The organism is Psychrobacter sp. 1U1, from assembly GCF_051847535.1.
In the GTDB taxonomy this organism is placed as follows: domain Bacteria; phylum Pseudomonadota; class Gammaproteobacteria; order Pseudomonadales; family Moraxellaceae; genus Psychrobacter; species Psychrobacter saeujeotis.
Genome location: NZ_JBPYDD010000002.1, coordinates 461371 through 576713, shown reverse-complemented (window position 1 = coordinate 576713; position 115343 = coordinate 461371). Strand labels below are relative to the sequence as shown.

The window sequence follows — 115343 nt, the reverse complement described above, 5'->3', positions numbered from 1 at the left end:
AAAAAAGTGTTTTTGGCATTGTCGTCAATAATAATATCTTGCGTACGCCGTAAAATACTCTGCTCATCAAAACCTTGCCCCTGAATCAGCGTTTCACCACTGACACTAAGGTATTCTTTTCCAACACCGCTGACACTAGCGGCTTCTTGTACGCTGCGATAGCGTACATTCATATTGCTATCGAGCTGAGGGCTGACACTAATGACATAGGGCTGATCTGCAACAGCTTGAGCATCTTGCGGGGTCAAATTATCATCATTGTACTGACGCCGTGGGTCGCCATAGGGGTAGCCATCATTGACAGTAATGGTATTGGTACCAAGGGAGCTGATATTGGTTAAAATCTGCGCTTGTGAGCCTTTACCGAGTCCAACCACGGATACCACTGAGGCGATACCAATAATAATCCCAAGCATCGTAAGTAAGGTGCGCATCTTATGGGCGCGCATCGCTAGTAACGACATCTTAAAGGCTTCAAATAAACGATCAATAAAGCTACTAAGAGCGCTTTTGCGATGATTGTCTAATATCGGTTCAGGCTGTACTTGTATTTGTTGATAGTTATTATTTTTATAGTCAGCAATAACATAGCCATCTTTGAGTTCAATGACACGTTCGGCTTGGGCAGCAAGATTGGGATCATGGGTAACCATAATAATGGTATGCCCTTGAGCATTTAGATCATGCAAAATCTGCATGACATCTTCGCCCGACTTACTATCTAGCGCGCCAGTTGGCTCATCTGCTAAGATGATATCACCGCCGTTCATAAGAGCGCGTGCAATAGACACACGTTGCTGTTGCCCACCAGATAGCTGGTTTGGACGGTTATTCACTTTATCTGCTAAGCCCAAATCCGCTAATAGCTTCTCGGCTCGTTTACTGCGCGCTTGTCCATCCATGCCAGCGTATACCGCTGGTACAGAGACATTGTCTCGTGCGCTAATATCGCCAAGCAAATGATAGCGTTGAAAAATAAAACCAAAATGCTCACGGCGTAGCTTAGCCAATTCATCAGCGTCCAAGCTATTAACAGATTGTCCATATATCTTATATTCGCCAGCTGTGGCTTGATCTAAGCAACCTAAAATATTCATTAGAGTAGACTTACCAGAGCCAGATTGACCGATAATCGCGACCATTTCACCTTGATTAATCGTTAAATCAACTTCGTGCAATACACGAATGGTTTGCTCGCCAGCTTTGAACTCTCTTATTAGTCCTTTGACCTGCATTAATGGAGCGTCTGCTGCGGTTTTAAGATCAGAGGTTTTATGACTCATTTGCGATGCTACCTATATGCACACTACTAAAAAATTGCTGACGTAAAAAATTCCAAACACCGAGCAATCAAGATTAAAGCTCATCTTATAAACCTTGATGGTTAGAACGGTCTACCACCTCTGCTGCTTTGACCGTTGGCTGAATCTTCTTCGCTTAAAATCACTTCATCACCTTTATTCAAGCCGCTCAAAATTTGTACATCAACACGATTGTTAATCCCAGTTTTTACTATCTGCTCGGCTACTTCACCGTCTGGTTTGAGGACGCGAACCTTACCCGTTTTTACATTTGGATCATCGTTTGTAGTCGCTGTTTTGTCCGTTTTACCAACTGGCTGTAGAGCAGCGGCAGGGATTAGCAGGGCGTCTGTTGCTTGATCGATAACGATATAAACCTGTGCTGTCATGTCAATACGAAAGCGCCGATCTGTATTAGGCACTTCGATATAACCCACATAGTAAATCGCAGAATCCGTTGAGCTGGTGTCACTAATGTTCTCAGGTGCAGGCTCAATGGCTTTAAGTATAGAGTCAAACTTTTGATCAGGATTACCAATGATGTTGAAATAGACTGGCATGCCAGCTTTAACATTGATTACATCAGCTTCAGAAATCTGCGCATTGATACGTACGGTCGATAAGTCCGCTAAGGTAACGATGGTCGGGGCTGTTTGATTGGCATTGACAGTAGTGCCTTGTTCAGTAGTAACAGAGACTACAGTGCCTGACATGGGCGCGCGAATAGTGGTATAGCTTAAGTCTTCCTCAGCAGTACTGACGTTGGTTTGGGATTTGCGTAGTGCTGCTTGCTGACTATTGATATTTGCTTCTGTGGTGGCGATAGCAGCCTTAGCCGTATCGATAGCTGCACGCGCATTGGCAACGGCAGCTTTTGCTGTCTCAACACTCGTCGCTTGGGTGTCATACTCCTGCTGTGATATTGCGTCAATGGCAACCAAATCTTGTAAGCGAGCAAAATCAGATTGTGCTTGTTTGAGCTCAGATTGACGGCTGGCAAGATCGGCATAGGCGCTTTTAAGGCTGGCTTGTCGACTTAAATATTCTGCTTGTGCGCTTTGAATGGCCGCTTCACTTTGCTCAAGGCTTGCTTGCTCATTACTTAAGTTGTTTTTTTGCGTGACTTGATCGATCTGAGCAATGAGATCGCCTTCTTGTACTTCATCACCCACCTCTACATAGAGGCGTGTTACTTCACCAGATACCTGTGCACCGACGTCAACGGTATTCAGCGCTTTAACTTTGCCTGAGGCCATGACATTGTTTTCAATATCACCAATTTCTGCAGTCGCTGTTAGATAGCTAGGTTTTTCTTCTTCTGGTTTTAAAGTAGCATAAGCCAACGCAGATAATGCCACGATAACTAGGACGATGATGCCCCATTTGATAGCAGACTTTTTGCTTATTTTGCGCATAAAAAACAATCCAATCACAGTGAACACAAGTGTAGGTATGATAGAGCCTTGATAGGCAAAATGGAAACATAATTAGTTTGCGAAAGGTTAAGGTTGCTCTAAAAAAACAAAAGTGTAGAAGGTAAGTTGAGGCTGAAGATAGATTATCTGAAGTAGGCTATATAAAGATCAGTCGAAAAATAAGAAAGATGACTGTCGTAATTGTTGATGTAATTGGTTTTACAATAATACTTATAAAGAGCAGATGAAATATATTTCTGTTACTTATTGCATAGCGAACAACCTGCGCCCTGATAGCTCTAATGCTGCTTGTAATAGTAGCTCCCAAGCTGGCTGACGAACAAGACCTTTTATCGCTTGGTCACAGCGATACAATAGGGCAGGCCATTTGGCTATTTGCGCTCTTGTTTGGCGGCGGCACGCCTGCTGATATAAGCCTTGTTTGCTACGCCAAATGCCAAGAGCTTGCGGGTCTTGTCCATCCATCAGTTGCATAATTTGGCGCATGTCTTTACTGATCGCCCATAATACTAAGGTCGTTGGCTCATCAGTTGCTTTCAGCTGAAACATGATTTTCGCTACTTGCGCGCTATTACCTGCAAGCATTGCATCCGATAGATCAAACACGCTAAATTGAGCGTCATTGACTAAGGCAGCTTGTAAGTCTTTGACGTCTAAGGCGACGTTGGTAGCAGGCTTAGAGATGTTGTTTTCTGTAGTCTTATCGCTATTTGCCATCAATTGCGGTGCGAACAGATAAGACAATCGCCATAACGTTTGATAAGCACTTAAGAGATGATGCTCGGTATGGGACATGAGTAGTTGCCACGCTTCTTGCGATAGTTTCAAGCCAAACTGCTGTGCTTGTATCTGCAATAGCTGCTGACGTTGTTGTTCATTATATAAATTGCAATCAATAACGTGACCATATTGAGCAAACGGTGCGAACCATTTACTGCTCTGAGACCGCTTGTCTTGTTTAGATGTTAACCATAACAAACTATGATTATGCGCTCCTGTTTGTGCCTCTTGAGCGAAGCGTTCTAGCTCAGCGATGACGGCTTTGTCTGGTTTATGGTTGCCCGTCACGATGAGCGCGCTGGCATCGTCGAATAAAGATTGGCTACCCAGCTCTGACAAAACTTCTTGCCAGCTTTTAACAGATATTAGCTCAATACGCTTAATCGCGTAGTTTTGTGCGCGCCAGTGTGGACGCATGGTATCGATAAGCCATTGACTCAGTAACGGCTCATTACCATGTGCAAGCCACAAGCCTGCGACTGCAACGGTAGGTTGTAGTAGCTTTGGATAGGCTTGTATAAAGGTGTCTTGCATAAGGATTGAGCCATAACCTTTTAAGGTTGAAAAATTAAGGTATAAAAGTAAACAATAATAGCTTGAGCTACCGATCTAAGGGTTGGGTGCAACAATGTTGGTAGTCTCTGGGCTTTCAATCATCGGAGCTGAGTTAGGAGCAACCTTAGGTAAAGATATGGCCACATATTGATCTGTGATCCGGCGTGCTAAGCTATCATAAAGCCAATCGCGGATTTGGTCGCCTTGCTGATCATCAGTACTAACGGACGCCTCATTATACTGATAGCTACGCTCGACTTGGATTGGATTGGTTAAAGTCACAGGTTTGCCATTTTCGACAGTTTGATAATTAACATCTGCTGTCAAGACTAAGCGAATCTCTGTTAATACGCCAACCAGCTCATAACGCTTAAAACGTATGTTTTTTACTGTAATAGCAGCGATTGGTGCAGCATCAGTACTTTGATTGTTGTTCGCTACATCGGTCAGAGTCATGTTATCAATGACATCGACCCCCAAGGCTTCTAAGCGCCGTGTTAATGGCAATTTTAAAGGAAAGGAGGTGCGATCATCTTCAACAATCACTGCTGTTTTGGCAACATCAAATAGCATTGGTGTATCGTAACCACGTAATTGAAAGCCGCAGCCACTAAGTGCTGTCGCGGCACTAAGTACTGTCATCATTGGCAAAGCGGCAAGTAACGCTGTCGCTAGTTTTTGTGCGCTTGCGCTTTTGGGTTGTGACTGTGCAGCTTGATGCTTATACGACATAATCGCTATCCTTACGTTTTAAAAAGGCTTGGGGTCATCAAAATCTCCAAGCCTAAAAGATCTAACCTACCACCACGATATTGACCAATTTATTAGGGACAACGATTTCTTTTTTGATGTCACCAGTTAAGAATTTTGCCACACCTTCAATCTCTTTTGCCTGCGCTTTTAGCAGCACAGGATCGCTGTTAGGGGCGACATCCATCTTACCGCGCATTTTACCATTGACTTGCACCACCATCGTGATCGTGTCTTGCACAAGTGCGCTTTCGTCAACGGCTGGATAATTTAGCGTGACCGTATCGAGTCCCAACTGCTCAATTAAGTGCTCACCGACGTGCGGGGCATAGACTGACAACATAATTAACAAGTCAATCAAAGCCTCATGCTGTACTTGCAGATCTTGCTCATTAGTTGCTTTAAAGCTTGCAAGCTCGTTTGCAAGTTCCATAAGGCTTGATACTGGAGTGTTCAAGGCCAAACGATCACCCAAGTCACTATCAATCTTAGCAATTGTCTCATGCGTCTTGCGGCGTAAATTTTTCGCTTCTTTACTTAGGCCGTCAGTTTGCAGCGCTTCATTGTTTAGCGTATCAAGGCTCAAATTGGCCGCTGCTAACGCTTGCATATGCTCGGTTGCGATACGCCAAACCTTTTTAACAAAGTTATACGGACCTTTTAGTGCGTCATCTGACCATTCTAGCGTTTGATCGGCAGGGGCGGTAAATAGCGTATATAGACGCACCGTATCAGCGCCATACTTATCAATAGTGATTTGCGGATCGACACCATTATTTTTTGACTTAGACATCTTTTCGATTTTACCAATCGTGACTGGCTGTCCGTCAGTTTTTAAAATTGCTTTAATCGGCTGACCACGGTCGTTGTAATCAATCTCAACATCTTCAGTGAAATAATATGTGGTACTGCCATCAGCATTGACGCGGTAGAAAGTACCAGCAAGTACCATACCTTGCGTCATTAAATTGGCAAATGGCTCATCACCTGATACTAGAGACTCATCGCGCATCAATTTATGGAAAAAGCGCGCATAAAGTAGATGCATAACCGCATGCTCGACACCGCCGATGTATTGATCGACAGGCAGCCATTTATTGGCAGCAGATTTGTTGACCATATTTTGCGTATCGTTCGGACTAGCAAAGCGCGCGTAGTACCAGCTTGACTCAACAAAGGTGTCAAACGTATCCGTCTCACGCTCAGCAGGATTGCCACACTTAGGACAAGTAGTATTCACAAACTCTGGCATGTTTTTCAAAGGATTACCGCGGCCGTCTGGAACGACGTCAGTTGGCAGTACAACGGGCAAATCCTGCTCTTCAACAGGGACTGTGCCGCAATGCTCACAGTTGACCATTGGGATAGGGCAGCCCCAATAGCGCTGGCGAGAAACACCCCAGTCACGTAGGCGATATTGGATTTTTTTCTTAGCTAGCTCTTGTGGTTTAAGCTTGGCAAGCATAGCTTCAAACGCTTGATCAAAATCCATACCGTCAAATTCATCTGAATTGACTAGGGTGTTGCGCTCAGTATAAGCAAGGTTTGGCTCAGAACTATTTGCTTTGGCGTCAGCGATGACAGACTCAGCATAACTATCAGGAGACTGGATGACATGTTTGATAGGTAGATTGTATTTGGTGGCAAACTCGTAATCGCGCTCATCATGGGCAGGAACCGCCATTACCGCACCTGAGCCATAGCTCATAAGTACATAGTTAGCGACCCAAACCGGCACTTTTTCGCCCGTCAATGGATGCGTCACGGTAAGGCCAGTATCCATACCGATTTTTTCAGCTTTAGCCAAATCTGCTTCAGCGACTGAGCCTTTTTTACATAGCGCATTAAACTGCGCGATGACGTCATCTTTTTCAGCGGCATATTGAGCCAGTGGATGCTCGGCCGCGACTGCCACATAAGTCACACCCATTAAAGTATCAGGGCGAGTAGTGAACACGTCTAAAGTATTGGTTTCGCCAGCCAGCTCATAAGGGAAGTGTACTTCCATACCCGCACTACGACCAATCCAATTGCGCTGCATCGTCAGTACTTCAGAGGGCCAGTGACCTTCTAACTGGTCTAAATCATCAAGCAGCTCATCGGCATAATCAGTGATGTTAAAGTAATACATGGGGATGTCGCGCTTTTCAACTGCAGCGCCACTACGCCAACCTTTACCATCAATGACTTGCTCGTTGGCTAATACAGTATTGTCGACCGGATCCCAGTTGACTGTCGCAAGCTTTTTGTAGACCAAGCCTTTTTTGTATAACTGTAAAAACAACCACTGCTCCCACTGATAATACTCAGGGCTACAAGTGGCAAATTCACGTGACCAATCAATGGACAAACCAAGCAGTTTGAGCTGTGCACGCATGTTGTCAATATTGGTAAACGTCCATTCAGCAGGGGGCGTTTGGTTGGCGATAGCTGCGTTTTCTGCTGGCAAGCCAAAACCATCCCAGCCCATTGGCTGCATGACATCAAAACCCTTAAGACGATAGTAACGGCTTAAGACATCAGAGATGGTATAGTTACGCACGTGACCCATATGCAGCTTGCCGCTTGGGTACGGGAACATCGAGAGCATATAGCGAGAAGGCTTGTCGCTTGGCTCATTACCCACTTCAAAGCGTTTGTCTGTTGCCCATTTGGCTTGCTGCGCCGTTTCTATCGCTTGCGGATTATAATGATTGTTTTGTATTTGATCGGATGTCACAGTATTGCTCATAGTCGGCTCGAAATTGAATATTACAGATAAATGGGGTGAAATTTTCCAATGCCATAGCATAGCCTAATTCGGCAAAAATTGCGATGATATGGTATTGTCTTTAATCAATCGTTTTGCTGTTTGAATAGTACATTTGGTTGTTGAAGTTTGACTATTATCAGCCCGTGACAATATTTAAATATTATAAAAAACATAAGTTAATAAGGAAAAGCAATGACCATCACTATTTACGGTATCAAATCTTGTAGCACCATGAAAAAAGCCTTTACCAAGCTTAATGAGCTAAATGTAAGCTATGATTTTCATGATTATAAAAAGCAAGGCATCGATAAGCAAAGCGTACAGCGCTGGGTAGATGAGCTTGGTATTGATAAAGTACTAAACAGGCGCGGAACCACGTGGCGCAAGCTGACAGATAAGCAAAAACAGGTGGCTGATGCCAATGTAGAGAGTGCCATTGATTTGCTTGTGGAAAATACCAGCATGATTAAACGGCCAATCGTAGAAGAAGGGCTGGACGATAAAAAAGCGCAGCTCATATTGCTTTGTGGCTTTGATGAAGAAGCATTTAAAATGACTTTTTCATAAACGATGCTGATGTAATCAATTATAAGAAAGCCCGAACTTAATAGATAAGTTCGGGCTTTCTTATATGAATGATCGTCACAACCTGTTAGCTCATTGAAGAGTCTAAATTGCGACTAATCAACGTACCGACACCTTCATTAGTGAAAATCTCTAATAGCGTAGCATGTGGCACACGGCCATCGACGATAACTGCGCTTTTTACACCGCTACGCACCGCATCAAGCGCACATTGAATCTTAGGAATCATGCCGCCTGAAATCGTACCATCTTCAATCAGGCTATCGACTTTCTTTGGTGTAAGGCCAGTAACCACTTCACCGTCACGGCCTAATACACCCTTGATATTCGTCAATAGCATCAGCTTCTCTGCTTGTAAAAACTCCGCCACTTTACCGGCGACCAGATCAGCATTGATATTATACGTATTGCCTTCTTCATCGACCCCAAGCGGCGCAATAACGGGAATAAAATTGGAGGCAATAAGCATATTAATTACGTCCTTATTAACGCTGACCACATCGCCGACATAGCCTAAATCTACTGGCGCAGCTATACCGTCATCACCCATTTTTTCTACCAAGAGTTTTTTAGCTTGGATGAGGTTAGCATCTTTACCAGTCAGGCCTATGGCGCTACCACCGTGTTTATTAATCAGGCTAACAATAGATTTGTTCACATTGCCGCCAAGCACCATCTCGACGATATCCATGGTGCCTTTATCGGTCACGCGCATTCCATCGATACGATCAGACTGACGACCAAGCTCTTTTAGTAAATTATCGACTTGAGGTCCGCCACCATGAACGACTACTGGATGTAGGCCGACCGTTTTTAAAAGGACAATGTCGCGTGCAAATGAGCTTTCAAGTGCAGGGTCAGTCATCGCATTACCACCGTATTTGACCACGATAAGCTTACCGACAAAGCGTTGAATATAAGGTAGTGCCGTGGTCAGCACCTCAGCAGTGTTTTTGGCATCATCTAAATTAAGCGACATCAGGCCCTCCTAAAATACGGTAATAAAGTGCAAGTTGTTTATGCACTTTTAGCTTATTATTGTGCCAGTAGTGGCAAAAGTATTGTATTAAACGCTATTTCTCAAGTAACGTTATTATTAAAAATAAAGCACTTATGTCTATTGAGTTTTACTCAGCAGAGATAGCCGCAATTTGCTCAGCCAACTGCGTATCAAAAGCTTGACATAAGGCGATAAAACGCGTTTGCACCTCTGTCATAGCAGCCAAATCATCTCCTGCAAAACGTACCGTAAGACTATGACTAGTGTTTGATTGACGCAATACGCCAAAACCATGCGCAAAATCTAGACGTACGCCGTCGATACGAGACAAAAGCGTACCCTTTGGCAACAGCTGCTCAGCCTGGGCTGGCGTTATGTGTTGCACGCTATCAAAACAATGACAAGGTGGCAACGCGACGTCATGAGTATCCTCAACCAAATGCTGTAAATAATGACAAAGGACTGCCAAATGATGCACAATTGAACAGGTAGTAGTAGCACTCTTAGGCAAGGGCAGGTAGTTGTCAGCGGTACTGACAAGCGTAGGTAGATACCATGTAATATCAGTTAGTCGATACGGCAGAGTCGCTCTTCTACGTGCGCCCCACGCATCGTAAGCTGGCGGTAGCGTATGAGTATTGAAATTAGTATCGATACCTAACAGTGCGGTAATATCGGACTTGATAACGGTTGATGCCAGCCAATGTAGCAAGCGCAGTCCAGCATACATAGCATCATCATAGACAATAAAATAGTCATCGTTAAAGATAAAGTGTCCTGATAACTCACCAGCAAAAATAGCACGATTATCATGTGATTGAAGCTGTTGGCGCAGTAAACTACTACCCGTCTTACTCATGACTGGTACTGCATCAAGCTTTTTGAGTAAGCGTGCCAAATGATGAGAGCACTTTACATCAAATAAAACCTGCGGTGTATTGGGCTTTTTATTGTATATAGGACGCTCTACAATGGCGACTCGCGCTAGCAAATACAATAGATGATCAGGGGTCACGACCTTACCGCTGTTATCGACGATCATCAGTCTATCACCATCACCATCAAAAGCCAGACCCATATCTGCTTCATTAATAATAACGGTTTGCTGCAGTTCTGCCAGACGGTTAGGCTCAGTGGGGTCTGGATTACCTCTCGGAAAGTTACCGTCCGGAATATCATTTAGCACAATGACTTGCTGACAAAAGCGTTCAAATAAGGGCTGTGCAATCCTACTGGTCGCTCCATTTAGACAATCAATAACAATTTTTAAATCAAGTTTACTGGTAGCACTAGAGCGGTCAGGGGAGTAGTTTTGCGTCTCGATACGAGTAAATACTTGCGCGATAGCATCGATGTAAGTAGACACAACGGTATCGGTAGGTAGGCTAACAGGATCGGTTGCCTGTATCTGCGTACAGTAATTATTCGAAGATGGCGCTTTGGGTTTATTGGCAGGATAATCAGCAAGGCTTTTATAAATAGCTTGAATGTCGGCGTCACTAGGAGAGCCGTTATTAACCAACCATTTTATGCCTAAAGTGTTTTTTTCAGAGTGGCTGGCAGTGACTATAATGCCATGCCCCGTATATTGCTGCGCCCAAAATGCCATCATCGGCGTTGTGATAAGCCCCAGCTGGATAACCGTTAACCCATGTTGACTTAAACGATTGGCAAGCATATGCGCTATGGTATCGCTATCACAGCGTACATCATAGCCAATGACCACCACATTAGCTGATGGCACAGAGCGATAAGTTTGAGAATGAGGGTGAACTAAAAATTCTTCTTTATTGTGTTTGTTTTTTAGATTAGGATTTTTTAAATTGTGCTTTTGTATGTCATGTCTTTTTGAATAACGGTTTTTTAGAAAACGACTTTTTATTGAGTGGCTGGCTTGTGTTTTATATAGCTGTGCAAAAACTTCACCCAACGCCGCGATAAATTCAGTAGTAAAATACTGGCGTGCTCCGCGAATATCATAAGCACGAAATAGAGGGAGCTGGGCGGCAAAAGTCGGCATGACTATAAACTCCTCATATCCCTATTTATAATAAATGGCGTACTTACTTACTAAGTTCACCGCGGCTATATATATGTTACTCTGATCTAGGTTTTAACTCAGTTGTTTTAAATTTAATGACGGCCTGAATGTCCAAAGCCACCTGCACCGCGAACACTTTCATCGCTAAAATCTGTTACCACTTCAAATTCTGGGCGGGCAACGGGTACCACAATGTACTGTGCCATACGCTCAGCAGGATTAAGTACAAAGTCGTCACTACTACGATTCCAAACACTGACCATCAGCTCCCCTTGATAGTCGGCATCGATAAGACCCACTAAGTTGCCAAGTACAATACCATGCTTATGACCGAGTCCTGAGCGCGGTAGTATCATTCCGGCATAGTTAGGGTCTTGAATATAGACTGCCAAGCCTGTACCTACTAGATGCGTTGCTCCTGCCTTAATTGTCATAGGCTCATCAAGACAGGCACGCAAATCGATACCTGCTGATCCATCTGTGGCACGGGTCGGCATAGGAAAATCAGGATGCGTACCAATTTTGGAATTAAGAACTTTGACTTGTACAGCTTGCATAACACACTCACTTATAAAATTAGATTACGTAACGATTTTATATCGAACTGGCTATAGCCATTAGTAAATAGATAGCGATTATAAAGAACAACTACTCTTTGTCACGTTGTAGTTTTGGACTCAAATCTTTGCTCATACCTTGCAAAAAGTAACCACTATAATAGTAATACACTTGCCAGTCCTAAAAAGGACATAAAGCCGACGATATCGGTCACTGTGGTCAAAATAACTGAGGCAGATAGCGCCGGGTCAATGTTCATGCGCTTGAGCAGTAGTGGAATACTAATACCAGATACATTGGCAGCCGTCATATTGATGGCAATAGCAAAACCAATCACTGCACTAATCTTACCATCATGAAACCACATTTGTGCAATAATCGCCATGATAAATGCCCAAATAAGTCCATTAATTGCACCAACCCACAACTCTTTATTAAAAAGCCACCAACGGTTAGAACCACCAATTTGGCCCATGGCCATACCTCGAATTACGACAGTCAGCGTCTGAGAGCCGGCGATACCGCCCATACTAGCCACGACTGGCATGAGTATCGCTAATGCCACTACTTTTGCCAGCACTGCCTCAAATTGACCAATGACGATAGCGGCCAATAGAGCAGTACATAAATTGATGCCTAGCCAGACACTGCGGCTTTTGGCACTGGTCAAGATAGGCGCAAATAACTCCTCATCTTGACTAACACCTGCTAAGTTTTTCATTGTGCTATCGACATCATCTTGGATAATTTCCATGATGTCTTCGCCGTTTAATTGTCCAACCAGCTCGCCATGACTATTAATAATAGGCGCAAAACGAATGTCTTCTGAACGAAAAATAGCGGCAGCATCTTGGATGTCTAACCGGTCATTGATAGTAATAGCGTTGTCAGTAAAGCTTGAGACCAGTGAGCTCTGATCATGCTTGATTAGATCAACCAGACTTAGTAGACCCAATAATTGCTGGCCTTGATCAACGACCAACAGCTCTTGGCTTTGGTCATCTAGTAGCTCATCGTTTTCTCGTAGCCATTCTTGTACATGTGCCAAGCTCACATCATCTTGAACCTGAATGATATCAGGGTCCATATAACTGCCAACTTCCCAATCTGCATAGGTATCAAGTTTATTGACTTGCAGACGGATATCTTCGTCTAACGTTGCCATTACCGAAGTACGCACGGTGTCGGTAACTGTCTCTAAGATTTCTGAGATGTCTTGGGCATCAAGATCTTGCGTAAATAAAGAGATCTCTTTTGAGGAGATATTCTCCATCAGCGGCTGACGTGTATCAACTTCTAGCTCGGCAAGCACTTCGCCCCTCAGGTGTTCAGGAACCTGTGCCCAGATAATCTGCCGGTCTTGATTAGGAAAGGATTCTAATAAATTGGCAATTTCGTATTCAGACTGCTGTGTTAAAAAATCAGTAATTGCTGCATACGCATTGTCAGCCACCAGTCCTTGCAGATGGAGTAGCTTATGTTCAGCGTTATACTCTATCAAATTATATTCTGACTGCGGTTTGAATGGTTGTTCTGAGCTTGGCGTGGGGGCAGGCATAGGCATTCCAAAAAACAAAAATAAACGATGAAAAATAAACAACCATCAAGCAAAAATTAATATAGTCGATTCTAAATAAAACAGCCACATTATATGTCAACGCGGAACTGGTATAAATTTTTCTGGAGTGCTGTGGCTGTGCAGACAGAGGCTGCGTAAAATTCATCCCAGTCCCACTGTATCGGTTTTATACCGATCTACTTATAATAAAACAATTAACCTACGATAAAAACGGGCCTTAGCGATTACCAAGTAACGCACGGATATTAGCCAAATACTCATCAGCGACTGCTTCTGGATCTTTGGTGGCTTTTTTCTTTTTCGCTTTGGCTGGCCAGTCAATATGGTCTTCAGGCAGCTCATCCAAAAACCTTGATTCTGAAGTCACACGCATCTGCCCACCAGCGCGGCGCTGGGTTGCAAGTGTCAGTGTCAGCTCACGGCGCGCACGGGTGATTCCCACGTACATTAACCGTCGCTCTTCTTCGATCGTTTCACTCAAGATAGAGTTGCGGTGCGGCAGCATCTCTTCTTCTAGTCCCATGATATAGACAAAATCAAACTCCAAGCCTTTTGCGGCATGCAAGGTCATCAAGTTTACTTTGTTCGTATTCTCTTCTTCTTGCTGCTGCTCGAGCATATCGAGTAGTACTAATTTGCGAATAATGGTATCAATCGTTCGATCTTCATCTTCTTCAGCGCGGTTAATCAAAGACTGAATACTGGTATACAGCATATCAATATTATCGATACGATTTTTTTCTTGTTGCGGGGTTTTGGCGTCGCTACGGACAAAGTCAATATAGCCGGTCTCATCAATCATTTGGCGCACGATTGGTACAGGGTCAGGATGTTGATCCAGTTCACGAGTATAATGCTCGATAAATTCACCGAACTCCTTTATCGTGCCATAAGCTTTAGACGGTAGCACATGGCTAAGACCTGCATGGGTACAAGAAGCGAGTAGGGAGATGCTATGCTCTTGCGCAAATAGACCGAGCTTCTCAAGCGTGGCAGGTCCCATCCCGCGCTTGGGCGTATTAATAATGCGCAAAAAGGCACTGTCGTCTTCGGGGTTTAAGATGAGACGCAAGTAGCCCATGATGTCTTTGATTTCACTACGTGCAAAGAAAGATTGACCACCAGACAATTTATATGGCACTTGCAGCTGACGCAGCTGCGCTTCTAACATTCGCGCCTGAAAGTTACTGCGATACAGGACAGCATACTGCTCCCATTCATTACCAAAGCGTAGTTTATGCGTGACAATCTCTTTTGCCACGCGCTCAGACTCATCGTCATCGTTGCGACAATTGAGAATGCGAATCTTCTCACCATGACCTTTATCTGACCATAGCTTTTTTTCAAATAAATGCTCGTTGTTGGTAATGACGGCGTTGGCAGAGGTCAAAATACGCGTGGTTGAGCGATAGTTTTGCTCGAGCATAACGATTTTGAGCTTAGGAAAGTCCTCTTTTAGTAACGCCATGTTTTCAGGTTTGGCACCGCGCCATGCGTAGATAGATTGGTCATCATCACCCACGACGGTAAAGCGCCCTTGTGGTCCAACCAGATATTTAATCATCTCATACTGGGCAGTATTGGTATCTTGATACTCATCGACGAGTAAATAGCGAATACGGTTTTGCCATTTATCACGCAGCTCTCTGTTTTCACGCAGTATCTTGGTCGGTAGTACGATTAAGTCATCAAAATCAACGGCATTGTAAGCACGCAAATTACGCTCGTATAGCGCATATAAGGTAGCAAATATCATATCCTCTGGATCGTCTAAGGTCTCCATCGCTTTATCTGGCTCAATCAGATCGTTCTTCCAATCTGAAATCATCTTGATAGCCTTTCCGACCAGTTCACGACTCTCAGCACCGCTTAAGTTGTCGCGCATCATCAGCTCCATCAGTAAGCGTTTGCTATCATCGCTATCCATTATAGAGAAGTTACCCTTTAGAGGCGTATGAATCAGCTCGTAACGCAAAAACTGCAAGCCAAATTGGTGAAAGGTTGAGACCGTCAGTCCGCGCGTCTTTTCACTAGGCAACAGTTTACTTACCCGCGCTTTCATCTCACGAGCGGCTTTATTGGTAAAGGTCACTGCCGTGATACGCTCAGCTGGCATGTTGCACTCTTCAATAAGGTAGGCAATTTTGCGCGTGATTACCGAGGTCTTGCCTGAGCCTGCGCCTGCCAATACCAGTAGCGGCCCTGATACATAGAGCATGGCTTCTTGTTGTCTAGGATTGAGTTGACTCATAACGTAACCTGTAGGGCAAAAGCAAAAAAGAGGGTAGGCGCTGATATGTCATCGCAAAAGTGATGAAACATCGAGCACAATAACTGTAATAAAATGCAGAGGATAGCGTCAACACGCCATCAAAATTAGGTGGGTTATTATAAAGTAAAAATGCCACTTTTGGGCAGAAGATAATTAAGAAGCTAAAGCCTTGTATCTTTAGATTATAGTCATATCGTGCTTATAATAAAAAACGACAATCATGGTAATAAAATCGCGCCAACAGACATAAAGCTGTAGACGCGAAAAAATTTTAAAAATTATAAGCAGATTACGCATTATTTAGCTGACGAGCCGCTTCCAATGCAAAATAAGTCAAGATTCCATCGGCACCGGCACGGCGAAAGCCAATGAGCGATTCTAATATTACCGCGTCACTGAGCCAGCCGTTTTGAATGGCTGCCATATGCATCGCGTATTCGCCAGAGACTTGATAGGCAAAGGTCGGTACACCAAAGGTGTTTTTAACTTCGCGAATCAGATCAAGGTAGGGCTGACCGGGTTTAATCATCACCATATCGGCGCCTTCATTGATATCCATAGCCACTTCATGCAAAGCTTCTGCGCGATTGCCAAAGTCCATCTGGTATTGTTTTTTGTGGCCGCCTTTTAAGTTGCCTGCACTACCGACTGCATCACGGAAAGGCCCGTAATAAGCAGAAGCATATTTGGCAGAGTAGGCCATGATAGCCGTATTCACAAAACCCTCGGACTCAAAAGCATCACGCATGGCTTTGATACGGCCATCCATCATATCGCTTGGCGAGATGATATCAGCGCCAGCGCGTGCGTGGACGAGTGCTTGCTTGACCAACACTTCGATGGTTGCATCGTTGATGACATAACCGCTGTCATCGAGTAAACCGTCTTGACCATGTGAGGTATAAGGGTCAAGTGCCACATCCGTCATGACCACCATTTCGGGTACGGCATCTTTAAGCGCTTTGACCGCGCGCGCAGTAAGACCATTTTCGTCGTATGCAGCTTTACCATCAGGCGTTTTTAACGAGTTATCGATGACAGGGAAGATGTCAACAGTCGTGACGCCCTCACTTAGTAATTCTTTTGCATAGTTGATAAGTAGGTCGACTGATAAGCGCTCAACCCCCGGCATGCTCGCAATCGTTTCACGCTGGTTTTTACCTTCTAGTACAAATACTGGCGCGATAAAATGCTTAGGATGTAGCTCTACTTCTCGAATCATTGCCCGTACATTATCATTGTAACGTAGACGGCGTAGACGAGTTTCAGGGTATTGGCGGTTAAAGGTATAAGACATAATCGTTCCTTATTATTTTTTCAGTAATTATGGTTGCAACAGCCTTTTTTCATTTGATATGGCTTTATCTATATCAGTTACACACAAGCGTGTCATCATCTATAAAGTTGGTCTGTATAAAAAGCTATTTAATATAATGAGACTACTATAACCAAAAGTAGTCTGTGAAAGCAAAAAGCCCCACCAAGGCGGTAGGGCTAATTGTAGAGTAGCTATTCGCTTGATACCTTGTAATTGTTTAAGGCTCAATAATTTGCGTTACTGGAGCCTGCTCGGTAGGGGTTTCTTGCGTCACGATACCAACAGCGGCCTCTTTTTTACCATCGTTATCGACATCGACAATAGCGGTAGGCTTAAAAGTAGAGGTCGCTGGCGTCTTAGCTTGTTTGATCTCTAGCGCTTCTTGTGGAGATGCCACGCGTGCTGACCCTGCAGCGTTGACAGCGTAAGCCGCTTTTGCTTTTGCACTATTGGCCGGTAAGTTAGCGACTTGAGCCAAGTTGGTATATTGCGGTACAGGAATGGCCGTCGGTATATCTAGGTTAGCACCGCCACCAAGCGCTTGGTATAGCTCAATTTGGCTAACGATTTTTTGTAGCTCTAAATCCAAGATACCTTGTTGGGTTGAGAACAGTGAACGCTGTGCATCAAGCACATCTAGATAGTTTGAAATACCTGCTTTAAAGCGGGCATCCGCTATCTGATAGGTTTGTTCAAAATTATCTTGTAAACGATACTGCGCCGCCAATTGCTCACCTAAAGTGGCACGTGTGGCAAGCACATCAGACACTTCACGAAAAGCTGTTTGAATAGATCTCTCGTAGCTTGCCAGTGTCTGCTCGCGCTCGATTTTAGCCACGTCGTAGTTGGCATCTAAGCGCCCTGCGTCAAATATAGGCACGCTAATATTGGGCCCAAAAGACCAACCAAAAGCACTATTATCGAACAAGTCGCTCAAACCATCACTACGCACACCAACGCTACTAGCGAGACTGATCGTTGGAAAATAAGCGGCCCGTGCTACCGCTATATTAGCACCAGCAGCTTTTAGGTTGTATTCTGCTTGTAGTACATCTGGACGATAACGTAGCAATTCGCTTGGCAGACCTGCACTAAATATTTCGTGAGTGGTAATGTTGCTGATCGCAGGCGATGGAATAAGCTCGCTTGGAATAGGAGTACCAACTAAGAACTGTAGGGCGTTACGTGAAGTCAAAATGCTGCTTTGTGCTCGTAAAACTGCAAGCTTGGCATTTTCAAGTGCGGCAGAAGATTGTAGTGAAGGCAGTTTGGGGTCAATACCTGCTTCAAAACGTTTATCAGCAATAAACAAGGATCGCTCACGGCTCTCTACCGTCGCTTCTGCCAATTTTAATTGAGCCAGACTATAACTTAGGTTGGCATAGCTTTGAGCAATATTACTTACTAGGCTGATCTGGGTAGCATCTTTGGCTGCCGCAGTTGCTAAGAAGTTTTGTAAGGCTTGATCTTTTAAGCTATCAATTCTTCCCCAAAAGTCCAACTCATAACTGGCCAAACCCAAATCGACATTGTAACTGTCACTGGTTTGATTGCCAAACTCACTACCTTGACGAGAGCGTGAATAACCCGCCTGACCATTAATCGTTGGTAGATCGTTGATGTCAGTAATACGGTACTGCGCACGCGCTTTTTCGATGGCCAAACGAGCACTTTCAAAGTCTTTATTGTTGTTAAGACCTAACGCAATGAGTCCTTTTAAACGCTCATCACTATAAAAGTTTTGCCAGCGCTGACTGGCAAGGCTTGGCTGCTCAGTACTACTAACCGTCTCACGATCAAACGCGCCATAGCTTTGCCCAACAGGAATGTTAGGCTCAGCGAGTACAGGGCGCGTATCAGCTTTTGGAATGGTATTACAAGCTGCCATACTGACCGCTAAAGCGGTTAGGCTTAAGAGACGAGCGCTATTTTTGCATGTTTGCGACAGCAGCGGTTGTGCAAAGCTCACTAACGCCGCTGATCTTAAGGTAAAGGTTTTTTGAACACTCATTGTGTATTATCTCCAAGACTTGCAGGCTGATATTCCTCAGAAGAAGTAGGTTTTTGTAGATCAGGTGTATCATCGCCGCCGTCATTTGGCCCATTATTCTTATATTTATACGGGAACAAACTACGCACCCAAATATAGAACATAGGAATAAAGAAGATACCTAAGAATGTCGCAGTAATAACCCCGCCAACCACACTAGTACCAATGGCGTTTTGGCTACCAGAACCAGGACCTGTAGCGATGAATAATGGCACAACCCCTAACCCAAAGGCAAGCGAGGTCATGATAATCGGACGCAGACGTTGTCTTGCTGCCGTCATGACGGCCTCTCTTAGACTATAGCCTTCTTCTTGGTGTTCTTTGGCAAACTCAATAATCAAGATGGCGTTTTTGGCTGATAGACCAACCACGGTTAATAGGCCGACTTGTAAGTAAATATCGTTGTTAAAGCCGCGTAGCCACGTAAATATTACCGCTCCTAATACCCCAAGAGGAATGACAAGTAGTACAGAGAAGGGGATAGACCAGCTTTCATACAAAGCAGCCAAACATAAGAATACTACTAAGATTGAAAGGGCATATAGCATTGGCGCTTGAGCACCTGACTTTTGCTCCTCAAGTGACATACCCGTCCATTCGTAACCGACACCGTCAGGCAGTTTTTCCATCATAGCTTCCATTGAGCTCATCGCTTCACCGGTACTAAGACCAGGCGCGGCGCTACCTTGGATGTTCATAGATGGCAAGCTGTTGTAGCGCGTCAGACGCGGTGAGCCGGATTGCCATTCGCTGCTAGAGAACGCATCGAAAGAAATCATATCACCTATGTCGTTGCGCACATACCATTTACCGATATCATCAGGGTTGGTACGGCTGCTAGGCTCACCTTGAACAAAGACGCGTTTGATACGACCGCGGTCGACGAAGTCATTGATGTAGCTTGAGCCCCAAGCGGTAGAGATAACGCTGTTGATACTACCCATTGATAAACCATAGGCAGCTGCTTGTTCTTGATTGATATTTACTTTTAGCTGCGGTGCATCTTCTTGACCGTTAGGACGCACACCTGCGACTTGATCGTTCTGTGCGGCCATACCGAGCAGCATGTTTCGTGCTTCAAGTAAGCCCTCGTGTCCAAGGTTACCAGTATCTTGAATCATCAAATCAAAACCACTGGCATTACCAAGTTCGGTAATCGCTGGCGGTACGATCGCAAATACCTGTGCTTCGTTTAATTGAGTGAAGAAGTACCCCATCGCGCGATCTGCGACTGCTTGTGCGGTATTTTCTTCTCCAGAACGGTTCTCCCAGTCTGATAAACGCACAAAGGCCAGTCCCATATTCTGTCCTTGACCAGCAAAACTAAAGCCTGCGATGGTAAAGACAGAGGCAATATTATCGCCCTCTTGGGTATCATAATAGTTACTGACTTTATCGAGTACATCTTGCGTTTCATCCAGTGTCGAACCAGCTGGTAGCTGAACCAAGGTAAACATAATACCTTGGTCTTCTTCTGGTAAGAATGAGCCTGGAATGCGTAAGAATACAACAGCCATGATACCGATGATGGCGGCATAACCTATTAGGTAAAGCCATTTAAAACGGAAGCTCTTACCAACTGAGGTTTCATATTTGCGGCTAAGCTTAAAGAAACCACGGTTAAACCAACCAAAAAAGCCTTTTTTCTCTTCAGTATTGCCTTTTTCATGACTTTTACCACGCTTTAGTAGCGTCACGCATAGCGCTGGAGTGAAGATAAGCGCAACTAGGGCAGAAAATACCATAGCAGTAATTAAGGTAATCGAGAACTGTCGATAAATTACCCCTGTTGAACCGCCAAAGAAGGCCATAGGAACAAACACTGCTGACAAGATAATGGCAATACCAATAACAATCTTACTGATTTCGCCCATAGATTGAACGGTGGCATCTTTAATAGAAATATCAGGATCTTCTTCCAGAATACGTTCAACGTTCTCCACGACGACGATCGCATCATCGACCAAAAGACCAATGGACAGTACCATTGCAAACATTGTGAGAACGTTAATACTAAAGCCTGCGACATACAATACTGCAAAGGTACCCAGTAGAACGACAGGAACGGCAAGGGTAGGAATAATAGTAGCACGCCAGTTCTGTAAGAAAATAAACATGACGATGAATACTAGTACAATCGCTTCGATAAGCGTATGAACGACCTGCTCGATAGATAAACGGACAAACGGTGTGGTGTCATAAGGTACAACTGAGGTGAGACCTGCTGGAAAATTGGCCTCTAACTCTGCCATACGGGCGCTGACAGCTTCGCGAGTCTCTAACGCATTAGCACCACCCGCTAATGAGATACCTAAACCAGCTGCTTCTTGACCGTTATATAGCGAGATAACACTATAGTTTTCACTACCAATTTCAACATCTGCGACATCACCCAAACGCACTTGTGCGCCTGAAGTATCGGTTTTTAACAAAATATCTTTAAATTCTTTGGGGGTTTGCAGATAGCTCTGTACAGTCACAGTTGCATTGATGACCTGTTGATCAGTATCAGCAGGTGCTTGACCTAATTGACCTGCAGAGACTTGCGCGTTTTGCGCTCGCACTGCATTGACCACATCAGATGGCACCATGTTGTAGCTACGCAGTCGTGCAGGGTCCAGCCAAATACGCATAGCATAAGCAGAACCAAACACCTGTACTTCACCAACCCCTTCGACACGGCTTAATTGGTCAACGACGTTTGAGTTGATATAGTCGGCGATATCCGAACGATCCATACCCCCATCTTCAGAGATAAAACCCTGCACCATTAAGAAGCTGCTAGAAGATTTGTTAACGTTGACGCCCTGACGCTGTACCGATTCAGGTAATGAGCTCATGGCCGCTTGTAGTTTGTTTTGTACCTGTACCTGAGCGGTATCAGGGTCTGTACCGTTTTCAAACGTCAGCGTGACAGAGGCACCACCATTTGAAGAGCTCGATGACGACATATACATCAGGCCGTCAAGCCCTTTCATGCGTTGCTCAATGATCTGTACGACTGAATCTTCAACGGTTTGCGCATTCGCACCAGGATAGCTTGCACTCACCGATATAGTTGGCGGTGCAATACGTGGATACTGTTCAATCGGTAGGTTGATGACCGATATCACCCCGATGAGCATGACCAAAATAGCCAGCACCCATGCAAAAATAGGGCGATTAATAAAAAAACGTGACATAGTATATCCCTAAGTCTTCCTATCTTTGAATGGAATTAGTTAGCAGCGGCTTCTGTTGAGTCTTCATCAGCAGTGTTATTATCAGATGATTTTTCATCCATCGTTTTTGCCGCCTGCTGTGGGGTTTGAGCGTTAGCAGTGTCTTGAGCTGATGGGGCTGAATTGGCACTCTCTAATGGTTTGACCACTACTTCCTGCTCAGGCTTGACCTTCGAGCCGCCAATCACAACTACTTTATCACCCGCTTTTAAACCGTCAGTGACAACCCATTGTCCATCGTAAGTACCATTGATAGTGACTGGACGTACTTGGATTTTGTTATCTTTATCAGCGATATAGACTTGCGTATCACCTTTAGGCGTACGCATGACCGCACTTTGTGGCACCAGTGCTGCATTAGTAATGACACTTTGGGTTAGACGTGCTGTCACATACATACCTGGTAGTAAGATATTATTGCTATTTGGGAAGATAGCTCGCAAAGTAACTGCACCTGTCGATTCATCAACTTTTGCTTCAGATAGTGCAAGCTTGCCACGTACTGGATAGACTGACCCATCTTCTAGTACCAACTCAACTGAGTTCATTCCTGGCTGTACTTTGCCTTCAGATATTTGTTGACGTAGCTTTAATAGCTCAGAAGATGACTGACTGATGTCGACATAGATAGGATCTAAGCGTGAGATAGTTACCAATGGATCGGGTTGTCCTGCACTGACCAACGTACCAGCGGTCACGCTAGAGCGATCAGTACGACCAGTCAATGGCGCACGTACAATGGTGCGATTAAGATCTAAGGTGCTGGCTTCTAGACCTGCTTTTGCAGTCTGAATGCCAGCTTTTGCGCTCTCAATACCAGCTTGGGTCTGTCCAACCGCTGCCGCGGCGCTTTGTACGGCAGCTTGTGCTGTACGCACTTGCGTTTGTGCTTGCTCATATTGCTGCTTAGAGATAGCATCTATATCGACCAATCCTTGTAGACGTTGTAGGTCGTTTTGAGCCTGAGCAAGTGATGCTTGACGGCTTGCTAGTTCAGCTTTGGCATTGGCATTGTTGGCCAATGATGTCTGATAGTTGGCTTGTGCTTGCTGTACCGCTGCTTGTCCACTAGTGACAGAAGAGGCATAGTTGTCAGTGTTTATACGATAAAGCGGTTGACCTTTTTTGACGTTACCGCCTTCACGGAATAGTACTTCGTCAATAACACCATTCACCTGTGGACGGACGTCGGCGGTTTGGTAAGCTGTGGTACGTCCAGAAAAAGTCTGTACTTGAGGTACGGTGTCGAAAGTGACAGTCTGGACGTTGACGACGGCTGGCGGCATCTGCTGCTGTGCGGCGGCATCTGCTGAGTCCTCGTTTTTGTCACAGCCAACCAGTACAGCTCCAGATAGTACAGATGCTATTACAAGCGCTAGAGTAGAGTGCTTCATCAATGTCCTCGTCAATAATATAGGTACGGTATAGATAAAATTTTAATAGTGCATCGTAACGTCACACGAATGTAGATGCTACGACTAGTAACTGTTTCTTTGAGCCATCATAATGACTAATATAGAGTAAATGTATAATGTAAACCTTACCGCATAAAAAGCTGAACCGACTTATATTCTATGTGGTCATACATGATTTGTATCTTATAAATTAAGTCATAAAAGCATGCAGGCGAGGTTTTAGCACTAAGAACAACCAAACAATAAAAAAGAACAACCAAACAATAAAAGTTGGTAAGTAAATTTAGTGCCGTATTATAAACTATAGGGTATACCCTACAGTCAAGCTAATAAAAACAGATCTTTTGCAAAGGAAAGTCATATTTCTTCTTATGAGCTGTACAAACGTTGAAGAGACAAGCATCACAAGAGATAATGCCTACTAAAACACAGCATTCTTGATAGCGTGACGTAGTGTTGCTTTTTTGTTATAGAAGTTATTTTCACATACATATATGAGATTTTGATTAAAAGATATGATGTAGGCAGTAAAAATGTAGTTTTAGCAACACATAAAACGATTTTTAACCTTAAAAGATACATGAAGCATTCATAGAAGGTTATTGATTGAGCATCGTCAAATTATCAAAACAATCTTTACATGATTATAATACTGCAAATATTTATGAAACTTAAAGAAAGGTAACGATGCCGATAACCTGTTATTTTTAAAAAGGTTAATTTTAGCTTGTTAGTTTCGAATGCAATAGTCGTTAAAAAACTCTATTTAAATAGCGTCCAAATCGCTACTTAGGTAGAGTTTGGACGGTTCAACTACTAAATAGTACTTAGAAATAGAGTTGCCTTTGTCAGTTGATAGTACAGATGACACAGAACTAACTATAGCAATCGCGCGCTGGCAAGCTCTGTGAGTTGATACAAGCCATGACGATAACGGTTGTCAGGTAGCGTGTTTAGTGCCTGCTGCGCCAAGGCTGTCTCTTCTAGCGCGCGTTTTTTACAGTAGTCTAACGCGCCTGAACTACGAACCAATTCTATGAGCTGTTCTGCATTTGGCGTTTTGCCTGTCTGTACGGCAATACGCAGTTGCTCATAACCTTCTGTATCGCTGTCTTTGAGTAGTTCAAGCGCTTTGATTGTGGGTAGAGTTGGCTTACCTTCTGCCAAATCATCACCAAGGTTTTTGCCCATCACTTCACTATCACCACTATAGTCGAGCACATCATCGATAATCTGAAACGCATTACCAAAGTGTTGTCCAAAGTCTGCTAATGCAGATAAATACTGCGTTTGCTCTTGCAGAATAGCGGCACCTTGAGTTGCCATCATGAATAGCCGTGATGTTTTGCCGTCTATGATATTAAGGTAGTCGGCTTCAGTAGCAGTAGGGTTGTGTTGATGCTGGAGCTGTAAAACCTCCCCCTCAGCAATATCACAGGTACCATCCGAAAATAGCTGCAATAACGGTAAACTCTGAAAACTTACTAGTAAATTAAAGGCACGGGCAATGAGATAATCTCCAACCAAAACGGCTGTCGCATTGTCCCATGTGGCATTGGCTGTCGGTTTGCCTCGGCGCTGTCCTGACTCATCAATCACATCGTCATGTACCAAAGTTGCCGTATGCAGCATCTCAGTAATGGCTGCCAAATGCATCGCTTCGCGTGATGGCTCGTCATTAAGCATACGCGCACATAATAGGGTAATTAATGGACGCATACGTTTGCCACCTGCATTGATCACATGCTGGGAGACGCTCATAACAAGCTGTACTTTTGAATTAAGACTGCCAAACACCTGTTTATCCATGATCTCAAAGTCATCAACAACGATACTTTGAATATCGGCATAACTTGGGGCAGATAAAGAGGTGGTTAAGGTGTTCGATAAAGAGGTGGTCGTCATAGTAAATAGTCATATTAATAGAAGATAGAAAAAATCGTTTGATAGCCGTCTCTTATAACACTATCAGCATGCTTATAGTAACATAGCTACATTATCAAATCGGTAGTTAAAGTAAAGCGGGTGTTAATAATGCATTGTAAGTTACTGATTGTATAAGTTATAATAGTGGTACTTAAGCTTAAACTAATCGTTGGCATAATTGCTAATACGGTTTATTTTGTAAAATTTTTGCTTACATAAATTGGTCAGCTCATTGTCAAAATACACAGTACCAAGACATTGAGTAAATATCACCAACTTTCAAAAACAAGATAGGTGGCTTGCTTTTATGAGCAAAAAGCCGTAAAATCTTGCCTTTAATTTTTCCCTGTCGTGTTCGTCGTCGAAGCGTTGGTATGATATCAGCCACGGCACACGGGTTAAACGGAGTCAGACAATGTACGCAGTAATCAAAAGTGGTGGTAAACAGCATCGTGTAGTCGTCGATGAGCTTTTAAGAGTTGAATTGTTAAAAGCAGAAAAAGGCGAGACGATTAGGTTTGAAGACGTGTTGATGGTTGTAGATGGTGATAACGTCAAAATTGGTCAGCCTGTTGTAGATGGTGCAAGCGTAGAAGTTGAAGTGGTTGAGCACGGTCGCGGTGATAAAATCCGTATCATCAAGCACAACCGTCGTAAGCATTATCATAAAGAGCAAGGTCACCGCCAATGGTACACCTTGTTAAAAATCAAAGCGATTAACGCGTAGTTATCAGTTTAGCTATTGATGCTAAATAGCGTACTAACTGCTTAAGATGTATCGCAATAGCGATAAATTATATTAACAAGGAGATTTTCTCATGGCACATAAAAAAGCTGCCGGTTCGAGCCGTAACGGTCGTGATTCAAACCCAAAAATGCTCGGCGTAAAAATCTTTGGTGGCCAAGCTATTACTGCTGGTAACATCATTGTACGTCAACGTGGTACAGAGTTCCACGCAGGCGAAGGCGTTGGTATGGGTCGTGACCATACTTTATTTGCACTAAATGACGGTGTAGTAAAGTTTGCGACTAAAGGTAAATTTAACCGTCGCTATGTAATGGTTGAAGGCGAGTAATTATCGTTTTAAAGCATAAGCTACTTTATTATTTGTAAATAATGTAGTTTGTTACATATAAAAGCTCCTATTACTGATTGGTAATAGGAGCTTTTTTTGTGCTTACTTTTATTTTTAATTAACAGAATAAAGTAGTGAAAGGGTAGAGTAGTGTAACTACTGCCGTTACAAGCGCGTATGGCAGGCGTAGTATTGATTGCAATTGAAGACTAGGCGTGTAATAAAAAAACTGGCACACTGTGCTCATTGGTTATTAGTACTATTTTGTTGAGAGTTGAAGCGATATTAAACAAACAAGCAGCTGATAACTGACGGTTAGATCACTACTAAATATTGTTATAATTATATAGTTGTATACTTACGATATTCATAGGCTTATTGCGATAACTCACACTGCACATGATCTTGTGCAATAGATGAACACAACAAAAACGCGATGATCTAACTTTTATATTCATTGATATTTTATTTTTACTACGAGAGGAAAAATCATGACTTTATCTACTAAAGTAAAATCTACTACAGTAAAACAAAAAATGATGAGCGGTGCATTGACTGGTGTATTAATGACTACGTTAGGTGTTGCAGCCCCAATGGTAGCATTGACTCAGTCTGCCACAGCGGCCCCTGCTGACAATTTGGTCGCAGCCAAACGCTTAAACAAGCTGTTAACCAATACTAAAAGCATGACTGCCAACTTCACTCAAACGACTAAAGGCGCAACCAATGGCACGTTTAAAGGTTCGATGAGTGTTCAACGTCCAAATAACTTTCGCTGGGAAACCAAGTCACCATCAGAACAGTTGATTGTTGCAAATGGTAACTCAATGTGGATCTATGATAAAGACTTGGAGCAAGCAACCAAGCAAGGTGTAGATAGTCAAGTAGGCAATACGCCAGCATTATTGTTGTCAGGTGATCCAAGTAAAATTGATAAAAACTTTAAAGTGACCCAACCGTACGAAAACAAAAATTACTACGTGTTATATCCTAAAACCGGTGATGCTAGCTTTAAAAATCTATCGGTAAGCTTTAGTGGTGGTAAACCGGTCATGATGGTATTAAATGACACACTTGGACAAACCACATCGATTAAGTTTAATGGCATCAAGCTTAACCCAAGTGTCAGCAGCAGTCAGTTTAACTTTACCCCGCCAAAAGGGGTAGATGTCATCAACCAATAATCAATTGATGCAAGACGATAGTATTGATTGATTTATCATTTTATCATTGATAAAGAGGTAGTCCATTACTTGGATATACCTCTTTTTTATTGACTAAAAACCCTATAGCAACACCACACATAGCAATGTTTATTTAAAGTAGCACTATGGGCAGGTTGCAATTGGATATATTTGGTTTACAATACTCGCAGTCTTGCCACGCATGTCAAATACTCTGCTGTATAGTGCTATTATATTTAAATATATCAGTTGTGTTTTTTGATACTTAATTACATTATTCAGTATTTTTATCAGTAATATTGGACTGTCAACCAAACGATCTGACCTGTTATAGTTTTAGTAGTGGATAGCACATTTTGTTTTATAAAATACATATTTTGTAGCATATAAAATGACTATATAATACTGTTAAAAACTGGCTTTTAATGGGTGATATGCGTATAGTGAGCAAACAGTTTATGCCAGTTGTCATACCATTGTTGATTACGCGTAATGAGTTATTAAATCAATTAAATGTCTAAATATGATATTGATTTAATAAATTTATCTTGCGTCTTTATTAGATGGATTTGATGACCAGCCTTTATCTAGATATGCTACAGTTTTTGTCTGATAGCATGGCTAAAGACTATCAGTGTCTCTGTTCTGAGTGTCAACATCGAAGATCGGTAGATTGCTTTACTGTTTTTAGTACTTAGATAAATCTACGGTTGGTATCGTCTTATACCGTCGTCAATAATCTTGATAATTGGTTGTTACCAGCACAGTCTTTGTGTTTTCGTCTGCGTCAGGTAATGCTATGCTATTATTCTTTGTAGAACAATGGTTTGCGTTATTTATGACACCAGATTGGGTGAGGAGCACGTATTATCATGTCTGCTTTTAATTGGTCAGCAGTCGCCTTTATTCTAGCCGCTATAGGACTAGTCGTTTTTATGCTGGTCGTTCCCCGTTTACTTGGCGGTCGCTCTCAGGGTTTACAAAAAGAAGAAGTGTTTGAAGCGGGCGTTGTCGGATCTGGCAATGCCCGTATTCGTTTGTCTGCCCAATTCTATTTGGTGGCTATCTTCTTTGTTATCTTTGATTTAGAGGCATTGTATTTGTATGCTTATGCGGTCTCAGTTCGTGAAGCCAGTTGGCTTGGGTTTGCGGCGGCAGCTGTGTTTATTGGTATTTTAATCATCGGTTTGGTATACGAGCTGAGTTTGGGTGCGATGAATTGGGCACCTGCCGATAGACGCCGTAAAAAAGAGCGTCTTTACGCTGCACCAGCAGGCTTTAATCTTGCTGATATTACCAAGTTCAATGGTACCCATGAGCTGATGGTAGACCCTACCGGTAAAATACCTGCGCAATCTTCAGGACAAGTCAATGTTTCAAACAACATTGAAACCAATCGTCGCCATCTACAAAGCATAGACCATATCAATACTACAGGTAATATTACGTCTGTAGATTTTGCAGCAGCTGCTCAGCAAGAGAAAAATAAACGTTAACTGTTTATAGCAATAGTGATGGTAAGTTGATTAGCCAGCTTTGCTTAATATAAAGGTTGTATGTTATGAAATACACATTAACAAAAGCCAACCCTGATGCAGATACCTATCCTGCACAGTCTCGCCAAACGGTCAATGACCCTATCGAAGATGAAGTCAATAAAAATGTCTTTATGGGTCGCCTAGAAGATCTGGTTCATTCAACAGCAAACTGGGGGCGTAAGCACTCATTATGGCCATTTAACTTTGGTACTTCTTGCTGTTATGTCGAATATGCAACAACACTTACTGCGGTTCATGATCTATCACGCTTCGGCGCAGAGGTTATTCGTGCCTCGCCTCGACAAGCAGATGTGATGATCGTTGCAGGTACTTGTTTTATTAAGATGGCACCCGTCATTCAACGTCTCTACGAGCAGATGCTTGAACCAAAATGGGTTATCTCAATGGGAGCATGTGCCAACTCTGGCGGTATGTATGATATCTACTCAGTAGTACAAGGTGTCGATAAAATTATCCCTGTTGATGTTTATGTTCCAGGTTGCCCGCCGCGTCCAGAGGCATTGATACAAGGTCTTATGCTATTGCAAGAGTCTATTACTCATGAGCGGCGTCCGCTAGGGGTTCACGTTAATGATCAGGGTATCTATCAGCCACAAATGACCCCTGAACGCGACCGTAAACAAGCCGATCGTATCGCTGTAAAAAACTTGCGTAGTCCAGATAGTATTTAGTACTGCTTATATTTGGCCAGACTTTATAGTATGTATTGGTTTGGTCAGTCGTAAATAACTCGTAAAAATGCGAAGTGCGCATACGCTTATCATAGTTTGATTATGATTAACATCGTTTAGTTATGATTAATGAAGGAATGTATCATTCATGGTCACGGTAGTCGAAAACAAAGATTCTAAGATAAAGTCTGTACCTGCAGTTATTAGAGAACTGGGGCACAATTATGCAGGTAAGTTTGTCGTGCAGCAGACTGTTGATGATATTCCAACGGTTTGGGTGGCGCGTGCCGATTTGCTTGATATACTTTTATTCTTACGTAAATTACCAAAGCCCTATGTCATGTTATTTGACTTATCAGCGATAGATGAGCGTCTGCGTCAGCATCGGGCCGGATTACCTGATAGTGACTTTACCGTATTTTATCATCTCATGTCGCTTGAACGTAATAGTGATATACGTATTAAGGTTGCTCTGAGCGAAGAGGATTTAAGTTTACCGAGCGCTACTAATATCTGGCCAAATGCCAACTGGTATGAGCGCGAAGTGTGGGATATGTTTGGCATCGTTTTTAGTGGTCATCCACACTTGACTCGTATCTTGTTGCCTAAATACTGGGAAGGTCATCCACTGCGCAAAGAGTACCATGCACGTGCGACCGAGTTTACGCCGTACTTCTTAAACACTGCTAAACAGCAGTATGAACAAGAAAACCTACGTTTTGTGCCAGAAGAATGGGGCATGAAACGCTCAGGGCGTGATGAAGACTTTATGTTCCTAAATATCGGTCCCAATCATCCCTCTGCTCACGGTGCATTCAGACTTGTATTGCAGCTCGATGGTGAAGAGGTGGTCGATTGTATTCCTGATATCGGTTATCACCATCGTGGCGCTGAAAAGATGGCAGAGCGCCAAACATGGCACTCATTTATCCCTTACACCGATCGTATTGATTATCTTGGTGGGGTGATGAATGAGTTACCGTACATCATGTCGGTCGAAAAGCTTGCGGGTATTACTGTACCAGATCGGGCGCAGACCATTCGCGTGATGATGAGTGAGTTTTTCCGCATTACTAATAACCTGCTATTTGTCGGTACTTTTATTCAGGATGCAGGTGGTATGACCCCTGTGTTTTATATGTTTACCGATCGCCAAAAAGCGTATGACGTTATCGAGGCTGTGACGGGTTATCGTATGCACCCAGCGTGGTTCCGTATTGGAGGTACAGCTGCTGATCTACCGCGCGGCTGGCAACGTCTGGTTCGTGAGTTTTTAGATTGGATGCCAAAGCGTCTGGATGAATATGTCAAAGCGGCCCTACAAAACAGTGTGCTAAAAGGACGAACCCAAGGCGTTGCGCAGTATAATGCCAAGCAAGCATTAGCTTGGGGCGTTACTGGAGCTGGTCTACGTGCGACGGGTGTGGATTTTGATTTGCGTAAAGCGCGTCCTTATATGGGTTATGAAAACTTTGATTTTGAAGTACCTATTGGTTACAACGGCGATGCTTATGACCGTTGTATGATCAAAGTCGAAGAGATGCGTCAGTCGTTACGCATTATTCGACAATGTATGGATCATATGCCGCAAGGCCCTTACAAGGCTGACCATCCACTAGCCGTACCACCGCCAAAAGATCGTACATTGAATGACATTGAAACACTGATTAATCACTTTATATCGGTATCTTGGGGTCCTGTAATGCCAGCGGGCGAGTGTACAACGATAGTGGAGGCCACCAAAGGTCTGAACAGTTATTACATAACGTCTGACAAAGCCACCATGAGCTATCGAACCCGTATCCGTACCCCAACATTTGCCCATTTGCAGCAAATGCCTTCTGTGATTAACGGCTCATTGGTATCTGATGCCATTATGTATCTGGCATCAATTGACATTGTGATGGCAGATTGCGATCGCTAAATATTAAAAAAGACAATTTAATCAATGCATTATTGCTAAATGACACGTCAAATGCGGTAATATTTTAATATAGCAAAAGTCGCAATAAGACATCCTTGTAGTGTGATAAAGCGTGATGATTGAGGAAAGATAGAAGATTATGAAAATTGTTTCCGATAAAATGCCAAAAGTAGATGTGGCAAACATTCTCACTACTGAGGAGATTGCAGCGATACATGAGTTTATGCATCATTATCCACATGCTCGCGCAGCCTCACTAGACGCATTAAAGATCGTACAAAAACGTAACGGCTGGGTAGATGACGCACAAGTAAATGCAATCGCCAATATTTTAGACATACCAGTGACAGATATGGATGGGGTTGCCACTTTCTTTAATCGTATTTATCGTCAGCCTGTTGGTCGTCATGTCATCTTAATTTGTGATTCTGTTGCCTGCTACTTGACTGGCTATGAAGCGCTATCAGCTGAGCTCAGATTGCAGCTTGGTATCGAATATGGACAGACTACACCCGATGGCCGTTTTACTTTACTACCAATCTGCTGTTTGGGTAATTGCGATAAAGGGCCAGCTGTACTGATTGATGAAGACACTTATGGTCCTATTCAGCCCTCCGAGGTCGCACAGTTATTGGAGCTATACGCATGAGATTAACACTGTCAGAGCAGATCGCTCGCCGTCGTCAAGGTCAAGCACCAAGCCAGCTTAATGATCAGCGTGTGCCAATTTATGGTGACAAAGCTACAGCCAATAGCAAAACCAAGCCATTAACATGGCGCTTAGCTCATCACGATGCTGTATTAGATTTGACGACGTATCAGTCTCTAGAAGGCTTTACTGGCCTAAAACAAGCTTTAGACAAATCTCCTAAAGCTGTTGAAGATATGATTAAGGCGGCCAATGTTAGAGGCCGCGGTGGTGCAGGTTTTAATGCTGGCCTAAAATGGTCATTTATGTCACCGCCAGACGGTTTGCCGCGCTATCTCATCTGTAATGCTGATGAGATGGAGCCAGGTACCTTCAAAGACCGCTTGTTAATGGAACGTCTGCCATTTCAGCTTATCGAAGGCATGCTTATTACTGCGCACGCTATTGGCGCAACCGATGGCTATATCTTTATCCGCGGTGAGTATATTTTGGCAGCCGAGCGTTTGGTTGCGGCCATCGAAGAGTGTTTAGCCAATAACCTGATGGGCGACAACATCTTAGGCTCAGATTTTAGTTTTCATTTACATGTGCACACAGGCGCTGGACGCTATATATGCGGTGAAGAAACAGCGCTTATCAATTGTTTAGAAGGCCGCCGAGCCAATCCACGTACCAAGCCGCCTTTTCCGCAAATCTCTGGCGCGTGGGGTAGACCAACAGTGGTCAATAACGTCGAGACGTTGAGTAATATGCCAGCTATTTTAAACCATGGCGTAGACTGGTATCAGTCGTTGTCTGAAATTAAAGGCAAAAGTAAAACCCCTGGTACAAAAATATTTGGCTGCTCAGGCTTGGTCAACGATCCAGGCTTATGGGAGCTACCATTTGGGTATACCGCTCGTGAGATTATCGAAGATTTGGCTGGTGGTATGATCGAGAGTAAAAAGCTAAAAGCTTGGTTACCAGGTGGGGCCTCGACTGACTTTTTAACGGCTGATCACTTAGATGTGGTAGTAGATTTTGACACCATTCAAGAAGCCGGTAGCCGCATGGGTACTGGACTGATTATGGTGGTCGATGAAGCACAAGATATGGTGCCACTGCTGCGTAACCTTGAGATTTTCTTTCAGCGTGAATCATGCGGCTGGTGTACGCCATGTCGTGATGGCCTGCCATGGGGCGTTAAGCTACTCACCGCTATCAACGATGGTGAAGGGCAAGTGGGCGATGTGGAAAAACTAGAGGGCTTAACACGTGACTTATGGATTGGTAAAACTTTCTGTGCCCATGCGCCAGGTGCGATGGAACCACTGATGAGTGCGATTAAATATTTCCGACCTGAGTTTGATCAAAAAATCGCACAGGCGGTTGGTGTAGACGTTATCGAAGCAGCAGCTTATCAACAGCCAGTAGCGAAATAAGGAGAACGGCATGGCAGTCATACATATTGATGGGACCACTGTCGAAGTAGATAGCAGCGATAATTTGCTACAAGCATGCTTGTCACTCGGCATTGATGTGCCATACTTTTGTTATCATCCAGCCTTAGGTTCAGTGGGCTCGTGTCGTCAGTGCGCCGTCAAGCAGTATCAGAATAAAGAAGATATGGAAGCGGGTAAAGGGCGTCTTGTGATGTCGTGTATGGTTGCGCCAGACGATGATATGTACATTTCAGTCACCGATGATGAAGCCAAAGCGTTTCGTAAGTCGATGATTGAGCTACTGATGACCAACCATCCGCACGACTGTCCAACTTGTGAAGAAGGTGGCCATTGTCACTTGCAAGATATGACTTATATGTCAGGTCATAACAGTCGTCGCTATCGCTTTACCAAACGCACGCACTATAATCAAGAGCTTGGGCCATTCATTGCGCATGAAATGAACCGCTGTATCGCTTGCTATCGCTGTGTACGTTTCTATAAAGACTACGCTGGTGGCGAGGATTTGGGTGTTTATGGTTCAAATAACCGCGTTTATTTTGGCCGTGATAAAGATGGTCAGTTTGAAAGTGAGTTTTCAGGTAACTTAACCGAAGTTTGTCCAACTGGTGTATTTACTGATAAAACCCATTCTGAGCGCTACAACCGTAAATGGGATATGCAGTATGCGCCTAGTATCTGTCATGGCTGCTCGGCTGGCTGTAACATTTCACCTGGTGAGCGTTATGGCGAGCTACGCCGTATCGAAAACCGCTATAACGGTGAGGTAAACCGTTACTTCTTATGTGATCGTGGTCGCTTTGGTTATGGTTATGTCAACCGTGCTGATCGCCCAACTCAAGCGCTTGAGCGTATCAATGATAAACACGTCAAAATCAATATTGACTATGCCTTAGATGAGACCATCAAGCGTGTTAAAGACAAAAAAGTCATTGGTATTGGCTCACCACGTGCCAGTTTGGAGACCAACTTTGCGCTAAAAAACTTAGTAGGTTTCGATAACTTCTCGACGGGTCTCAATCATCAACAACAAGCGCTGATTAATAAATGTATCGAAGTACTCAGTACTGAAGGTATCTACAACCCAAGTCTGACGGATGTTGAAAGTCATGACGCAGTATTGGTTTTGGGTGAGGATATTACTCAAACTTCATCGCGTGTCGCATTATCAGTACGTCAAGCGGCAAAAAACGAAGGTCTAAAGATGGCCGCAGCGCTCAAAACACAGGCTTGGCTTGCTGAACCTGTTAAGCGTATTGCGCAAGGGGCACTAAGCCCAGTTTATGTCATTGATGTAACCCAAACCAAGCTTGAAGATATCAGTAAAGTTAGTGTGGTGGCAACGCCAGAGGATATTATCAAGCTTGGCTTTAAGGTCGCCGATGAGATCGCTAATTTTGCAGATGATTTAAAACAAATTCAAGATCCACAAGCGACTGAACAACAAGATACAGATGTCATTGCTGATATTGACGGTATGCAGGCACTGGCTCAGCAGATCGCCTATGATTTGATTCAAGCAGAAAAGCCACTAGTCGTCTCAGGTAGCAGCTTATCATCGACTGCGCTGATAGAAGCAGCGGCACAGATTACTCAGGTACTCACGCAAAAACGAGTGGCTATCAAAGCAACCGAGCAACAACAAGTTGAAGCACATAACGCTAAGGTTACCGCCGCTCAGGCACAGGCAGCGGACGATCAGCCTGAAGAAGATAAAGAGCTCAAAGCCAAACCAGAAAAACCGAATACTGGTACTGATAAAGACGCACAAGATGATATTAAGCGTGAGCCTGCCGACAGCGATGAGCTAAGAGAAAATAGTCTTGAGCTAAAAGAGACAAATGACAGTTATCATGCACAAGCCGGTATTTATTTAGCGGTTCCAGACGCTAATAGTATGGGTGTTTGCCTACTTGGCGGTCAATCTACAGAAGAAATATTGGCCACTGATTTTGATGTTGTTATCGTTGCCGAAAATCAGCTGACTGATGCGATCGATGCCAACAAACTAACACAGTTGCTCGCTGACAAGACAGTCATTGCTTTAGATCATCAGCTGCTTGACTGGCACAAAGATGTCGATATTGTATTGCCAGCGGCAAGCTTTGCTGAAGCGGATGGTACTTTGGTGTCAAGCGAGGGCCGGGCTCAGCGCTTTTTCCAAGTTTACGATAACAACTACTACCATCCGATGAGCAGTATTAAAGAAGGCTGGCGCTGGTTGCATGCGGTTCATAGCAGCTTGGAAGGTCGAGATGTTGACTGGACACAGCTAGATGATGTAATTAACGCCTTAGTAGCGACTCATCCTAAGCTTATTGGTATTAAAGCTGCGGCGCCCAATGCTGATTATCGTATCACGGGTCTTAAGATTGCTCGTCAGCCGCGTCGTTACTCTGGTCGCACCGCAATGCGTGCGCCAATATCTGTGCATGAACCAATGCAGCCAAAAGACTGGGATACCAGCTTAACTTTTTCGATGGAAGGTTATAGCGGCAAACAAACCCCAAGCTCAATGATTCCTTTTGCTCATGCGCCAGGTTGGAATTCTCCACAAGCATGGAACAAGTATCAAGATAAAGTGGGCGGTCATCTCAAAAACGGTGATCCAGGCGTACGTTTGTTCGATACGACAGAGCGTCTACCGACGCGTCAATATATCGCACCAGAAACAAGTTCGACCACAACGACAGATATAGTGCAAGGCCAAGCCAAATTGGTACCTATTTATAATATCTACGCCAGCTCAATAATGGCATCACGAAGTCCAATCGTTGCAGAGCAACTACCTGTAGCAGCATGGCGTATCAGTGTTGACGATGCCAAAGATTGGAATGTCGCGACTGGTGATTACCTAGCTATCGAGATCGATAAGCAACAAATTACCTTGCCCGTTCAGCTTGTTGGTTATTTAGCAGAAGGCTGTATCGGCTATCCAGTCGGACAAGTAAACATTATCCATCCATCAATGCCAGCTTCGGTACAAAAAGTAGATGCGCCAGTAACGATGGTAGGTAATATAGCTGATGATAATTCTTTGATACGTAACAGCGAGACTGGTAATGGTCTTGATGATAATCGCTCAACTCAAACAACGATAGCTCCGACCACTACACAGGAGATGTAATATGCAAGTGACCCGTATTATTCCTGATGTACCAAATTTTTTGGCTGACAGCATGACCTTTGATACTTGGTCTATTCTGTTTTTGGTCGGGCAGTCTTTGATGATTTTTTTGGTCGTCGTTTTGGTAGCTGCCATCATGATTGTCTACGAGCGTCGTATGTTAGCGCTGTGGCAAGATCGTTACGGCCCCAACCGTGTCGGGCCTTTTGGCTCTTTACAGCTGGTTGCCGATATGCTCAAAATCTTCTTTAAAGAAGATTGGATACCAAAATTTACTGATAAGTTTATGTTTACCTTGGCGCCTGCAGTAGCTATGTTCACTGCATTGGCCTCATTTGCCATTATACCGGTCTCGCCAACGCTTGGTGTTGCTGATTGGGATATTGGCATTTTGTTTTTCTTTGCCATGGCAGGTATCGCTGTCTACGCGGTGATGTTCGGTGGCTGGGCCTCTGCCAACAAGTTCTCATTACTTGGCGGTCTGCGTTCTGCGGCGCAAACCATCAGTTATGAGGTGTTTTTAGGCTTGTCTTTGATGGGCGTAGTGGCCCTAACTGGCTCATTTAACCTACGTGAAATTGTCGAATCGCAAATTGATGGTTGGTATATCATTCCACAGTTTTTCGGCTTTTTGACCTTTGTGGTCGCTGGAGTGGCGGTAACGCATAGACATCCATTTGATCAGCCAGAAGCCGAGCAAGAGCTCGCCGAAGGTTACCATGTCGAATACTCTGGTATGAAGTTCGGTATGTTCTTTATCGGTGAATATGTCAATGTGGTACTCATTTCTGCGCTAATGACTTGTTTGTTCTTTGGGGGCTGGCTTGCACCTTTTAATTTAGATATTCCATTTGTCCCGCCAGCTTTTTGGTTCATGATAAAAACGCTATTTTTTATGACCCTATTTGTTTTGGCTCGAGGCTCACTTATGCGTCCGCGTTATGATCAGGTGATGAATTTTGGTTGGAAAGTCTGTCTGCCAGTTACTTTGATCAATCTACTGATTACTGCTGCTGTTATATTGATGTTTTCTCCGGCACTGTAGTTTTGGTAAAGATTTAAAGTAATGCTGATAAGGATAATAATCCCATGTTTACTACGATAAAAAAGATTGTCATTGGTATTTTTACCATTGTCCGCAGCATGTGGATGGTCAATAGCCATGCGATTAGGCCGCGCGATACCATACTGTATCCTGAAGAGCCTGTGCCAGTACCGCCGCGTTTTCGGGGACGTATTATATTATCTCGTGATCCAGACGGTGATGAGCGCTGCGTTGCTTGTAACTTATGTGCAGTAGCGTGTCCGGTTGGTTGTATCTCACTACAAAAAGCCGAGCGTGAAGATGGGCGCTGGTATCCAGAGTTCTTTCGAATCAATTTTTCACGTTGCATCTTTTGCGGATTATGTGAAGAAGCGTGTCCAACGACTGCAATTCAAATGACACCAGATTTTGAGTTGGGTGAGTATAATCGTCAGGATTTGGTCTACGAAAAAGAGCATTTACTTATTTCAGGACCAGGTAAATATCCTGATTATAACTACTATCGCGTCTCTGGTATGGCCGTGGCAGATAAACCAAAAGGGGCTGCACAAAATGAAGCCGCACCTATTGATCTTCGGAGCTTGTTGCCATGATGAATATCTTAAACAACCCTGAGTTAGCAGGTTTTTATTCACTTGCGGCAGTCGCTATTTTTGCTAGTCTGCGTGTGGTCACTCATGCCAACCCAGTACATGCTATTTTATCAATGATCGTATCATTGTTAGCGATAGCCGGTATATTTTTTGTATTGGGTGCGCCCTTTGCTGGGGCGCTTGAGATCGTTGTATACGCTGGCGCAATTATGGTGCTTTTCGTCTTTGTGATTATGATGCTCAATCTTGGCATGGCTAATGATGCTCGTGAAGAGCGTTGGCTCAATGCAGGAACATGGGCAGTACCAACTGGATTGACGGTAATTATTGCGGTTGTGCTGTATGCGATGATTGGTCTTAACCATAATGAAGTCGCCATGATTGGCGGTACGACCATTTCTGCCAAAGCGGTTGGTACGGCACTGTTTACTAAGTATGTCATGTTGGTTGAGGTAGCCGCGCTGCTATTATTGGCAGCCCTAGTTGCTGCTTATCATTTGGGCAAAGAGTCTGTAGATGATGAGATCACTGGTAACGATAGCCAAAACTTTCATCCAAGTGTGGGTAATATCATAGAACATGAGAGTAATGACAGTTATGCAGATAATGAAGCTGTCAGAATAGCTGAACCATACGAATACAAAGAAGTAGATCCACATGACTATGTAGGTGTGCAACGAGTCACGCGTAAGGAGTCCGACTGATGATATTAGCAGCGAGCGTGGCACAAGATGTGTCCACCGTCCCGTTTGCCCATGAAGTAGCAGGCTTCGTGCAGCCAGTTGCTGAGGCGCAGGGCGTACTGGGTATGATACCTATGAGTCATGGACTCATCTTGGCAGGTGTATTGTTTGCTATTGGACTATGCGGTGTCATGGTACGTCGTAACTTTTTATTCATGCTAATGAGTCTTGAGATTATGATGAATGCGGCGGCATTAGCATTTGTAGTGGCAGGTAGCCGCTGGGTCGACCCAGACGGACAGATCATGTTTATCTTTATATTGACATTAGCCGCCGCTGAGGCAGCCATCGGTTTAGCGATATTACTACAGTTTTACCATAAGCGTGGACATCTCGATGTCGATAGCGCCAATGAGATGAAGGGATGATGTCATGAGTTTATTACCATTAACCTTTATACTTCCGCTCATTGGCTTTTTAATATTAGCCTTTATGCGTGACAAGCTAACTGAACAAGCAGCTGCATTTGTCGGTGTTGGGAGCATGCTGTTATCTGCATTGTGTGCCTTGGTTGTCAGTTATACTTTTTTGATGGACAATCCAGCAGGTACCGTAATACAAGTACCGCTATGGACGTGGTTTCAAGTTGGCGACTTTGCGCCAAGCTTTGCTCTAAGCTTTGATGGTTTAGCATTGACCATGACTGGGATTATTACTGGTATTGGCTTTTTAATCCATCTGTTTGCCGCTTGGTATATGAAAGGTGATAAAGGCTTTGCCCGTTTTTTTAGTTATATGAACCTATTTGTCGCCAGCATGCTGTTGCTGGTACTCGCAGACGATTTATTACTGCTCTATCTTGGCTGGGAAGGCGTAGGTATTTGCTCATACCTATTGATTGGTTTTTACTTTGAAGATCGTGCCAATGGCCGAGCTGCGATGAAAGCCTTTACTGTTACTCGTGTCGGTGATGTCTTCTTAGCATTTGGACTGTTTTTACTGTTTCGTGAATTTGGTACGCTCAATATTCAAGAGATTATTACGCGAGCGCCAGAGATGGTTGATCTTAACAATCCAACGATGATGTTGACTACTATGATGCTGGTTGGCGGTGCAATGGGTAAGTCCGCACAGTTGCCACTACATACGTGGCTTGCCGATGCGATGGCAGGCCCAACACCCGTTTCGGCCTTGATTCACGCAGCGACCATGGTGACCGCGGGCGTTTATCTAATCGCACGTATGCATCCGTTATTTATTTTGACTCCTGGTATTCTTTTATATTGGGTCGGGGCAGTAGGCGCGTTGACACTTGTTGTCGCTGGTTTTTGCGCATTAGTGCAAACAGATATCAAGCGTATCTTAGCGTATTCGACCATGAGTCAAATCGGCTATATGTTTTTAGCATTAGGCGTTGGTGCATGGCAAGGTGCGATCTTCCATTTGATGACCCATGCTTTCTTTAAAGCCTTGCTATTCTTATCATCAGGTGCAGTCATCCTTGCAGTCCATCATGAGCAAGATATCTTTAAGATGGGCGGCTTACGTAGAAAGATACCATTGGTATTTTGGTGCTATATCGTCGGTGGCGGTGCGCTTGCAGCCATACCTTGGGTGACGGTAGGTTTTTACTCCAAAGAAGCCATTCTTTGGGAGGCCTATGCTACTGGTCATCAAGTCTTATTCTATATGGGTGTATTCGGTGCATTCTTAACGGCAATCTATACTTTCCGTATGATTTGGATTGTCTTTTTTGGCGAAGAGAAAACACCTGCACATAAGTTATCTGGTGTGTCGTATTGGTTGCCATTGACTGTACTGTTAGTACTATCCACGGCAGTGGGCGCACTCATAACGCCACCGTTACAAGGTGTGTTGCCAGAGAGCGTAGGGCATTTATTAGAAGTTGCAGGTCAAGCGCACGCCAAACATACGGCGGAATATATCGCGATGGGTGCAATGCTGGCTGGATTGATAATAGCCGCTTTATTATATGTGGTTGATAAGGGCCGGATGTTATCGCGCTTTAAACAATCAAGTATTGGTGGCGCGCTATATTACTGGTGCTATAACGGTATGGGCTTTGATGCGCTATACGATTTGATTTTTGTAAAACCCTTTTTATTCATTGGTCGCTTATTTAAAGCCGATCCCATTGATAAAACATGGAACATATTACCTATGTTGGCATCAGCAGGGAACAAAGCGATGTCTGCAACGCAAACAGGGTCACTTCGAGGTTATGCTGCAAGTTTTGGCTTGGGTATGGCTGTGCTGTTAGTGCTGGTAATGATGATGGTGGTATAAGATGATAGAGTTACAACAAACGTGGATGCTGCCAGCATTGATTGCAATTCCATTTATTGCAGGGTTGTTATGCTGGTTGGTTGAGCGAATAAACAAGCGTCTGCCGCGGTGGATTGCTTTGATCGGCATGATGCTGACCTTTGGGTTGTCACTTGTATTATGGCAGTATGGCGACTTTTCAGGCATGAGTAAGCAAGTCATAGCACCGCAATCTGCTGTGCCATGGGTCGCTGAATATAATGTGCCATGGATACCAAGTTTTGGTATTAGCTTTCATTTAGCAATAGATGGTATGTCGCTCCTGATGATTGCACTGACAGGGTTACTTGGTGTTGCTGCTGTTGCTTGTTCATGGAATGAGATTCAACGCCGTGTTGGGTTTTTTCATCTGAACTTGTTATGGAGTTTGGGCGGCGTTATAGGCGTGTTCTTAGCGATTGATATGTTCCTCTTCTTTTTCTTTTGGGAGATGATGCTGGTTCCTATCTATTTCTTGATTGCTATCTGGGGTCATGATGTCGCTGGTGGTAAGACTAAAGAATACGCTGCCACCAAGTTCTTTATTTATACCCAAGCTTCTGGGCTTATCATGCTCATTGGTATTTTGTTATTAGTACTCTTCAATTATGCTAATCGCGGTGTGGTTAGCTTTAATTATAATGACTTACTCGGTACGCCACTTGGCGGCTGGGAATATCCAATCATGCTTTGCTTTTTTATTGGTTTTGCCGTCAAGCTGCCAATTATTCCTTTTCATGGCTGGTTGCCGGATGCCCATGCGCAGGCACCAACAGCAGGCTCGGTGGATTTGGCAGGGGTGCTAATTAAGACAGCAGCTTATGGTTTGATTCGTTTTGTGTTGCCCTTGTTTCCTGCAGCGTCTCAAGAGTTTGCACCGATTGCGATTACGTTAGGTACGATTGGTATCTTTTATGGGGCATGGCTTGCCTTTATGCAAACCGATATGAAGCGCTTGCTTGCCTATACCAGTATTTCGCACATGGGCTTTGTGGTTTTGGCGATTTATGCAGGTACATTACTCAGTCTGCAAGGCTTAATGATTCAGATGCTTGCACACGGGCTTAGCTCGGCTGCACTATTTATTATGGCAGGGCAGCTCTATGAGCGTCTACATACTCGTGATTTGACTTTGATGGGCGGTATGTGGGGACAGTTCCGTTATTATGCTCCAATATTGATGTTCTTTTGCGCGGCACTTCTAGGTATTCCTGGTACAGGTAACTTTATCGGTGAATTCATGATTTTATTTGGCGCATTTGCTCAGTACCCCGTATTTGTAGTACTAGCAACCTTTAGCTTAGTGTTGGCTGGTTTATATTCTTTAATCTTAATTTACCGCGCACTGTTTGGGATTAATAATATTGAAGAGGTGGCGTTGCACGAGACCAAATCACATGGTTTGCCAACACGCAAATTAAAAGACCTGGGCAAGCGTGAGCTGTCATTACTACTGATGTTAGCGGCTGGATTGGTATGGCTTGGCCTTTACCCGCAGCCGATACTGGATACATCAAGTCAAGCCATGCAGTGGATTAATAATGCATATGTCTACAGTGAAATCACTCAAGTAGATGCGTCACAGTTACTTGATGCAATGGAGGCACGTTAAGTCATGAATGATATTACGATGAATGATTTGATGGGGCTAATGCCTTATGCACCAATCATTGCAGTGGTAGTTACAACGTTATTGGCCATGATTGCGATTACTATTAAGCGCTCGCATGTTATCACTGGCACTATTACCGTGACTGGACTAAACGTTGGTCTATTTATCCTACTTGCACAAATAGGAGGAGTAATAGACAGCAGATATGCATTGCCAAGCGCTGAGCAGTTATTTGTAATCGATAATTTTGCTCAGTTTAATATGGTCGTTATTTTTATCTGTGCATTAGCATGTTGTACATTAGCTTACGCGTATTTGGCCAATCTTAAAGACAATAAAGATGAGCTGTACTTACTGATGTTAGTGTCGACCACTGGCGCGCTCTTAATGGTATCGGCGCAGCATATGGCGGCATTCTTTATGAGCTTAGAGCTTTTGTCTATACCGCTATATGGTCTGCTGTCTTATACTTTTTTACGTAATCGCTCACTTGAATCGGGGCTTAAGTACTTAGTATTGTCAGCGACTGCCTCTGCTACCTTATTGATGGGGATGGCTTTCATTTATGCCCAAGTTGGCTCATTGGCATTCAAACCTATTAGCTTAGTATTGGGTGATATATTTGAATCACCATTACTGATATTGGGTACGGCATTAATGATGTTTGGTATTGCTTTTAAGCTATCAGCAGCTCCTTTTCATATGTGGACGCCAGATGTATACGAGGGAGCGCCAGCTCCTATAGCGACTTATCTGGCTTCAGTCTCTAAAGTTGCTATGATGGCACTTGCTGTCCGCTTTTTGATTGATACGGCTTTATTGGCATTACCATCAGTACAGATACTAATTATGGTCATGGCAACCTTGTCTATTTTGGTCGGTAACTTATTGGCAGTACGTCAAACCAATTTAAAGCGCTTACTGGGGTATTCTTCTATTGCTCATATGGGTTATGTGCTGATTGTAATCGTTAGTATTGGTAGTGCCGCTGATAGCATCACTAGTATGTATATGGCCGTTTATGCCTTTACTTCTATCGGTGCGTTTGGTGTTGTGACTTTAATGTCTAGCCCTTATCGATTGGCCGGTGAAGCTGATGAGCTGATACATTATCAAGGATTGTTCTGGCGTCGTCCGGTACTAACGGCTGTTATGACAATTATGATGCTCTCATTGGCTGGTATTCCATTGACTGCTGGCTTTATTACCAAGCTATTTGCCATACTGGCAGCTGTTCAGGGTACGAACTGGTTCTTGGCTGCGATGATTGTTTTGGGTAGTGCTATCGGGTTGTTCTACTATTTACGTGTCATGCTGACACTGTTTAAACGTCCAAAAGAGTTTATTGAGTTTGATGTGGCAGGACAATGGGGCATTCGCATGGGTGGACTGATGGTCATCGGTGTGACCGCAGTGATTATTTTCTTTGGTATATTACCCAACAGTATGATTGTATGGTCGAGTATGGCTCGTATCTGGTAATATAAGCTATATATAAAGAGGCTTAATAAGCTTAACTTAAGCTGCGCTGTAGCAGTTACTGATAGAAAACCAAGATGCGCTGAGTTTATGATAAGCTTGGCGCATCTTTTTTATTTGTTCGTTTTAATAACCACGCAAAAATTAACAAAATATAAGTGACTAATTATTATGAGTGAAGACAATATTCAAACCGTTAAAGTACTGAGTAAGACCACTTGGACACCCAGTCTGTTTAGCTTTACCGTAACGCGTCCAGACAGCTTTAAGTTTACTGCCGGGCAGTTTGTACGTTTGGGCGTCAATCCCAGTAAGCTACAATACTACAAGCAGCAAGACAAGGCACCAAGCCAAGTAACTGACGCCGCGCCGGACGAGGATATATTCCGCGCTTACTCGATAGTATCTTCACCGTTTGATGAAGTGCTGGAGTTCTTCTCTATTGTGATTCCTGATGGGGCGTTTACCTCACAGTTGCAGCATCTCCAAGTGGGAGATGAGTTACTCCTCAATACTATGCCATTTGGCTTTTTAACTTTGGCTCGCTATCAACAGCCGTTACCAAAAGATTTATGGTTGCTTGCAACTGGCACTGGCTTGGCACCTTTTTTGTCGATGCTACAAGATTTGCAAACATGGCAAGACTACGAGCATATCGTCCTAGCCTATAGTGCGCGCTCAAAAGAAGAGCTGGCGTACGTTGAGCAGATAAAGCAGTTGCAAGCTGATTTTGGTTCGTTAGTTGATGATCCTGCCCGCTTAATCTTTGTGCCGATTGTGACTCGTGAACCTATGGAGGGTGCACTTACCGAGCGTTTGCCACAATTATTACTAAATGGTGAGCTTGAGAAGCGGGCTGGCATAAAGCTAGATAATGATAGCGCTCATGTGATGCTGTGCGGTAATCCAGAAATGGTAGAAGATACCAAAGAGACCTTGAAAGAATTAGGCTTTGTTATGAACCGCCGCGGTGAAGGGAACATTGCAGTAGAAAACTATTGGTAATCGATAGATAAGTCATTGGCTTTGAGAGTAATGACAAATGATTAAAAAAACGCTGCAATCTGATGATTGGCAGCGTTTTTTGTTACCCAATAAAAGCTGTAATATAGATCGTAGCTATTCTGTATTGGGCTCAGTTGCGTCATTTATAGGATTGATAGGTCCATGCATTAATTCGGGTTCATCATCATCACCAATGATATCTTCGCCACTACTACTGCCCAATAAGTCGCGATAATTGATCTGCGCTTTTAGAATCAATTGATCTTCTTCAACCTCTCCGTAATTTACCTGTACCTTGTGTAGGGTACTCATGATTTTTTGGTTCTTCTTAAGCCAGCGATTGATATCGAGATAAATGATATCTTCTTTAGCACGGGCGATATTGATATAAGTTAAAATTACGCCTAAAGGGTCTTTTTTTAGGACGCTATGATAAAACCAGATAGCAAGTTTGATACCTTGAAGCTTTAAGAATGATTCGCAGCGTAAGTTAAGCACATCTGTATAGGTCAACTGACCAAACACAAAACGTTGCACATTACGATCAAGTTGGGCATGTACTAAACTAAAATTACCAGCTACTTCAGCATAAATGCCAGCAGCATTTACTGTACAGTATAGGCGAAACCAATCATCGTGTAACTCGACTCTCAACTCTAAAATAGATTTGACATTGTCCGTGACGAACTTTTGCAGCGCATCGTTGACGTATTTTTGGGCAACTGGCAAAGCCAATTCATCATCCAGCTTATCAGCAGTTTTATTATAAATATTCTTAATACTTTGGGTTAGGCCCTCCCAACCGTCACTAAACGACTCGTTGAATTGATAGCCAAGATTATCGGAGAAGTCATCGAAATTATCGAAGTTATCGAAGTTACTCAAACTTGTTATCCTTATGATTATAGTAGGATTGTTTTTACCAGATGATTAATCGTCAGACGCTAATCGATAGCGTAGATAGCACTATGACGAGTGAAAATAGTATATAGCAAAATAGCATACCAAAAAACGCAAGGCCTTATATTGTAGCAAATAACCTAAAAAACATAACGAAGAGTGTCAAGCAAGCACAAGTTGGTCGCAAGGCTTTTAGTCACAAGCTTTATTTGTATTTTGATTATGATAAAGTGACACCATAGCGATACAACTGTTGCTCATGTTATGATGGCACAAATACAGCGATTGATCGGCATAATTATTGCTTATCAGAGGGCTACAATCTGCATAATGCGGTATGATCGTATCAAAACGATGACCGCTGTTTTTACGCTTATAATTTGAGATTTATTGTGGCCCATATTAAAGACTCTCAAAGCTATCATTTTTCTACGCCCACTGCGGCGCGTGATTTTAGTTTACCGTTTGCTATTGTTATTGCGTTATTCGTACATGGCGCCCTTATTTTTGGCATCAGTTTCTCTATGGGTCAAGATCCCGCTGCATTGATGCAAGACGTGGCAAAAGCTTTGACAGACAATATGCAGCCAAACGAAGATGCTCATTATATTGCAAATGCTTCCCAACAAGGTGGCGGCTCAGTACGTCAACAAGTGCGACAAGAAAGCGTCCAAACAAGTCCATTGACCTCAGAGCAGATAAGCAAAACGCAAGATGTTATCAATCTGCAGCGCCAAGTACGTCAACAGCGTTATCAAGAAAGTTATCTACGTACCACTTTGAGCTGGCGTAAGGCTGATGTAGAAGCTGATAATGACAGCAAGCAAGCGCAAGATGATATGATGGCGCAAGAGGAGAGACTGCGTCAGCAGATTGCCACTTTAGAGGCGCAGTTGTCTCAACGTCAACAGGTATATGCTACCAAGTCTAAAGTAGTGACCGTTGATAGCAACTCGACGACGCGCGGCGCTGCAGCGGACTATATCGAAACCTTCCGTGAGCATGTCGAACGAGTTGGTAACTTGCATTATCCAGTGCAGGCACGTGCCCAAGGTATCACAGGTGAAGTGCGTCTTATGGTGATTATTAGCAATGATGGCAATATTAAAGCCATTCGCTTACTTGAAAGCTCAGGCTCGACGATATTGGATGAAGCTGCGAAGCAGTCAGTACGACAAGCTGCGCCCTTTGGTAAATTTACCGCAGATATGAATGATATTGTCGAGCTGCGTTTGATACGTACCTATCGTTATAGTGATAAAGTAGAAGTCACCTATTAAGAGTAAGTAGGTGAAGAACAGTGGGTTTGCAGATAGGGTATCAAAGAACCGTTAGATAAAACAGAATACAAACCATTAGCATAAGCAGGTTAAGATACCAGAGTCATTAAAGAGATAACTGGTATCCAATTGTGACCGTAAATCTGATAAACAAACGAAGCTATAAAATAAAGAGTCGGTATGGAATTTCTAGGTTTTACTATTGATGTTGCGACATTAACGAATAATGCATTGAGCTTAATGTTTAAAGTGGCTTTAGCGATACTAATATTTGTAATAGGTCGCTGGCTTGCCAAAAAAGCCGTGACATTTGCTCATCGTATCATGCTACGTAGTCGTTTGGATGATACTGTCGCCAGTTTCTTAGGTCGTCTTATATACGGCGTATTGCTGGTCATTGTGGTCTTAGCCGCACTGAGCAAAGTTGGCGTACAAACCACCTCAGTCGTTGCTATCTTGGGCGGTGCTGCAGTAGCCATCGGTTTATCATTAAAGGATCAGTTGTCAAACTTTGCTGCTGGCATTATGATTGTGACTTTTCGTCCATTTGTAAGCGGTGACTATGTGCAGATTAGTAGCTATACAGGCACAGTGACCGAAATTACCTTGGTTAACACCCATCTAACCACGATAAACAATCACGATATTATCATTCCAAACAGCGATATCACCACATCAGCTGTGATCAATTATACTGCATTGCCCAATCGCCGCGTCGATATCACGGTCGGTATTGGCTATGATGCCAACATTAAAACCGCTAAAGAGGTGATGTTAAGCTTGGCCAGAAATAACCCGATGGCCTTTACTGATCCTGAGCCTATTGTACGAGTGACCAATCTGGGTGATAATTCTGTTGATCTGACGCTAAATGTTTGGACAACCAATGCAGATTGGTGGACCATGCAGTGTGATCTGCTTGAGCAGTTTAAATATGCGCTGGATGATGAAAAAATCGAGATTCCATTCCCGCAGCGCAGTGTCCATGTTAAAGGCTTGGATCAGATGATTAACCAGATGGGCCAATCACAAAAACTGCCCATGACCAAGGACTGATTGTTTGAAGAGATTGATTAGGTCAAAAAACTGACCTCGTCAAAATCAAACGTTTGGTAGATAGGGGTTTGGTAGGTTCAAACTTGCCAAAATCTCTATCTCAAACCTTTCCATCTCATCTTGTTCGGCCTGTCCAAGCTCGTGATCAAAACCCAATAGATGCAGCAAGCCATGTATTAGTAGATGGCTGATGTGCTGCTCCACTGTTTTTTGTTGCTCTACTGCTTCGCACTCCACGACGTCATGACATATGATTAGCTCACCAAGTGGCAGCATTGGCATTAGCTCGATAATATTAGCTGGCATCTCACTTGGGTACGACAGAATGTTGGTTGCGTAATCTTTGCCTCGCGCTTCTAGGTTCAGTTCACGACCTTCAGTCTTGTCGGTAATATATACATCCAACGCTTTGACTTTATCCTGCCATATCTCAAGGCTGATATTAGCGAAGTAGGGGAGCGTCAGTCCGTTCTCGATATGTCTATCTATATATTTTAAAGTCGCTACTATGATTGGTAATAGACACTCTTCACTATAGTAACAACTGATTAACCCCTCATCGATACTATCAATAGCGCTGACATCAAGCTCAACCTTGTCTAGTTCACTTGTCTTTAGTACGTTTATATTATCGTTGTTAGATTGGTTCATAGCTTCACCTTAAGGAGAGGTATAGTTGATTCTAAATAAAACAGATACATTGTATGTCAACGTGGAACTGGTATAAATTTTCCTTGCGTGCTGTGCCTGCGCCGACAGAGGCTGCGTAAAATTCATCCCAGTCCCACTGTATCGTTTTTGTACTGAACTCATTATATTACGCTTATCAAGACTAATTTTATTTAATGTTAATTAAAAGACCGGATCACTATTTTTAGTAATCCGGTCTTTTGAGTTAGACGTATACTGTTTAAAGATGCTTAGCTACAGCTTAGATGCTGCGTTAGCTATTGCCTGTCTGCGCTCTTGCTCAGCAATACGCTCTTGTTTGCGTTTTTCTTCCAATATCAACTGCTCACTGTCAAACACATCGTAAGCTTCAACGATTTGTTGTACCAACTGATGGCGTACCACATCTTTTGAATCAAACCGAGTGATATGGATCTCTTCGATACCGCTTAAGATATCTAGCGCTTGCGTCAGTCCAGATTTAGTACCACGTGGCAGATCGACCTGCGAGATGTCCCCTGTAATGACGGCTCGCGAGCCAAAGCCTAAACGTGTCAAAAACATTTTCATTTGCTCAGGTGTGGTGTTTTGCGCTTCATCTAAAATCACAAATGAGTTGTTTAACGTGCGCCCACGCATATAGGCCAATGGCGCAACTTCGATAATTTGACGTTCAATCATTTTGCCAACTTTTTCAAAGCCAAGCATTTCATATAGTGCGTCATATAAAGGGCGTAAGTAGGGGTCAATTTTTTGTGCCAAGTCACCCGGTAAAAAGCCCAGCTTCTCCCCAGCTTCTACCGCTGGACGGACCAGCAAAATGCGCTCGATCTCATTACGCTCTATCATATCGACAGCACAGGCTACCGCAAGATAAGTCTTACCCGTACCGGCAGGGCCAATACCAAACGATACATCGGAGCTGAGCACGTTTTTTACATAACGCTGCTGGTTGCCACCGCGTGGGATAATTTTGCCTTTACGAGTACGTAGACTGATGGGGGTAAAGTCACTTGCCGACTCCAAATCATCCAAATCGTCTTCGTTATCAGCAGCTTGCTCTTGTTGTTCATCTTCTCTATCTTGCTCACGCGAGATACTAGACTGAATGATAAGATGCAACTCTTCTGCACTGATATCTTTGGTGTTTTGAGCTTCGTCAACCAGCTTATAAATGATGCGTTCACCGCGCTCAACAGCAGTCACATCACCGCTCAGGCAAAAGTCGCCTTGACGTTGGCTGATTTTGATATCGAGACGGTCTTGTAGGTATTTCATGTGATTGTTATATTCACCAAGCACAGTTTTGAGCTGCGCTGGCGTCAATGATTCAAACTTTATACGGCGGTTCATAGAATCAGTCAAGCGATTATCCTTGTATTTGTTCCCAATTATGCTCTTAGATATCAGCGAATCTAGGGTCTTAATAAATAAAACAATGGTAGAAACTTATTAGTTTTGAGTAGTAGAAAAACGACAGTAAAATTGTTAGATATATAAAGGGTGATAAGTAACTATCCTGCCTTTATTATGGTTGATAGTTTTTAAATTTCAAGCCATACCTAAGGCCGGATAGCTTGGTTTTTGTATGGGGATTGCAACACCTACACTGGTTATCAGTTTTCTGTTGTATGAAAAAATTGTTGATGGACGACATCGGTTTAAGCTTACTGTAAAGGACACAGAGATTTGGGCAATTTGTGGTAATCTATCAGCTATCAAAACATGGCCTAGTCGTTATATAAATGCCTCAAAATCGGTTGAATCACTGTCAATAATGCAGTAAAAAATACTTAGTAAGCGTGTATAACAGCTCTATCCAATCAGTTCCAATAGGAATAATAATGATACAAGATACTCATTCAAATACCTCAGCGCAGACAAATGCTATGCAATCGAGCATTAGCAATCAGACTCTCGATACGAAAAACAATAAAATGGCCATGACCGAGCAGCAAGTACTGATCGCAGGTGGCGGTCATGTAGGGTTATCCTTTGCTTTGTTACTGGCCCATCATGGTATCGCCAGTACTTTGCTAGAAAAGATGAGCTACCCAACTATTAGCCCAAATGATGACAGTACGCGCAGTCATTATTTAGACAGTCGCAATACAGCATTATCACGGCGCACAGTACAGATTTACCAAGAGATAGGGTTGTGGGATGAGCTGCAAAGTCATGCCTGCCGCATTGATGCCGTGCAAATCAGTGAGCAAGGTAGCTTTGGGCGCGCACAGCTTAATAAAGCAGAAGAGCAGGTAGAGTCATTCGGACAAGTGATGGAAAATGCTTGGCTTGGACGTAAGCTACTACTGGCGGCACAGCAAGAACCGCTTATCACTCTGATTGATAACGCTAATGTCATCGCTGTGGAACAACAGAGCGATGGTATAACGCTCAGCTTTAGCTATTACGGTGAAGAGGAACATGAGCAGCAATTGCAAGCGAGTGTATTGGTTGCTTGTGATGGGCGGGACTCTACCGTGCGTCAACTGTTAGGTATCGATACGACGACCTATGATTATCAGCAAACCGCTATCGTCGGTGTGGTAGAGACAGACAAGCCGCATGAGCATAAAGCGATTGAGCGATTTAGTCCAGCAGGGCCGCTTGCAGTGTTGCCCTTGACCGATCCAGCAGGTGACGGCAATGATGAGTACCAAAAGGGCTATAGACGCTCGGTGGTCTGGGTCTGTCCAACAGGTGAAGAAGATAAATACCTAGAAGACGACGCGCATTTTTTGGCGACCTTACAGCAAGCATTTGGTGAGCGTGCTGGCAAGTTTGTCGCTGCTGGTCGCCGCGGTGCTTATCCGCTGACACGCGTACTGGCAGATAAGCAAGCAGATGGTCGCTGCGTCATCATAGGCAATGCTGCTCATACCTTGCATCCTGTGGCCGGCCAAGGCTTTAATCTGTGTATGCGTGATGCACATGTATTAGCGCAAATGATGAGTGCACAAGTCCTTAAGGGTGCAGATATCGGCGACCCAACGCTGCTTAAACGCTATGAAAAAGCGCGTCTAAGCGATCAAAAACGCGTTATTCGCTTTTGCGATGCGGTCGTTCATGGCTTTACTCATCCCAATCCAGCAGTAAAGCTGGCGCGTAATGTTGCTTTGATTGCTTTTGACAAGCTGCCCAACATTAAGCCGTTGGTGGCAAATTATGCGATGGGTTTAAAATCGTAATATAGTTAATCCTAAATAAGAAGAATACAGCTATGCCAGCGTGCTACTGGTATAAGTTTTCTTTGCTTGCTGTGTGACTTCATCACTCCAGAGGCTGCATAAAATCCATCCCAGTAGCACTGTGTTTATTTTATAGTAGAACGACTATATCCATAACTAAAGTGATGCGCTATTTTTAGTCCATTTAGATAACTATCAAGTGAATTGAAGACACGCCCTAACACGTCCTGATATCGAGAGCTAACTTATGACAAACAACCATACACTCATTATCGGCGGCGGTATCGTCGGTACGACGCTGGCGCTAAAGCTGGCGCAGGCCAAAATGCCCGTGACCTTAATCGATGCGCGTCCTGCCCGAGATAAGTCTGCATGGCAGCAAGTGCTACGCCGCCGCGATGCCCGCGTTTATGCGCTGAGCCTCGCCAGTATTGCGCTGCTAAAAGACGTAGGCGCTTGGCAAAAGATAGCACTATCTGGACGCAAGGCGGATTACTCGCAGATGCAGGTATGGCAGCTCAATGGTATGGGCGAGCTATTATTTGGTGATAGTGAGAGCATTGCGCCAGAACTGTTAGGCAGTATGGTTGAGCCTGCCGTTATTGAGCATGCATTATGGCAGCGCTTGTCTGAGGAAGATTTCGGTGACTATCTGACTGTCATCGCTGGACATAAAGTTGTGGGAATGGATTGGTTAGGAGCACAGCAAGGCTACCGTGTGACTTTAGATAATGATACAGCTATTGATGCCCAACTGTTGATTGGTGCAGATGGTCGTGGCTCATTTGTGCGTAAGCAGGCTGGGATTGAGATTGACATCCTTGATTATAATCAAACGGCGATTTGCTGCGCGATTCAAACTGCCAAACCCCATCAAGCCACCGCGCGCCAAGCCATGTTACCGACCGGCACGCTGGCATTATTGCCATTAGCAGATATTACAGATGAAGATAAAGCCAGTCCGCAACATTGGCAGTCGATAGTTTGGACACTGCCACGTAATCAAGCATTGGCATTAATAGAGGAAGAAGAGCGAGTGATCGCCGATAAGCTGGCCGCTGCCAGTAATTATGAGCTTGGCGCTATTAGTCAGATTGAATCAATCGCCAGCTTTCCACTGACCGCGCAACAGGCAAAGAGCTATGTCGCAGATAATTTAGTCTTGATAGGAGACGCTGCGCATGGAGTGCATCCACTCGCTGGACAAGGGCTAAACCTAGGTATGCTTGATGTGCAGGCGCTAAGTGAACAGCTAATGCATGACTTTGCCCGTAGTGGTGGCACGCTTTGGGGCAGCAATCAAACCCTGCGTACTTACGAGCGCCTGCGTCGTCCGCACAATAGCCTGATGATGCATAGCTTCTCAGCGCTAAACTGGCTGTTTGCAGGGTCACTTGCGCAAATGCGTCCTGTCCAGCAGATACGTAGCGAAGGCATGTATCGTGTGGGTAAGATTAAACCTTTGATGCGATTGTTTGCGAAGCAGGCGAGTGGGGTTTAGACAGTTGGTAATGATATCGTCAAATACCTTATTTTTACATAGCACATAGCACATAGCACATAGCACATAGCATAAAATAACTACTTGAAGGCAAACCCCATGCTCATTCCAAAATACTGGGCGCAACATAAACAGCGCTTTGACTCGCAAGTGAAAGTTGATAACGCGTCTGATACTCTAAAGTCTAAGCAAGCAACCATCAAGCGTTATGGCTGGTCAGATATCAGTCAAATCGAAGCGTTAAAACATGCTAAAGGTCGCGTAGCAGAGGCACATAACCGCTGGCTAGCAGGTGAAGATATCGTACGCCGTGAACGTAGGGAAGAGTATAACGAAATTAATGGCATTCCTATTCGTGAACAAATCATCTCTGAGCAGTTTTTCCCTTCATCTTCGCAATCAAAAACTGCATCAACGCAGCTTATCGTCACGCGCAACAGCTACGGTGCACAAGTCGCTAACGTTGATAACATCGCAATCATTGATGTTGATAATGATGATCTCTTGCGCTATCGATATCCTGAACACTACAGCCGTCACGGCTTTATGCCTGCCTTGCTCATTAATCAAAGTAAGCCATCAAGCAAATTAAAAATTTGGCTTTTTATCCTTGTGTTTATACTTATCGCCAGTGTCATAGCTTGGTTGGGATTATCATGGCTGTGGCTATTGGCAGTTATGTTTGGCGCGACTGCTTATTTGTGGCAACAAGCCAGCCAAAGAGACAAAGCGATCGCGCAACAATATGCCGATAATATCGCCTCATTAATGCCTTATATGACGGATTTGATCCAAAGACGAGTAGCAGCTCATCCTGCCGAACAATTTCGTTTGTATGAGACGCCAGCAGGTTTTCGTATTATCGCCACTCACAATACAGTTTTGCCAAAGGACGGCGTGGTTACCGAATGGTTTGAGTTTTTCCATGCTGATGCCAATTATGTGCGTCTTTGTCAGGCGCAGCAATGTTTTCGGGCGCGGCTCACTGCCAAGCCGTGGCGCATGGCTGAGGTCGAGAATAATAATTTGGCTAAAGATATCCCTGCTAAAGAGTTTTGGTTCGCTGATGATATCTCGCAACATGACTCTGATAATGAGCTTCAACATACTGATTTAACTGCGCGTAAGCAGTGGATTACTGATTATGAAGGCTTTGCAAAAGGCTACCGCGCTTGCCGTTATGTTGAGACTTTTTCTGGTAGAGGTAGTCATAACCATTCCGCTCAAATAGCTATCGATGAGTTTATACAATGGCATGATGATGCTTGTCGGGTAGAAAAAGAGCTAGCGATGGCATAATGAGTTTAAATTTCTACTTAAGGACTATCTATGAATGAAAGCGACTTTCAAGACGTTTTGAGAAATGTTGATAAAAGATTTATTACTTTAATAAAGATGGGTATCGAAAAATCTAGTGCTTTGAAAGAGTCTGCAAATGATCTTGAGTATTTAACTCTTGCTTTTCGTCATAATTATTTTGAAAAGACGAGAAAAAATAGTATATGTGTTTTAGAGTTAGCTTGTGAGGATGAAGTAGGCGCAAAAGAATATCTCTTGGGAGTTGTAACAAATAAGTCAGCAATCACAACGTTTGAAACAAGAGTATCCATTAAGAGTTTAAATAAAATATATCTCTCATCTTTCGTTGATTTATCTTCAAAATTTAAAGATGAAAAAATAGGAGAAACCTTCAAGCGGAAACTGTCTTCAGAATCAGAAGTAATAAACCTTACTTCTGCTACTAGTAGGGCTGCTATTACTGCATTATTTGAAGATAAGAATAACCATCATGCTTTAAATAATGTTTCTAATAGGTTGAACATATCTAAGCCAAAAGATTACGTAGCTCTAGCTCAAGAAGATGCTGAAAATATGGCGTTAAAAATATTTGGGATTGATTCTAATAAAAAGAATAGATATGAAAGTAGGCTCTATGAAGATAATATCATTCAGTCAGACCTCAATAACCTCGAAGGTTTCACTAAGGTTGCTGCAGACTATACAGGTAAAGTTAGTTATATCAAAAACCAAGAGCGGTTAACCATATATCATTCTAATAAATTACCTTTAGAAAAAATGCTTGGTGTAGACTTAATCTACATCAATGAAACAATGGATTCTGTAGTCATGATTCAGTATAAGATGCTTGAGAGAGAGTATGAAGACTGGATCTTTAGACCTGACTCACAAATGACAAAAGAAATATCGAGAATGAAGCTTCCAAAGTCTTCAGGAAGTTATGAAGGCTATCGATTGAATAGTAACCCTTTCTTTTTTAAGTTTATAAAAAGAGAAGCAGGAAGTTTAGGCTCTTCATTTGTAATTTCTTTAGGCCACTATCAGCATTATATTTCCACAAAAAATGCTAAAGGGCCTAGAGGTGGAGAGCGAATAGGTTTTGAAACACTTAAACGCAACTATTTAACTTCAAGCGATATTATAAATCTAATCCGTTCTGGATATGTTGGTACTCATGTTCAAGAGACTAAAGCTATAAAATTTATTGTTGATGAAGTAGCAAGGGGAAATAAGGCTATAATTATTGCATGGGAAAATAAGGTCAATGACAATTAGCAAAGTCAGCCTTATCCCCAAGCCGAAAACAGCACCATCAGCACCGGCGACACAATATTAATAATAAAGCCAAAGCTAATCGCCAGTGGCACAACTTTAAGACCACCTGATTGCTGAATAATCGGCAGGGTAAAGTCTAAACTGGTCGCGCCGCCAAGACCGACCGCTGCTGATGGATATTTACGCATAAAGACGGGAATAAATAATAGCGCAAAGAACTCACGTACCAAGTCATTAAATAGCGCCACACTGCCCCAAACGGCGCCATAAGCATCGGTCATGACGATGGCCGATAGCGAATACCAGCCAAACCCCGAAGCCAGTGCCAAGCCTTTCGTCCATGAAACATCGCTAAACATCAGCGCAAAGACAAGCCCGCCAACCAATATCGATAACGTAAAGATAATACTCATCTCAACGCCGCGTTTATTTAGTAGCACTTCTTTAAGGGTAATGCCTGAGCCTTTTAACCCAATGCCGACCAGTAAGATTAATATCATTAACATGACAGTCATGGTATTTTCAGGCGGCATATAATCTACTGGCAAGAAGTAGCCAATCACCATACCAATCACCACACAAATCACTTGTGCCAAGCTGCCACGAATACTGACGCGATGTTCTTTGGATTTTACGCTTGGCTTTTTAGCGTGCCATGGACGCACACGATCGAATAGCATGAGGGCAAACAAACCACTGCCAATCGTCAAGATCGATAGGATAGTGACATATAGGGCGATTTCGCCTATTTGGCTACCCAGCCCTTCTACTTGTGACAACTCAATACCGATAAGGGTTAAGATGACATAAACCAAGTACGACAAGCCCTTATCAGCAAGCCTAGTCATTCTGGGATTAGAAGGAATGGCAAAGCCAATAAACATTGGCATTAATACCAAAACAAGGGTAACTAGGCTTTGCATGATGATGTGCTCGCAGCTTTTTGAAGGCGTTTTTAGGAAGCTGGAGATTGTATCATATTAGGCTATAAATGCTGGAACAAGCAGACAAAAATTACCATATTCTTGCAAGTTTACAGAGTGCTAACAGCTGATTGCGAATGCTTATCTTAGTGGCTATATTCTTGACTGACTATAGCAAGTTTATCAGATCCATCAATATGGCTAGGCAGACTGTCTGATAGAGGTGCAATCATACTCACTTTAGGTTTGCTCGCTAAGTTTGGATAATCTTTTCGGTAATGCCCACCGCGACTCTCATGACGCTGATAAGCCGACTGTATAATCAATGCCGCTAATTGCAACTGTCTTGCTAATTGAAAGTAAGGCAAATCATTTAGAATAGTGGCCTTATCCTTGTTACCGATAGCTATTTGATTGGGGTTTACGCAGTTAAGCTCCTGTTGCCATTGCTGAATTTGTACCAGCACTTGTGTTAATTGTTTAGCTTCACGGGTAATACCCATATGGGACGTCATCAAAGCTTTTAATTCTGTGGTTATTGCAGTGATGTCGGCATTCGTATTGGTGCTGACGTCGACGTTGACGTTGACGTTGTGATTAACGTTAAAGTTACTTTTACACTCAATAAACGGTGGCAAAGTAATACGCTGACAATCTTCAAGCGTTGGCAATGTCCAAATGTCATGGATTGATTGGTCTAAACTGGTATAAATTGACGTTGTATCTAACTTTTCAGCTGCTTTTAGATAGCGCGGTAAGTCAGCCGCGATATTGCGCCCAACCACCACACACTCCGACAATGAGTTGCTCGCTAAGCGATTGGCTCCATGTAGCCCTGTATAAGCAACTTCACCTGCCGCATACAGCCCTAGCACATCGGTCAAACCATTAGCAGACGTCACCACGCCACCGCAACTATAATGAGCGGTAGGGGCGACTGGAATGGGATCGGTAGTAATATCGATACCGATGTCTAATAGTGTTTGATAAATCTGCGGAAAATGCGCTTGTATAAATGCAGCTGGCAAGTGACTAATATCAAGATGTACGTAGCCAAGTTCATTCTCATTAATTTGCTCAGCAATCGCTCGGGCGACGATATCTCGCGGTGCTAACTCTGCACGCTTATCAATATCGAGCATAAAACGCTTTCCGGTTTGCGGACAATACAACCGCCCACCTTCACCGCGCAGTGCTTCAGAGATTAAAAAGCTGCTATCATCTAACGCTAACCCCGTCGGGTGAAATTGAATAAATTCTAAATTGGCTAGTCGACAGCCTGCTTGCCATGCCATCATCACGCCATCGCCGACACAGACATTGGGGGCGCTGGCACGTTTAAATAGTTGCCCCAAGCCGCCACTAGCCATTACGACAGCGCGACTATGAAAGGTAAGCTTACGATTATTAATGTGGTCAAAAACCAGCGCACCTTGGCATTGGTTATTTTGATTAGCGCTATTTTTTAAAAGGTTAAGTGCTTCATGGTAGGGAAGGATAGTGATGTTAGATGCAGCTTGCGCTTTTAAAATCAAAGCTTCCATAATATGTCGACCGGTTGCATCATCAGCATGGGCAACTCGTCGGCAGCCATGCCCACCTTCTTTGGTTAGATGTAATTGAGAAAGCTCAAAACCTGATTTTATATGATCTTTTGATTCTTGCTGAGGAGTTTTAGTAAACGGTACGCCTTGCTCGCACAGCCACTGTACCGCTTGTTGTCCAGCGCTTAGAATGTTGGTGGTATTATCAGTTTCACATAAGCCTGCGCCAGCGACCAAGGTGTCCGCGATATGGGCAGCTATTGAATCGTTTTTGTCCAAGCTGGCTGCGATACCACCTTGCGCGTAATGACTTGAGCAAACCTCCAATGCTGCTTTACTTAGTATCATAATGCTCAGCGATTTTGGCAAAGCAAGAGCAGTGCTTAGTCCCGCTAGGCCAGCACCAATAATAAGTACGTCTGTTTTCCTAACATCATTAACATCAGTAGTAGCGTTATTGTTTGCTCTAACCAATACGCGCGCCTCATTCATATTAGGCAGCTCCAACGTTAGCAAATAGCGCACGGTCTTTGACAATATCTCCGCTCGCGGCCACACGTTGCTTTTGCGCTTCGGCAAAATCAAGCATGCGTTGTAGTGGTTTTTTTGCACCTGCTGCCAGCTCAGGCGTCATTAATATTTCACCGCTGCGCTGAGACAGACACTGCTCAATTCCTTTTAGGCCATTCATCGCCATCCATGGACAGAATGCACAGCTTTTACAACTGGCGCTCTCACCAGCGGTCGGCGCAGCTAGAAAACGCTTATTTGGCGAGCGCTTTTGCATCTCGTGCAAGATACCCAGGTCGGTAGCGACAATAAAGGTATCGGCATCCAGCTCATACGTTGATTTTAATAGTTTGCTGGTTGAGCCAACCACATCAGCGAGGTCGACCACGTTATCAGGTGATTCAGGATGTACCAACACCTTAGCGTCAGGGTGTTCTTCTTTTAATTGTATCAGCTCAGTCGCTTTAAACTCGTTATGTACTAGACAAGACCCTTGCCACAGCAACATGTCTGCGCCAGTCTCTTGTGCAAAGTATTTACCCAAATGACGGTCAGGCCCCCAAATGATAGGCTCGCCTTGGGCATGCAAGTGACGCACGATGTCGATACCAACGGACGAGGTCACGACCCAATCAGCTCGCGCTTTAACTGCAGCGCTGGTGTTGGCATAGACCACCACCGTACGTTCAGGATGAACATCACAAAATGCTGAAAACTCATCGGCAGGACAGCCCAAGTCAAGCGAACACTCAGCCTCCAAGTCTGGCATAAGTACCGTTTTTTCCATGCTTAGTATTTTTGCCGATTCGCCCATAAAACGTACGCCAGCGACGATCAATGTTTGCGCACTATGCGCTTGCCCAAAGCGTGCCATCTCCAATGAATCACCAACACAGCCACCTGTTGCTAATGCTAAGTCTTGAATAAAAGGGTCGACATAGTAGTGGGCGACCAATACTGCATTGTGCTCTTTTAATAGCTGCTTAATGTTTTCTTCAACTGCGAGACGTTCGGTGCGCGTCAGGTCTGCTGGTATTCTAGCTTTGGCATATTCGATGTTCATTTGAGTAGCAATACGATTATCAGTACTCATGATGGGCGCGTCATAAGGATAAGTTTTCATAAGTGCAAGCCTTTTGTGCGGTAGCGACAAGCAATATGTCGCTAAAATAAATCAATTAAAAACAGCTAATAAATAGAACTATGTTAATTATGCTCATTTTGAGCATAAAAACAAGATGTTTTTGTATGTTTTATAATTAAAATAATAAGTTTGGACAGTATTAATGCTCTTATTGATTTGAACTAAGCGGTATTCTCAGTTAATAATTACAACCGTTTCCTACGATAAATTATGATTCACGCTATACTGATCCTTGTCCAACATAAATCGCAAATTATCAATCATTAGCCATTAAGGATAATAATAAAGAACTATGACGTTGTCTTACTCACATGCACATCAGCAAGGCAGTGGTACCACAGAAGTGGTCGCTGTATTAGTGTCGATTAACGAGCATACCGCTCGTGTTTTAACGGTTGATCAAGGCAAGCTACTACCTAATGGCCCCCTCATGCCATTGCATCGCTCGTTGCAAGCTGGCGTACGTCAATGGGTCGAAGAACAAACACAGCAGCCACTTGGGTATATAGAGCAGTTATATACCTTTGTCGATACCAATAGACGTAGTGTCGATGGGCATGCGTTGGTTTATGTCAGCTATCTGGGTTTGGTACAAGAAACCCAAACACAAGCGCTGCAGAGCCAAGCCATATGGCGCGACTGGTACGATTATTTTCCTTGGGAAAACCACTTAGAAGGTATGCCAAGTATTATCATGGATTTTATTGTGCCAACACTGTTAGATTGGGCAAATGATACGGAGGATACAACCGCGCAACGCCGTCGTCATCAGCGCATCAGACTGTGTTGGGGGTTGAATGAAGCGTTCTTGGCAGATGAAAATGTCAAACACAAAGACGCTGGTACTAATTCAAATAGTGATAACAATAATGAAGGCAGAAAGTGGGTGGCTGAGCATGTACTGCTACGCTATGAAATGCTTTATGAAGCAGGGTTGATACCTGAAGCGCCAAGCTATCCAGCAAGCTATTTATCCAACGCTAAAACCGCTCACTTACCTGAAAATTGGTCGCAGCTAATAGGCGTACCCATGTATTACGATCATCGCCGGGTGATAGCTACTGCCATTTCACGCCTGCGAGCCAAGATTGAATATCGACCACTGATTTTTGGTTTGATGCCCGATGTTTTTACCTTATCGCAGCTACAAAAAAGCGTTGAGGCATTATCAGGAGTACGGCTACATAAGCAAAATTTTCGCCGTTTGCTTGATTCTCAAAACTTGGTAATAAAGACAGGAGAGAGCAGTAGCACTCAGCGCGGTAGGCCGGCCAAACTGTATCGTTTTTGTCATGACATTGAGCTACAAAGTTTGCTTATGGACAGTAAGCTTCCAAAGCGCAAATAGATAGCAAGCTACTCAACGAGTCTTAAATAATAATACAAAAACCATATCATGCTACTAAGATAATTTTATTAACTTACAAAAATTACTGAACGAACAAGATTATCGCCTTATCTTGCGAGCCTGCTCATTTTAAGTTATATTTATGCTCATTTTGAGTTTAATTGAATAAAATTCATATCAAGCATTGCGCATAAAAAAGGACTAAAAATGACAGTCATACAAGAACCAGCATTAGATGAGGTATTGCTTAAGCCATTGGTTGAAGTGGCACTAACAGAAGATTTGGGTAGACGTGGTGATGTCACATCTCAAGCAACTATCCCAGCCGATGTGCAAGCACAATTACAGATTAAAGCGCGGCAAGCAGGCGTGATATGTGGGATGGATTTGGCACGATTGTCCTTTGCTTTGGTTGATGCGCAAATTGAGTTTACTGCTCAAGTTGCTGATGGTGAGTTGGTTGATGCTGATACAGTATTAGCAACTGTCAGCGGCAACGCGCGTCATCTATTGACAGCCGAGCGTACCGCATTGAACTTTATGACGCATCTAAGTGGTATTGCGACAGCGACGCGGCAGATTGTCGATAGTGTGGCAGAGTATCCCGCGCAAATTACCTGTACGCGTAAAACTATTCCAGGTCTGCGTACGGTACAAAAGTACGCGGTACGCTGTGGCGGCGGGCGCAACCATCGCTTGGGTTTGGACGATGCGATTTTAATTAAAGACAATCACATTGCCATTGCAGGTGATATCAAGACTGCCATCAAGCAGGCACAGAATTTCGCCGGTCACCTGATCCCGATTGAAGTTGAAGTTGATACGTTAGAGCAGCTACAGCAAGCGCTAGATGCTGGTGCAACTTTAGTTTTATTAGATAACATGTCACCTGAGATATTGACGCAAGCAGTAGCAATGTGTAAAGGTCGCGCTAAAACTGAGGCATCAGGTGGCATTACCCCTAAAACGGTACAAGGGGTCGCAGAGACGGGCGTTGATTTTATTGCAATGGGCTATTTGACGCACAGTACGACCGCATTAGATATCGGTCTTGATTTCAGTACTGAATTAGTGCTGAATGAGCAATAATTCGCTCATTACTAAGAGGTGTAAATATTAACCAAAGTTAATGATTTAATTAGGTTATCTGCCTATGCTACAATGCCGCTGTTAACCGATTATTGGGTCATCGTTGCACTCGCACGATGGCCTTATCTTTTGCCTGATTTTTATCGTTAAACAAGCGAGCGCTCAGTGAATACTGAAATTATCAAGATTATCTTAGCCTTTGTGGTATTGATTAATCCTTTTGCAGCTTTGACGCTGTTTTTAGATTTAACCCGCGGCTACTCGATGATTGATCGTCGTAGGGTTGCTCGGGTAGCTTGTGTTACGATCTTTATTACTATTAGTTTTTTTACTGTAGCAGGCGAGATCTTGTTGAGAGCTTTGGGTATCTCGATTGGCTCGTTTCAGTTGGCAGGTGGCATACTGATATTTTTAATTGCTCTTAATATGTTGAACGGTGAGGGGAATCCAGTCAAACCTGACCAAGAAAACTTCGATGTCGAATTTGACAAATATGCAGCACCAAGTACCGCCTCAGCAGTAGTACCCTTAGCCATTCCTATGATGATCGGACCTGGCGGTATCTCAACTGTCATTATTTATTCGTCACAAGTCTCAGGTATATTGCAGGTATCTGCAGTCATTATCGCAGGGTTATTGATTAGTCTGTTTTGTTATTTAGCATTAATGGCAGCAGGCCGTATCAGTCGCTTATTAGGTGATACTGGGCTTAATATTATGAGCCGAATCATGGGCATGCTCTTGGCAGCAGTTTCTATTGAAATTATCGTTAGCGGCCTACGTACGCTGTTCCCTAATTTAATATAGAATGTTTGAGCGTTTAGTCACCTAATCATCTAACCTTTCACTTTTAATCAAAAGCCATCGTATTTGTATACTCTTGCACAAAAAATAGTAGAAATTCTGTCTTGTTTAAGAATGTTTTAAGTTCTGGTTTTGCTCATTTATAACCAACTAGCAGTGCTCCTAAATACCATTGATAATTATGTGTTATAGTAATTGTCCACTATTTTTAGCAGGAGTTGATCTTGAGTAAGAACAGAATTGCTATTTTGGGTGCAGGACCGAGCGGTTTAGCACAGCTGCGTGCTTTTGAAGCGGCTCGTTTAGCAGGCGTAAAAGACTTGCCTGAAATAGTTTGTTATGAAAAACAAAACGCTATTGGCGGTATGTGGAATTATAGCTGGCGTACAGGTTTGGATAGAAATGGTGAGCCTGTGCACGGTAGTATGTATCGCTATCTATGGTCAAATGGACCCAAAGAGTGCTTAGAGTTTGCGGATTACTCTTTTGATGAGCACTTTGGTGAGCCTATCCCCTCATATCCTCCGCGTGAAGTCTTAAAAGACTACATCATGGGCCGTATTGACAAGCAAGATATTCAAAAGTACATACGTTTTGAATGCCCGGTACGTTGGGTGTCTTTCGACGATGACACGCAAAAATTTACCGTGACGGTGATGAACCATAAAACCAATGAGCAAGAAGTCGAAGAGTTTGATTATGTCGTGGTTGCAACGGGTCATTTCTCAACGCCAAATATGCCGTATTTTGCAGGTTTAGAGACTTTCCCAGGTCGTATCTTGCATGCTCATGACTTTCGCGATGCATTAGAATTTAAAGATGAAGATATCTTATTGATCGGTAGTAGTTACTCTGCTGAAGACATCGGCACGCAGTGTTATAAGTACGGGACCAAATCAGTCACTATTAGCTATCGCACGCAAGCGCTTGGTTATGATTGGCCAGAAGGCATTAAAGAGGTGCCGTTAGTGACGCATTTTGAAGATGATGTGGCGCATTTTGCAGATGGTACCAGTCAACAATTTGACGCTATCATTATGTGTACGGGCTACTTGTTCCATTTTCCATTTTTGCCTGATGAGCTGCGCCTACAGACGCATAACTGCTTATATCCAGCCAATCTATACAAAGGCATTTTTTGGCAGCCAAACCCCAAGCTTATCTATCTAGGAATGCAGGATCAGTACTTCACCTTCAATATGTTTGATGCCCAAGCATGGTATGCACGTGATGTAATGATGGATGATATCAAATTGCCTGACTTAGCAACACGGGAAGCAGATGAGCAAAAGTGGCTGACCACTTATGATAAATCGGTAACGGTTGATGATTCTATCGATTTTCAAGCCGCATATATTCGCGACTTAACCGATACAACTGACTATCCTGAGTTTGCAGTAGAGAAGCAAGGCGAGATACTAAAAGAGTGGCAAGAGCACAAAAAAGACGGCATCATGACCTTTAGAGAGAAGGCTTATCGTTCTACTTTGACAGGTACACTAGCACCTGAATTGCCAGAGCCTTGGTTAGATGTCCTTGATGACTCACTAGAGCACTTTTTGAACTTAAGCTTTGTTAAGCCTAAAAAACGTAAAAAGGCATCATAAATCGTAAATTATAAATCGTTGTAATTGTTAACCAAGCATATTCAATGAGTGTGTTTGGTTTTTGCGTTTATGCAGCTACAGCCTTTGTTTATAGTTAGGTTCGCTCAATGTTCTAACTTTGATATAGATGCCAAGCCAAATACAACATAAGGATGCCGACTAAAGCATCCAGTATATTCCACGCTTTTGGTTTGGCAAATAAAGGTCTAAGTAATCGTGCGCCATAGCCTAGTGCAAAAAAGAAAAAGAACGAGGCACTGACTGCCCCAGCTGCAAACACAACTTTACTGTCTGCCCCTGTTGAAACCATCCCAACTAGCACCAATGTATCTAGATAGACGTGTGGATTGAGCCAAGTAAAACCAAAGCAGAGGAGTAGCGCCTTCTTTAGACTGGTGACTACTTGTCCATCGACATCAAGAGCATGCGATAAACGTATGCTAGCATACAAGCTTTGTAACCCGTAGCCCAACAAAAATATGACACCAGCGAATTTGGCAATATCGACTACTTGTGGATAGCGTGCTGTGACTGCGCCAAAACCGCCGACGCCAGCAGATATCAGGATTGCATCACTGAGCGCACAAAACAGGCAGACGAAAAATATATGCTCGCGTTTAAGACCTTGTTTTAAGACAAAAGCATTTTGTGAGCCGATGGCTATAATGAGTGATAAACCAAGTAAGAAGCCAGAGACGTAATCGGGAGCATTCATAATATAATAGTGATTCGTTTTTTGAAGGGTAGCGATGTTGACATTTTGCGTACTGGCAGTGCTCTAAAAAGCTGTTAAGATACGCTATTGATTTAATCTATGCAATACAAGATAAACACAATCTGACTGCAAGGGATGAGGGGCACAGTACGTCATGGTCGTAAGTCTGACAAGAATGCTACAATCATTTGGTCAAGCTCAAGATGACTTGCCAACACTCGCAGCTCAAAATATCCAACAAACGGCGGGCAGCGCTGAGGTAGAAACGACTAAAACCAGTGATCAAAGTAGTAGTGAGCACTCTATATTGACCCCGCCTGAGCGTGCAGATCGTATCTGTGCTGCGTTGGCACACGTTAATGACATTCAAACGCCAACGCCATTAACGGATCGTTATTTGTCCAACCTTTCTCAGATGCGTCCGGCGAATAGACCTCCTTTTGACCCAGATACATTATGGTATCTAAAACATGGAAGCTGTCCGATTATGACTGAGCTTGTTGATGTGGTCGATGAAGCCACCCTAAATGCAATGCCGATTGAGGCTGTTGCAATACTAGACCGAATCAACGGTAAGCTTAAGCGCTACCGTGAGTGGAGTAGTGAGCTCAATGAGCAGCAACAACAGCAGCACAACGAACGTCAATTTGTCATCGATAAACTGGTGTCTGAAAGTATCCCAGAGGCATTGTATCATTATGAGCAACTTCAACGTTTTAGCCCGCACCGTACTAAGAATAATATGGTACAAGGAAAAATGACGGCAGGCGATATGTTGACAGATTTGTTTTTGGAGATTGATTACGAGCTTGATGAATTATTGGATGAGTTGCATCAAACGGTTATGGATCGTCTTGCTTCAACACATCGTTATGTGAAAAGCCGCACCCAAAGCTGACGTTACCAACATAAGGCAATTGAGTAGTATTGAACATAGGGGGTTCAATACATAACAAAATAAGGCTTTAGTACAGCCTTATTTTTTTGTTTAATGTTTATTTAAAATAATAAAAGTTTGCCAAACAATTCTGCCAAATGACGAGGACAATCTAATGACCCAAGTAACTGCAATGTTAGTGATGTTTGTTTTATATGGGTTGCTACCAGCAGCAGGGTTATATTTGGGGTATCGTGGCATCAAAAAAGTAACCGCTCCTAAAATGCTAGAATATGAAGCCATGCCGCAACTGGGTTATATCCCCGAAAAAAGCTTGCCAATTGAGGTCAAGACGACACTCGCCCAAATCAATCAAAAAGGCGAAAAGCTGCGTGCTATTTATGGAGATACCAATAATGATGGCAAAATTGATGACACAGATACGGTAACCGAGACCTATGTCATGATTCAGAATTTGATGGACATACATATCCCAGAGGCGGTAGCTGATTATCGCCGCTTGCATGACTTGGATGATGGTCGCGCTGATAACACCAAAATCAAGCACTCTAATGTCACGGGTAAAGAGGCGCTGCTTGAAGTGCTGAACACCATTAATACACAGTTTGACGATTTAATTAATGCTTCGTATCATCAAGATGGTCAAAAGCTACTCGCAACCAATCGTTATTTGCAGCAACGTTTTGATGGCGCTGTCTCTAATGCTCAGAGCTTACAAATAGACGATGATAACGACGTTAGTATCAACAAAAACCAAAGCTAGAAGAGTAAGAGTATATGAGTGTGCTGATAGGTGTTGGCATTGTGACCACGATTACTACTATTTATTTGGGTAAAAAAGGCTGGCAAGCGTTTCATAAAGCAGTCGGCATTACGCCAGGCGTGCTCAAATATCATGATCGTCATGCACCACTATCATTATCTACGATAAATTGGCAACAGCTAAACTTAAATAAAAAACACTTACAGGTTTTGCCCGATCATCAGTTACGCCAGTTGCAACGTATCGATGAAAAAGTAAATAGCTACTATGAGTACCAAAAAGCGTTATCAGGTCAAAATAAAACATCAGTGGTGACAGAGCAGCAGTTTATAGTAGACAAAATGCTGCATAATCGCTTGCCTGAAATGCTGGCCAGTCGTTACCATCTAGCGAGTGTTCATACAACTGTCAATCAGATAGAGGATCAAAAAAATATCGAAGCCGATGAATTATCACAACAGGTATTGGACAATATTGAACAGCGCTTAGATGGGTTGTTAGTACAAACGCAGACGCAGCACTTACAAGAGCTACAAGTTATGAAAAATTATATCGATAATCACGACAGCTAACTTATGCGTTAATACTATTATTGCAAAAGCTGTATAAAAAAGCTGCCAATGATTATGTCTCATTGGCAGCTTTTTGCTAAGTTGCGCTAAACTTTTAAAGCTTTATAGAGCAAAGACTTAAATAGTATTTTAATCAACGCTTATCACTACGATCTCGAGTATTACGCGTTCCACGACTTGCAGGGCTAGCACTACTCTTAGGTTTTGTGCTGTTACTGCGACTGTCATTGCGATTATCACTACGACGCGCTTTTAGTGGTTTGTTTTTGATGCGTTCTTGTTTTTCTTTGGCCGCGCCATGCAGACCCGTACCATAACGTGGACGTAAACTTACTAGATCCGTTAACGTATTAATGTCTTTTTTATCCAATTCTAAAAAACGTCCAGTACGTAACTCTTTTGGTAATGAGATCGTACCGTAGCGGGTACGTAGTAGACGACTGACCTTGAGACCTTGCGACTCAAACAGACGACGTACTTCACGGTTGCGTCCTTCTTTTAGCTTAACGTGATACCATTTATTGACACCCTCACCGCCACCTTCTTTAATGTCTTCAAATTGTGCCATACCGTCTTCTAACATGACCCCAGCGGTAAGAGTACGCGCAATCTCAGAGGTCACTTCGCCAAGTACACGTACCGCATATTCGCGAGTAATTTCATTAGAGGGATGCATCAAACGGTGTGCCATTTCGCCATCATTGGTAAACAGCAACAACCCAGTAGAATTGATATCGAGGCGACCAACCATCACCCATCGATCGTGAGTTAGCTTTGGTAAGCGTTCAAAAACCGTTGGACGACCTTCTGGATCTTTAGCGGAGCAGACTTCCCCTTCAGGCTTGTAATAAGCGATCACACGGCGACGCTTCTCGTTTTCGGCCGTGTATTTTATTTGACGACCATCAACGCGAATCTCATCACCTTGCTCAACGCGATCGCCAATCGTTGCTGGTCCATTGTTGACAGTTACTCGTCCTGATTTAATGACTTCTTCCATCTGACGACGTGAGCCAAGTCCCATACGGGCGAGGGCTTTTTGCAGTTTTTCATCTTTCATAATCGTGTCCTTGAGTCGGTTAAGTTACATTTCGCAATGTATCAACATCATTGAGTGAGTTTTAACGTGTATTCTACGCTATTTTAAAATATTTAGTGCATAAATTGCTTTATCCTTCATTTTTTAGGTGTTTTTGTATGTTTCAGGTTATCAAGAGACGCTAGATGTTAATAATCATTCATACCTTAAATGTTGCGTTCATATTTTACTGGTGAGATTTTACAGGTTATTTTCTGTTGTTTGAACCGTTAAAAGTGTTATTAACACCGTTCATGCTATTAATAGATATTTCTATTTCTCTTAAGTTATGTCGGTTGTTATTATATGAGTTGTAAGAAAAGAAACCTTTAATGTCGGAAATCCCACATTAAGTGAGTATTCTTCCATTACAAAAGTTTATAGAATATTGCGTTGTATTTGATTTAAGTGTATATTCATCGTTAATTAATTCGCTATTTCGAATACATGTATTTTTTTAATCCGTTTTTACGAATATATGTAACAAATATACTCGTTTTGAAGGATATAAGGTTGAGTAGACATCATGGTCAATAAGCATTTTATCCCTACGCAAAATTCCTCAAAAAAGTTGTTGAACGCATTATGTTTGTCGACTGTTGTGTTTCTTACTGGTTGCGCGACCACCATCAACGCAGGCTTGCAATCTGGGGATTTACCACCTAATGGTACTTTTGTAGCAGAGAACGGTATTCGATTCAATGTTCAGCCGTTAAACCTAGCTACCCTACCACCCAAGCAAGTTGCTGTACGCAATGATGATGTGACTCGTTTGATTCAATCTTCTAATCCAATGAATTATCGTATCGCGGATGGGGATATCTTAAGTATCGAGCTTGTTGGTTATCCAGATATCTCATCTTCATCATCCGCTGGAAGCTCTAATCCTTATGCGTCAGGTTTTCCTGTTGATCAACAAGGCTTTATTCAGTTCCCTATGATAGGTCGAATCAAAGCAAGTGGTTTGAGTGTACCGCAATTTACGAACATCTTAAGCGCAAGATTACAAAAGTATCTTAAGTATGCAGACCCACAAGTAAAAGTTATTAACTATCGTGGTAATAAGTTCTTTATTGATGGTGCAGTCAGACAACCTGGTGAATTTAACATTGAAGATGCGCCGGTAACGCTTTATGGAGCGATATCTATGGCGGGCGGAGCAACTGAAACTGGCGACTCAAACAATATTATATTGAATCGCAATGGGAAGAGCTACGAGCTAGGTTTACAGTCACTACGTGAAATGGGTTCATCAGCCAACCAAATATACTTACAAGATGGTGACTCTATCCATGTCAACAGCCAAAGCCGTAATAGGGTGCTTGTTTTGGGAGAGTTTGGACAAATCGAGCCTATCCCAATTCTTGAGCAAGGTCTGAGCTTATCTAGTGTATTGGGAGAGTCAAGAGGACTCAACGCTAGTACTGCCGATGCTGCCAAGATATATATCGTTCGTGATAATAAACAAGCGCAATATACCAATATATATTATGTCGATATGCAGACCATTACAAGTTTTGCTTTGGCCAATCGTTTTGAGATGCAGCCTAACGATATCGTTTACGTCGATCCAACGGGCCTCACTCGCTGGAACCGTGTGATCAGTGCCTTATTACCATCGACTTCTGCGGCAAGCCTAATTTCAGATTTTTAGATAAAAGCGTTGATTATGGCATTTGATAATATTTTAGTCGTTTGCGTAGGCAATATATGCCGTAGTCCGATGGCAGCTGCGATGTTAGCCAAGCGCTATCCGCAAAAGCGTATTGATTCTGCTGGCGTGTCAGCATTGGTAGATTATCCTGCTGACGCCAAAGCAATCGAAGTAATGGCCACTGACGATACAGATATTGACTCACATATTGCCAAACAGATTAGTGAAGATTTAGTAAGAAAGGCAGATTTGATTTTGACGATGTCAATCAGTCAAACCAAGTGGATTGAAGATAGGTGGCCACATTGCCGAGGCAAAACGTTTCGAATTGGCCATTGGATTGGTAAAGATATTGAAGACCCTTATGGGTTGCCTACATCGGTGTTTGAGGTTGCTAAGAGCAATATTATTGATAGTCTCGAGCAATGGAATGAAAAAATCATTTAAGTAGCGGATATGAATATGAAAACAGACTCACAGAAATTATCAACATCTGGCAATGATCGAGATAACAAAGAAATCGAGCTCTCAAGCCTACTTGGGTCGTTGTTACGTGGTTGGAAAATTTTGCTTTTTTTCACCTTATTGGGGCTGATAGCAGGAATAATATATACCCGCTACGTCAATCCGACGTTCCAATCAGATGCCTTGGTGCAAATTGATGCCAATCCGCAAGGTGTCTCAGCATTGGGTGAAAACATCTCTAACTTGGTGGGTTCTGGCAGCAGTCAGTCTCAAGAGGAAGCCGAATTAATAAAGTCACGGATGGTATTAAAACCAGTCGTTGATTCATTGCATTTACAGATTCGTCTAAAAAATCCTGAGATTAACGCGATAGACAGAATAGTAGAAGATCGAATTGACACGCCTGTCCACTCTGAAGAAGGAGTATCACTACAGACTGAAACTGGCGAAGTAAGAGTTAGTCAGTTTGATGTATCAGAAGAATACCTAGATCAAAGTTTCACTCTGAGCCGATCAGATACTGGTTTTGTGTTAAGTAGAGGCGCTGATACTTTTAAAGGCCAACTTAATCAACCTCATCAATTCAAAGGAACAAGAGGCTCAATTGACATTACGGTAGAAGATCTGCCGACTAATGGTCAGTCTATTGATATTACTAAGCAGTCGCTAAAAATTACAACTGATGCCATAAACGGTAATTTAACAGTCGAAGAAACAGGCAATATGACTGGTCTTATTCAGTTGTCTATGACTGGTCCGGACCAGCAACAAACGACCTTGATTTTAAATGAAATCGTGATGTCTTATGTTAACCAAAATAAAGCTCGTAGCTCTGAAGAAACTACTAAAACGCTTGATTTTATGGAAACACAAATCCCTGTCCTAAAGCAAAAGCTTGAAGAGTCTGAGGCAGCGTTTAACGAGTTTCGTAAAAGATACGGCACTATCGATGTCGCTCAAGAAGCCCAGCTATTGTTAGCTGAGGAATCTCGAATCGATGGTCAGTTGAGTGATCTAAAGCTGCAACAAGCCGAACTATCTACTTATTACACTGATGAGCATCCATTGGTTGTCCAGATTAATGACCAATTAAGAGTATTAAATAATAGAAAGCAAGAGATCAACAATACTGTTGCAGGCTTGCCTGAGATTCAAAGAGAGTTTTTGAAGTTATCAGAAGATGTCGATATTAACAGAGAGATTTATCTCACTATGCTCACAAACTATGAGCAACTAAAAATCGTCAAAGCAGGTCAAATTGGTTATGCACGTATTGTTGACCTACCTGTTAGCACTTATAACCCTATCGCACCAAAAGATAAGTTGGTAATTTTATTAACTACCGTGTTAGGCGCGTTAATAGGTGCCTTGATAGTGCTACTAAGAAGTGCAATGCGTAATGTGGTTCGGGATCCTGAAACGGTTGAGTCTAATACTGGTGTTCCAGTGATAGCAACCGTTCCGCGCTCAAAAGCACTAAAACGTCTGGGTAAGAATAAACGCGTAACCAATAAATTGTTGTCTTACTCTGATCACAATAGTGCAACTTATGAAGCCATAAAAAGTTTAAGAACCTATTTAATGTTTGGTATGCCAAGCGTTGCCAAGACCAATCAGCGCAGCCGTATCATTGTTGTCACAGGCGAGAGTCCAAACGTTGGTAAGTCTTTTATCGTCGCAAATTTGGCAGAAGTCTTTGCTCAATTGGATAAAAAGGTTTTGGTCATAGATGCAGACATGCGTCTTGGTAGTCTTCATAACGTGTTCAATATGGAACAAGATACGGGTCTTACGGACTACTTCACAGAAGAGCAAAGTACAGCGGTGAGTATCACTCATCCTACCAATATAGACAATCTTGATTTTATTTCACGTGGTCACAATGCCCGTAATCCATCGTCTATGTTAGCCAGTGAAAAGTTTAGTGGCTTGATGAACGAGCTGGCGGCTCATTATGATTACATCATTATTGACACGCCGCCTGTGCTTGCAGCCACGGATGCCGTCCTACTTTCTAAATACGCTGATCAAGTGGTTATGGTCACACGTCATAACGATTCATCAGAAGGTCAGTTGAACTATGCTGTCAAGCAGATGAATAAAGCAAATATTGAGGTGGACGGCATCATCATCAATGACCTGCAGCAAGGTATCTTGAGTAAGAATAGCTATCATTATACTTACACTTACGGCAATGCCCAATAATTGCGCTAACACAACCAGTTGAGTCTTATGTCTATGAAGCCAGAGCTTAATAAAACGTATTCTGCAAACAACAACACTGGTAATCGGTTATACAATACTGCCCAGCGATTGTTAGAGATGCCACGTGTCGCAAAGCGTGGGGTCTTTCTGACCACAGATATTGTGATGTCAATGGTCTGTCTATTTTTTGCCTTAGCTTTACGGTATGGCGACGTTGCTAACCATTTGAGTCCTTTGGCACTGTTTTTATATGCCTTACCTCCTGTTATTGGGCTTTACTTCATAGGCTTTTATAGGGGCGTTGCTCGTATCTTCTCTGATAGAGTCATGCGTAACGTATTACAGCTATTTATAGTACTGATCATTGCGTATGAAGTGATGAATTTTTTCGATATCTTGACTGATATACCGCGCTCAGTACCTATCTTGTATCTATTCTTATTCTTTGTTTGGTTGTGGGGCAGTCGCTTAAGCATACGTGAGTTTTTAGAGCGTAGTAATGGTGGTCAGCATAACCGTCTTAGTGATAAAGAAACTCAAGAGAACGTCATTATATATGGAGCAGGTGCAGCAGGTAGAGAACTGTTCGATGCGTTAGAGCGCTCAAACAAATACCGTACAGTTGCTTTTGTCGATGACAACCAACAGCTGGCTGGTGGTTACTTATTAGGCAAGAAGATACATGACGCTGCTGAAACCGTAGAGTTGGTAGATAAACTAGAAGTCTCACAAGTATTTTTGGCCATGCCATCTATCAGCCGCGCTCGCCGCAGACAGATCATCGAAGAGTTTGCAGAAGTATCGGTCAAGATTAAACAGCTGCCAAGCTTACATGAGATTGCTGCTGGACAAGTAACCGTAAGCACCATGCGTCCTGTTGATATCTTGGATGTACTAGACAGACAAACCGTTGAGCCTGACGCTGTTTTACTAAGCAAAAACATATCGGGTAAAAACATATTGGTTACTGGTGCTGGTGGGTCTATTGGCAGTGAGCTATGCCGGCAAATAATTAAAAACAAGCCTCAGTGTCTCATTCTTTATGAATTGTCTGAATATGCTTTATATAGTATTCATCAAGAACTTAAAAACCAGCAAATGCTCAACCCTGATTATAGTGATATTCAAATCATTGCCATGATTGGCAATGTGACCAATGAAGACAAACTTATTAGAGTCTTTAAAAAGTACAAGATTCATACGGTATATCACGCTGCTGCATATAAGCACGTACCTATTGTTGAGCACAATCCTTTTGAAGGTGTCATCAATAATTCTAAAGGGACTTATCACTGCGCTTATGCAGCATTGCAAGCCAAAGTTGAGACTTTTGTGCTTATCTCTACTGATAAAGCTGTAAGACCTACTAATATTATGGGTGCGTCTAAACGCCTAGCTGAGCTTGTGTGCCAAGGGTTGAGTCAAGTTAATAGTAAAACCTGCTTTAGTATGGTGCGTTTTGGAAATGTACTTGGTTCTTCAGGGTCGGTAATTCCATTATTTACCAAACAAATTGAGCAGGGCGGTCCGATTACAGTGACTCACCCAGATGTAACTCGTTACTTTATGACCATTCCTGAAGCGGCAAGTTTGGTGATTCAAGCGGGCGCGATGGCGACAGGTGGTGAAGTATTCGTATTAGATATGGGAGAGCCTGTCAAAATCGTAGATCTTGCTAAACGTATGATTTATCTAACAGGTTGTAAGCTTAAAGATAAAAATAACCCAGATGGAGATATGGAAATTGTTGTCAGCGGACTCAGACCTGGAGAAAAACTCTACGAAGAGCTTATCATCGGTGATGACAATGTAGAGCCTACGCAGCATCCCTTGATTCGACAGGCGATGGAGCAAAGCTTCCCGCTAATGGATATCGAAAATATGCTGTCTCAATTAACCCGTAGATCGCAGCCACATGATGTGGAATGGCTAAAAGAAGAGTTCAAATATTTTGTAGAAGGCTATCATGAAGGTTCAGCGCCTTCATAAACCTTCTCAAATAAAACAACCATTACGCTAAATGATCAAAACTATTTTATAAACTTATCTAGTAAGGAACGTTATGAGAAACATAGAAGATATAAAGATAGCAGTTATTGGCCTAGGTTATGTGGGTCTACCGCTGGCAGTTGAATTTGGCAAAAAAGTCCCTGTTATAGGCTTTGATATCAACGCAAATCGTATTGCTGACTTGCAATCAGGTGCAGATCATACCTTAGAGGTGAGTGACGAAGAGTTATCTCAAGCCACGCATCTGAGTTATACCTCAGATATTCAAGCACTCAAAGACTGCAACTTTTTTATCGTCACGGTACCGACACCGATCGATGATTTTAAGCAGCCTGATTTGACACCTTTAATTAAAGCCTCAACAGCAATAGGTGGCATTATCAAAAAAGACGATATCGTTGTCTATGAGTCTACCGTTTATCCAGGGGCAACAGAAGAAGTATGTATCCCTGTACTTGAAGAGGTGTCTGGATTGGTATTTAACCAAGACTTCTATGCAGGTTATAGTCCTGAACGTATTAACCCAGGTGACAAAGAGCATAGAGTAGTCAATATTCTAAAAGTCACTGCAGGCTCTACGCCTGAAATAGCAGACTTCGTCGACGATGTATATAACCTAATTATCATTGCTGGTACGCATAAAGCTGCGAGCATCAAGGTTGCAGAAGCAGCAAAGGTTATCGAAAATACTCAAAGAGACGTGAATATTGCTCTGATTAACGAATTAGCCGTTATCTTTAACAAGATGGATATCGATACCGAAGCAGTACTTACCGCAGCAGGTACTAAATGGAACTTTTTACCGTTCCGTCCAGGTCTAGTTGGTGGGCATTGTATCGGTGTCGATCCTTACTATTTGACGCATAAAGCACAGGCTATCGGTTATAACCCTGAGATCATCTTGGCTGGCCGTCGCCTTAACGATGGTATGGGAGAGTATGTCACGACTCAGCTCATCAAGAACATGATCAAAAAACGTATTCAAGTAGAAGGCGCAAAGGTGCTCATACTTGGACTAAGTTTTAAAGAAAACTGTCCTGATGTACGTAATACCAAAGTTATCGATATTGTCCATGAGTTAAAAGAATATAACATCGAAGTCGACATTTATGATCCTTGGGTAGATAAAGAGGAAGCCCATCGTGAATATGGCATCACACCAGTCAATGAACCTCAAGCAGGGCATTACGACGGTATCATTCTAGCAGTTGCTCATTCAGAGTTTACCGATATGGGCGTCAGTAGTATCAGAGAGCTGGGTAAAGAAAAACATGTACTTTATGATTTAAAATACGTATTTGCAAAAGATGAAACTGATATTCGCCTGTAAATACAAGATATATAGATAATAAGGAAGTACCATGACGCAATATGAACAAACAACACAAACACTGGCCAATAATCCAAAGCAATGGCTAATTACTGGCGTGGCAGGTTTTATCGGCTCAAACTTACTTGAGACCTTATTAAAGCTGAACCAAACTGTAATAGGTTTGGATAATTTTGCGACAGGCCATCAAAAAAACTTAGATGAAGTACAGTCATTAGTATCTGCAGAGCAATGGCAACGTTTTCGCTTTATTGAAGGCGATATCAGAAAAGTAGATGACTGTCATAAGGCTTGTGAAGGTGCGGACTACGTATTGCATCAAGCTGCGCTAGGCTCTGTTCCTCGCTCTTTGGCAGACCCTATTGCCACTAATGAGACTAACATCTCAGGGTTTTTGAATATGTTAGTAGCGGCACGTGATGCAGAAGTTTCGAGCTTTACTTACGCAGCAAGCAGCTCAACCTATGGCGATCATCCTGCATTACCTAAAGTAGAAGACGCTATCGGTAAGCCATTGTCTCCATACGCTGTGACCAAGTATGTCAATGAGTTGTATGCAGAAGTATTTGCACGCAGTTATGGATTTAACTCTGTCGGTTTGCGCTATTTTAATGTATTTGGCAGACGCCAAGATCCAGACGGTGCTTACGCTGCGGTGATCCCAAAGTGGACAGCTGCTATGATCGCTAATGATGACGTCTATATTAATGGCGATGGCGAGACTAGTCGTGATTTTTGTTATATCGACAATACCGTGCAAGCGAACATATTAGCAGCAACATCTACCAATCCCGAAGCCAAGGATCAAGTCTACAACGTAGCAGTAGGTGATAGAACGACGTTAAATGATTTGTTTAACTCGATTAAGTCAGCATTAGCAGAAAATGATGTGAAGTATGATAAAGAGCCTGTATATCGAGACTTTAGGGAGGGTGATGTAAGACATTCTCAAGCAGATGTGACTAAAGCAAAAAACTTATTAGGGTATAAGCCTCAGTTTGATATTAGTCAAGGTATCGATAAAGCCATGCCTTGGTACGTTAAGTCGTTAGCAAATTAATAGTTGAGTTTTATGTTTAGTAAAGTTCGCACCATGCTACGTAATAAAGATACTAGCCAATTGCTAAAAAACTTTTTTTCACTAGCAGTTTTAAAGCTTGTTAATGCTGTATTACCTTTCGTTACTTTGCCTTATTTGATTAAGGTGCTAGGGATACAGCAATATGGGGCGATCGTATTAGCACTGTCATTGATGGCTTATTTTCAAGCAGTGACAGACTATGGTTTTAATCTGTCAGCGACACGAGAAATTGCAAGGCATCGAGCCAATAAGAGACAACTAAGTTTTATTTACAGTAAAACAATCATTACTAAAATGTACTTACTGTTATTCTCTTTAGCTGTATTAGTACCGATAATTTTGCTTGTACCACAGTTTAGAGAGGATTTACTTGTATATCTATTAATGTGTTTGATGCTTATAGGCCAAACCTTATTCCCTGAGTGGTTTTTTCGGGGTGTTGAAAGAATGGGTTATATAACGGTTTTAAATCTTATAGTTAAGCTTTCATTTACTATAGGCGTTTTTATATTGATAAAAGCTCCACAAGACTATTGGATATACCCATTTTTATTAGGGATAAGCTATATTATAGTGTCATTTATTTCACATTATATAATAATAAGTAAATTCAATTTAAAGCTAATTTTTGTGGGTATTAAAAGAGTTAAAAAAACATTAAAGATTGGTTTTCCATTATTTGTAAATCAATTCGTTCCAACTCTTTTTAATAATACAACCAATTTTCTTGTTGGAATGATACTAGGTAAGGCATCTGCAGGTTATTTTGGTGCTACAAGACAAGTTGTACAGTTATTGACTGTCTTTAATTCTGTGGTATCAGGTGTGGCTTTTCCATACTTAATTAGGTATAAAGAAAAGTTTGATGTTTTTAGCAAGTATTATTTAATTTTGATAGCAGCTATTTCAGTTTTCTTATTAGTAGTACATCAGTATATTTTTGATATTATTGGTATAAAGTATAGTTTTGACTCAGAAGTCTTTTATATTCTTATTGCTGGATTTTTAGCTATTGTTTTCTACAGTGTTTACTCTACTAACTATTTAATCTCAAGAGGTTACGATAAGATAGTAATGAGAATTACAATAATAGCATCAACCATAGGATTTATATTATCCTTCCCGCTTATTTATAAGTTTGGACTATTAGGAGGAGCTACTAATATATTTATAGGTCAATTAATTTTAGGGTCTGGATCCTACTACTATTTCAAAAAAATAAACGAGGGCGTAAAGCATGCAAGCTAAAAAAATTGTAAAAAATAAAGTTGTTGGGAGCTGGAAATTTTTGTCAGCGTATTCTGCATTCCATAAGCTTCATAAGTCAATATATAACTCTCCTGATTTTCAAAAAGTTAGTCTAACAAAAGATGAAAAGACAGAATACCGTAATTATTGGAAAGCTGTATCCCCAGTTATTAGCTTCAAGACAGTAGAGATATCAAAATCGTTATCGGGATCTTTTAATAAGCGTATTATTCCTGAAGAGTTTTATAGCTTATATATTGAAAGATTCTTAAATAATGAAAGAAATGTTGAGTTTCTAGCGCACAAAAGCGTATATAACAAATGGTTTGGTAGAGGTATTTTCCCAAAAGACTTCTTTCATAAGTTAGATGGTAGTTATTATACGTATGAATTTGAAGCTATAGACGATATTGAAGCATTTATTGATAAAGAAGTTGACAGTACTGACTTTCCCATTGTGATTAAACCCAATAAAGACAGTTATGGTGGTAAGGATGTTTACTTTGTTAATAGCAAAGAAGATATCAAAGAAATTATAAAACAACATCCGAACTTAGTAGTCCAAGAAAAGATAGAACAGTCTGAACTAATAAATGCTTTTAATAAGGATAGTATAAATACTGTTCGTGTAAGCTTATATAAAGATAAAGATAATGTAGTACATATGCTCAATTCCGGTATACGTATAGGAAAAGATGGAAGCTTGGATAACGTATCTGATGGTGGAATAGTCTGTAGTATAAAACTCAATGGAATGCTGAATGAGTATGCAACCGATATAGATGAAAAAAAATATTTAAGTCATCCCAATTCAGGTTTTGTGTTTGAAGGAGAGAGCTTACCACTATATGAAGATTTGGTAGAAGCCAGTAAAAGCATTGCCAGATCTGTTATAGGTGCTCGTATAATCAGTCTTGATATGGCTCTAGACTCTACTGATAGATGGCGGTGCATAGAGATAAATCTGTTTGGTCAAACTATAAGGATTCCACAAAACGCAGGGGAATCATTCTTAGGTGAATATACTGATGAGATCATCAATGATCTAATTAAGTCTAAAAGATGATCTATTTTTATCAATGCTTCATCTAATAATGATAATAAATTTACAATCAGTAGCTAAAGAACGTAATTTTATAGTTAAGGTCATATTGTTTTTAGGTAAAAAATAAAAATGTTAATTATAGGGGCTTAGAATTATGAAGGTATATATCGCCACACTACCTAATGGATTTTTTGGTAGTACTGGTCAAAGTTGGCAAAGTATAGATGTTAAAAAAGTATCAAGTCTTTTGAATTGTGATAGTGAAATTATAACTATCAATGACCTAATGAATATTGACTTCGATAAAACGGATATAGTTTTTTACACTTCTAGTGATGAGGAAAATATTAGACTATATCTAAGAGATGTCATGTATTTCATTAATAAAAAATGTAGAATTATACCAAGTTACGACATACTTATGAGTCACGAAAATAAAGGATTTCAGGAGTTGTATAGAACTGAATTAGGTTTTGGTAATCTAAAAGGAAATTACTTCTTTGATATCGATGACTGTAACTTGCCACTACCAAAGGTATTAAAAACAGTAAGTGGGTCAGGTAGTAGTGGTGTATTTTTAGTAAAGAATGAAAAAGATCTGTTAGATGTTAAGAAAAAACATTTCAATGTATCGAATAAGAGAAAAGTAATAAAATTTCAACGAAAAATTAAATTACAAGCTGAAGAGTTTTCAATATACAACTACAGGCATAAAGGGTTTAATAGGTTTGTTGAACAAAAATTTATACCTAACCTAACAAATGATTTTAAGATTTTAGTATTTGGTGACAGGTACTATAGTTTAAAAAGAAACATTAAAGAAGGTGACTTTAGAGCGAGTGGTAGTGGGCTGTTTGAGCACGTAAAGCCTCCGAAAGAGACTTTAGACTATGCGAAGAGTATATTTGATGAAATGAACAATCCTTATGCTTCGTTAGACATTGCTCAATCACCTGATGGTTGTCATTTAATAGAGTTTCAAGGTACTAATTTTTCGCCGGGTACTTTATTGAAAGCGCCAAGTAGATATGTTTGTACAAATGGAGAGTGGGTTAAAGAGAAGAATAATCAAGATCTTGAGGAAAATTTTGCATATGCCCTAAATTTTTTTATGAAAAGTAATGAATCGATATCTTTACAAAATATTTTAAATATGAAATTTAGAAATGAAAGTTTAAAAGTTTTATAAGAACGTAGGAAGTAGATACAGCTAATATACCTCGAACATTATTTTCATATAAAAATAGTTAAGTTTTTTACAGTATTAACCGTTTTTTCAGGAATACTGGAATGTATACGAGATTTACCTTATTTTCAGACCTATGTTGATAAAGAAAAATTATTAAGCAAAGAGGATTTTCCTTGTAACTTTTTACACTATGTGGAACGTAAAAATGACTAAAAAAATAACACACGTAATTATTGGCTTAAATGTAGGCGGTGCTGAGTTGATGCTTAAGCGATTAATACTGCACAGTCAAAAAACAGGTCAGTTTCAACATAGTGTTATTTCTTTGACAGACATTGGTATTATTGGTTCAGATTTACAGAGTCAAGGAATAAAGGTGTATAGTCTTGGCATGAAGTCTACAGCATCGGTACCTAAGATTTTCTTGCGACTTAAGAGACTACTTAAAGAACTTAAACCTGATGTAGTACAGACTTGGATGTATCATGCTGACTTTTTAGGAGGTCTAGCTGCAAAGAGTGTAGGTGTTGATAATATTATTTGGGGCATCCGTACTACAGATGTATCTCAAGGTGCTTCCAAGCAAACAGTTTATCTTAGTAAGTTATGTGCAAAACTGTCTCACTACGTCCCTGATTCTATCGTTTGTGCGGCTCATGTATCAAAAGACTATCATATAGGTATTGGTTACGATAAGTCTAAGATGGTTGTTATTCCTAACGGTTTTGATGTGGAGGCATTTTCTTCTACAGAAGAAGATGGACTTAATGTTCGTAAGCAATTTGACTTGTCCTCTGATGATATCGTCATTGGATCAGTAGGTAGGTTTAATCCAGTCAAAAATCAAAAGCTTTTTGTAGAGGTTGCTTCCACATTAATAAAAGACTTTCCAGATTTGAAGTTTATGTTAGTAGGCAGAGACAATGATGCGAAGAATAAAGAGCTAATGTCTTGGATTGAACAGTACAACCTTTTAGATAGTTTCAGACTGCTGGGTCAGAGGGATGATGTACCTAAATGTCTAAAAGCTATGGATATTTTCTGTTTACATTCCAAAACTGAAGGATTTCCGAATGTAGTAGGAGAAGCTATATTATCAGACACTACATGTGTAGCAACTAGTGTAGGAGATGTCAAAGTACTTCTAGATGAGGAGTCTATTGCTACAAGTAATGATGTAGTCGGCATCAGTAACGTTATAGAGAGTTACCTCACGTATCCAAAAGATAAGTTATTGAGAAAAGCTATTAAGAATAAAAACGAAGTTATTACTAAATATTCTATGGATGTGGTTATAGACGAGTATCATACTTTATATTTAAAAAAAATTAATAAATAACAGTTATTATTAGATATGTAGCGTAAGCCACGAACTAATAATAACTATTGAAACTAAGGTTATGTATTATGATAAATTTACGTAAACGCGTATTTTGGCTGAAGGATAGAATGACTGGTGGTAATGTTAAGGCACACTATAACGATATAAAGACTAGTATTGATAGTCCCATTTATACTCAAAGTCTTGATAATCTTCTAAGTCATACAATTAAAAAATGTGCATTTTATAGTCATTTAGACCCTAATACAAAAATTGAAGATTTTCCTGTTATAAACAAAAACATAATTAAAGACAACCTCGATGCTATGTTGGTAAAGGGCAGTCAATTAGAAAAATTACATTCAATGTCTACGAGTGGTTCTACTGGAACTCCATTTAAGTCTTATCAAAATAAAGAGAAGCGTCATAGAGTTCTAGCTGAAATCATATATTTTAATCAATTAGCAGATCAAGAATTAGGTGATAAGTTCGTTTTCTTTAGAGTTTGGAATAAGCATAATAAGAAGAGTTTTCTTGCTAAATTCATGCAGAATATCGTATGTATAGACATTTTGAAACTAAATGACGACACTTTTAAAAAAGCAATTAGAATGTTTAAGAATGACAAAGCTTTAACCTCTTGTCTAGGTTATGCAACTACATATGAACATTTACTACGTTACATGATTAAAAATAATATAGATATTAAGCCAGCAGGTCTCAAGTCTATTATAACAAGCTCGGAAGTAATGCCTTTAGATATTAAGATAAAGTTTAAAGAAAAATTGAAGTGCAATATATATGACAGATATTCAAATCAAGAGAATGGCATACTTGCACAGTCAACTGATTGTAGTGACTTGTTTTTGGTAAACCATCCAAGCTATTTAATTGAAATACTTAAAGAGGATAACGATCAGTTCGCTGCCAATGGTGAGATAGGACGAATAGTTGTAACTGATCTTTTTAATTATACAATGCCCTATATAAGATATGATACGGGCGATTTAGCTATTAAAATTGGTGACCAACAGTTTTGTAAACACATTAGTTCTGTGCAAGGTAGGAAAGCGGATGTCTTTTATAATACTCAAGGTGAGATGCTGACTCCACATTCTATAACAAACTATATGTGGGAATTCGACAAAATTAGTCAATATCAGTTTATTCAAGAAGCAGAGAAGGACTATATTTTAAAAGTCTCAGGCGCCAAAGATATCTATGATGAGACCGATTTTATAAGCGTGCTTAAACCTGTTTTAGGTAGTGATGCTAATATGAAAATTGAATTTGTTGATACAATACCTGTATTAAGCTCAGGGAAATATAAGAAGAATATTTGTCTATACGATCCTGAAAATAGATATGATAAGTAATTCTATCAGATGTGCTTATGTTCAATGATAAGGTTATTCTTAATATATGCAATGGTCATCTACAAAGTAAATAAGTTAACAATAAATACTGTAACAGTTCTCATTAAGAGTAACTAAAGTGAATAATATGAATATAAAAGTTCCTAGTTTTATTAGTCTAAACTCGTTTGTATTGACTTCAATACTTGTAATTTTTGTTATAAGTTTTTCGAACTTTGCTAATTTGAGAGCACCTTTAATAGTTGTACATTTTACTTTGTTTTATTTTCTTGTGATGTATAAGCATCAGATAGTAATAATGAATAAAAGTTTAATTGCTATTTTCTTTCTTGTGCTATTTGTTGTAATACAGAGCATTATCTTTCAAGATAGTCTGTTGATAATTGTTCAGTCAATAGCATTGGTCTTGTTTCTATTTTTTTCCTCTCAAATAGCTTTAGCTGAAGGAAGGTCCTTTTATTATAAGGAGCAATACAAGACACTATCTAAAACTCTACTTATACTCTTACCTTTTTTTCTTATAAGTTTTAATAGTTGGTCAGATCTTAGGCAGCCTGGGCTATTTAGAAATCCCAATATCACCAGTCATCTTTCTGTAATGATATTACCTTTTATATTCTTAGGATTGGATCAGAAAAAGTATAAGGCGTTGGCAGTAATAATCGTAATTTTCATTACTGCTATTACTGCTTCTAGAAGTGCAGTATTGGCATTTTCATTAGGTTTATTGACCTATGTTTTTGTGAGTATATTTCCAAAAAGCAATTTTTTTACTCTACTTGTATTGTTACTATCTGTATTAGGAATATCTATTTATTCCGTTGAAATTGCAGAATGGGCGTCTGGTAGTTTTTCTGGTTTGGCGAGTTCATCTGACTCACGTCTATTGGACACCGGTTACAATGGCCGTGACGTATTGATGCAATTAGCGCTTGAAAGATTTAAAAGCCAGCCTATGTTGGGATTAGGTTTTGATGGTGTTAAGTTTGATTTTGATGGCCATGAGCTTAGTGCCCATAATGGATTAGTAGAGATATTGATGAAGTTCGGAATTATTGGCACTTTTATTTTTACCTTGTTTTGTTTGTCCTTGACATGGATGACATCCAAGCATAATGCTCGATTTAAAGCTGCGACAATTATGTCTCTTGCAACCATATTTTCTTTATCAACAAATAGCTCGACTTTTTTTGTACTTAACTATTTAGCTATTTACCCAATACTCTTAGTTTATCTAGGTTATAGAGTACAAGGTGAAAGTTACAAAATACAAAACGAAAGTAGAAGAGAGCTTTTGGTCGAACATTAATATCCTTTAATAGAGTAACTTATGAAGTTTTTAATTATAGCTGGTTTTGCCAACTCTTTAGTTGGTTTTCGCAAACCCTTTATCATTGCATTGTTAAATAGAGGGTTAGAGGTTCATGTGGCTGCTCCAGAACTGTTAGAAAACCAAACTATAACGTCTGAGCTAAAAGCATTAGGCGCAATCCCTCATAGTGTTTCGATGCAACGTACGGGTCTTAACCCAGCAGCGGACACAAAGACTTTGTTTTCGCTTTATGCTCTAATGAAAAAAATCAAGCCAGATTATATGATGGGATATACCATTAAGCCTGTAATCTATGGAACGCTTGCAGCTTGGTTAGCGCGTGTACCGAAGCGGTTTGCCTTGATTACCGGTTTAGGGTTTGCCTTTACTGGAGAGGGCAATAAGCGTAAAAGGGTACGTGCTATTGCTCAAGGCTTGTATCGTACAGCACTGCGTCATTGTCAAGTTGTGTTTTTTCAAAATCACGATGACGAGGCATTATTTCACGAATTAAACATTGTTTCTTCACAGACACGTACCTGTGTAGTGAGTGGATCAGGTGTCGATGTGGATGAGTTCAATGTTGTACCTATTGTCACCGATGAGCCTTTACGGTTTTTGCTTATTGCTCGTTTATTAATAGACAAAGGCGTTCGCGAATATGCGCAGGCGGCTAAGCAGGTCAAAAAGCTGCATCCGGATGTGCAGTTTGACTTAGTCGGTGGACTGGATGCCAATCCGACCAGTATCACCCAAACCGAACTAGATGAGTGGATTGAGGCAGGTACAGTTAATTTTTTAGGCCGCTTAAATGATGTGCGTCCAGTTATTCAAACATGCTCAGTCTATGTATTGCCATCCTATCGTGAAGGCACTCCGCGTACGGTACTAGAGGCAATGGCAACAGGGCGTGCAATTATCACAACTGATGCACCTGGTTGCCGAGAGACCGTTATAGACGGCGATAACGGCTTTTTGGTACCTGTCAAAGATGTAGATGCGTTAGCGCAGGCAATGTTACGCTTCATTGAACAGCCAGCATTGATTGTACAAGTGGGCCAACGTGCACGCGTAATAGCTGAAGAAAAATATGATGTGCATAAAGTGAATGCTCATATGATATCTGAAATGGAATTGGAGTAACGACACATGATAAAAAGACTGTTTGATATTACTGCTGCAACGACGGCTATGGTGGCTTTAACGCCGGTATATGCTTTTGTCGGTTATAAAGTAAAGAAAAATCTTGGCTCGCCGGTGTTGTTTAGACAGACACGTCCAGGTCGATATGGTGAGCCATTTGAGATGGTTAAATTCCGTACTATGATTGACGCTCATGACGAGCAAGGGAATGCGTTACCTGATAGCGAAAGACTAACTGATTTTGGCAGGTTTTTAAGAAAAACGAGTCTAGATGAATTGCCGGGGTTATGGAATGTAGTCAAGGGTGATATGAGCCTCGTTGGACCTCGACCTTTACTTGTTAAATACCTCCCTTATTATACCGAAGAAGAAAATAAGAGGCATGACATTCGTCCTGGGCTAACTGGTTTGGCTCAAGTTTCAGGACGCAATGCGCTTACTTGGGAAGATAAATTGGCGTTAGACGTTGAGTACGTTGAGAAACAAAACCTCTTGCTCGATATGAAAATAATTTTAAGAACCGTATATAAAGTTTTCCAAGGGAGTGATGTACTTGAAGCCGCTCCTCAAGGCCCATTGGATGTATACAGGGAGAAGTTAAATGAAAGATAAAAGCTATAAATTCGATGCTTTTTTATCTAGTGATGTAACGCAACGTGTTACAGCGGTCAACTCTTATGATGTGCTATCCGGTATCTTTATTGAAGTACCTGCAACGATAGACAAAACAGAGGCTTGGGCCCAGTCTATTGTTAAAAACGAAAGTCGAAGAGACTTTGTATTAAGAGATAATGAGTCTATCGCTGCTTTTTCTGGCTTGGTTAATATTAATCTTAAACATGGTGTTGCAGAACTTTATATTTTTATTGCTGAAAACTATAAAGGCAAGGGAGTAGGTAGTTATCTTTTAGAATGTACCTTAAAGTATGCAAAAGACGAACTTAATTTAAGAAAGATCACTCTCTATGTTTCTGATGGAAATGAAAAAGCTCATAAATTCTATGAGAAGTTTGGTTTCGTTCAAGAAGGTTTACTAAGAAATCATTCTTGGCATCGTGGAAAGTATTTAGATCGCTATATCTATTCGTTGTTTTTAAGTGATTTACAGTCAGATATTGATGTTTATAAGGTAATGTAATGAATATTCTATTCTCATGTGCTGGTCGCAGAAACTATTTACTGCAATACTTCAAAGATGCTTTAGCTGGAAGTGGGAAGGTTTTTGCGACTGACTCATCGCTTTTGGCGCCCACTATGGCTGAGGCAGATCAATCCTTTTTAGTGCCACCCATTAATGCTGAACATTACTTGGAAGTCTTACTAGGAATTTGTAAAGATAATGAAGTAGGATTAATAGTATCACTTAATGATCATGAGCTACCTGTATTGGCCGCCGCTAAAGAGGAGTTTGCTGCTATTGGCACCACGGTGGTTGTCTCCGACCTCTCTGTTATCGAACTCTGCTTTGATAAGGGTTTAACAGAGCGTTTTTGTGAGAAGGTCGGTATTAAGACCTCGTTAACCTTTACGTCTCTCGAATCTGCAACGCAAGCGATTGAAGCTAACACTCTAAAATTCCCGTTGTTCGTTAAGCCTCGTTGGGGTTCTGGGTCTGCTGGAATTGAGAAAGTTGAAAACTTACAAGAACTAAATCTTGCTTGGGAATTTAATAGTATTAAGCTGAATCGTTGGGGTTTGCGTGTTGGTGATAATCAAGAGTCTGGTTTATTGATTCAGCAAGCATTGCCAGGTCATGAATATGGCATAGATATAATTAACGATTTAAAAGGTAATTATCAAGCTACTTTCGTTAAACAGAAGCTAGGTATGCGTGCAGGTGAAACGGACAAAGCTAAAACGGTAGATATGCCTATATTTGAAGAAATTGGGCGAAAAATATCGGAAGCCTTAGGACATGTGGGCAATTTAGATTGCGACTTTTTCGTTGATGGCGATGATATCTATTTACTTGAAATGAATCCAAGATTTGGTGGTGGCTATCCTTTCTCTGGCGAAGCAGGTGTGGATGTGCCTTCAGCGCTAATTGCATGGGCTTTAGGAAAAGAGCCAGACGCTAGCTGGAAAGATATTAAGTTTAATATTACGACAGCTAAATGCGATCGTCTAGTCAAAGTTTCTGAGGTTTGAATGAACACAGATACATTTAATTTCTTCTTTTACAGATAAGTTATATATGGCATTTACGTTAGCTCATATGGCTGCAGCTCTGCCATTTTACTCTGCTAAACGCTGGTTGCATTTTGAGGCGTTACTCATCGGTACGATGATGCCAGATTTTCCTTACTATTTTGGTAGTAATAGCGCAACTGGTGATCTTTCCCATCAGTGGGTAGGTATCTTTACTTATTGCCTACCTTGGGGGCTATCGATATTTGCATTGTGGAAATGGGGTCTAAAACCGGCTGCTTTTGCGCTAGTTGAACCATTTTTAATGAAACGTAGAACAAAGTTTCCTAATATTCAAGATACAGACATCAGTGTTAGCCATAATCAAACTGTAAGGCATTTTACTGGCTACGCTGATAGATATTGGTCGTTTGCAGGTATCAAAAAACGAGTCATACACAAGGTAAAGTCTTTTTGTTTGCCGGTAGTATTTGGATTGATCTTAGGCGCAGCCAGCCATCTAGTTTGGGACGGTATTACTCATGCTGATGGCTCTATTGCTCGTCATATTGACTGGTTACAATACCCTCTATACTTTTATCCTTTTAAAGGAACGAGTATCGCCAGATTATTACAGTATTTAAGTTCAATGGTAGGTTTAGCGGCATTATTCTGGTTTGCCTTGTTACACTTAAAAAACTGGCAAATTAACAACAAAGACGTGGTCAAAGAAAGATTAGGAATAGACAACATAGTCAGGCTGGTCTTTTCCAAAAAGCAGAGTGCAATAATCATTGCGTTAATGGTTACCTTAACTCTGATATGGGGTATGCAGGCAGTTTTAAGTTGGTATCCATCTTTGACTAGCAGTCCCTACAGGTTTGCGGCAGGGGTATCAGTGAGTTTGCTAAAAAGAGTTACTTTATTATGTGTTAGCTATGCTGCTCTATATCATCTGACGTACTTTGTTCAACGTGCTTATCGACAGTATAAAAACAATAAAGTAGGTTGATTGTGTCACATAGTTTTAAAAATTTTTACTGTATTGAAAATGCATAGGGATTTTCAGACAGAGCTTTGATGTAATAGTATTGGTTATTTATTTTTTGTATAGTTGAAATAAAGTAATTTATAAAGTTGATGATTTACTTTGTAAACCGATGATAATTACCAAAATTTAACTCATACATTTATAAAAAACGTAATTAACCTGCTTAATATAATTCGAATACGACTAGAATTTTATATTATATTCGGATAATAGAATATACACGAAATTTTATTAAATTATTTACATATCAAAACTTGGAAACGTCATGATTCTTATACACAATGCACTCATCAATAATATAAAACGCTGTGAAGCGGCTTATAAAGTTTATCAGAAAGGTTTGACTTATCATCAAGCTTTGCATATTTTTCATGCTAACAAAAAGATATATGACGAACTTATCCTTTTACTAAATGATAATAGTTTAGATGCGTCTATGAGTAAAAAAATATTTAACTATATTTTTTATCTCGAAGATTGGTTTGTCCAATTCTCAAGATTAGAAAAAGAAGTTGGAAGTCTTGAAGATCGTTTTTCTTTTGAATCTCTTAAGAATAGTATAGATTATCCAGCAAGTTTTCTTGATGATGTTATAAAATAGAATATAGTTATATCTATCAAACTTCTATGGCTAAGGCGTATCGTTATAACTGAACTTCTAAAAAATAGATTTGGTTAGTATTATTTTATAACTTATATAAAATAACGCACGATGAAATAAAACCGTAAGAATAAATAGTTTAAAATAAAATGAGGTATTACTACTCATTAATTCGATAATAAATAAGGAAGCTATATGCTAAATTCCCCTTTTTCACCGTGGCCAAGTTTTACCCAAGAAGAGGCTAATGCAGTCAGTAAAGTACTATTGTCTAACAAGGTAAACTATTGGACAGGACAAGAATGTCGTCAATTTGAGCAAGAGTTCGCTGAGTGGGCAGATAGTAAGTATGCCATCGCATTAGGCAATGGTACTCTAGCTTTGGATGTGGCTTTGCAGGCGTTAGGTATCGGTGCAGGTGATGAAGTTATCGTTACGCCACGTACCTTTATTGCCAGTATTTCTAGTGTGGTTAATGCAGGCGCTACGCCTGTGTTTGCAGATGTTGATGAGTCTACTGGTAATATTACTCCAGAGACGATTGCTGCCGTTCTAACGGACAAAACAAAAGGCATCGTGTGCGTGCATCTAGCAGGTTGGCCATGCGATATGGATGGCATAATGGCGCTTGCAGATGAGCATGATCTATATGTCATTGAAGACTGTGCACAGGCACATGGCGCAGATTATAAAGGTCGTAGTGTCGGTAGTATCGGGCATGTTGGCGCATGGAGCTTTTGCCAAGATAAGATTATGACGACTGGCGGCGAAGGCGGAATGGTCACTACTAATGATGAAGATCTGTGGCGTAAAATGTGGTCATATAAAGACCATGGCAAAAGCTACGCTGCTGTGTATGAAAAGGAGCACCCACCTGGCTATCGTTGGTTACATGAAAGCTTTGGTACTAACTGGCGCATGACTGAGATGCAGGCAGTGATAGGACGTATTCAGCTTGAGAGAATGTCAGATTGGACGGCCAAGCGTACGGCTAATGCACAAGCAATTTTGCAAGCATGCACTCAGTGGGAAAATAAAGGCTATGTACACGCACCAAAGCTAGAAGAAACACCAGAATTTGCCGATTCTAAGCATGCTTATTATAAGTTATATGTTTATATAAATACCGACAGCCTGCCTGATGGCTGGTCACGTGATCGTATTATTGAAGAAGTCAGTCAGCTAGATGTCCCCTGTTTTTCTGGAACTGCCTCTGAAGTCTATCTAGAAAAAGCGTTCGATGGCACAGGACTGCGTCCTGAAACTAGAATGCCAGTTGCAAAAGAGCTTGGGGAGACAAGTTTGATGTTTTTAGTACACCCGACGCTTACTGAGGCCGAAATTGATAAAACGGTCGAAGCAATCAATACGGTATTCAATAAGATAGATATCTCATCTCAACCATAACAGCTACCACACTAATCAAATTATAAATCAAGACATTCCACCAATAGCTGCTATATCTGGCATTGGTGGTAACTCATCTAAATTGGTCAGCCCAAACGCATCTAAGAATTGCGACGTAGTATGTAGCAAGGCTGGACGACCCAATGTTTCTTTATAACCATCCTCAATGATCCAGCCTTTATCAAACAGCTGCCGTAGTATGTTGCTCGATAGCGTCACACCACGTACATACTCTATGTCGCTGCGAGTCACTGGTTGTTTATAAGCAATGACACTTAGTGTTTCGAGTAATGCCTGACTTAAGCGTTCTTGACGCTGCGGAAAAACACGCTGTATTAATGCACTATAGTTATCTGCTATTTGTAGGCGATAACCGCTAGCAGTCTCGTGTAAGCTTAGGACGCCAGTGTCTAAGCGCAGCTTTAATAGCTCTAAAGTCTGCGTTAATTCTTTACCAGATAAAGATAAATGTTTCTTGATAGCGTTTGCAGTGAGCGGCGCTTCTGACGCATGTAATAGCACTTCTATCTGTCTACTTATCTCATCAAGATGCTGATGTTTAGTATCTGTCATTACACATTCTCTATTAAGGCTGTCAAGCCAGCCATTGTAGCGTTAATGGTTCGATTAGATGGTGCTTTGCAACCTCATTATTAATCGTGGCCTTATCTATCAAATCAGTACTCACCACACCAACCAACTGCCGTTTTATCAGTTCTAGTACTGCGACAAAGCTGACCACGACACCTATCTTACCTTGTGCTTTATCTAGTAGCTCATAAAAAGAGTGTGTGCCATCAGTACTTAGCTGACGGCTGATACTGGCAATACGATCGGACAGGGGAACGGCATCGACCTTGATGGTATGCATTTGATAATCGGGTTGTAATTGCATTTTAAACAAGCTATCAATTAATAAGTTTGGAGAGTAGCTAGGTAATTCGGCAGCCATAACATCTTGATTAGGCATACTCACCATCGCCAAAAACACATCGCGCTCAAGACGAATCAGGCTATCTAAACGCTGACTAACGGTTTTGATTTGTGCATATTCTTCTAAACGTACAATCAGCTCAGCCTTTGGGTCGCGTTCATCATTAAGTGTCTCAGGTATCGGTAGCAATAACTCGGTCTTTATCGCAATCAATGTCGATGCCATGAGTAAATAGTCACCTGCCAGCTCAAAATGTTCAGTATCCAACTCACTAATATAAGCCAAATACTGCTCCGTAATAGGCAATATCGGCATTTTGGTCAAATCTACATTGTTTTTTTTAACCAAATATAATAGAAAATCTAACGGCCCTGCAAACTGCTCTAGCCAAATGGCAAACGCTTGCGGGGGTACGTACAGATCTTCAGGTAGCTGCTGTATTGGGGTTTGATAAATGCGCAAAGACATGTCATTGATAACTGAGCCATCGTGATTGTTGTTATCAGATAGTGAAATAGAAGCTTGAGAGGCTTGACTTGGGCTTGCAGACAAAGCAGGTTTTGACAAAGCTACACGTTTGTTTTTTGGCTCAGTCTGCACGTTTAATATCCGTCTTCATTATGACAAGTTATGATAATCAAAAGGTGGTTTAAGCCATATGGTTATTTAAACCAAATAATTACTTAAGCTTAGCAAGTGGGCGAATACCGATAGCACGGCGGGCTTTATCTAACTGTTTACGGCTATGACGACGGGCTTTGTCTGCGCCCATTTGTAAGATTGCTTCCAGCTCTTTTGGATTAGCCATCAACTCTTCATAACGTGCGCGAAACGGCGCAATTTCATCATTGATTTTGTCAAACAGTACTTGTTTGGCATCACCCCAGCCGATACCGGACGCATAGCGTGCGCGCATATCAGTAATTTCTTCAGGCGTTGCAAAAGCTTTATAAATTTCAAAAAGAGCTGAGTCGTCGGGATCTTTTGGCTCATCAGGCAATTGTGAATTGGTCACAATTTTCATGATGGCTTTATGCATCTGCTTTTCAGGACTAACTTGCGGATTAGGATCGCCAAATAGTGGTATGGTATTACTATAGCTCTTACTCATTTTACGACCATCAAGCCCTGTCAGTAGCGGAATATCTTCATCAACGACTGCTGAGGGCAAGGTAAAGAGAGACTTATAACGATGATTGAAAGTGCCAGCGATATCACGTGCCATCTCAATATGCTGCACTTGGTCACGGCCGACGGGCACATGAGTGGCGTTAAACATCAAAATGTCAGCTGCCATGAGTACTGGATAGCCAAACAGACCCATAGTAATGCCTTGATCTGGATCAACATCCGCTTTTTCTACATTAATATCGACGGCTGCTTTATACGCATGAGCGCGGTTCATAAGACCTTTGGCACACGAGCAGTTTAAAATCCAAGCAAGCTCGGGAATCTCAGGCACGTCCGACTGACGATAGAAGGTCACACGCTCAGGGTCAAGACCACAAGCAATCCAAGTCGCTGCTATGATTTTAGTCGATTCATGAATAACCGCTGGGTCATAACAACCGATAATCCCATGATAATCTGCCAAAAAGAAAAACGCTTCATCATCACTGTTTTGGATAGACTCAATCGCTGGACGAATAGCGCCAACGTAATTACCTAAGTGCGGAATACCGGTAGGCTTAATGCCTGTGAGGATACGTTTGGTTTCTTTTTTAGGTGCATCAGTTTGATTACTCATGGAAAATCCGTAGTTGGGTTGTTAGTTTATTGCAAATTTAATATCGTACACTTAAGTCAACGACTCAATTTAGTGGCGCAAATTATAACAAATTTATCTACTGCTTTGTTTGTGTATAAACGCCTACTTATAGATTTCAGTGCGACCATCTGGGCTGTTTTTAAAGCGCCGATGAAACCACATCCATTGGGTTGGATCAATACGAATGAGTCCTTCTAAGACTTCATTAATACGAGTGGCATCAGCGACTTCATCATTACTAGGGTAGTCATCCAGTTCTGGTGTAATGGTTAGATGGTAATGGGGGCGCTTGCCGCTTGGTAGGTTATCCGGTGTTTGCCGATAGGTGTGCAGAGCCATTAGCGCTGGAGGATATTGCTTGTCGCCTAATTTTGCCATGCGCCGTGAAGCTGTGATAGTGGCTGCTGGCACGCCAAAAAACGGTGCCATTACGCCTTGCTTGAGACCATAATCTTGATCAGGCGAGTACCAAATCACATGCCCAGCTTTAATTGAGCTGACCAAACTGCGCATATCACGGCTGGATATTTGCTTTCCAAAGATACGCGTGCGACCGTTATAAATAAACCAATCAAGAAGTACATTATTTTGTGGTCGATACATTGCATCTAACGCAAAAAACTGAGCGCAAAATAACCCGCCCAAATCGAGCATGGTGTAATGAGCGCCTAACAAAATAACAGGACGATTGTCTTTTTGGGCATTGATAAGATGTTGTAGCCCTGAAATAGAAACCGTACGGGTAAAAACATTAGGGCGAAACCAAGCACAAAGCGTCTCAAATACTCCAATACCTTGATTGACAAAAACTTGCTTTGCCATCAGTTCTCGCTCAGCTTCTGGCTTTTCAGGAAAAGCCAGCTTAAGGTTAATCAGCGTATCCTGTCTGCGTGAGCCTGCAACTTTATAAATCAAGATGCCAAGCTTACGACCCAACCAAAACTGCCAACGTAACGGCAGATAAATCATGGGCAAAAATATCACAAATAACAGCCAAATACTCCAGTATTTAGGCAGTAAAAATTGCCACTGAAAAGGCTTTTTATCAGCTTGTGCTGTGCGTTTATGAGTCTGCGTAATAGTTGGTGTACCAGTAGGAATAGCCGGCGATTTAGCAGACTGCTGTACGCTCTGCGATAGTGTACTGTTCTTTGAGGGTGTTTTACTTGGATCGTATTGTTCGGGCGCTTTCATAATGTCCTTTTACAGCACTGTTTGTGGCATCTATAGCATTGGGCTATATCGTCGAGGCTAATGATGAAAAGTTACTATCATGATGGGGTAGCGGTAGCTGGTTTGCAAGTTGGTTTTGACTATAAAAGCGAAGTGTTTAACAGTTTATAAAGCCAGGCTATTGAGTACATTAGCGTTTAATATGACTACTATTAAGCTTTAAGCATAAAAAAACCTTATAAGCTGTGACCAGCTTATAAGGTTTTGCAAATCTAGCGTTTTACTTGATGCTATTAGTATAACTCTGAGAAAAAGACAACTATAACAGTAAAACGATAAACAGCTTTTATTAACGCTTCGAGAATTGTGGACGTTTACGTGCTTTACGTAGGCCCAATTTCTTACGTTCAACTTGACGTGAGTCACGAGTAACAAAACCAGCGGCTTTTAGCGTAGATTTGTTGGTGTCGTCAAGTTCGATTAATGCACGAGTAATACCGTGACGAATAGCACCTGCTTGACCACTGATACCACCACCTTTTACAGTGATATAAAGATCGTAGTCATTAGGAGTATCTAATAGCTCTAATGGCTGACGAACGACCATACGTGAAGTTTCACGGCTAAAGTACTCATCAAGTGGCTTACCGTTAACGACGATACTACCAGTACCTTTTGCTAAAAAGACACGAGCAGTAGACGTCTTGCGGCGACCAGTTCCGTAATTGCGTTCCATAAGTGTTTCCTTAGATGTCTAGTTCTTTAGGTTGCTGTGCAGTATGTGGATGTTCTTCCCCTGCATATAGCTTTAGCTTCTTAATCATTGCATAGCCAAGAGGACCTTTTGGAAGCATACCCTTAACTGCTTTATGTAGAACATCTTCAGGCTTATGTGCAATCAGCTTTGTGAAGTTGGTTTCTTTAATACCGCCTGGGTAGCCACTGTGACGATAGTACTTTTTATCTTGCGCTTTTTTACCCGTTACCGCGATTTTTTCTGCGTTGATGACAACGATAAAGTCACCAGTATCTACGTGCGGAGTATAAGAAGTTTTATGCTTGCCACGTAAGCGAGTAGCGATTTGGGTGGCTAAGCGACCAAGGGTTTTGCCGTCAGCATCTACGACATACCAGTCATGGGTCACTTCAGCTGGTTTTGCACTAAGTGTTTTCATGATAAAACCTTAAAATTAGAATTCATTGAGAGTTTAGCTGGGAACGGGGCTCTCAAAAAACAGACTGCATATTATAAGCAGTAGCGCCTACGCTTGCAAGCTGCATTGGGGTTTATTTTCGCCTTATATACATTAAACTGCAGCGTTAGACCAGTTTTTCAGCGGTTTTTAGCATTCATTAATGCAAGTTGCATGATTATGACGATTCTAGTCTATAAAGTCCAGCGACAACTTGTCCCACTTTGGTCTGTTTGATTGTCTCAAACCCGCTTAACCCTTGCATTGTAAAGACTGCGCTTAGGGACTGAGCCAATTCATTTAATTGCTCATTTAAATCTTTATCCGCTTCTAGATAAATAAGCGTCTCTGTCGTAAATAACGACTGTTCGATTAAAGTGGTCAAAATTGGTTGCCATAACTCTTTGGAATAGGGCGGATCAATAAAAACAATGTCGAACGGTTGTTTGAAATTCTTGTTTTGCGATAAGACGTGCTCAGCATGGCCATGAAGGATTAGATAACCGTCAGTGTCGATGTTTAACTGCTGAGAGCTTTCTAGTAGCATTTGGTACTGAGATTGATTGGTTTCGATAAAGGTGCAGTGAGCTGCACCGCGAGATAAGGCCTCAAATCCTAATACACCGCTGCCTGCACAGCTATCAAGGACACGTGCGCCATGCATATCGGCGAGTAACCAGTTAAACAGTGTTTCTCGCAAGCGATCTGGAGTCGGCCGTAAGCCATCAGCATCGATAAAATTTATGCTACGACGTTTAAACTGTCCACCGATAATGCGTACCTTGCCCGCAGTGGCTTGTTTTTTATGATTTGTGTCACGCTTTAGGCTGCGCGATGTCGATGTTTTTGTATTTTTTTTCATAATGACTATTCTTTATTCGGACGCTGTAATGGTTGCTGCCTGTGCTTCTGCCTGTTCCTTTAATGCTTGTTCTTGATCGCGAATAGCATCATGTTTGGCTTTATCCAATGCTCTTTGGTATTTAATAGCTTTTAGCTCATCAGGTGTTGGTGGCGTAATAGGGTCGCTTTTACGCTGCAGGACCCAATAATCAAATAACGCACGTCCAATAGGTGCTGCTACTGCGCTACCGCCGCCGCCGTTTTCAACCAGTACCGCAAGGGCAATTTGCGGGTCTTCTACGGGTGCAAAACCATTAAACCATGCATGGTCCCAATGACGCTTATCTATTGCCGATTTATTATAACTTTTGCCTTGAGCGATAGACTTGACCTGAGCCGTACCTGTCTTACCAGCGATACGGTAGCGTGAGGTATAGATACCACGAGCAGTACCAGCTTTGACAGTGTCTTCCATCGCATCATGCATACGTGTCCAATCAGAAGGTTTGCCATCATAGTCAATTTTACCGTCAGATTTGGTGATGACATTCACTTCTGCAGCGCCATCACTACGTTTTAGCAGATGCGGGGTAATATGATTACCTTTATTTGCCATCATGGCAGTCGCATTGGCAATCTGTAGTGGCGTTGCTAAAAAATATCCTTGACCGATACTGACTGAGATGGTCTCGCCTGGTAACCAGCCTTTGTCATAAGTGTCTTTTTTCCATTTTGGAGAAGGCATGATACCTGACTTTTCATTCGGCAAATCAATACCGGTATCTTCACCAAAACCAAAGCGCACCATCCAGTCATGTAAGCGCTGAATCCCCATCTCGTATGCCAGTTTATAATAATACGTATCCACTGACATCATAATAGACTTTTTGAGATTCACTGAGCCGTGACCACCGCGTTTCCAGTCACGAAAACGATGCGAGTCACCAGGTAAGCTAAAGTAACCTGGGTCATAAATAGTCGTCTCCCAATCTCGCAAACCGTAATGTAGTCCACCCAACCCTTCAAATGGTTTGATAGTAGAGGCTGGTGGATACATCCCTTGAAGCGCACGGTTATACAGGGGCTGATCGATATCTTCTCTTAATGCATCGTAGTCTTTAAAAGAGATGCCTGAGATAAAAGGATTGGGATCGTAACTTGGATTACTCACAAACGCTAACACATCGCCATTTTTTGGGTCTATCGCCACAATGGCACCGCGGCGACCGTCGAGCTGCTGCTGAGCAATCGTTTGTAAGCCGTAATCTAAACTTAAAGTAATATCGTTGCCAGCAACGGGCGGTTCGGTGTCTAACTGCCGTAGAATATTGCCATGAACATCTGTCTCCACCGACTGATAACCTGGTTCTCCAAGCAAAATATCTTCGTAAAAATCTTCAATACCAATTTTACCGATGAGGTCAGTACCAGCATAACGATCTTTATCAATACGCTTGGTCTCTTTGTCATTGATACGGCCAACATAACCGATAACATGGGCAAACAGCTCATCGTAGGGGTAGGAGCGGGTTAATTTACTCTGGATAGTAACGCCCCTAAAAAAAGGCTTTCGCTCGCTAAATTGTGCGACCTGCTTTTCTGTCAAATCAATTTTAATGGTCACCGGATCGTTCTTACTCTTACTTAATCTCGCCAAGATGTCAGTAATATCAGTGTCTGTTAAATCAAAAATAGGCGCAAGCAAGCTTAGAGTGCGCTCTGGATCTTGTACCTCGTCGGGGCTGAGCATAGCGGTAAATACAGGCTGATTATCAGCAAGCAATATGCCATTACGATCGTAGATATAACCACGGCTAGGCGGTGCAGATATGAGCTTGATACGGTTATTGTCAGCCTGAGTTTTATATTTATCATGAGCGTATACTTGCAAGTACCCGTAACGCAGTAATAAAACACTCATACCCAAAAATATGAATAGACCAAGAATAAGAATACGGCGCATAAAAACGCGGTTGATCTGCTCAGTGTCTGGGATAAGCGATTTATTCATGTAAAGTTAGTACCAATGAGCGCAGTAGATAAAGCAAAAATTACTTTGATAAAGGAATGCTGTGACAAGGTATTTAAGCAAATGCAGACGATAAAAATAATCATTTCAAACACATAGATTAAATGACCCTATAATATTGAAGTATGAACTTAAAAGCGTATTGCTATTATTGCTGTGCGACAAATTATAACAGAATGTAATAAGCTGCGCTGATCCTGTCCGCTTATTTGTCGATGAATTCACACATGTCATTGATAGTACTATTTATAAGCTATTTTATCGCTCCAGTTTGTAGTAACAAATATAAGTCAGACATATGATGTTGTCATGTATAGTCACAACTTGGTTTAGCTGTATATGTGCTAATGAGTAGCAAGTATGCTAAAATCGGGCGATTTATTTTGTAGTGTTTACTTGGCATTAAAGTGCTGTTTTTATTAAGCGTTTTTTAACAATACTAACAAACGACTATAGATTAATGAGTATCGTTACGTCAGAGGCAGGAAGAGTCATGGTCGCAACCTCAATATGGCAAATGCTTGCTGAGCATCCAGAGTTTCTTGCCATGCTGACCATCCCACCAGTGACTGCATTTGTCACTTGGTTGCATGTATGGATGGCATTGAAGATGCTGTTTTACCCCATTAAATTTTGGGGGCTACGTATACCTAATTTTCCATTTTTTGGTTTGCCTGGACTTGGCTGGCAAGGTATCGTCCCGCGTAAAGCGGGGAAAATCTCTGGAGTGATTGTCGATCAGACACTCTCAAAGCTTGGCTCACTTGAAGAGTTTTTTCAGGCGATGGAGCCTGAGCAGATGGCAGCTTTTATCACCGATACGGTTGATAAAAACCTTGAACCACTGATTGATGAGATTATGCTTGAGCATTCAGGTGCATTGTGGGGCAGTCTGCCATACGCACTAAAACGTCGTATCTATACGCAAGCCCATCAAGAGCTGCCAGACATCATGCAATCTTTGGTGACTGATATGACCTACCATGTCGAGGACTTGGTCGATATGCGTCAAATGATCGTCAATAAGATGGAAAGTGATCGTCGTTTAATGGTGAATATGTTTTTAAGGGTTGGTCAACACGAGATCAACTTTATTTGGCATATCAGTGCTTTAATTGGATTGATTTTTGGTATTATCCAAATGTTTATCTTTTTGGTGGTGCCGCAACATTGGACAGTGCCATTTTTCGCTGCCATTTGGGGCTTGTTGACCAATTGGATCGCAATCTGGATGGTGTTTAATCCAGTAGAGCCACGCTTTATCTCTTATATAAAAGTTTTTGAGCGTTGTGACGGTTTTCCTTTTATAAAATTGAGGCTACCGCACATCGCGCAGTTTCGTTTTCAAGGCGGCTTTATGAAGCGCCAAGAAGAAGTATCTGAAGTTTTTGCTGAAATCGTAGTCAACGATTTAGTGACTTTAGAGAATATTATGAATGAGATGATGTATGGTGATCGATCGGCGCAAACGCGTGAGCTGATGAAGTCGCACCTTTACCAGATATTAGAGTCGCCAGTGGTTAGAACAACTTTGCGTATGGGACTGGGTCGCCGTGAGTACGGGCAATTGAAAAATACCATTATCAATAAATCAATCACCGCTACGATGGTACCGCTACGAGATCCTGAACTTAACGAGAGTCGCGCGAGCAAAATATTCGGTCTATTTCGTGATCGTATTCGCGCTTTATCGCCTTATGAGTTTCAAAACTTACTGCGTCCAGCATTTCGTGAAGATGAGATGACGTTGATCGTACTTGGTGGTTTGACTGGATTTTTGGCAGGTTGGTTGCATCTTGTTTTAGTGTTCTTTCCGGCGGTGCAGTAAACCAATGATTTTGTTATAAAAATATTTTATAATTATCCATGGTCAATGAATGTATATGGAAAATTAGTACTAAGTTAGATAGTTCATTCAAAATTTGTCTTGACAAGGAAGCTTCATGTTAATCATACAGTTGTATGGTTGGCAAAGCTTGTGTTGTTTCGATTTTGTCATGAGTAGACTATAGGTGCTTTTCAATAAATAAGAGCCCAATCCGCCACAGTAAACTATGACCGTATTAGGGTAAACAGGGTTAGATTGTATGTTAATCACAGAATTGGGTTATTTTGCCTTACTGGCTGCCTTTGTGTTGGCAATTTTGCAAGTTGTATTGCCAACCATTGGTGTTATGCGTCATCAGATTGCTTGGCAGCGTCTTGCGCCAAGTTTGGCGTGGGCACAGTTTGCAGCGATGATCGTGTCGTTCGCAGCACTGATGGCAGGCTTTTATTATAATGATTTTAGTCTAGTCTATGTCGCACAGCACTCTAACACTTTGTTGCCTTGGTATTATAAGTTATCGGCAACTTGGGGTGGCCATGAAGGGTCTTTGCTACTATGGATGACTATCATGGCGACATGGTGCGCGCTAGTGTCTTACTTTAGTCGCGGCTTACCATTATCGATGCGAGCACGAGTATTGGTCATTTTGGCAGCAGTACAAATGATGATGCTAGCGATGCTGATTTTCACTTCATCGCCATTTAACCGCACTTTGCCAAACATACCTGTTGATGGTGCGGATCTAAACCCAGTATTACAAGATTTTGGTCTGATTATTCACCCACCCATGCTATATATGGGTTATGTGGGTATGGTTGTACCCTTTGCTTTTTGTATGGCGGCGCTGTGGGAAGGGCGCTTGGATGCAGTATGGACACGCTGGTCACGCCCTTGGGCGCTAGCTGCGTGGGGGTTTTTGACCATCGGTATCGCCTTAGGGTCTTGGTGGGCTTATTACGAGCTTGGCTGGGGTGGTTGGTGGTTTTGGGATCCAGTAGAAAACGCGTCGCTCATGCCATGGCTTGCTGGTACAGCGTTATTACATTCGTTAGCAGTGACTGAGAAGCGCGGTGTATTTAAAGCATGGACAATTATGCTAGCGATTTTTGCGTTTGCATTGAGTCTACTAGGGACATTTTTGGTACGCTCTGGTGTCATTACCTCAGTTCATTCGTTTGCAGCCGATCCCACGCGTGGTTTAGTTATTCTAGTCATCCTTGGCATCATCGTGGGCGGTGGACTGTTGATGTTTGCAGTACGTGGCTGGCGCTTGACGGTTGAGAGTCAGTATCAGCTGGTCTCACGTGAGTCGTTTTTGGTTATTAATAACGCCATTATCTTGATTGCCACTTTAGTGGTCCTGCTAGGTACGCTTTATCCAATTATTGCGGATGCTTTTAATCTAGGTCAAGTATCCGTCGGCCCTCCTTACTTTAACGCTTTGTTTGTACCTTTGACTTGGTTGTTACTGCTTGCTATGGGCATGGGCTCTAATATTCGCTGGAAAAAAGACAAGCGTCCACTGCTTGGCGTTGGTATGGTCATCGCAGCCAGTAGTCTGATATTGGCGGCGATCATCGCTTACTTTGTTCATCCATCATCTATGCTAAATATCGGTGTGACCTTGGCAGTAAGCTTTTGGGTACTGTTATGGATGGTTATCGATTTCAAAGATAAAACCAAGAATGCACCGAATATGATCAGCGGACTGGGCCAACTGCGTCTTAGTTATTGGGGACAACAAACTGCTCATATTGGGGTTTTAATCGCAGCGATTGGCGTGGCTTTTACTAGTAGCTTAAGTATTGAGCGTGATGTAGCACTTGGACCGAATGATACTGTTCATGTTCAAGGTTATGATTTTACTGTCAAAGACTTTCGTGAAGTAAAAGGCAGTAATTTTGATGGTATTCAAGCTGAAGTTTCAGTCACAAAGGATGGGCGCGACGTTACAGTTTTATACCCTGAAAAACGTACCTATATTATTAGTATGATGCCGATGACAGAAGCTGCGATTGACGCCAGCCTCATGCGCGACTTGTATGTTGCGCTTGGTGAGCCAATCGCTGAAGGCAGCAATCAATGGGCAGTGCGTATCTATGTAAAACCTCTGATTCGCTGGATATGGCTGGGGTCGATTATCATGGCTTTAGGAGCACTAATGAGTATGTTTGATAGTCGCTATCGTATCAAAAAAGTCAAAGCGTCACATAAGGTCGCTGCTGATACTACTGCTAGTACAACCATACCGACAACAGCGTTTGGGGAGAAATAAGATGAGTCAATCGGACAATACCCCCAACAGCCAGCAGAGCAATGCACAGCATCGTAAAATGACGAACAAAAAACAACTAAAAGTATGGTTTCTAGTGCCACTTATTGTGTTCTTAGGGCTAATAGTGATGCTTTATATGCGCTTGGGTAAGCCTACTGATATCGTGGCTAATATGGCGCTTGAGCGTCCAGTTCCTGCATTTGAGCTGCCGTTGTTGTCAGACACCAGCCGTATTATGACCAATGACAATTTACCCGACAAACCGTTTTTGATGAATATCTGGGGTTCTTGGTGTCCAACTTGTATTATTGAGCATCCGTTCTTGATGGAGCTAGAAGAACGCGGGGTCAATTTGATTGGCGTCAATTATAAAGACGATATTGGTGACGCATTAAGCTATTTGAACCGAGGTGGCGATCCGTTTTCGATGTCCATTCAAGATTTGTCAGGTCAGTTTGCGCTAGACCTTGGTTTAACTGGGGCTCCTGAAACTTTTATCGTTGATGGTGACGGTATTATCCGCCAGCATATCATTGGAGAAGTCAATGAAGCCAACTGGCAAGAGCGTATTATGCCTTGCTTAATGGTACTTAATGAAGCCAATAAAAATGGCAACAGTCCTGATCCAAGTCAAGTTGGGGAGGCATGCAAATGAGAGGCGCTCAAATAACAACGGCTATTGTTATAAGGTTAGGAAGCTTTATACTGGCGTGCCTACTGAGTATGACAGCTTATGCAGCAATCGATGTTTACGACTTTGATTCAGTGCAGCAAGAAGCTCAGTATCGCGGTCTTATTGAAGAGCTGCGTTGCCCTAAATGCCAAAACCAAAACCTTGCAGGATCTGATGCGCCGATTGCACAAGATCTAAAACAAAAAACTTATGATATGGTCAAAGACGGACGTAGTGATGCAGAGATACGTAGCTATATGCAAGAACGTTACGGCGATTTTATTACCTATAAGCCACCTGTCCGTCCATCAACATGGATACTGTGGTTTTTTCCGCCATTATTATTGATCTTTTTGATTACCGGCTGGTTTTGGCAGAGTAAACGCCGACAGCTGGCCGCTCGGGGCGATACGAATAAGATGATTGATACCCCTGCTACAGCTTTGACACCTGCAGAAAAAGCTGAGCTAGATCGTCTTTTATCACGTTCGCATAGTACCGATCATGATGTCACAAGCACAGAGGACAAAAAATGACCCTATTTTCTACTGCTGGCTTATTTATTGCCCTAAGTTTACTCGTTGCCTTAATCCTTGCTGTCATCATCATCACGCCATGGCTACGTGCAACTCGCCTAAAAAACAATCCTGTAGACAACCAACTGTTAGACATCAACGTAACCGTGTTTCGTGAACGTTTGGCAGAGCTTAAAGCTGATAAAGACAGCGGCACTATTGATGATAACCATTACCAAAATCAAAAGCTTGAGCTTGAACGCCAGCTATTAGATGCGCAACGTCAAGTAGCACCGATGATAAACCCTGGTGTCAAAAGCCGTTTAATAATTATTGTCTGGGTGCCAGTGATGGCCGCGATGGCATATTTACTGATAAGCGATCGCACCCCAGTATTTGAGCTATGGCAAGCAGAAGATAAAGTTGGACAAGTAGCTGATGACCTTTTGACAGGTAAGATTGATCAGCCGCCAGAATGGGCCATTGAAGATGGTCGTCAACTGATTACTGCCATGCAGACCAATGTCCATCGTCATGCTGACGATCCTGATCGCTGGATGCGCCTATCAGAGCTGTTTTTGTCACTTGAAGTAACTGACTCTGCATTAGAAGCTTTATCTAGAGCGTATCGTTTATCTCCTGACAACGAAGAGATTGCGACCACTTATGCGCAAATTAGCTTTTTTGCTAATGAAGGTCAACTGGATGCTAATAGCCGTCGCGTCTTGCAAGATGTGCTGAGTAATAACCCCCAACATGAAGGCGCGCAAATGTTAATGGCAATGGGTGAAGCACGGGCTAGCAACTTTGAACAAGCACAAGGCTGGATCAAAAGATTACGAGCGAGTATCGCAGCCAAACCAGGAGATCATACCCGAGCGCTGGCAAGCCTAGACGAGTTGAGCGCCAACGTAACAGGGCAGCAGCAGCAAGCCGCTGAAGGCGTTGATGTCACTGTAAGTGTTAATCCTAGCTTATTACCATTGGTCAAAGGCGATGACGTATTGTTCGTTGCCATTCGCGATGTTAATGGCGGCCCACCATATGCAGCCAAGCGTTTGCCGATTAGTGTGATTCAGCAAGGTGAGGCTAATATAAGTTTAAGTGACATTGATGCTATGATACCTGAGCGGACGCTACAATCAGCACGCGCAGCAAAAACTCAACTGGCTGTCATTGCCCGTATTAGTCATAGTGGCAATGCCAGTGCAGAGTCAGGCGACTTGTCAGCCAATCCTGTCGTAATTACTGCTGACCAAAAACAAGTCAATATCGAAATTAACCAGCAAATACCATAACTTTGAAAAATTCAACAATCTGGGCGCTGTAGTGATTGCTACGGTGTGCAATTGTGTTATATGAACAGCTAAGTCATACCTACATACGGTACTAATACCAAAAAAACTTGAGCTTTATAATGTCACAAGGTAAGGTATATCTGGCATTCGCGCAATTAACAAATCCCTAACATCCCATCCACCAAGGAGAGACGTATTATGATGCGTATTATTTTGCTAGGTCCACCTGGCGCTGGTAAAGGCACCCAAGCACAGTTTATTTCGAAAGAGTTTGATATCCCGCAAATCTCTACTGGCGATATGCTACGTGCAGCGATTAAAGAAGGTAGCGAGCTTGGTAAGCAAGCTGAAGGCATTATGAACGCAGGTGGTCTGGTTTCTGATGAACTTATCATCAACCTAGTAAAAGAGCGTATCTCTAAACCTGATTGTGCTAATGGCTGTATCCTTGATGGTTTTCCGCGTACCATCCCGCAAGCTCAAGCCCTTGCAGACGCTGACGTTGCTATCGATCATGTGGTCGAGATTAGCGTACCTGACGATGAGATTGTAAAGCGTCTATCTGGTCGCCGCCAACATCCAGGCTCGGGCCGTGTGTATCACGTCGATCATAATCCACCAAAGCAAGATGGTGTCGACGATATCACTGGCGAAGCACTTATCCAGCGCGAAGATGACAAAGAGTCTACTATTCGAGAACGCCTCGCCACTTATCATCAGCAGACATCAGCCTTGGTAGGTTTCTATCAAGACAAAGCCAAAGAAGGTGAAAACGCACCCAAATATGACAAGTTTGATGGTACACAAGCTATCGATGACGTCAAACAGCAAGTTTTGTCAGCGTTAAAAGGGTAATCGTTTTCTAATACCCTTTGGATTAATAAAAACCTTGCTCATTAGCAGGGTTTTTTGTTGATACTTTATAACTATACAATACTAAAAAGACCCGCCCATAAAAAAGCCATCTACCTAAGTGAGGAGATGGCTTTTTAAAAATATAAAATCTTTTTTGAAATTTATGCATTACCTTCAGCATCAACTTGCGCTTGTTGTTGGCTTTGCGCGTACGCTTGATCAAAATTGACTGGTGCAAGCAACAGCTGCGGGAAGCTACCACGAGTAACAATGTCACTAATGACTTCACGCGCATATGGGAACAACACATTAGGGCAATAAGCGCCTAAAATCTGTCCAATTTGATCATCAGGGATATTTTTTAATAAAAAGATACCTGCTTGATGAACCTCAGCGATAAACGCTGGTTCTTCAGCATTCTTAGCGGTAACGCTTACTGTTAAGATAACTTGATAGTGGTCGTCATCTAGCTTTTCGGCGTTACTTGATAAATTGATATCAAGCTCAGGATTCCACTCTTTAGTGAATACTCCAGCGCCTGGTACTTCAAGAGACATATCTTTTACATAAATGCGTTCTAATGCCAGTTGCGGTTGTGCTTGTTCTTCAGCCATGTTGATTCCTCGAATAAATAATGCAATGTGTCGTTATTGTCTTGATAGAAGTGTTTTTATAACAACGTGTGATATCAAGCTACATTATTACAAGCTAGGACAATAATAACAATAGTTTGTCATCAATCACTTAATACTATAACTAGATTTGCTAATAGTGATCACTGTCGTTGTTGTATAAACTGTTTAAAATCGCAAATTAACCTGCTAGTAACTCATCCAGCTTACCTTGCTGATTCATCTGATTTAGTTCATCAAAGCCACCAACAAAAGTATCACCAACAAAAATTTGAGGCACAGTACGATAGTTATTGGTTTTTTGCATCAGTGCACGGCGATCGTCGCTACTCATATCGTGCATACCGATTTCTTCATAATCAACGCCTTTATTCTTTAATAGTTGTTTGGCGTTTGTGCAATAAGGGCAAATAGGTGTTGTATAAACTTTAACTGAAGCAGTCATAAGATATCCTTAATAATTAAATATTATATAAAATCTTTATTGTCTTAAACTGAATAGACTGATAATGAATGTATGTTTGATTGTGCTCATTATAAAGTGGGGGTAAGGTTAGTAAATTCAAGTCAGCTTGTCATAAAAGCTCATAAAACACTGTTAGGAGCTTATTAGCTAAGTTTCCATAAAAAAAGACACAACTAAAAGTCATGTCTTTTTATTCATACCAAGAGCAAGCTTACTTATGCAAGCTAGGTTTAGTTTTGCCTTTATTCTTAGGTTTGGCATCTTTTAATCCTACTAATGGCATGCCAGCTCCTTGCCAGCCACCCACACCACCTTCTAGGCGATAGACGCTGTCTTTACCAATCATCTGGATAGCCGCGCCTGCTTGTACGCCCATATCACAGACGATGATCACTGGCTGTTCAATTGCGCGGATCTCATCTAAATGATCTTTGAGCTCAGTAAAAGGAATATTACGACTGCCTTGGATATAGCCGGTGGCAAACTTCTTTTTGGCGCGAATATCAATAAGCTGCGCATTTTGAGAGTTAACCATCATGCCGAGGGTATTGGGCGACACTTTTTTGCCGCTACGTTTGTTTTCAATGGTAAAAAACAGTACGGCAAGTACGGCCAATATACCAAATAAAAACGGGTGGTTGCCCACAAATTCAAGCGCACGATCCAAACCAAACCTCCAAAAAATAAGCGTTCTATTAAGCTGAGAAGACAGCTCAATGATTTTGAACAAGGCGCTATTATACCGATTAGGTCATCTATAGTAAATGTATAAGGAGCAACCTATGTTTTGATAGTATTGATTCAATAAATAGGGCTACTAGTATGGCTTAGTATCCGCTTCTGCTTGTAACGTCACAAGGTTTTCAACACGGCGCTGTAGCACATTACCATCAGCCACCGCTTGCCATAGCGCGCAGCCTTTGCTGTTATAAGTGTGACGACAGTCACGAAATTGGCAATCGCCTGCAAGTGGCGCAAGTTCAATAAAACCTGAAATAATATCGTCAGGATCTAAATGCCAGATACCATATTCACGAATGCCAGGCGTGTCGACGATACCGCCTTGAGTAAGATCGTCTGGATTAAATGGCAATAAACGACTGGTCGTCGTGGTATGTTGACCAAGTTTTGAGTTTTCAGAAATGATATTAACGCTCTGCGCCGAATCAGGTAGTAAAGCATTAATTAAGCTGCTTTTACCGACGCCAGACTGACCGGCAAAAATAACCAGTTTTTTGTCTATGTAGCGTTTTAGCTCATCAAGTCCCTGCTGCTCATCATGATTGGCAATGTTTTCGGGGCAATCAACTGAAGTCAGTACGCTTTCATAACCAAGAGCCGCATACTGTGCCAATAACTCATTGGTATCGACGCCATTTTCTTGGGCAAGAAGGTCCGCTTTATTAAGCACCAATAGCGGTTTGACACCAGCGTGATGACAGACAACCAAGTAGCGATCAATGAGTGTCGGCGCAGCAGCTGGCAATGGGGCAAATACAATGGCTAAGATATCGATGTTGGCAGCGACAGGTTTAAGCTTATGATAGCGGTCTGGACGTGAGACAAGAGAAGCCCGTGGCTGCACGGACTCGATACGGCCAAAACCAGTATTGGGATCTGCAGTCCAGCGCACATGATCGCCTGCAGCTAGCATCGGTAAATTGGTACGCACATGGCAGCGCCAGACATCGCCCATCTCAAGTGCTTGCCAAAACGGCTCAGGGTCATCAGGCGCAATTTCTGGCTGCACGGGTATCATCGCAGGCAAGCTTGTGACTTGTACTTCTAGTTGCTTACCATAATGCGCCATGACCACACCATCCATTAAGCTTTCATCGATGCTTTCTTGACTCTCAAGCTGCTGCTTGTCAATGCGACGAATCTGTTGTTTAGTCAGTTTGCGTTGCCGGATTAGTGCCATGGGTTTGTGACCTATTATAAAAATATTGCTAAGTGTAGCGTGAAAATTTGCTAACATACAGCCTAAAGCGTTTATAGCAGACAGGGGTTTTGTAATATTTTGAACCTTTTAAATATCTTAAATCAGCAGACGCGTACTGTTACTAATCAAATACTATTATCGCTGTATGATTTATACACGAAACTTACTTAAATATTGTTTAAAAATTTATTGACCATAGGACAAAATATGAGTACCGATGACCATCCCAATAAAATCAAAATTAAAAACCAAGGTAAAAAAGGGCTGGTATGGATTGATTTAGAAATGACTGGTCTAAATACCTTAACTGATGAGATTATTGAGATTGCGACCGTTGTCACTGACGAAGACTTAAATGTCTTGGCAGAAGGACCAGTATTTGCGATTAAGGTATCTGACCGTATATTAAATGGGATGGATGAGTGGAATACCAAACAACATGGACAATCAGGCTTGGTTGATCGTGTACGTCGTAGCAGCGTAACATTAGCAGAAGCTGAAGCTGAGACCATCAAGTTTTTGAATAAATGGGTCGATAGTGGTAAGTCGCCGATGTGCGGTAACTCCATCTGTCAAGATCGACGTTTTTTAGCGCGGCAAATGCCAGAGCTAGAAAAGTTCTTCCACTATCGCAATCTTGATGTGTCATCTATTAAAGAGCTATGCTTTCGCTGGCGTCCTGATGTCTTAAAGAATTTTGAAAAAGGTGGTAGTCATTTAGCGTTAGACGATATTCGCGACTCTATTCGTGAGCTTAAGCACTATCGTCAGCACTTTTTTAAACTGATGCCATAAAGTTAAGTGGTTTTAGCATAGTCAAAAAAGGGTCTGTTATTTTAATGGACCCTTTTTATCGTAAATAAGAGACGTCCACATATAGTCGAATCTAGATAACTCAGATACATGGCTATCCAGTCGCTCAATAAAACGTTGATTTTCTTACGTGCTGTGCCTACGCCGACAGAGGCTGCGAAAACAACGTTTCATCTCGCTGTATCGTTTTTATATCGAATTAGCTATAGATATCATGCCATGAGTCGTTTAAATTCAACCAATTTAAATTCAGCTTTATTGCTATCTGAGTGTTCGTTAGCGATCACCACACCAATCACTGCGCTGACCATTGGTTTACTAGTGTTTTGATTTAGCAGTCGCCAATCACCCAGCACATAGCGTTTTTTAGTGTCGGTCGCTTGATGGATATCTGGACGATGCGTATGGCCATGGAGTAGAGCATCGCTGTTAGTCACGGCTTGTATCACCGCATCATCGTTGACATCCATAATATGAGTAGCTTTATTGGCATTATTTTGCTGGCTTTTTTGGCGCATTTTATCGGCGATTGCCAAACGTTTTTCTAGGGATTTATTAAGCAGATACCACTGGGTTAGACGGTTACGCATGATTTTACGAAAAAACTGATATTTCTTATCATCAATACAAAGCGCGTCGCCATGCTCAAGACGATAGTGTTGCTGTCCGACAGTTAAGGTATATGGCTCATAAATCAGCTCACCACCAAATAGGTTGCAAAAAGGCTGATCCAATAAAAAATCTCGGTTGCCATGCATGACTAAAATCTCACAGCCCGCTACCCGCAATTGTTTTAATTTAACGATAAGCGGGGTGAGCCAATGGCTTTGGCGCGCGTCATTTGACAGCGTTAAATAAGCGTCATCACCAATCCAGACCTCAAACCAGTCGCCTAAGATAAACAAGCGCTTGAGGGCAGGTAGAGCAAGGCAGTCATTGAGCAGTGCTAAAAAAGCCTGCACTAAGGCAGGCTCCTCTGGCGATAAATGCAAATCGCTGATCAATACTTGTCGCACCTCGTGAGGGCGGGTCGTTATCAGGTGATTAAACGTTTGCATTTATCATAATCCTTGTCGTCTATTATCAGACTATAAGTAAAGCTTACTTATATGACTTATTTAGAAACGATGGTCGCAGAGTTAATAACCACTGGCTCTTTTGGCACATCAGCATGCATACCAAAACGACCGGTTGGTACGCCGCGCATTTTTTCGATGACGTCCATGCCACTAGTGACTTTACCAAATACCGTGTAGCCCCAGCCTTGCATGTTTTTGCCAGAGTGGTTTAAGAAATCGTTGTCTTTGACGTTAACGAAAAACTGACTGGTCGCTGAATGCGGGTCTTGCGTACGCGCCATGGCGATGGTGCCTTTGTCGTTCTTTAGACCATTGTCCGCTTCGTTTTCGATTGGCGCATTGGTTGCTTTTTCGTTCATCTCAGCGTCCATACCGCCGCCTTGAATCATAAAGCCATCAATAATACGATGAAAAATCGTACCATCGTAATGACCAGATTTTACGTAGTTTAAAAAGTTTTCTACGGTTTTTGGCGCTTTTTCTTCGTTGAGTTCGATGACGATCGCACCCATACTGGTGTCAAGTTCTACTACTGGTGGCATGTCTACCATGAGATATTCCTTTTTGATTGCAGCGCCTTAAATGACACTGTCAAGTGGTGGTTGAAAGTTGGTGACTAAAAGTTATGGCTAGTCTAACGGCTTTTTTGTCGTCTGTCATGTATCAGGCTGTTAATGCGTTTGTGAAACCTGATAGAATAACGCAACGTTATCTTTTATCAGTCTTTTTTAATTTATCATTTTTAAGCGCGATGATACGCGCTATATCCTGAACACTTGCGCTAGGAGCAATGAGTAATGAGTGAGCACTCAAGCAATAATGCACAAAAAAACGACTTTATTCGCAATATCATTCGTGATGACGTCAACGCGCAAAAATATTCTCAAATCGTGACACGCTTTCCGCCTGAGCCAAACGGTTATCTGCATTTAGGTCATGTGAAATCTATTTGTCTAAACTTTGGGGTAGCTGAGGAGTTTGGTGGTGTCTGTAATTTGCGCTTTGATGACACCAATCCAACCGCAGAAAAACAAGACTTTATCGACAATATCGAAAACGATGTTAGATGGTTAGGGTTTGAATGGGCAGGAGAGGCACATCATGCCTCAGGTTATTTTGATCAGCTGTATGCTTGGGCAGTGCAGCTTATCGAGCAGGGCGATGCTTATGTGGATTTGCAGTCGCCTGAACAAATTCGCGACAACCGTGGCTCATTTAATGAGGCGGGCACGTCATCGCCGCAGCGTGATGTTAGTGTCGCAGAAAACTTGGCGCGCTTCATTGAGATGAAAGACGGCAAGTTTGCCGAAGGCGAAGCGGTGCTACGTGCCAAAATCGATATGGCCAGCCCCAATATGAACATGCGTGACCCTGTCATCTACCGCGTCATGCACCAAGCACATCATCAAACTGGCGATAAATGGTGCATCTATCCGATGTATGATTTTGCCCATCCGCTCTCTGATGCGCTCGAAGGTATCACCCATTCATTGTGTACGTTGGAGTTTGAAGACCATCGTCCGTTTTATGATTGGGCGGTAGAAAAAATCGGCTTTGAGGTGCCGCCGCATCAGTATGAGTTTAGCCGCTTAAATGTTGACCATACTATGACCAGTAAGCGTAAGCTCAAGCAGTTGGTCGACGAAGGGGTGGTGAGCGGTTGGGATGATCCACGTATGCCGACCATCGCGGGTATGCGCCGCCGTGGCTATACGCCAGAAGGTTTGCGCGACTTTTGTGAGCGCGTTGGCGTGACTAAAGTCGACAGCGTTGTTGATTTTCGTTTATTAGAATTTAGTATCCGTCAGTCATTAGAGACGACGACCGCACGCGGCATGGCTGTGCTCAAGCCCTTAAAAGTGACGATTACGAACTTTGCAGAAGCGGTCAGCAGCTGGGAATCACAAAAGGCCGATAGCGTCAATGCACGCTGGGATGAAGATGCTCAGACTCTATGGCTCAAGCAGCCAAAACATCCTAACGTCGATATGGGCGAGCGTGAGATTCCCTTTACCAAGACCCTTTATATCGACCAAGGCGACTATGAGATTGAGCCGCCAGCAGGCTATAAGCGTTTGTCACCAGAAAAGCCCGAAATCCGTCTGCGCAATACCTATGTGCTGGCAGTGACTGAGCATATTACTGACGAAAACGGCAATGTGACTGAACTAAAAGCAACGATTGATTCGGCGACGTTGGGCAACAACCCTGAAGGGCGCAAGGTCAAAGGCGTGATTCATTGGGTATCAGCAAGCCTTGGCGTCCCTGCGACCGTACGCATGTATGAGCAGTTATTTAGTGTTGAGGACCCAGGTAGCGCCAGTGATGTGCATCAAGTACTCAATCCTAATTCGTTGACCGAGCTTGCAGCTGTAGTTGAACC

95 protein-coding genes (2 of these 95 only partly in view) are annotated in these 115343 nt (G+C 42.1%); 58 read left to right on the top strand and 37 right to left on the bottom strand.

Annotated features, from left to right (window positions below):
* From ACS8FB_RS04635 to leuS, 5 genes are all read right to left on the bottom strand, one after another.
* Positions 1-1283, bottom strand: the 5' portion of a protein-coding gene (locus ACS8FB_RS04635; protein WP_439261266.1) for a MacB family efflux pump subunit. The gene continues 715 nt to the left of window position 1, outside the view; only the first 1283 of its 1998 coding nucleotides appear in the window; its start codon is at positions 1281-1283; the stop codon falls past the left edge of the window.
* 101 nt (positions 1284-1384) lie between these two features.
* Entirely contained in the window at positions 1385-2716 is a 1332-nt protein-coding gene (locus tag ACS8FB_RS04630; RefSeq protein ID WP_439261265.1) for an efflux RND transporter periplasmic adaptor subunit, read from the bottom strand.
* Between the two features lie 264 nt (positions 2717-2980).
* On the bottom strand, positions 2981-4051 hold the full coding sequence (holA, locus tag ACS8FB_RS04625) for a DNA polymerase III subunit delta (protein WP_439261263.1): 1071 nt from the start codon (positions 4049-4051) through the stop codon (positions 2981-2983).
* A gap of 75 nt (positions 4052-4126) precedes the next feature.
* The gene (locus ACS8FB_RS04620) at positions 4127-4804 is read right to left on the bottom strand and encodes an LPS-assembly lipoprotein LptE (protein ID WP_439261261.1); all 678 of its coding nucleotides are present in this window, start codon (positions 4802-4804) and stop codon (positions 4127-4129) included.
* 61 nt (positions 4805-4865) lie between these two features.
* Entirely contained in the window at positions 4866-7553 is a 2688-nt protein-coding gene (gene leuS / locus ACS8FB_RS04615; protein WP_439261259.1) for a leucine--tRNA ligase, read from the bottom strand.
* Positions 7554-7766: 213 nt separating this feature from the next.
* Here leuS and ACS8FB_RS04610 point away from each other — a divergent pair, with 213 nt between their 5' ends.
* Complete coding sequence (locus tag ACS8FB_RS04610) at positions 7767-8141, top strand: Spx/MgsR family RNA polymerase-binding regulatory protein (protein WP_439261257.1); 375 nt, start codon at positions 7767-7769, stop codon at positions 8139-8141.
* Between the two features lie 85 nt (positions 8142-8226).
* Here ACS8FB_RS04610 and argB read toward each other — a convergent pair whose 3' ends face one another.
* The 10 genes from argB to ACS8FB_RS04560 all read right to left on the bottom strand — a co-directional run bounded on the left by argB (position 8227) and on the right by ACS8FB_RS04560 (position 25518).
* Entirely contained in the window at positions 8227-9138 is a 912-nt protein-coding gene (argB, locus tag ACS8FB_RS04605) for an acetylglutamate kinase (protein WP_299219066.1), read from the bottom strand.
* A 148-nt stretch (positions 9139-9286) separates the two neighbouring features.
* Complete coding sequence (locus ACS8FB_RS04600) at positions 9287-11179, bottom strand: phosphohexomutase domain-containing protein (protein WP_439261255.1); 1893 nt, start codon at positions 11177-11179, stop codon at positions 9287-9289.
* Between the two features lie 113 nt (positions 11180-11292).
* A complete protein-coding gene (gene dut / locus ACS8FB_RS04595) occupies positions 11293-11757 on the bottom strand; it encodes a dUTP diphosphatase (RefSeq protein ID WP_439261253.1) in 465 nt (154 codons plus the stop codon).
* A gap of 155 nt (positions 11758-11912) precedes the next feature.
* Positions 11913-13316, bottom strand: coding sequence for a magnesium transporter (locus ACS8FB_RS04590; protein ID WP_439261251.1), 1404 nt, complete (start codon positions 13314-13316; stop codon positions 11913-11915).
* 238 nt (positions 13317-13554) lie between these two features.
* Positions 13555-15588 (bottom strand): UvrD-helicase domain-containing protein, encoded by a 2034-nt coding sequence (locus ACS8FB_RS04585; protein ID WP_439261249.1) that lies wholly within the window; start codon positions 15586-15588, stop codon positions 13555-13557.
* Between the two features lie 310 nt (positions 15589-15898).
* Positions 15899-16906, bottom strand: coding sequence for a porphobilinogen synthase (gene hemB / locus ACS8FB_RS04580; protein WP_439261247.1), 1008 nt, complete (start codon positions 16904-16906; stop codon positions 15899-15901).
* 238 nt (positions 16907-17144) lie between these two features.
* Positions 17145-18938: an efflux transporter outer membrane subunit gene (locus ACS8FB_RS04575; RefSeq protein ID WP_439261246.1), complete on the bottom strand. Its 1794-nt coding sequence runs from the start codon at positions 18936-18938 to the stop codon at positions 17145-17147.
* Positions 18935-22159, bottom strand: coding sequence for an efflux RND transporter permease subunit (locus ACS8FB_RS04570; RefSeq protein WP_439261244.1), 3225 nt, complete (start codon positions 22157-22159; stop codon positions 18935-18937). The genes ACS8FB_RS04575 and ACS8FB_RS04570 overlap by 4 nt, the downstream gene beginning before the upstream one ends.
* Positions 22160-22194: 35 nt before the next feature.
* Complete coding sequence (locus ACS8FB_RS04565; RefSeq protein WP_439261242.1) at positions 22195-23592, bottom strand: efflux RND transporter periplasmic adaptor subunit; 1398 nt, start codon at positions 23590-23592, stop codon at positions 22195-22197.
* Positions 23593-24492: 900 nt separating this feature from the next.
* Positions 24493-25518 (bottom strand): polyprenyl synthetase family protein, encoded by a 1026-nt coding sequence (locus ACS8FB_RS04560; protein ID WP_439261240.1) that lies wholly within the window; start codon positions 25516-25518, stop codon positions 24493-24495.
* A 436-nt stretch (positions 25519-25954) separates the two neighbouring features.
* Between ACS8FB_RS04560 and rplU the strand changes: the two genes are divergently transcribed.
* From rplU to ACS8FB_RS04475, 17 genes are all read left to right on the top strand, one after another.
* Positions 25955-26266: a 50S ribosomal protein L21 gene (gene rplU / locus ACS8FB_RS04555; protein WP_439261238.1), complete on the top strand. Its 312-nt coding sequence runs from the start codon at positions 25955-25957 to the stop codon at positions 26264-26266.
* 91 nt (positions 26267-26357) lie between these two features.
* Positions 26358-26615: a 50S ribosomal protein L27 gene (gene rpmA / locus ACS8FB_RS04550; RefSeq protein WP_068034744.1), complete on the top strand. Its 258-nt coding sequence runs from the start codon at positions 26358-26360 to the stop codon at positions 26613-26615.
* 491 nt (positions 26616-27106) lie between these two features.
* Entirely contained in the window at positions 27107-27799 is a 693-nt protein-coding gene (gene lolA, locus ACS8FB_RS04545) for an outer membrane lipoprotein chaperone LolA (protein WP_439261236.1), read from the top strand.
* Positions 27800-28671: 872 nt separating this feature from the next.
* Entirely contained in the window at positions 28672-29295 is a 624-nt protein-coding gene (gene ndhC / locus ACS8FB_RS04540) for an NADH-quinone oxidoreductase subunit A (protein WP_299219091.1), read from the top strand.
* A gap of 65 nt (positions 29296-29360) precedes the next feature.
* Entirely contained in the window at positions 29361-30029 is a 669-nt protein-coding gene (locus ACS8FB_RS04535; RefSeq protein WP_299219093.1) for a NuoB/complex I 20 kDa subunit family protein, read from the top strand.
* Positions 30030-30177: 148 nt separating this feature from the next.
* Positions 30178-31953 (top strand): NADH-quinone oxidoreductase subunit C/D, encoded by a 1776-nt coding sequence (nuoC, locus tag ACS8FB_RS04530; RefSeq protein WP_439261233.1) that lies wholly within the window; start codon positions 30178-30180, stop codon positions 31951-31953.
* 139 nt (positions 31954-32092) lie between these two features.
* Positions 32093-32602: an NADH-quinone oxidoreductase subunit NuoE gene (nuoE, locus tag ACS8FB_RS04525; RefSeq protein WP_439261231.1), complete on the top strand. Its 510-nt coding sequence runs from the start codon at positions 32093-32095 to the stop codon at positions 32600-32602.
* Entirely contained in the window at positions 32599-34023 is a 1425-nt protein-coding gene (gene nuoF, locus ACS8FB_RS04520) for an NADH-quinone oxidoreductase subunit NuoF (protein WP_439261229.1), read from the top strand. The genes nuoE and nuoF overlap by 4 nt, the downstream gene beginning before the upstream one ends.
* A gap of 10 nt (positions 34024-34033) precedes the next feature.
* A complete protein-coding gene (gene nuoG, locus ACS8FB_RS04515; protein ID WP_439261228.1) occupies positions 34034-37171 on the top strand; it encodes an NADH-quinone oxidoreductase subunit NuoG in 3138 nt (1045 codons plus the stop codon).
* A 52-nt stretch (positions 37172-37223) separates the two neighbouring features.
* Positions 37224-38216, top strand: coding sequence for an NADH-quinone oxidoreductase subunit NuoH (gene nuoH, locus ACS8FB_RS04510; protein ID WP_439261305.1), 993 nt, complete (start codon positions 37224-37226; stop codon positions 38214-38216).
* Positions 38217-38260: 44 nt separating this feature from the next.
* Positions 38261-38809 carry an NADH-quinone oxidoreductase subunit NuoI gene (nuoI, locus tag ACS8FB_RS04505; RefSeq protein WP_299219102.1) on the top strand — a complete coding sequence of 183 codons (549 nt, stop codon included), beginning with the start codon at positions 38261-38263 and terminating at the stop codon, positions 38807-38809.
* Positions 38806-39513, top strand: coding sequence for an NADH-quinone oxidoreductase subunit J (nuoJ, locus tag ACS8FB_RS04500; protein ID WP_439261226.1), 708 nt, complete (start codon positions 38806-38808; stop codon positions 39511-39513). The genes nuoI and nuoJ overlap by 4 nt, the downstream gene beginning before the upstream one ends.
* Positions 39514-39611: 98 nt before the next feature.
* Entirely contained in the window at positions 39612-39920 is a 309-nt protein-coding gene (gene nuoK / locus ACS8FB_RS04495; protein ID WP_439261304.1) for an NADH-quinone oxidoreductase subunit NuoK, read from the top strand.
* Positions 39921-39924: 4 nt separating this feature from the next.
* Positions 39925-41799: an NADH-quinone oxidoreductase subunit L gene (gene nuoL / locus ACS8FB_RS04490; protein ID WP_439261225.1), complete on the top strand. Its 1875-nt coding sequence runs from the start codon at positions 39925-39927 to the stop codon at positions 41797-41799.
* 1 nt (position 41800) lies between these two features.
* A complete protein-coding gene (nuoM, locus tag ACS8FB_RS04485; protein ID WP_058368355.1) occupies positions 41801-43429 on the top strand; it encodes an NADH-quinone oxidoreductase subunit M in 1629 nt (542 codons plus the stop codon).
* Between the two features lie 3 nt (positions 43430-43432).
* Entirely contained in the window at positions 43433-44911 is a 1479-nt protein-coding gene (locus tag ACS8FB_RS04480) for an NADH-quinone oxidoreductase subunit N (protein ID WP_439261224.1), read from the top strand.
* A 168-nt stretch (positions 44912-45079) separates the two neighbouring features.
* The gene (locus ACS8FB_RS04475) at positions 45080-45913 is read left to right on the top strand and encodes a ferredoxin--NADP reductase (RefSeq protein ID WP_439261223.1); all 834 of its coding nucleotides are present in this window, start codon (positions 45080-45082) and stop codon (positions 45911-45913) included.
* Between the two features lie 114 nt (positions 45914-46027).
* Here ACS8FB_RS04475 and ACS8FB_RS04470 read toward each other — a convergent pair whose 3' ends face one another.
* The gene (locus tag ACS8FB_RS04470; protein ID WP_439261222.1) at positions 46028-46798 is read right to left on the bottom strand and encodes a hypothetical protein; all 771 of its coding nucleotides are present in this window, start codon (positions 46796-46798) and stop codon (positions 46028-46030) included.
* 407 nt (positions 46799-47205) lie between these two features.
* On the opposite strand from ACS8FB_RS04470, the gene ACS8FB_RS04465 reads away from it, so the two are divergent.
* Together ACS8FB_RS04465 and ACS8FB_RS04460 are read left to right on the top strand one after the other, a co-directional pair.
* Positions 47206-48093: an energy transducer TonB gene (locus tag ACS8FB_RS04465; protein WP_439261221.1), complete on the top strand. Its 888-nt coding sequence runs from the start codon at positions 47206-47208 to the stop codon at positions 48091-48093.
* A gap of 180 nt (positions 48094-48273) precedes the next feature.
* Positions 48274-49149, top strand: a complete 876-nt coding sequence (locus ACS8FB_RS04460; protein WP_439261220.1) for a mechanosensitive ion channel family protein — start codon at positions 48274-48276, stop codon at positions 49147-49149.
* Between the two features lie 45 nt (positions 49150-49194).
* On the opposite strand, the gene ybeY is transcribed toward ACS8FB_RS04460, so the two are convergent.
* Positions 49195-49800, bottom strand: coding sequence for an rRNA maturation RNase YbeY (ybeY, locus tag ACS8FB_RS04455; RefSeq protein ID WP_439261219.1), 606 nt, complete (start codon positions 49798-49800; stop codon positions 49195-49197).
* Between the two features lie 273 nt (positions 49801-50073).
* A complete protein-coding gene (locus tag ACS8FB_RS04450) occupies positions 50074-51171 on the bottom strand; it encodes a PhoH family protein (protein WP_439261303.1) in 1098 nt (365 codons plus the stop codon).
* A gap of 584 nt (positions 51172-51755) precedes the next feature.
* Between ACS8FB_RS04450 and ACS8FB_RS04445 the strand changes: the two genes are divergently transcribed.
* The 4 genes from ACS8FB_RS04445 (at position 51756) to ACS8FB_RS04430 (ending at position 57084) form a co-directional block, all read left to right on the top strand.
* Entirely contained in the window at positions 51756-53009 is a 1254-nt protein-coding gene (locus ACS8FB_RS04445) for an FAD-dependent monooxygenase (RefSeq protein WP_439261302.1), read from the top strand.
* 247 nt (positions 53010-53256) lie between these two features.
* Positions 53257-54510, top strand: coding sequence for an FAD-dependent monooxygenase (locus ACS8FB_RS04440; RefSeq protein ID WP_439261218.1), 1254 nt, complete (start codon positions 53257-53259; stop codon positions 54508-54510).
* A gap of 99 nt (positions 54511-54609) precedes the next feature.
* Positions 54610-55809 carry a hypothetical protein gene (locus tag ACS8FB_RS04435; protein WP_439261217.1) on the top strand — a complete coding sequence of 400 codons (1200 nt, stop codon included), beginning with the start codon at positions 54610-54612 and terminating at the stop codon, positions 55807-55809.
* Positions 55810-55839: 30 nt separating this feature from the next.
* Entirely contained in the window at positions 55840-57084 is a 1245-nt protein-coding gene (locus tag ACS8FB_RS04430; RefSeq protein WP_439261215.1) for a hypothetical protein, read from the top strand.
* An 11-nt stretch (positions 57085-57095) separates the two neighbouring features.
* Here ACS8FB_RS04430 and ACS8FB_RS04425 read toward each other — a convergent pair whose 3' ends face one another.
* The 3 genes from ACS8FB_RS04425 to nadA form a co-directional block, all read right to left on the bottom strand.
* A complete protein-coding gene (locus ACS8FB_RS04425) occupies positions 57096-58007 on the bottom strand; it encodes a LysO family transporter (protein WP_439261213.1) in 912 nt (303 codons plus the stop codon).
* A 146-nt stretch (positions 58008-58153) separates the two neighbouring features.
* The gene (nadB, locus tag ACS8FB_RS04420; protein WP_439261211.1) at positions 58154-60043 is read right to left on the bottom strand and encodes an L-aspartate oxidase; all 1890 of its coding nucleotides are present in this window, start codon (positions 60041-60043) and stop codon (positions 58154-58156) included.
* A gap of 1 nt (position 60044) precedes the next feature.
* Positions 60045-61184: a quinolinate synthase NadA gene (gene nadA, locus ACS8FB_RS04415; protein ID WP_439261209.1), complete on the bottom strand. Its 1140-nt coding sequence runs from the start codon at positions 61182-61184 to the stop codon at positions 60045-60047.
* A gap of 313 nt (positions 61185-61497) precedes the next feature.
* On the opposite strand from nadA, the gene ACS8FB_RS04410 reads away from it, so the two are divergent.
* From ACS8FB_RS04410 to ACS8FB_RS04395, 4 genes are all read left to right on the top strand, one after another.
* Positions 61498-62553 (top strand): NUDIX hydrolase, encoded by a 1056-nt coding sequence (locus ACS8FB_RS04410; RefSeq protein ID WP_439261208.1) that lies wholly within the window; start codon positions 61498-61500, stop codon positions 62551-62553.
* 207 nt (positions 62554-62760) lie between these two features.
* On the top strand, positions 62761-63642 hold the full coding sequence (gene nadC / locus ACS8FB_RS04405) for a carboxylating nicotinate-nucleotide diphosphorylase (protein ID WP_439261206.1): 882 nt from the start codon (positions 62761-62763) through the stop codon (positions 63640-63642).
* A 165-nt stretch (positions 63643-63807) separates the two neighbouring features.
* Positions 63808-64449, top strand: a complete 642-nt coding sequence (locus ACS8FB_RS04400; protein ID WP_439261204.1) for a MarC family protein — start codon at positions 63808-63810, stop codon at positions 64447-64449.
* 221 nt (positions 64450-64670) lie between these two features.
* Positions 64671-66053 carry an NAD(P)-binding domain-containing protein gene (locus ACS8FB_RS04395; RefSeq protein ID WP_439261202.1) on the top strand — a complete coding sequence of 461 codons (1383 nt, stop codon included), beginning with the start codon at positions 64671-64673 and terminating at the stop codon, positions 66051-66053.
* A 112-nt stretch (positions 66054-66165) separates the two neighbouring features.
* On the opposite strand, the gene ACS8FB_RS04390 is transcribed toward ACS8FB_RS04395, so the two are convergent.
* Positions 66166-66768, bottom strand: coding sequence for a LysE/ArgO family amino acid transporter (locus ACS8FB_RS04390; RefSeq protein ID WP_439261200.1), 603 nt, complete (start codon positions 66766-66768; stop codon positions 66166-66168).
* A gap of 175 nt (positions 66769-66943) precedes the next feature.
* On the opposite strand from ACS8FB_RS04390, the gene ACS8FB_RS04385 reads away from it, so the two are divergent.
* The 3 genes from ACS8FB_RS04385 (at position 66944) to ACS8FB_RS04375 (ending at position 69001) form a co-directional block, all read left to right on the top strand.
* A complete protein-coding gene (locus tag ACS8FB_RS04385) occupies positions 66944-67666 on the top strand; it encodes a hypothetical protein (protein ID WP_439261199.1) in 723 nt (240 codons plus the stop codon).
* Positions 67667-67820: 154 nt separating this feature from the next.
* On the top strand, positions 67821-68429 hold the full coding sequence (locus tag ACS8FB_RS04380) for a hypothetical protein (RefSeq protein ID WP_439261198.1): 609 nt from the start codon (positions 67821-67823) through the stop codon (positions 68427-68429).
* A gap of 14 nt (positions 68430-68443) precedes the next feature.
* On the top strand, positions 68444-69001 hold the full coding sequence (locus tag ACS8FB_RS04375) for a hypothetical protein (protein ID WP_439261197.1): 558 nt from the start codon (positions 68444-68446) through the stop codon (positions 68999-69001).
* A 133-nt stretch (positions 69002-69134) separates the two neighbouring features.
* Here the strand turns inward: ACS8FB_RS04375 and rluB are convergent, their stop codons facing one another.
* Complete coding sequence (gene rluB, locus ACS8FB_RS04370; RefSeq protein ID WP_439261196.1) at positions 69135-70061, bottom strand: 23S rRNA pseudouridine(2605) synthase RluB; 927 nt, start codon at positions 70059-70061, stop codon at positions 69135-69137.
* A gap of 607 nt (positions 70062-70668) precedes the next feature.
* Here rluB and ACS8FB_RS04365 point away from each other — a divergent pair.
* From ACS8FB_RS04365 to ACS8FB_RS04275, 19 genes are all read left to right on the top strand, one after another.
* Positions 70669-71733, top strand: coding sequence for a polysaccharide biosynthesis/export family protein (locus ACS8FB_RS04365; protein WP_439261194.1), 1065 nt, complete (start codon positions 70669-70671; stop codon positions 71731-71733).
* Positions 71734-71748: 15 nt separating this feature from the next.
* Positions 71749-72180, top strand: a complete 432-nt coding sequence (locus tag ACS8FB_RS04360) for a low molecular weight protein-tyrosine-phosphatase (RefSeq protein ID WP_439261193.1) — start codon at positions 71749-71751, stop codon at positions 72178-72180.
* A gap of 9 nt (positions 72181-72189) precedes the next feature.
* Entirely contained in the window at positions 72190-74403 is a 2214-nt protein-coding gene (locus ACS8FB_RS04355; RefSeq protein ID WP_439261192.1) for a polysaccharide biosynthesis tyrosine autokinase, read from the top strand.
* A 33-nt stretch (positions 74404-74436) separates the two neighbouring features.
* Positions 74437-76392 carry a polysaccharide biosynthesis protein gene (locus ACS8FB_RS04350; RefSeq protein WP_439261301.1) on the top strand — a complete coding sequence of 652 codons (1956 nt, stop codon included), beginning with the start codon at positions 74437-74439 and terminating at the stop codon, positions 76390-76392.
* 73 nt (positions 76393-76465) lie between these two features.
* Complete coding sequence (gene tviB / locus ACS8FB_RS04345; RefSeq protein ID WP_439261190.1) at positions 76466-77743, top strand: Vi polysaccharide biosynthesis UDP-N-acetylglucosamine C-6 dehydrogenase TviB; 1278 nt, start codon at positions 76466-76468, stop codon at positions 77741-77743.
* Between the two features lie 31 nt (positions 77744-77774).
* Positions 77775-78803, top strand: a complete 1029-nt coding sequence (locus tag ACS8FB_RS04340; protein ID WP_439261189.1) for an NAD-dependent epimerase/dehydratase family protein — start codon at positions 77775-77777, stop codon at positions 78801-78803.
* Between the two features lie 33 nt (positions 78804-78836).
* Positions 78837-80072 carry a flippase gene (locus ACS8FB_RS04335; protein WP_439261187.1) on the top strand — a complete coding sequence of 412 codons (1236 nt, stop codon included), beginning with the start codon at positions 78837-78839 and terminating at the stop codon, positions 80070-80072.
* Positions 80062-81138: a sugar-transfer associated ATP-grasp domain-containing protein gene (locus ACS8FB_RS04330; protein ID WP_439261186.1), complete on the top strand. Its 1077-nt coding sequence runs from the start codon at positions 80062-80064 to the stop codon at positions 81136-81138. The genes ACS8FB_RS04335 and ACS8FB_RS04330 overlap by 11 nt, the downstream gene beginning before the upstream one ends.
* Positions 81139-81271: 133 nt before the next feature.
* On the top strand, positions 81272-82306 hold the full coding sequence (locus tag ACS8FB_RS04325; RefSeq protein ID WP_439261185.1) for an ATP-grasp domain-containing protein: 1035 nt from the start codon (positions 81272-81274) through the stop codon (positions 82304-82306).
* Positions 82307-82511: 205 nt separating this feature from the next.
* The gene (locus ACS8FB_RS04320) at positions 82512-83645 is read left to right on the top strand and encodes a glycosyltransferase family 4 protein (protein WP_439261183.1); all 1134 of its coding nucleotides are present in this window, start codon (positions 82512-82514) and stop codon (positions 83643-83645) included.
* Positions 83646-83713: 68 nt separating this feature from the next.
* Positions 83714-85003: a phenylacetate--CoA ligase family protein gene (locus ACS8FB_RS04315; RefSeq protein ID WP_439261181.1), complete on the top strand. Its 1290-nt coding sequence runs from the start codon at positions 83714-83716 to the stop codon at positions 85001-85003.
* A gap of 127 nt (positions 85004-85130) precedes the next feature.
* Positions 85131-86312, top strand: a complete 1182-nt coding sequence (locus ACS8FB_RS04310; protein WP_439261180.1) for an O-antigen ligase family protein — start codon at positions 85131-85133, stop codon at positions 86310-86312.
* Positions 86313-86333: 21 nt separating this feature from the next.
* Positions 86334-87458 carry a glycosyltransferase family 4 protein gene (locus ACS8FB_RS04305; RefSeq protein ID WP_439261179.1) on the top strand — a complete coding sequence of 375 codons (1125 nt, stop codon included), beginning with the start codon at positions 86334-86336 and terminating at the stop codon, positions 87456-87458.
* A 6-nt stretch (positions 87459-87464) separates the two neighbouring features.
* Positions 87465-88070 (top strand): sugar transferase, encoded by a 606-nt coding sequence (locus ACS8FB_RS04300; RefSeq protein WP_439261178.1) that lies wholly within the window; start codon positions 87465-87467, stop codon positions 88068-88070.
* Positions 88060-88596 carry a GNAT family N-acetyltransferase gene (locus tag ACS8FB_RS04295; RefSeq protein ID WP_439261177.1) on the top strand — a complete coding sequence of 179 codons (537 nt, stop codon included), beginning with the start codon at positions 88060-88062 and terminating at the stop codon, positions 88594-88596. The genes ACS8FB_RS04300 and ACS8FB_RS04295 overlap by 11 nt, the downstream gene beginning before the upstream one ends.
* Positions 88596-89606, top strand: a complete 1011-nt coding sequence (locus ACS8FB_RS04290) for an ATP-grasp domain-containing protein (RefSeq protein WP_439261176.1) — start codon at positions 88596-88598, stop codon at positions 89604-89606. The genes ACS8FB_RS04295 and ACS8FB_RS04290 overlap by 1 nt, the downstream gene beginning before the upstream one ends.
* Positions 89607-89652: 46 nt before the next feature.
* Positions 89653-90597: a DUF4184 family protein gene (locus tag ACS8FB_RS04285; RefSeq protein WP_439261175.1), complete on the top strand. Its 945-nt coding sequence runs from the start codon at positions 89653-89655 to the stop codon at positions 90595-90597.
* Between the two features lie 304 nt (positions 90598-90901).
* Positions 90902-91237 (top strand): hypothetical protein, encoded by a 336-nt coding sequence (locus tag ACS8FB_RS04280; protein ID WP_299219178.1) that lies wholly within the window; start codon positions 90902-90904, stop codon positions 91235-91237.
* A 195-nt stretch (positions 91238-91432) separates the two neighbouring features.
* On the top strand, positions 91433-92644 hold the full coding sequence (locus ACS8FB_RS04275; protein WP_439261174.1) for a DegT/DnrJ/EryC1/StrS family aminotransferase: 1212 nt from the start codon (positions 91433-91435) through the stop codon (positions 92642-92644).
* A 27-nt stretch (positions 92645-92671) separates the two neighbouring features.
* On the opposite strand, the gene scpB is transcribed toward ACS8FB_RS04275, so the two are convergent.
* From scpB to mrdA, 8 genes are all read right to left on the bottom strand, one after another.
* Positions 92672-93217, bottom strand: a complete 546-nt coding sequence (scpB, locus tag ACS8FB_RS04270; protein ID WP_439261173.1) for an SMC-Scp complex subunit ScpB — start codon at positions 93215-93217, stop codon at positions 92672-92674.
* 22 nt (positions 93218-93239) lie between these two features.
* Positions 93240-94046, bottom strand: a complete 807-nt coding sequence (locus ACS8FB_RS04265; RefSeq protein ID WP_439261300.1) for a segregation and condensation protein A — start codon at positions 94044-94046, stop codon at positions 93240-93242.
* Between the two features lie 211 nt (positions 94047-94257).
* Complete coding sequence (gene trpS / locus ACS8FB_RS04260; protein WP_439261172.1) at positions 94258-95325, bottom strand: tryptophan--tRNA ligase; 1068 nt, start codon at positions 95323-95325, stop codon at positions 94258-94260.
* A gap of 123 nt (positions 95326-95448) precedes the next feature.
* Positions 95449-96540, bottom strand: coding sequence for an LpxL/LpxP family acyltransferase (locus ACS8FB_RS04255; protein ID WP_439261171.1), 1092 nt, complete (start codon positions 96538-96540; stop codon positions 95449-95451).
* 328 nt (positions 96541-96868) lie between these two features.
* Entirely contained in the window at positions 96869-97255 is a 387-nt protein-coding gene (gene rpsI, locus ACS8FB_RS04250) for a 30S ribosomal protein S9 (protein ID WP_299188314.1), read from the bottom strand.
* A 10-nt stretch (positions 97256-97265) separates the two neighbouring features.
* Positions 97266-97694: a 50S ribosomal protein L13 gene (gene rplM / locus ACS8FB_RS04245; RefSeq protein ID WP_299219188.1), complete on the bottom strand. Its 429-nt coding sequence runs from the start codon at positions 97692-97694 to the stop codon at positions 97266-97268.
* A 196-nt stretch (positions 97695-97890) separates the two neighbouring features.
* Positions 97891-98574 (bottom strand): 16S rRNA (guanine(966)-N(2))-methyltransferase RsmD, encoded by a 684-nt coding sequence (gene rsmD / locus ACS8FB_RS04240; protein WP_439261170.1) that lies wholly within the window; start codon positions 98572-98574, stop codon positions 97891-97893.
* Positions 98575-98586: 12 nt separating this feature from the next.
* The gene (mrdA, locus tag ACS8FB_RS04235) at positions 98587-100566 is read right to left on the bottom strand and encodes a penicillin-binding protein 2 (protein WP_439261169.1); all 1980 of its coding nucleotides are present in this window, start codon (positions 100564-100566) and stop codon (positions 98587-98589) included.
* A gap of 511 nt (positions 100567-101077) precedes the next feature.
* Here mrdA and ACS8FB_RS04230 point away from each other — a divergent pair.
* The 6 genes from ACS8FB_RS04230 (at position 101078) to adk (ending at position 108028) form a co-directional block, all read left to right on the top strand.
* Positions 101078-102412: a DUF445 domain-containing protein gene (locus ACS8FB_RS04230; RefSeq protein ID WP_439261299.1), complete on the top strand. Its 1335-nt coding sequence runs from the start codon at positions 101078-101080 to the stop codon at positions 102410-102412.
* 259 nt (positions 102413-102671) lie between these two features.
* Positions 102672-104687, top strand: a complete 2016-nt coding sequence (locus ACS8FB_RS04225) for a heme lyase CcmF/NrfE family subunit (protein ID WP_439261168.1) — start codon at positions 102672-102674, stop codon at positions 104685-104687.
* Between the two features lies 1 nt (position 104688).
* Positions 104689-105342, top strand: a complete 654-nt coding sequence (locus ACS8FB_RS04220; protein ID WP_439261167.1) for a DsbE family thiol:disulfide interchange protein — start codon at positions 104689-104691, stop codon at positions 105340-105342.
* Between the two features lie 68 nt (positions 105343-105410).
* Positions 105411-105896, top strand: a complete 486-nt coding sequence (locus ACS8FB_RS04215) for a cytochrome c-type biogenesis protein (RefSeq protein ID WP_439261166.1) — start codon at positions 105411-105413, stop codon at positions 105894-105896.
* Positions 105893-107173 (top strand): c-type cytochrome biogenesis protein CcmI, encoded by a 1281-nt coding sequence (ccmI, locus tag ACS8FB_RS04210; RefSeq protein WP_439261165.1) that lies wholly within the window; start codon positions 105893-105895, stop codon positions 107171-107173. The genes ACS8FB_RS04215 and ccmI overlap by 4 nt, the downstream gene beginning before the upstream one ends.
* Positions 107174-107371: 198 nt before the next feature.
* Positions 107372-108028: an adenylate kinase gene (adk, locus tag ACS8FB_RS04205; protein WP_439261164.1), complete on the top strand. Its 657-nt coding sequence runs from the start codon at positions 107372-107374 to the stop codon at positions 108026-108028.
* A gap of 161 nt (positions 108029-108189) precedes the next feature.
* On the opposite strand, the gene secB is transcribed toward adk, so the two are convergent.
* The 4 genes from secB to rsgA form a co-directional block, all read right to left on the bottom strand.
* Entirely contained in the window at positions 108190-108642 is a 453-nt protein-coding gene (gene secB, locus ACS8FB_RS04200; protein WP_299219203.1) for a protein-export chaperone SecB, read from the bottom strand.
* Positions 108643-108841: 199 nt separating this feature from the next.
* Entirely contained in the window at positions 108842-109105 is a 264-nt protein-coding gene (gene grxC / locus ACS8FB_RS04195) for a glutaredoxin 3 (protein ID WP_299219205.1), read from the bottom strand.
* Positions 109106-109337: 232 nt separating this feature from the next.
* Positions 109338-109793 carry a rhodanese-like domain-containing protein gene (locus ACS8FB_RS04190; protein WP_299219207.1) on the bottom strand — a complete coding sequence of 152 codons (456 nt, stop codon included), beginning with the start codon at positions 109791-109793 and terminating at the stop codon, positions 109338-109340.
* 150 nt (positions 109794-109943) lie between these two features.
* Positions 109944-111047, bottom strand: coding sequence for a ribosome small subunit-dependent GTPase A (gene rsgA / locus ACS8FB_RS04185; protein WP_439261163.1), 1104 nt, complete (start codon positions 111045-111047; stop codon positions 109944-109946).
* Between the two features lie 228 nt (positions 111048-111275).
* On the opposite strand from rsgA, the gene orn reads away from it, so the two are divergent.
* On the top strand, positions 111276-111863 hold the full coding sequence (orn, locus tag ACS8FB_RS04180) for an oligoribonuclease (RefSeq protein WP_439261162.1): 588 nt from the start codon (positions 111276-111278) through the stop codon (positions 111861-111863).
* 230 nt (positions 111864-112093) lie between these two features.
* Here orn and ACS8FB_RS04175 read toward each other — a convergent pair whose 3' ends face one another.
* Positions 112094-112939 (bottom strand): UDP-2,3-diacylglucosamine diphosphatase, encoded by an 846-nt coding sequence (locus ACS8FB_RS04175; protein ID WP_439261161.1) that lies wholly within the window; start codon positions 112937-112939, stop codon positions 112094-112096.
* A gap of 56 nt (positions 112940-112995) precedes the next feature.
* Positions 112996-113511 carry a peptidylprolyl isomerase gene (locus ACS8FB_RS04170; RefSeq protein WP_299219215.1) on the bottom strand — a complete coding sequence of 172 codons (516 nt, stop codon included), beginning with the start codon at positions 113509-113511 and terminating at the stop codon, positions 112996-112998.
* A gap of 246 nt (positions 113512-113757) precedes the next feature.
* Between ACS8FB_RS04170 and ACS8FB_RS04165 the strand changes: the two genes are divergently transcribed.
* A protein-coding gene (locus tag ACS8FB_RS04165; protein ID WP_439261160.1) for a glutamine--tRNA ligase/YqeY domain fusion protein crosses the window boundary here: on the top strand, positions 113758-115343 show its 5' portion. It continues 142 nt past the right edge of the window; the window shows 1586 of its 1728 coding nt (coding positions 1-1586); it begins with the start codon at positions 113758-113760; its stop codon lies beyond the right edge, outside the window.

What these genes read in the sequence shown, in the direction of transcription:
- ACS8FB_RS04565 (WP_439261242.1), bottom strand. Translation starts at nt 23,592, where the DNA reads ATGAAGCACTCTACTCTAGCGCTTGTAATAGCATCTGTACTATCTGGA.
- ndhC (WP_299219091.1), top strand. Translation starts at nt 28,672, where the DNA reads ATGTCTGCTTTTAATTGGTCAGCAGTCGCCTTTATTCTAGCCGCTATA.
- ACS8FB_RS04280 (WP_299219178.1), top strand. Translation starts at nt 90,902, where the DNA reads ATGATTCTTATACACAATGCACTCATCAATAATATAAAACGCTGTGAA.
- ACS8FB_RS04475 (WP_439261223.1), top strand. Translation starts at nt 45,080, where the DNA reads ATGAGTGAAGACAATATTCAAACCGTTAAAGTACTGAGTAAGACCACT.
- ACS8FB_RS04535 (WP_299219093.1), top strand. Translation starts at nt 29,361, where the DNA reads ATGAAATACACATTAACAAAAGCCAACCCTGATGCAGATACCTATCCT.
- ACS8FB_RS04330 (WP_439261186.1), top strand. Translation starts at nt 80,062, where the DNA reads ATGCAAGCTAAAAAAATTGTAAAAAATAAAGTTGTTGGGAGCTGGAAA.
- mrdA (WP_439261169.1), bottom strand. Translation starts at nt 100,566, where the DNA reads ATGAATAAATCGCTTATCCCAGACACTGAGCAGATCAACCGCGTTTTT.
- ACS8FB_RS04560 (WP_439261240.1), bottom strand. Translation starts at nt 25,518, where the DNA reads ATGACGACCACCTCTTTATCGAACACCTTAACCACCTCTTTATCTGCC.
- rpsI (WP_299188314.1), bottom strand. Translation starts at nt 97,255, where the DNA reads ATGGAACGCAATTACGGAACTGGTCGCCGCAAGACGTCTACTGCTCGT.
- ACS8FB_RS04600 (WP_439261255.1), bottom strand. Translation starts at nt 11,179, where the DNA reads ATGCCGACTTTTGCCGCCCAGCTCCCTCTATTTCGTGCTTATGATATT.
- nuoM (WP_058368355.1), top strand. Translation starts at nt 41,801, where the DNA reads ATGATAGAGTTACAACAAACGTGGATGCTGCCAGCATTGATTGCAATT.
- ACS8FB_RS04480 (WP_439261224.1), top strand. Translation starts at nt 43,433, where the DNA reads ATGAATGATATTACGATGAATGATTTGATGGGGCTAATGCCTTATGCA.
- ACS8FB_RS04385 (WP_439261199.1), top strand. Translation starts at nt 66,944, where the DNA reads ATGCTACAATCATTTGGTCAAGCTCAAGATGACTTGCCAACACTCGCA.
- ACS8FB_RS04590 (WP_439261251.1), bottom strand. Translation starts at nt 13,316, where the DNA reads ATGCCTGCCCCCACGCCAAGCTCAGAACAACCATTCAAACCGCAGTCA.
- ACS8FB_RS04610 (WP_439261257.1), top strand. Translation starts at nt 7,767, where the DNA reads ATGACCATCACTATTTACGGTATCAAATCTTGTAGCACCATGAAAAAA.
- ACS8FB_RS04450 (WP_439261303.1), bottom strand. Translation starts at nt 51,171, where the DNA reads ATGAACCGCCGTATAAAGTTTGAATCATTGACGCCAGCGCAGCTCAAA.
- ACS8FB_RS04225 (WP_439261168.1), top strand. Translation starts at nt 102,672, where the DNA reads ATGTTAATCACAGAATTGGGTTATTTTGCCTTACTGGCTGCCTTTGTG.
- ACS8FB_RS04430 (WP_439261215.1), top strand. Translation starts at nt 55,840, where the DNA reads ATGAATGAAAGCGACTTTCAAGACGTTTTGAGAAATGTTGATAAAAGA.
- rplM (WP_299219188.1), bottom strand. Translation starts at nt 97,694, where the DNA reads ATGAAAACACTTAGTGCAAAACCAGCTGAAGTGACCCATGACTGGTAT.
- ACS8FB_RS04440 (WP_439261218.1), top strand. Translation starts at nt 53,257, where the DNA reads ATGACAAACAACCATACACTCATTATCGGCGGCGGTATCGTCGGTACG.
- hemB (WP_439261247.1), bottom strand. Translation starts at nt 16,906, where the DNA reads ATGTCTTATACCTTTAACCGCCAATACCCTGAAACTCGTCTACGCCGT.
- ACS8FB_RS04575 (WP_439261246.1), bottom strand. Translation starts at nt 18,938, where the DNA reads ATGAGTGTTCAAAAAACCTTTACCTTAAGATCAGCGGCGTTAGTGAGC.
- ACS8FB_RS04315 (WP_439261181.1), top strand. Translation starts at nt 83,714, where the DNA reads ATGATAAATTTACGTAAACGCGTATTTTGGCTGAAGGATAGAATGACT.
- holA (WP_439261263.1), bottom strand. Translation starts at nt 4,051, where the DNA reads ATGCAAGACACCTTTATACAAGCCTATCCAAAGCTACTACAACCTACC.
- grxC (WP_299219205.1), bottom strand. Translation starts at nt 109,105, where the DNA reads ATGACTGCTTCAGTTAAAGTTTATACAACACCTATTTGCCCTTATTGC.
- rpmA (WP_068034744.1), top strand. Translation starts at nt 26,358, where the DNA reads ATGGCACATAAAAAAGCTGCCGGTTCGAGCCGTAACGGTCGTGATTCA.
- ACS8FB_RS04585 (WP_439261249.1), bottom strand. Translation starts at nt 15,588, where the DNA reads ATGAGTCAACTCAATCCTAGACAACAAGAAGCCATGCTCTATGTATCA.
- ACS8FB_RS04265 (WP_439261300.1), bottom strand. Translation starts at nt 94,046, where the DNA reads ATGTCTTTGCGCATTTATCAAACCCCAATACAGCAGCTACCTGAAGAT.
- ACS8FB_RS04435 (WP_439261217.1), top strand. Translation starts at nt 54,610, where the DNA reads ATGCTCATTCCAAAATACTGGGCGCAACATAAACAGCGCTTTGACTCG.
- secB (WP_299219203.1), bottom strand. Translation starts at nt 108,642, where the DNA reads ATGGCTGAAGAACAAGCACAACCGCAACTGGCATTAGAACGCATTTAT.
- ACS8FB_RS04355 (WP_439261192.1), top strand. Translation starts at nt 72,190, where the DNA reads ATGAATATGAAAACAGACTCACAGAAATTATCAACATCTGGCAATGAT.
- nuoH (WP_439261305.1), top strand. Translation starts at nt 37,224, where the DNA reads ATGACCTTTGATACTTGGTCTATTCTGTTTTTGGTCGGGCAGTCTTTG.
- nuoL (WP_439261225.1), top strand. Translation starts at nt 39,925, where the DNA reads ATGAGTTTATTACCATTAACCTTTATACTTCCGCTCATTGGCTTTTTA.
- rluB (WP_439261196.1), bottom strand. Translation starts at nt 70,061, where the DNA reads ATGAAAGATGAAAAACTGCAAAAAGCCCTCGCCCGTATGGGACTTGGC.
- ACS8FB_RS04460 (WP_439261220.1), top strand. Translation starts at nt 48,274, where the DNA reads ATGGAATTTCTAGGTTTTACTATTGATGTTGCGACATTAACGAATAAT.
- ACS8FB_RS04255 (WP_439261171.1), bottom strand. Translation starts at nt 96,540, where the DNA reads ATGAAAGCGCCCGAACAATACGATCCAAGTAAAACACCCTCAAAGAAC.
- adk (WP_439261164.1), top strand. Translation starts at nt 107,372, where the DNA reads ATGATGCGTATTATTTTGCTAGGTCCACCTGGCGCTGGTAAAGGCACC.
- nuoI (WP_299219102.1), top strand. Translation starts at nt 38,261, where the DNA reads ATGTTTACTACGATAAAAAAGATTGTCATTGGTATTTTTACCATTGTC.
- trpS (WP_439261172.1), bottom strand. Translation starts at nt 95,325, where the DNA reads ATGAGTAATCAAACTGATGCACCTAAAAAAGAAACCAAACGTATCCTC.
- ACS8FB_RS04360 (WP_439261193.1), top strand. Translation starts at nt 71,749, where the DNA reads ATGGCATTTGATAATATTTTAGTCGTTTGCGTAGGCAATATATGCCGT.
- nuoJ (WP_439261226.1), top strand. Translation starts at nt 38,806, where the DNA reads ATGATGAATATCTTAAACAACCCTGAGTTAGCAGGTTTTTATTCACTT.
- tviB (WP_439261190.1), top strand. Translation starts at nt 76,466, where the DNA reads ATGAGAAACATAGAAGATATAAAGATAGCAGTTATTGGCCTAGGTTAT.
- nadB (WP_439261211.1), bottom strand. Translation starts at nt 60,043, where the DNA reads ATGAATGAGGCGCGCGTATTGGTTAGAGCAAACAATAACGCTACTACT.
- ACS8FB_RS04340 (WP_439261189.1), top strand. Translation starts at nt 77,775, where the DNA reads ATGACGCAATATGAACAAACAACACAAACACTGGCCAATAATCCAAAG.
- ACS8FB_RS04335 (WP_439261187.1), top strand. Translation starts at nt 78,837, where the DNA reads ATGCTACGTAATAAAGATACTAGCCAATTGCTAAAAAACTTTTTTTCA.
- leuS (WP_439261259.1), bottom strand. Translation starts at nt 7,553, where the DNA reads ATGAGCAATACTGTGACATCCGATCAAATACAAAACAATCATTATAAT.
- ACS8FB_RS04310 (WP_439261180.1), top strand. Translation starts at nt 85,131, where the DNA reads ATGAATATAAAAGTTCCTAGTTTTATTAGTCTAAACTCGTTTGTATTG.
- nuoG (WP_439261228.1), top strand. Translation starts at nt 34,034, where the DNA reads ATGGCAGTCATACATATTGATGGGACCACTGTCGAAGTAGATAGCAGC.
- ACS8FB_RS04275 (WP_439261174.1), top strand. Translation starts at nt 91,433, where the DNA reads ATGCTAAATTCCCCTTTTTCACCGTGGCCAAGTTTTACCCAAGAAGAG.
- ACS8FB_RS04320 (WP_439261183.1), top strand. Translation starts at nt 82,512, where the DNA reads ATGACTAAAAAAATAACACACGTAATTATTGGCTTAAATGTAGGCGGT.
- ACS8FB_RS04390 (WP_439261200.1), bottom strand. Translation starts at nt 66,768, where the DNA reads ATGAATGCTCCCGATTACGTCTCTGGCTTCTTACTTGGTTTATCACTC.
- ACS8FB_RS04300 (WP_439261178.1), top strand. Translation starts at nt 87,465, where the DNA reads ATGATAAAAAGACTGTTTGATATTACTGCTGCAACGACGGCTATGGTG.
- ACS8FB_RS04285 (WP_439261175.1), top strand. Translation starts at nt 89,653, where the DNA reads ATGGCATTTACGTTAGCTCATATGGCTGCAGCTCTGCCATTTTACTCT.
- orn (WP_439261162.1), top strand. Translation starts at nt 111,276, where the DNA reads ATGAGTACCGATGACCATCCCAATAAAATCAAAATTAAAAACCAAGGT.
- ACS8FB_RS04175 (WP_439261161.1), bottom strand. Translation starts at nt 112,939, where the DNA reads ATGCAAACGTTTAATCACCTGATAACGACCCGCCCTCACGAGGTGCGA.
- ACS8FB_RS04410 (WP_439261208.1), top strand. Translation starts at nt 61,498, where the DNA reads ATGACGTTGTCTTACTCACATGCACATCAGCAAGGCAGTGGTACCACA.
- ACS8FB_RS04350 (WP_439261301.1), top strand. Translation starts at nt 74,437, where the DNA reads ATGAAGCCAGAGCTTAATAAAACGTATTCTGCAAACAACAACACTGGT.
- scpB (WP_439261173.1), bottom strand. Translation starts at nt 93,217, where the DNA reads ATGACAGATACTAAACATCAGCATCTTGATGAGATAAGTAGACAGATA.
- ACS8FB_RS04220 (WP_439261167.1), top strand. Translation starts at nt 104,689, where the DNA reads ATGAGTCAATCGGACAATACCCCCAACAGCCAGCAGAGCAATGCACAG.
- ACS8FB_RS04620 (WP_439261261.1), bottom strand. Translation starts at nt 4,804, where the DNA reads ATGTCGTATAAGCATCAAGCTGCACAGTCACAACCCAAAAGCGCAAGC.
- rsmD (WP_439261170.1), bottom strand. Translation starts at nt 98,574, where the DNA reads ATGAAAAAAAATACAAAAACATCGACATCGCGCAGCCTAAAGCGTGAC.
- argB (WP_299219066.1), bottom strand. Translation starts at nt 9,138, where the DNA reads ATGTCGCTTAATTTAGATGATGCCAAAAACACTGCTGAGGTGCTGACC.
- ACS8FB_RS04215 (WP_439261166.1), top strand. Translation starts at nt 105,411, where the DNA reads ATGACAGCTTATGCAGCAATCGATGTTTACGACTTTGATTCAGTGCAG.
- ACS8FB_RS04290 (WP_439261176.1), top strand. Translation starts at nt 88,596, where the DNA reads ATGAATATTCTATTCTCATGTGCTGGTCGCAGAAACTATTTACTGCAA.
- ACS8FB_RS04230 (WP_439261299.1), top strand. Translation starts at nt 101,078, where the DNA reads ATGGTCGCAACCTCAATATGGCAAATGCTTGCTGAGCATCCAGAGTTT.
- ACS8FB_RS04305 (WP_439261179.1), top strand. Translation starts at nt 86,334, where the DNA reads ATGAAGTTTTTAATTATAGCTGGTTTTGCCAACTCTTTAGTTGGTTTT.
- nuoF (WP_439261229.1), top strand. Translation starts at nt 32,599, where the DNA reads ATGAGATTAACACTGTCAGAGCAGATCGCTCGCCGTCGTCAAGGTCAA.
- rplU (WP_439261238.1), top strand. Translation starts at nt 25,955, where the DNA reads ATGTACGCAGTAATCAAAAGTGGTGGTAAACAGCATCGTGTAGTCGTC.
- ACS8FB_RS04425 (WP_439261213.1), bottom strand. Translation starts at nt 58,007, where the DNA reads ATGCAAAGCCTAGTTACCCTTGTTTTGGTATTAATGCCAATGTTTATT.
- ACS8FB_RS04445 (WP_439261302.1), top strand. Translation starts at nt 51,756, where the DNA reads ATGGCCATGACCGAGCAGCAAGTACTGATCGCAGGTGGCGGTCATGTA.
- nuoC (WP_439261233.1), top strand. Translation starts at nt 30,178, where the DNA reads ATGGTCACGGTAGTCGAAAACAAAGATTCTAAGATAAAGTCTGTACCT.
- ybeY (WP_439261219.1), bottom strand. Translation starts at nt 49,800, where the DNA reads ATGAACCAATCTAACAACGATAATATAAACGTACTAAAGACAAGTGAA.
- ACS8FB_RS04380 (WP_439261198.1), top strand. Translation starts at nt 67,821, where the DNA reads ATGACCCAAGTAACTGCAATGTTAGTGATGTTTGTTTTATATGGGTTG.
- nadC (WP_439261206.1), top strand. Translation starts at nt 62,761, where the DNA reads ATGACAGTCATACAAGAACCAGCATTAGATGAGGTATTGCTTAAGCCA.
- ACS8FB_RS04630 (WP_439261265.1), bottom strand. Translation starts at nt 2,716, where the DNA reads ATGCGCAAAATAAGCAAAAAGTCTGCTATCAAATGGGGCATCATCGTC.
- rsgA (WP_439261163.1), bottom strand. Translation starts at nt 111,047, where the DNA reads ATGGCACTAATCCGGCAACGCAAACTGACTAAACAACAGATTCGTCGC.
- lolA (WP_439261236.1), top strand. Translation starts at nt 27,107, where the DNA reads ATGACTTTATCTACTAAAGTAAAATCTACTACAGTAAAACAAAAAATG.
- ACS8FB_RS04570 (WP_439261244.1), bottom strand. Translation starts at nt 22,159, where the DNA reads ATGTCACGTTTTTTTATTAATCGCCCTATTTTTGCATGGGTGCTGGCT.
- dut (WP_439261253.1), bottom strand. Translation starts at nt 11,757, where the DNA reads ATGCAAGCTGTACAAGTCAAAGTTCTTAATTCCAAAATTGGTACGCAT.
- ccmI (WP_439261165.1), top strand. Translation starts at nt 105,893, where the DNA reads ATGACCCTATTTTCTACTGCTGGCTTATTTATTGCCCTAAGTTTACTC.
- ACS8FB_RS04295 (WP_439261177.1), top strand. Translation starts at nt 88,060, where the DNA reads ATGAAAGATAAAAGCTATAAATTCGATGCTTTTTTATCTAGTGATGTA.
- ACS8FB_RS04375 (WP_439261197.1), top strand. Translation starts at nt 68,444, where the DNA reads ATGAGTGTGCTGATAGGTGTTGGCATTGTGACCACGATTACTACTATT.
- ACS8FB_RS04170 (WP_299219215.1), bottom strand. Translation starts at nt 113,511, where the DNA reads ATGGTAGACATGCCACCAGTAGTAGAACTTGACACCAGTATGGGTGCG.
- nuoE (WP_439261231.1), top strand. Translation starts at nt 32,093, where the DNA reads ATGAAAATTGTTTCCGATAAAATGCCAAAAGTAGATGTGGCAAACATT.
- ACS8FB_RS04325 (WP_439261185.1), top strand. Translation starts at nt 81,272, where the DNA reads ATGAAGGTATATATCGCCACACTACCTAATGGATTTTTTGGTAGTACT.
- nadA (WP_439261209.1), bottom strand. Translation starts at nt 61,184, where the DNA reads ATGAAAACTTATCCTTATGACGCGCCCATCATGAGTACTGATAATCGT.